Genomic DNA, 115,343 nt, shown 5'->3' with positions numbered 1-115,343 from the left:
ACCTGGTGGCCGTGGGCAACGGTGTCTTCTTCTACGGCACCGAGAACCGCGACGTGGTCATCGACGGAAAACAGTTCTCCTTCCGGGCCAAGAGCCTGCACTCCTTCGACCCGGCGATCGTCTTCCTGGCCAAGAGCCACGTCGACTACGTCGACAACGCGCCCAAGCAGGTCATCGCCCACCCCGTCGACCGGACCGTCTGGGACATCGAGTCCTGGATGAACGAACTCTCCGACGACGAGGGCGTGCCCGAACTGCTCTGGGAGATCATCGGCGCGATCATCCGCCCCCACGTCCGGTGGGGCAAGACCGCGTGGCTGTACTCCGAACAGGGCAACAGCGGCAAGGGCACACTCTGCGCCCTGATGCGAAACCTGATCGGCCCGGGATCACACACCTCGATTCCACTCTCCGACTTCGGCAAGGACTTCGCCCTCGAGCCGCTGGTGCGAGCCAACGCGATCATCGTCGACGAGAACGATGTGGGCACCTTCATCGACAAAGCGGCCAACCTCAAGGCCATCGTCACCAACGACGTCATCCAGATCAACAGGAAGCACCGGGTCCCGATCGCCTACCAGTTCTTCGGCCTGATGGTCCAATGCCTCAACGAGTTCCCCAGAGTGAAGGACAAGTCCGAGTCCTTCTACCGCCGACAGTTGTTCGTGCCGTTCTGCAAGTCGTTCACCGGCGTGGAGCGCACGTACATCAAGGACGACTACCTGCAGCGCAGGGAGGTGCTGGAGTATGCGCTCTGGTACGTGCTCAACGAGGCCGGCGCCGCTTCGCCGGGTGATTACTACACGCTTTCCGAGCCGCTGGCGACCCGGGCCGTTCTCGCCGAGTACAAGGAGGTCAACGACCCGGTCCGCGCATTCTGGGAGGAGTTCCGGGAGCGCTTCGCCTGGGACCTGCTGCCGTTTCCTTTCCTGTATGACCTCTACAAGGTCTGGTTCCCGCAGGTGTCACCGTCCGGCTCGCCGGTATCGCGTCAGCAGTTCGTCTCAGGTCTCGTCGGCATCGCCCGCAACGACCCCGAATGGCACTGCCCTGATAAGAACCGCAAGGTCCGCCCCGGCCAGATGATGGCCCGTCCAGAGACCCTCATCGCCGAGTACGAGCTCAAGACCTGGTACAGCCCGAGCTACAAGGGTTCCGATCCGGACAAGCTCTCCCGGCCGATGCTCCAGGCCAGCTACCGCGGCCTGCTGCGCCATGCCATGACGAGCGCCGCCGCGTCCACCGCACTTCCCGACGAACGGGACTAAGGCCCATGTCTCGAATGCCCCGCCCCCCTCGCGGCCGCCCAGGGACCTCACCCAGCCCCGTCCCGCTCTGACGAGACAGGCGTGCTCCTCCCCGAATGACCGAAAGCGAGACCCCATCATGGCGACCGAGAGGACACCCGTCACGGCCGGGTCGGCTCTGTTCACCTTCTACGACATCGAGTCGCTGTCGAACGTCTTCAGCGTCTGCGCCTACACGCCGCGGCGCGGCGAGGGGCTCGACGAACTCGAGGTGTTCTTTCTCGTCGACGACGACCGGCTCGCGAGCGGCATCGAGGCGCGCGCCCTGGACGCTGCGATCAAGGGAAGCAATCCCGGCCTGCCCGCGGTGCGCATCGCCCACCACGATCTGCGGACCCCGCGGGCCAATCTGCGGCTCGCCCGGCTGATCGGGCTCTCCGACGCCGAACAGGTCAACGACCCCGGCCAAGCCTCGTCCTACCCGGCCGATCTGCGTCCGGTCTGTGACACCGATCCGGGTTTCGATCAGGCGCGGCACCCCTACCTCGCCGGGTACAACTCGCTCAACTACGACACGACGATGTTCGCGCTCTACCTGTCCGAGGTCTTCGCCGACGTCGTCGACCATCGGATCCGCGTCGGTCTCGCCCGCGGCCAGCTCGCGCAGGCCCGAACGCCGCAGGATCGCGCCGACGCCGAGCAACTCCTTCGGGCCACCGAGGCCGTACGCCCGTCGTTCCAGCCGGTCAGGGCCGCTGCGCTGCGGGCGCACAACGACGCCCTCTTCTCCGACAAGCACAGCAGTTACATGCCCGGCTACCTTGGCTGGCAGAGCCCGGCCGGCAGGATCCGCCGGGCCATGCTCCACTCCGGCCGGCACCTCGACGTCGCCCGTCTCAACGAACTGCAGGTCAAGGTGAGCCTCAAGCGGCTGCTCGGCATGCTCGGGCACCAGATCAAGGAGTCCGAAAAGCTCAGCCACGACACGGTCATCGCCACCCCCGACGAGCTGTACGAGCTGCTGGCCTACAACGTCTCCGACTGCCTTGGCCTGGCCCGTCTGTTCGCCCATCCGACCTACTCCAGCGCCTTCGACCTCAAGGCCGGCCTGCTCGCGCAGTACTCCGAGACGGTCTTCAACCGCAACGGCACGGTACGCCGGGACCGGCTCACCATCGACTCGTCCTCGGCGAAGTTCGTGGCCAGGATCCTCGCGCCCTACGCCGCCCTCGACGACATCGACGCGGTCTCGTTCCGCTATCCGGCCAAGGAGGTGGCTGCCGAGCGGGGCATCGCCCAGGTCAACGTGCTCGAAGAATGCCGGACGTTCTTCTACGAGCAGATCGCCGACCCGGCGGCCCGAGCCCGGTTCGACCGCGTCTACGACTACTACCGCTCGATCGAGGGGCAGAACTTCAACGACTCCGCCAGGTACGCCCAGCTCCACGGGCGTGCGGCGCAGACGCTGGGGGAGATCCCCAAGGAGCCGAACAACCTGCCGTACTTCTTCGCCGACGGCTCACCCTCGTCATGCTTTGTGACCTTCTCCACCGGCGGCATCCACGGCGCCGAGGCCGACATGACCGTATTCGCCCGCGAGCAGGGCGCCTACATCGACCACCTCGACATGCTGGTCACCGCACGCGGCGTCTTCCCGCACGCCGGGGACTTCGTCGCCGAGGCCAAACGCCAGCACAACCTGCTCGCGCTGCCCGACGGCACCGGTGTCGACAAACGGCTGGTGCTGCTCGGTTCCGATCCCGAGAAGGTGAAATACCGCAAACCGAAGAAGGACGATCCCGAGCAGGCCGAGCAACTCGCCCGCGCCCAGGCGCACGTGCCCGACCCGGCGGACCTGCTGGCAACGCGGCGCCCCAACAGCCAGGCACTCGACGTCGTGCTCGACGACGGCCGTGTCCTGGACGGCAAGGCCGTCCTGGCAAGGACGGCGCCGACCTCGGCCGCCTACCGCGACGAGCCGGCGAAGAAGTACCCGGTGCTGTTCCCCGCGCAGGACCCCGAGGGCAGACGCGGCGAGGTCGACCTGTCGACCAAGCTCCACCCGAAATACGCCCACACCTCGGTAGGGCACGTCATCCACGAGGACTTCACGAGCTACTACCCGAACCTGTTGCGCAACATGCGGGCCTTCTACAACCCCGAACTCGGCGAGGACCGTTACGCGCGGATCTTCTTCGACAAGGAACGCTACGGCCAGGAACTGCAGCGGCCGGGCATCTCCGAGGACGAGCAAGCCCGGCTCGCCACGCTGCGCGCCGGGACCAAGCTCATCCTCAACGCCGCCTCCGGGGCGGGCGACGCCGCGCACGAGACTCCGATCCGGATGAACAACCGGATCATCTCGATGCGCATCATCGGCCAGCTCTTCAGCTGGCGGATCGGACAGGCCCAGACTCTGGCCGGCGCGCGGATCATCTCGACCAACACCGACGGCCTGTACTCGCTCGTCGACGGCGCGTCGGGATTCGACGCCGAGACCAACAATCGCGTGCTCGCCGAGCAGCAAGAGGCGATCGGTGTCGAGATCAAGCCCGAACCGATGTTCCTCATCAGCAAGGACTCCAACAACCGCCTGGAACTCCTCGACCCGAAATCCGGGCCGGTCGCCGTGCCGGACAAGAAGATCCACGCCGCCAGCGGCGGCACCCTCGCCTGTCACGCGGGCCCGACCCCGACCAAGTCGCTGGCCCATCCCGCCGTGATCGATCTCGCCCTGGCCCGCTACTTGCAGACCGTGGCCAGCAGGGGAGAGGCGGCCCTGTCCGAGCCCTTCGACACCAGCCTCGGGCGCAAGATCCTCGGCGACGCGCTCGACGTCGAGGACCCGGTGACCACGGCGCTGCTGTTCCAGAACGTCATCGCAGCCTCCCGGGGATCGATCACCTACCCCTTTGCCGCTGACCCGATCAACGCCCCTACGAGCACGGTCGGTACGAGCACGGGCAGCACGAGCACGGGCAGCACGAGAGAGCCGACGACCCAGGACACGATCCCGATCACCGGCGCCAGGCCCCTGCAGATGGTCAACAGGGTCCTCATCGTCCGCCCCGGAACACCAGGTGCCGTCAGCCTGCACAACGCCGGTGCCTGGAAAGTCCCTGCGGCCAGCCGAGCCCGGCGCCGGAAGGACCCGGACCTGGCGACCGTCGAGCGCGACGCGACGGCGGTCAAGATCCTCATGTCCCACGGATGGGCCGCCGACCGCCAGGCCGCCCGGCAGCAGGGCCTGACGCTGCTACCGGAGGACCAAGACGTCGTCACCCGCCGGATCAACGGCATCGACCCGACGTGGTCGCTGATCGTCTGCAACGATGATCTGCGCGCGCTCGACCCGGATCGTCTCGTACGGCTCCTCGACTTCGTCGATCTCGAGGTCTACACACACATCCTCGCCGAGACGTTCACCAAGAACTGGAAGAACGCCTGAGATAGCGCATCAGCGCGGACCCGGCAGCCCTTTCGAACGCATCGGAAACCCAGGTTGGATCGCACAGGCCAACTTTATAAGCGGTCCCGGCACATGTATTCGCACACTCATGGCATAAGCAATAGAATCACGTCATAGCTGAGGCGGAGAGGTGATCGAAGCAGTCTTGTGGCTCTGGCCGGCAAGCATCGAAAAGGAGGAGAAAAGCATGTCGAACGCCACGCTGCCCGTAGGGGTCGAGGGCCGCGCCACCTCCTACGAGGCTGCGGACAAGGCCGCTATCGGTGCCTCCATGGTCCGCCTCGCCGTCCTGGAGCCTGCCCCCGCCCACGGGCCGCTCACCCGCCACGAGTTGATCAGCCGACACCACCGGCTGCCTGTCGTCGAACCGGATCCTCCCAAGGCGTCCGGGGCCGTCATCCGCACCCGCCCGCGGAAGCTGAGGCATCTCGGTCTCATCGGCAATCAGCCGAGGAAGGGCCAACCCGGCTTCGACGATTCCGCCGAGCACTGATCGCCGTCGACCTCTACGCGCCCGCGACAGACATCACTGACGACGACCAGGAAGAAAGCGACAACAGATGGAAGCCGCGCGATACCGGGCATGGCCAGATGGGTCACGTGCGCGCGTCACCGACGAGGCTCGAGCGGCGATGAACGAGGCCCGACACCGAGGGCCCCCCAGTACGCCGAAGAGCGGCCCGGATCGGGTCTACGCGGTCGACAACACATCGAACGGCCTGCGCGACGTCATCCTGTGCGAGAACGATGACCTCAGGGGCGTCTACTGGCCCACCCCGCCCCCGACCGAGAGCCGGGTCGGATCATGATCCGGCCCAGAGGCGGCGCCGTCCTTGAAAGTGTCATCGAGAACTATCTGCTCGATCAGTGCCGTAAGCACCGCTTCCTCTGCATGAAGTTCGTCTCGCCGGCCCACGACGGCGTGCCCGATCGGATCGTCATCACACCGGGATGCACGGTCTTCGTCGAGGTCAAAGGCCAGGGAGTGGAACCGACCAGACTCCAACTTCGCCAGCACGCCAAGATGCGCCGCTTCGGGGCCCATGTCTACGTCGTCGACGACCGCCCCGGCGTTGACGCGCTCATGGACGATCTGGCTGCCCATCGGCGATCGGACCAGAAAGCAACCTCATGGCCTTCGGACGGCTGACGAGCAAGGACCTCACCGTCTTTGACCAGAGGGCCAAGGAACTCATCCTCGACGCGATCGCACAGGGCTGCACCGGCCGGATCTCGAGCAGGGGACACTGCATCCTGCGCAACAACAGCAATGAGACCGCATCCGTGCCGCCCAACATGAGCTCGCGCAACCGGTCGTCCCAGAATGTCAGTGCCCAAGTGCGCCGCCTTCTGGCAGCGCACCGCCCGGCCCGGAACGACGCATCGGCGTCAACGGTCGCGGCCGGACGACCAGAGCGGATCACCGTAGCGCGGGCATTCGCCGATCACGGGGTTGCCTTCTCCTCCTGGCTCGACGAGCGCGCGTGCGATCTCCCCGCTGACGCGGTCATCGACGTACGGCTAGACGAGACCGGCCAAACCGTCTTTGAGTACACCGCTGCACCGCCCGAGACACTGGAGATCGCCCCCATGAACAGCACTGCGCGCGCGGACGCCGAGCTACCCCGAACCGAGGACTCCGCCACACTCCGGCGGATCCGCGAAGCACTGGGCGAGGACCCCAGGATCGCCGAGTTGAGCACCCGGGTTGAGGGGCTCCAGGCCGAACTCGACCGGGAAAAGCGCCGGGCCGACGAGGCCGAAGCCCGGATCGCCCTGCTCAAGGAGGCCCTCGGTGTCTGACCGAAACCCGCCCACCCGACCATGAAACGAACGACGGCCCACATGCCCTGGAAGAGAATTGGCGCTCTCTGCCTCAGCGAGTGCAGCGCCGATGGCTCAGCCTCAGGCAACGACCCCGTTCCTCGCCCAATGGGCCGAGTTCGTCGTGCAACGAATCAAGCCGCCTACGACGACGGAAGGAGGGAGTCGACCCGGTTCGACGCCTCCGATGACCAACATGATCAGCGCCTCGCCGCCGACTCCGTCGCTCATGCCGCACCAGGAGCAGGCCGTCGACTTCATGGTCGACCACCCGTTCGCCGGCATCTGGATCGAGATCGCCGGCGGCAAATCGCTCAGCACTCTCACGGCGCTGCAGCGCATCCGCCCGCTGGGCCACATCCTCGTCATCGCGCCCGTGGCGATCGCCCGCTCGACCTGGTTTGACGAGATCGCCGCCTGGCAAATGCCCATCCGCACCCAGTCCCTCATCGTCAACGAGCGCGACGTCAAGCTGCCGAAAGCCAAGCGCCTCGAGTTGTTCCAGCGAGTCTTTACCGATCCCCCGACGATGTACTTCATCAATCAGGAACTGATCTCCAGGCCCCCGCGGCGGACCTGTGCTGACTGCCAAGGGCTCGGCGCCAAAGGCCGAGCCTGCGTGCACTGCCAGACCGGGCTCGTCGACCAGATGCCGATCCAGAAGATCAACGGCCACGACACGATCGTCTGGCCCTTCCCAACCGTCATCATCGACGAGGCGCAGGAGTTCAAGTCGCATGCCTCGAACCGATTCAAGGCGCTGGCGAAGGTCCGCCCCGCCATCACTCGGCTCATCGAGTTGACGGGCGCGCCTGCCCCCAACGGCCTGCACGACCTGTGGTCGCAGATCTTCCTGCTCGACCAAGGCCAGGCCCTGGGCGCGAACATCACGGCATTTCGCGAGCGTTGGTTCACCCCGAAGATGCTCCCCGGTCAGACCATCCCGGTCGACTGGATCCCCAACGCCGGAGCGGAGCAAGAGATCCACCGGGCGATCTCGCACCTGGTGATGAGCGCGGAGAACACCAGCGTCATCATGCCGCCCGAGCCCGTGCTCGACGACGTCAAGATCACCCTCGACGCCGATCTCCTCACGACGTACCGGCACTTCAAGCGCGAACTCGTCCTCGACATCGTCAAGACCTACACCGACGAGAACGGACAACTCGCACAGACCGTCGCGTCGATCATCGCCGACAACCAGGCGGTGCTCACCAGCAAACTCATGCAGTTCGCTTCTGGCACGCTCTACACCTCCGACCCGGACGACCCGAGCACGGCGGGGCAGTACGAGGTCATCCACGACGAGAAGATCCGGGCCACCGAACGGATCATCCGCCGCGCCGCTCCCGAGCCGGTCCTTGTGGCCTACCAGTTCAAGTCGGACAAGGAGCAGCTGCTTGCCAAGCTCTCCGCGGCCGGCCTCGGAATCGAGGCATTCAACGGCTCCCGGGACATGGTCTCCCGCTGGAACAGGCGCGAGATCCCCGTCATGCTCATCCACCCGGCCTCGGCCGGCGCGGGGCTCAACCTCCAGCACGGCGGTTCGCACCTGGTCTGGTTCACCGTGCCGTTCTCGCTGAACCACTACCAGCAGACGAACGGCCGACTCCACCGCCCGGGCCAGCGAAGCCGGGTGACGATCCACCGGCTGCTCACACTGGGCACCCAGGACATGCGAATGCCGGGCGTGCTCTCCGCCAAGGCCGAAGTCCAGGCCGATCTCATGCAGGCCGTCAACGTGTCCCAGACGCTCGACGCGGCCCTGCTCGCCGAACTCGCGGGCGAGACCAACGACGACCTCAACCAGCTCTGGCACGAGCGGTTGTGAATCCTCACCGGGCTGCGCCTCCGCAGTCCGCTGAGGATTCACCCCGGCCTCGGCACATCGTTCCTGCACCACCGCCACACCGAGTCCGAACACATGGAGGGTGCCATGAACAAGGCCCACGAAGACATCGTCGGAGAACGCACGATCGCCGACCATCACGTGGTGATCCGGTGCATCACCTGGAAAGGCACCAGCCGCCGCAGCTTCGACATCCTCGACGCCGAAAGCCACGACGAGCTGACCGACGAGTCGTTCGACGAATGCCCGACCGACGAGCAGATCAAGGACGTGCTGGCGGGACTTGACCTTGTGGCGCTTGCCGAGGGGCGAGAGTTGACTCCCGAGGACCTCGACGAAGCGGTGCATGAGACCGCAAGCCAGCGAGCCTCTGAGGTGAACAACGGTGGTCTGGCGGTCCAGATCGACTATCTGATCGACGCCCTAGGCCCGAAGGGTGCCCGGTCGGTCATCGAAGACTGCGGCAAGAGGTCGGCCTAGTACCGGTCCTTCGCGCCCAGGCGCCTATCCGGCCATACGAAGGAGAAGACCGATGGGAAACTGCAGGGTCGGCGCCGACGGCTGGTGTTCCCAACACGGGTGGGACTGCGCAGAATTCCGCCTGTACCAGCAGGAGCGGAGCACGAAGACAACCCAGAGCACCATGCTGCCCGCCGAGGAGCCACCCGGCCATGAGTCCGGCTCCGCCAAGAGCCGCGCTGAGGACATTTAGCACTCTCTCTGTGGATCAGTGCGTCGGTCATCCCTGGGGGCTGGCCGCCCGCCGCGCCGCCGAACAGGTCGGCGAGCTCTGCCCGCAAATCACCAGCAACCAGATCATGGCGAAGTTCGGAAGGTTCTGCTTCTCCCGCGCCTTGCCGCGCGCGCTGCCGGCCGAGGAGATACCGCGGTGGTGCAAAGGCGAGGTGTCGCCCTAGAGAAGCGTTTCGGCGAGGCCCTCGCCTGGGCGGCGGGTCGGTGCACGGGCCACGACGTTGGGCGGTGGAAGCAAACATCGCCCGTGGGCTGGTGGCTTCATCCCGTCTCTGCGGAGAGGCAGCGATTCGAGTGGGGTCGGCGGTGCCGACCCGGGGGCGGGGCTGTTGGGGGTCGCCGGTTTGGTCCTGCGCGACCCGCAGCGCCAACAGCAGCGCGGCCGCCTCCCGGAAGAGTCCACCGCCGACGGCGCCTGGTCGACTGCCCGGTCGGCGGCGATCATCTCAAGAATCCGCGCTGGTCGTTGGGGACCTTCCGGGAGGGCGTCGTAGCGCCCTCATCGTCGAGGGCAGCCTGCCAGTGCTGGCCCCCGCCGGCGTCGACGCCCACCCAGATCTGTGTCCTCGGCTCGCTCAACCGCCCTGCTCCGTTCCGGGATGACCCGGATCGTCGTGGTCCACGGAGCACTCGCCACCAGGTTCTTAGTCTGCGATATCTCTGCAGCCCCCAAAGCGGCCCGAGCGCGGGGGACCTGGCGGGCTCCTCTCAAGCCATCCCAGGCGCAAACGACCCCCGGCCATACCGGCCCTCCGGGACCGCCGACATACTTAGGGGAACGATCATGAAGCTTGCCGACCTGCGCGCCCTGCCCGTCGGCGCGCCTCTGCTCGCCGGACTCGCCGCCGAGCCCGTCGTCCTGGCGGGATTCACCCCGCCCGGCCCCGGCCGCCGCTACACCACTGCCCGCATCCTCACCGTCCTTGGCGACGAGCGTGACGTCCAGCCGCGCCTACTGGCCCCCGCGCCGCCCGCCAGCCGTCCTGACACGGTCGTCGTCCGGCCGGACCTGGCCGGGCACACGATCACCGTCGAGCGGATCACCGCCCGCATCTGGCCGCGTCTGGGCGTGGGACGGGGCGCGGTCGGCCAGTTCGCTGTGATCGAGCGGCGCGACGGCCACCTCGGCAAGGTGTGCTGCATCGCCAGTGACCTGTGGGGCGGCGGCAGCATCGAGACCGCTGCCGATTCCTACGCCCGCGACTACGGCGCGACGTATGTCCCCGCCGGAGGCGCGTGATGATCGCCGAGCGTGAGGCCAAGATCCGCGAGTACCTCGCCTACGCCGCGGCGGGCAACGACACCCCGGGAGACGTCTACGCCCGGGAGTTGCTCGCCGAGCTCGACGCCGCTCGCGACGCGCTCCGCCTCGCCGAGGCCGACGGCGACTCCGCCCGCCGCGACCTCACGGGGGCCTACACGGTCCTGATCGGCGTGATGCCGGGCAACCGCCCGCCCTCCACGACGGCCGCCGCGGAGAAGGCCGCGAAGATGATCCGCGACCACGTCGCCGAGCGCGAGCGGATCGTCGCCGACGAACGCCGCCGACGCGCGACGCACGTCCGGCAGATCGAGGCCGAGCGGGACACCGCCCGCCCCGCGCTCGCAGCCGCGATCGACCCGTGCACAGCACCCCCCTCCCGGGCCCCGGTCGTCGAGGACGAGCCGCCTGAGAAGGGACCGGAGGAGTACACCCCGCTGACCACCTACCTCGACGCCGTGATCGACGCGCTGATGGCCGCCGGACTCGGCGTCCGCGACAACCTTTCCGACGAGCACGGGCCGTTGCTCCTCATCGATCTGGACCCGGTCTCGGCCGTCCGGCAGCCCGTCATGGACTGGACGCCAGCCGCCGGGTGGCGGATCGCGATGAAACACCGAGGCAGGATCCGCCCCAGCACGATCCGCTATCTGGCCGCCGGGCCCGTCCCGAGCCCCACCGAGGTCGCCGGCCGGGCACGCTCGTGGCTGAACAGCCCCCACGCGCTCACCCGAGCGCTACCCAAGTACGACACGTCACACTGGATGGACGCGGCCCTCGCCCAGGCAATCCGATGACCGTCGCGCAGAACGCGATTCCGACCGGTGCCGTCGCCGTCCAATTCACCAAGGACGAGGCGGCGGCGCTGGTCGAGGCCGCCTCTCGTGCGGCCGCCGCCAAACTCACCGAGGTCGTCCGACTCGGCCAGCGTCCCGACGGCGCGTTCGCCACCGAGGCCCACGACCTGGCCGCTGCCGTCCGCAAGTCGGAATCGCTCGGCGTCGTTGCGGGCCTGGAGATCCACGCCCGCCGCGGCCCGACACCCGAGAGATACGGCTCATGCCGGTATGAGCCCGGCTGGAACCGGGCACCGACTGCAAGCTGTGCGGCGAACCCGTCGACAAGGCGGTCACGGAGATTTGGACCAGGGACAAAACGACTGCGCATGGGACCTACGTCCGACGAGATTGCCATCCAACAGGCCAGACATCAGGCCCCTGGAAAGTTCCCGGGGCCATTTCGAGCCCAAAAAAGAGCGAATGAAATAGTTGCACGGATACTTGACTCCGAGGCGAAGGAGCGCCTGATGGATCTAGGGACGAAGAATCCTGGTGTCGCACGGTTTCGCGCGATCTCGGCATTGGGACAACGTGACGTGGCGTACACCAAGGCCAAGCGGGAGTTCGACAACGCATTGGCCGCTCTTCCGCACCGTCACAGTGGTATGGCACCTAAAAAAGAGCAAAGTGATCGCGTGCAGGCGGCGGACAATGAGCGAGCTCGGCTTTGGGACCGACTGGCTGCTCTGTTCGATGCGGAGCTGAACAGGCTCGGTACTGCCGACCCGGTGATCATGGGCGAGATCGCAGACCGGATCATCTCACAGATGTAGCTCGCTTGAGGACGTGAGTCGTAGGCGTTCGCGCCCGCGAAGCTTCGACCCACGAAGGTCTACGGCGGGCTGCGGCCGACTAACCTGAGAGGACCGAGTATGACCGCTGCGATGCGGCCCTCCGGCACCCGGCACGCGCTTTGCCCGTGTCATCAGTATTAATAGACCGAGCGCATCTGAGACCTGACTGCTCATCGATCCAGCCGAGGAGGAAACCTCCGTGCGCGACTTCGCTCCTAACCCCGGCGCGCGGAAACGCCACCGCAGTCCCGAGCCTCCGGCCCAACCCAGTCAACCGACCTACACCTTCACCGAGTCGAACAATGATAATGGCGACGAGGATCCGATGGTCGCGACGCTCCAATCGAGCATCGCAGCGAACCTGGCCCCACTCGGCATCACCAGCATCTCCTTTGCAGAAGACGACGAAATGATCGACGCCCGCGCACGGATCAGGAACAAGGAAGCCGGATACAAGCACATCAGTGACGGCTCGCACGACCGCAGTCTATGCGGCTGGACAATCGCAGCCGCTCCCAGGACGAGCGCACCGATCTGCCCCGTGTGCGAGTTGCTCGACTGCTGAACGCACCGGCCTCCCACCGAGAGGTCGAAGCATGACGTCGCGCACCAGTCTCCGCCCACACGGATGCGGCCGACTTCACTCGAAGAGACCGCCAGGCAGGACCGCCTCAACCTCAGGCGCTCAGTACGACGACGTTTCGGTCCTCACTTCGGCGGTGGGGCCCAACCCGTTCAGTGCTCGCTCGGCGCCGTCCGCTCCCGCGGGACCACGCGCCGTCGGCGCCGAACCGCGCGATGTCGGCGTAGCGGCTGGAGGCGATGTGGGCAGCGACCCCGACGCCCCGCGTTCTACTCCGCGCCAGTTGACGCACCACTCTCCTGCGGCCCGAACCGGCACCCTCAAAAGAGGGTTTCGGTGGCCTTCCGGTGTGACAACGCGATTGACACTGCCCCCTTTACAGTACGAACCATGCTGACTGAATTCCTGAGCGCCAGCCCTATCTGTCTGCGTGCTCCAGGAAGGATGGCCATACCTCTAGCGCCGGGAGCCTCGTTGCGCGTCGTCGATGACGCAAGCACTATCGACTTTCGAACCCGCAAGCTGGTGTTGCCCAGATCGCGATCGCTCGCGGACCGCTGCGAAGGCCGGCGTCTATTGCGCCGTTCACCGGCACATCAGGTCACCGTCTTGGGTGAGCCGCCGTGAACACCGTCTGGTTTCCGTGTGAACCTACATGCCAAAAATGATCCCGACACTCATGGCCGGTCGCAAAGGCCGACGAGGTCAGGAGCCACATGCCCGCGCAAGCTCCTCCGATGAATCATCGCTGGCCTTGCCCGAACGAACCACGACAAGGAGCGTCGATGAAGCCCACCTCTGAGAGCGTCACCGGGTTCGACCAAGCCTGGAACGCCATGCGTTGCTATGAGGCGCGTTCCCGTGTGAACGACAAGATGGCCCGAACCATGTTCCTCAACGACGAGCGCATTGCTTTCGTCCACGTCGACAGCTCCAGCCGGCCCGATCACATGGTCCTCACGGCCTTCGGCGGCAATGGGGCCCGGCTCGGTGTCGAAACGATCTGCAACGACGACGGAGGCGGCCTCGACCTCGCTCCCGAGTTCAGCCACCGCCCCACCCGCCCCGTCGTCCCCGCGGTATCCGATCTCGACCAGGTCGGGGAGGACGGGTGGATCATCGCCATGAACGCGCTGCGGGCCTACGACGCCGACGCAGATCGCCGAAAGACTCAGAAGACAATCGTCGTCGCCCATCTGCAGGACATGGTCAAAGACGGCGAGGCAAGGTGCTTCCTCTTCGGTGAGAGCCTCATGGCCCCCGAAACATCCGTCGCGGACCAGCCAGACATCGATCCGCCGGGCAAGCCGTAGCCACAGCCCCCCGCAGGACATCAGCCCCGTCGGCGTACGAGCGCTGACGGGGCTGATCTCGCTTCTCCGACCGCCCATCGACGGAAAGCGGGATCTCGCATGTCGACCATCAACAGATGCCCGACCGCGGCCCGTGCTTCACCCGCGATGGAGCAGGGCCCCAGCGCAAAGCGGGATCGCTCACAACGAACCGCCCTGAATCCGGTGCCGGACGGGGGCGATCGTCGGAGTCGAACGCCAGAACATGAGGGGCGGGCATCCGTCGTCGACGAACGGACGAGCAGGGCGCTGGACCGGGCACCGGCCGACCTCCCGGGTGAGGCGCCGGGGGTGTCTGTGGGCAGAGGACGGGGGAGCGGACCGACTGACGTCGGTCCCGGGTGCTGTCTCGTGGCGCGGCTGAGCCGACGACCACGGACGGGCCGACGAGCCACCGGAAGGTTCGCCAAGCTCGCACCGCTGAGCGAGGACAGTGATGTGGACCTTCTCTTTGGGTGTGGGTTCTGCATCCCCGGCCCGATCGCCGTCATCGGTGCAACCGTCGCCCTGGTGGGCGCCGCGACCGGTGTCATGCGTCCTGCCCTTGCCCGCAAAGCCACCAAGGTCGGGATTCCGACCGGAGGGGGGCCTGATAACCGGGCTCGTCCTTCCGCAAACGCCGAGACGATGCCGTCGCCGCCAAGCGTGTGGACCAGGCCCCAGCGGACGAAGATGCCGCCGCCGACGGCCGTGACCCCTGCCACCAGTCCGGCCCTTTGCCGTAACCCATGGGTCCACTCCGTGTGACTCTGACCGCCGTCGCCAGCGAGTCGGCCGAGAGAGCATCCGGATCAGGCCTGTTGATCGTGTCCGCCCTCTCTTCAGCTTCCTCGCGGCAATGCCATCCTCGCTCATTCAAATGACCTGCCTGTCTATGCTACTCATAAGCGAGGCGATCTTGACGAGACGGCAGTAGAGGGCTAGTAGACTTGATTCTCAATGGACCCATAATAGACATATGAAAGCTCACGGAAAGAGCATCGCCATGGCCAACTACTCTGTCTCAGCAGACCAGCTGACCGAGGGCGAGGTCGTCCTCATCCGCGGAAAGCTCGGCTTCGCCCGCCTCACCCGCCTGATCGACGGCGCTGAGCTCCAGGCCTCCGACGTCCGCCGTGCCCAGAACGGGATGAACCCCGTCGGCAAGCCGCACACCACAGCGACGATCACCCAGGCGGAGGTGGTGCCGAAGGATCCGGCGAGCCCCACCATCGAGGAGCAGTTCGTCGCCGAGCGCCGCTACAGCTCCAAGAAGCACCCCGAGACCGGGCTCAACTACTCCATCGACTCCAAGGGCCAGACCCTGCCGGTCATCGCCATCCCCACCGACACCGCCGGGCAGGTCATGCAGGACGACTCCGGTCATGAGCTGGCCAGCGGCCTCGACGTCACGCTCGTGATGCGGGTGTACAAGCCCAAGGGCTACAGCAACCGGGGCCTGTCGCTGGACCAGGTGATCGTCAACGAACCGGTGCGCTACTACACCTCGAACGCCAACACCGAGGAGTTGGCCGCACGCGGCATCGTCTTCGCCGTTCCTCCGCAGCCGATCCCGGCCCGCCAGGGCGCTGTGAACGACCAGTCCTCTCAGCCTGCGGCTGCTCCCGAAGGCACCGTCATCGACGAGAACGGCTTCGCCCTTCCGGCTCCGGCCGGAGTGCCGGTGCCGCAGCCCCAGGAGGCCCAGCCCGCCCAGGCTCCTACGGCGCAGCCCGCACCGGTGGCGCAGCCTCGGGCGCCTCAGGTGCAGGCCGCGCCTATACAGCAGGGTGCGGTGCCGCCGCCGACCGCCGCTCCTGCGGTGCCACAGGAGGAGTCCATGGAGGACAAGCTCGCCCGGCTCATGGCCGAGAACGAGTCGCTCAGAAACGCCGGCTCGGCCGTCGGCGCTCCGCCCGCCCCCGCCGGTCCCGACAACCCCTGGGAGGACTCCCCGGCCGCCCAGCAGGCCGGAATCACCCCCGGACGCTGAGCCCGGCACCGATGACACGGCCCTCGTATCGCGCGCCGGTGCGGGGGCCGGGCCTTTCCACCGACTGTCCTTGCCTGAAGGATCCTGATGAGCATCGTCGATCCCCGCGCGTGGTTCCCTGATTTCTACACCAACCCGGTGATCGCGATGCTGTCCGAGGTGCCCCGGTGGACCATCTCGGGCTGCCTGGCCGACGACCTGGGCGACCCCGGCGGCCCGAAGAGCACGCGCAAAGCGCCCATCGACATGCGCCAGTTGCTCGACGGCGCCGACCCCTCCGGCCGCCGGTTGCGCGGGGCCTGGTCCCTCGACGACCTCTGCCTCGTCACCCTCGAGGAACTCACCGAGAGGATGCCGAACGCGGCCAACGTCGCGTACTACCTCAGAGCCCAGACCGACGGTGTCCTCGTCATCGACATCGAACCCGATTGCCCGGCCGAGCTCTCGGCCGAGCTGCTGGCGCTACCGGAGGTTGTCTACGCGGAGTTGTCCATGTCGGGCCGAGGCTTTCACGTGATCGCGCCGATACCGGCGAATTTCCGGGACTTGCCGGTGGCCGCCGGCAAGCGGGTGCTGCGGGAGGAGCACGGTTGGTACGAGATCCTGCTCGACCACTGGGTGACCTTCACACGCCGCCCCGTGCCTGAGGGCGTCCCCACTGTCGCGCCTGGCCTGGCATCAGCACCAGCCGAGCAACGACTCACCTCGGTAGCCGAGGTCTACGCCGCCCTGGCCGAGAAGGCTCGCGCCTGCGCAGCCGTGGCGAGCACGATCCGCACGACCCTCGAGGTTCCCGATATCGCGATGGCCGAACGCATCGTCAAGCAGACCATCACCGTCGTCGAGCCACGGCTGAAGACGATCGAAGACTTCCACGGCGACACCTCCCGCTGGGAATTCTCCGTCCTCAACGCCCTCTACCGAGAAATGCTGGGCCACCTCGCCCAGCACATCAACTTCGGCCTGTCGTACTCGGCCAGTGATAAGGCCTGGCTGCTCTACCAGGCGGCCGTACAGGTTCTGCCCGCGCGCCCCAAGCACAACGAGCGCCGCAACGGCAGGCAATACCTGCTCGATCGCGCCGCAGCCATGATCGCTGGCCGGCAACCGCATGCCGACCGGACCTGAGCCCATCGCCGGCACCCGCACCTGTCTTCACGACCGAACATCCACGAGCAGAAATGGCGGCAGACATCATGCGCTTCAACGACACCCTCAAGGAAGTCATTCGTCAGGACCTTGAGATGGGCATCGTTCCCGCTCTCATGGGAGAGCCGGGCATCGGCAAGTCCTCCTTCGTCGCCAGCCTCGCCTACGAGATGAGCACACAGGCGTTCGTCCTGCCCTGCAACCAACTCGCCGACAAGGCCGACCTCACCGGCGCGCGCCTGGTGCCGACCGAGAACGGCTCGTTCAAGCAGGTCTTCTACCCGCACCACGTGATCCAGGATTGCATCGACTACGCCGAGGCGAACCAGCGCGAATGGCCGATCTTGTTCCTCGACGAGATCAACCGGACCACCGCCGACGTCACCTCCGGCGCACTGACGCTGGTGACCCTGCGCCGCATGGGACACGTCGAGCTGCCAAAGAACGTGCGCATCCTCGTCGCCGGCAATGACAAGGGCAACGTCACCACATTGGACGAGGCGAGCCTGTCGCGCTTCTCGATCTACCGCGTGGAGCCCGAGGCCCAGACCCTCATCCAGATCCTCGGCAACGAGCTCAACCCCTGGGTGAAAACGGTCCTCACCAAATTCCCCAACCTCGTCTTCCAAAAGGCGACGCCGACCATCATCACCGCCGACGGCAACGATGACGATGACGACGCCGACACCGCGAGCTTCGCCGACCTTTTCGAGTCCGGGGAGGAGATGAACCAGCTCACCACGCCGCGCACGATCGAGAACCTGTCCCGCTGGCTGAACAAGACCGATCGCAACCAGCTCGGCCGATACCTGGCCATGCAGACGACGATCGGCGACCGGGAGACCTCCGTCCTCAACGAGGTCGTCGAGTCGCACGTCGGCAACACCTCCTTCGCCGTGCAGGTCGTCTCCACCATCGCCGAGGATCTCGCCTCCGGTAACGGCCAGGCCGCGGCCCACCACGTCGTCGTGCCACAGCCCAACTGCTACGCCGACCTCAAGGCAGCCGCGACGATCACCGACCTCACCGACGTCATCGGCAACCTCACCGACACCGAGAAGTCGGGATCGCTGCTCTACGCGCTCAAGGAGCACGCGGACAACACCCGCCTCATCGAACAGCTGGCCGAGGCGACCCGCCAGATCGAGGCGGCTCACACTCGGACGTTGTTCGAGATGGTCTCCGCCCAACAGGCCGACACCCACAACGTCGAGGCCTTCCTCAACAGTGGCGCGGCCGTGGCCGAAGCGGTCAAGCCGATGCTCTCGGCGTTCCTGTGACCACGACGACCACGCACCTCTAAGAGGAGGGCGACTCAGCCATGACGATCACCGTCACCAACCAGAAACCGGCCGTGCTCGATGCCGTGCACACGATCACCTGCAAGGGCGACTACGACCCGCTGCCCGCGATCGAGTCGGCCATCGTCGATCCGCTGCGCACGCCGCTCAACCCCGGTGCTCCGGTCGCGATGGCCGACGCCCAGGGCAACGACATCACCGGCGACATCGGCGCTCTGCTCATGCACTGCCTCGGCGCGACCGCCGATCCGGCTGCGGAGCAGACGATGAAGGAACTTCTCGGGCAGACCCTGGTCGACTTCGACCAGGCGACGCCGCTGCCAGTGGGCGAGCTGTTCGCCGTCCAGGCCGGGCGGCGGTACAAGATGCCCGCGCCCGGCCCCTCGGTGATCTACACCGCCCGCGACGACGTCATCCCAGCGGCCAAGAGCCTGCTGTCGGGTTCTGGCGACGGTGAGGCGTTCTTTGCGAGCCTGGCCTACACCTACCACCCGAACACCCTCGGGTTCTGGTTCCAGTCCAACGCCGCATTCGACGATTTCAAGCAATGGCTGGGCCGACAGACGCAGGCGATGAGCTCCGCCCTACCGCCGGACACGACCAAGCTGCTCGGCGATTTCGCGAACCTCTCGCTCACAGGGCTCACCGAATCGCTGCTGCTGCGACAGGACGACACACAGGGCAACCAAGAGTTCTCGTTCGCGCGGCTCGTCATCCACATGCTCATGACCTACGTCCAACAGCAGCGTGCGGCACGGCAGGCGAGCACCGACGTCGTCGGCGTCCTGCCGTTCACCGTCGGCGAACTGTTCTGCCCACGGTCGCTGGTCCTGGTCAACGCCGAGGCCCATGCCCGAGCGAGCGCGTCCAAGGTGACCAAGGAGTGGAAGCTCCTGAACCGGTCCCTGACCTCGCCGATCAAGGTCGTCTCGCACCGGAACCTGACAAAGCTGACGACCCTGCAGCGGGCCACCGCCCGCGCGCAGGCCATCGCCGCCAAGCAGCAGCCCGGCAGGCCCGGCAGCCGTTCGGCCCAGGTGAAGTTCCGCAGGCAGCCGCCGTCGAAGATCAACCTCTTCGGCGCGATCACCCGGGTGCTGCGACGAATGGGCAAGGTCAACCGGTCGCAGAACGTCTTCCGAAAGTCCAAGACGACCTTCCTCAAGACCAACCGCCGCGACCCCGACGACTACAACAAGCCCGGCCGGATCACCTCGGTCGAGTACATGCCCGACCTGCACGTCTACGTCGACACTTCCGGGTCGATCAGCGAGGCCAACTACCAGGAGGCCGTGCTCATGCTCATCCGGATCGCCAAGAGACTCAACGTCAACCTGTACTTCAACTCCTTCAGCCACATCCTCTCGCAGGAGACGCTGCTCAGGGTGGAGAACAAGTCGGTCACCCAGATCTGGAAGGAATTCCGGAAGGTGCCGAAAGTCACCGGCGGGACCGAGTACAAGCAGATCTGGGACTACATCGGCGCCAGCCCGAGCCGGAAACGCCGGCTGAGTCTGGTCATCACCGACTTCGAGTGGTCTCCACCGAGTACGCGCGAGGAGCATCCCCCCAACATCTACTACGCGCCCTGCTCGGCCATGGATTGGAACGACATGGTCAGCAACGCCAAGGAGTTCGCGCAGCGGATGAAGCACATCGATCCGGCGATCCACCAGCGGCTGCTCGGCATGGTCGCCTGATCACCCTCCCCACGGCGGCGCCGCCCGACTCTTCGAGCGGTGCCGCCGGGCGCCGACGCCCGCGTCCTCCTCGACCGGCACCCCTATCTGAACAGCACGATCCACGCCATCCGCAGGCCCTGGCCACCGTGCCCCACGGACGGGCCGTGCCCGCGAACCGGCCGAGGAGACCGGGAAGGCGCCGACGTCGCCCGTGAGCACGGCGGCACGTCTGGCCCTCACATGCTCATGCGGATCCTCGGACCGGGAAAGCGAGGCGCTCCCTCACCGTGCCGCTCACCGGGACCCGGGCCGCGATCGCCGACGACCGGCGATTTACGCGCAGAGATCGAGGCGTTCGCCGAGGCACCCCACCACGACCGCTCCCGCATCGCTGATCATCAACGCCGCCACCGGCCTCGGCACCCACGGGCAAGCCCGCCGACGATCGCGTCGAGATCGCACCCGCGAACCCCTGACCCGCCGCCCACATCAGAAGGAGCCTTTCCCATGGGCCTGTCCAACTTCACCGGCAACTCCGGCGGCGATGACACCAACGACGCTCTCCCGCCATCCTTGCCGCCGTCTGGACCGCTGGCGCTGCCCGCCGACTACGGCATTGCCGAAGACCTCCTCGTCGACTACAACGAAAAATTCCAGAACGCCGAACCGACGATGTTCCGCGACACGCTCATCGGACAGACCATCTCGGTCGTCATCAGCAAGAACAAACCGAACGCCCTGCTCGTAGGCCCCGCCGGGGTCGGGAAGACGAAGATCGTCGAGGACATCGCCCGGCGTATCGCTCTCGGAGACACCCTCATTCCCGACCAACTGCGCGACCACACGATCTACGAGCTGCCGATCGCCAACCTCATCGCCGGTTCCGGCATCGTCGGCGCGCTCGAAGACAAGCTCATGGAGCTCATCGACTTCGCCACCAATCCCAAGAACAAGGCCATTCTCTTCATCGACGAGATCCACCAGATCACCGGGAGCACCGGCAGCGGCTCGGGCGGGGGCAATCCGACGGCGCAGAAGATCTCCCAGATCCTCAAGCCCGCGCTCGCCCGCGGCGACATGTCGGTGATCGGGGCGACCACGACCACCGAGTCCCGGGCCTTCGACGATGACCCCGCGTTCTCCCGGCGCTTCTCGCGGCTCATCGTCGACGAGCTCACGCTCGAGCAGACCGCGGCCGTCCTGTCCACGGTCCGCCCCGGCCTTCTCGCGCACTACCGTCAGCAGATCACCGTGTCCGACGCGGTGCTCGCCGAAACGGTGACGATCGCCGAAGAGAACTCCCGGGCAGGCCAACACCGCCCCGACAACGCCATCACCCTGCTCGACCGGGCGATGGCCGACCGCGTGCTCGAACAGAAGCGGCTGATCGTCCAAGCCGAGAAGGCCGGCGACACCGCCATGGTCCAAGCCCTGCAGGCCGTTCCGCAGGTGCCGCTGACCGCCAAACGCATCCTCGACGTCGCCAAACGGCTCATGACGGGCAACGCCCAGCGCAAGGACTTCGACGTCACCGTCCTCCACGCCGCTCTCACCGATCGCCTCCAGGGCCAGGACGGCATCCTCGACCGGCTGACCGACCGGCTCGCCCGGGAACAACTGCAGCTCTTTCCGTCCACGACCCCGACGACCTGGATGTTCGCCGGAGCCTCGGGCGTCGGCAAGACCGCAGCGGCGAAGATCATCGCCGAGGAGATGACCGGTGCCGAGCCGATCATCCTCAACATGGCGGAGTTCCACACGCCCTCATCGGTCTCGAAGATCGTCGGTGCTCCTCCCGGTTACATCGGCTCGGACTCCAACCAGGAACTGCCCTTCGACACTCTGGAGTCCAACCCACATCGGGTGATCCTGCTCGACGAGTTCGAGAAGTCGGACAAAGCCGTGCAGCGGCTCTTCCTGTCGGCCTTCGACGAGGGCTACATCCGCAACTCCCACGGCAAACTGCTCGACTTCTCCAAGGCACTGGTCATCTGCACGACCAACGCCGCCCAGGAGTCGCTGAACGGCCAGCGCATCGGCTTCGGCTCAGCACAGACGGCGCCATCGACCAGGAGCCTCAACAAGGCCCTGGCGGAGGTCTTCGACGCCGAACTGCTCGGCCGGTTCTCCATGCTCGTCGGCTTCAACCCGATCAGCAAGGAGGTCTACCGCGACATCATCTGCTCGCACTACACACGGTGCCGCGAGCAGATCGCCGCAGCCAAGCCGAGGCTGGCGCAGATCCTGCCCGATGCCATTCCCGACGATGAGGCAGCCGCCATGAGTGAGGCGACGTTCGTGCCCAGCCTGGGCGCGCGCCCGGCCGGTCGAGCCGTGCGGACATGGATCGAGGACCGCCTGCTCGCCGCTCGCTCTCCGCGGCAGAACCAGACCGGACCCGCCGCTCAGATGCCCGGGGCCGTCGAAGAGCTCCCGCAGACCTCATAACGCCTCCCCGAAAGGGCGGTTCTTCTCCGAACGAGAAGATCCGCCCTGTGTCCCGTGAGCGGAGCCACTGAGGTCGAGATTGAGGCATCAGCCGGTTACAGCCGATCCCATGTCGCCGCCGACGTCGGCAAGAAGGCTCTGAAGGAGATTGCCCAGCTCTCAAAATATCTCAAGGAGTGATGAGAGATGGAATGGTTCGAGAACATCCCACCTCATTACGAGACGGTCATTCTCGTGAACGAGACCGCCCACAGTCTTTTGATCGGCGCGTACACGTATCAGGTACGAGGGCGCGCGGGCCGCTGGTACATCGTGAGGTTCCGGGCCGAAGAGGGGGAGGGGCGCGGCGCGCGACGAACGAAATTCTTCACCAGCGAGGCCAAGGCACTGGAGAAGCTCGAAGAGATCTCCGAGTAGATAGGGGCGACATGGTGGGAAAATACTGGGTCGATTGGTCGGATGCCTCCTTCCCCCGGATACGAGACATCAAGTTCGGCTATGGAGTGGAAGAGGGTAAGACCTTCGCCGATTGCAAGAAGGAGGTGTACGAGAGGTGCGACGACGAGATTCGGCACTGGAAGGAGCGTAAGGCGGAGATTCGATCCCTTCGGGTTGATGACCTCGTGGCCGGCTAACCACCTCCGAACCAGGGCGAGAGGAGAGACATGTCAGAGCCGATTTTCGACATTCTCTGGCGCATTCGATGTGGCGCACGGGAAGGTACCACCGAACGGGACATCCTGGACCGGGCCTGCCGCATCTCCAAGGAAGGGCGAGGGGCAGCAGACCGAGGGGCGATCGGCAAGGCCGTCGAGTACATCGATGATCACATCGGTCTCGCCCCCGGCAAGTCCAATGCCGAGGCCGTGCACGCTGCACAGCTGCTCTTGTCCGCTCACGCCGACATCTTGGAAATCAAGGACCATTACCGGTCTTCTGAGGAGACCTGATCCCCAACTCATCCTGCACTCGACAACGGCGACCGTGCCGTGAACGACCTCACAACATTAATTGGCGTGGTAGTCCATCTTTCTCTCCCGCAGATGCGTCGGCTCCACCGGCACGCCCGTCCCGCGAAGATTCCAAGCCAGTTCCCTGACGACGAGGGTCAGGGGACTCTGGTGACCCTTGAACCGCCTATAGGCGACTTCGTGGCGGTCGGCCCTCGTTCGTGTGGAGCTGGCCGAGTGGCAGACCAAAGCTCGGCCTCCGAGGAAACGTCCAATTGGCTGGCCTCGAAGAGGCCCACTTGATTGGATGTGGCTCGCGAAAGGCCGTATAGGAAGCCGCTCGATCTCCATGGGTATTGCGGGCCAGCCCTTCGCGCCCGCCCCCGAAGGGTGGAGTTGAGATTGTCGGGGCCTCACGGCCCCGACGGGTGAAGTCGAGAAAAGGTGCGACCACCGCCCGCCCGTCCCGCGGGCGGTGGTCGTCCTCCTCTCCTCACTCCGCGGCCTCCAGGACCACCGCGATCGCTGCCGGGTGCCGGCTCGCGTGATCGGCGTCCATCGGCCCAGGCGGCTCGCCCGGCGCTGCCATCACCGCCGGGTCCACGAAGTCGACCGCATGCTCCATGGCGCCGGACCTCGGTTGTGCATGGCCATCGAGGTTCTTTCAGTAAGCATGTTGATCCCATCTCTGAAGTGAGTCAATAGACAGAGAATAGGCTTTCAAATAGCATTGCACATGCCTTGTGAGAGGCCGTCGCGCCCTCATCCACCAGGATCCTCACGGAAGCACGGAACACGATCATGCCGCTCCTTCTCGACGACATCGACGTGTCGACGGCCCAGAGCTCGCACAAGGCCATCGACCCGAAGTTCTTCTCCTCCAAACTCACCGGCAACGGCAAGGCCAGGTACGGCCTGCTCAACAGCCAACTGCTGCCAGTGGCCTCGACCAGCAACACCGCCTACCTCGCCGACGCCGGCGGCCACATAGAGACCAAGGCGATCTCGACGCAGAACGGCATTACCGTCACGACGATCCCGATCGCACCGATGACCCGGCGAGCGCTGACCCAGGCCGGCTCGTTCACCCTCGCCGCCCCGCACGCGCAGGAACGCTGCGTCATCGACACCGACTCCAACTACTGGGACATCAGCTTCGCCCTGACGCCGCAGGCCGCCAAGCTCTACGAGGACGCCGCGACGGGCGCCAAGAGGATGCCGCGCGAGTTCCTCGTCCAGTACCGGATGGAGCTGTTCTTCTTCAAAAGGGGCGCGACCGAGCCCGAACGCGTGATGATCGCGTCGAACACCTCCACGGTCGGCCGTGACGCCCTCGTCTTCACCGCATGGGACATCAGCCCGCTGGAGAACGCCGGCGGCTTCATCGACGACCGCCTGCATGCCGCGGGCCTGAGCCGGAAGAACCCCGACGCGCTGGAGACATGGCTGACCGAGGAGTACAGCGTTTGCGATGCCATCACCGCCCAGGCCGAGATATGGGACTCCGAGGCCATGGCCGACCAGGTCTGCGCCTACATCGACGGACTCCCTGCCAGCCAGACCGACGAGCAGCTCAACGCGCTCGCCGTCCAGCTGCGCTACCTGGAGAACTACAACGTTCCCCTGGAGGTCTACCGCTCGATCCACAAGAAGATCGAGACGGCCTTCAACGACGGCATCGCCTCGAAGCTGTCGAAGCAGAACCTCAACCTGCTGATGAGCCACACCCTCTCCCACCTGGAGGCCATGAAGGGCCATCTGACCACTCCCGTGCGGCCGGCCGCGGCTCCGGTCCTCCCGGCGCACCTGTCAGCCCAGCAGACGAACGCGGTCATCACCCATGAGCCGCTGGTGATGACCCAAGCCGGTGCCGGCACCGGCAAGTCGACCGTCATCCTCCAGCGCATCAAGTACCTCGAAGCCTGCGGCGTACCGGCCAGCGACATCACCGTACTGTCCTTCACCAATGCCGCCTCCGACAACATCACAGCCAAGAACCCCGACGTTGGCTCGATGACCATCGCCCGGATGATCAACGACATCTACACGCTCAACCACCCGAGCCACGAGCTCTCGAGCATCGACACGATCATCAACTCGATCGAGATCTTTTACCCGACGTCCAACTTCGCCGCCCAGTTCCGGATGCGCCTGCTTGAAGTCGACCAAAACAAGACAGGCGCGTTCACGGCTCTCAACACCTTCATCGAGAACAAATTCGACCAGGTCATGGACGTGCTCGACCGAATCAAGCAGACCTCGCTGGAGCTGGAGATCATCATCTGCTACCAGCGGATCGACGCCATGATCGAGCCGCCGAAGGTGCAATGCCGTTATCTCGTCATCGACGAGGTGCAGGATAACTCGATCTTCGAGTTCATCTACGTGCTCAAGTACATCTCCAAGCACGCGCAGTCCCTCTTCATTGTCGGCGACGCGAGCCAGACCCTGTATGAGTTCCGCTCGGCGAACCCGCGCGCCCTCAACACCCTGGAGGGCTCGGGGGTCTTCACCACCTTCAGGCTCACGACGAACTACCGATCGAATCAGGAGATCCTCGATTTCGCCAACGTCGTGCTCGGCGACCTGGAGACCAACCAGATCGCGAACATCCAGCTGAAGGCGAACTCGCTCGCCAGGCCGACTGCGGACACCTTCCGGGAGAAGGTCATCCTCGACTACCGCGCGGTGCCCAAGCTGACCACGTTCGTCAGCGACGACCTCGCCGGCATCGTCCGGGCGACCATCGCCCCGAACTACGTCGACACATGCCTGGCCCGAGGCGAACAGGTCGCCTTCCTCGCCTACTCCCGCCGGGAGGTGACGACGATCGAGAAGGTGCTGCAAGAGAAATACCCGCAGCGCCACGTCGCGAGCCTGGTGTCCGACAGGGTCTTCGCGACCGACATCTTCTCCAAGTACATCAAATTCTTCTGGAACGACGTGCTCCAGGTTCCTCCCCACAACGCCGCCTTCGTAGTGACGCAGGGCATCAGGGACAACCTGGGCAAGCTGACGAACAACGCCGGAAGCCCCAACGTCGAGAAGGCCGTCCTGCGGATGGTCTCGAACTGGTGGCTGGAGAACTCCGCGACGATCAACGGCTGGGTTCAGCTGACCCTGCTGAGTTCGCTGCCGCACGCCGAGTTCTTCGACCGGCTGCGGGACAACCTGCTCAGCTACGAGATCCGGCACAACGCCGTCCGCCAGTCTCTGACCAACCAGAAGAACCGGGAGCGCAAGGCCAACAACGCTCAGGCCAAGGCGGACCTGGTCGTGAGCACCATCCACGGCGCCAAGGGCATGGAGTTCGACAACGTCGTGGTCCTGCACCGGGAGAACACCGCGATGACGCAGGACGTCAAGCGGATGTACTACGTCGCCTTCACCCGGGCAATGCACAGCGAATACGTGCTCTCCTACGGCACGGTCAAGAACCCGCCGATCGAGAGCGACTACGAGCAGATCCTCAGCGTGCTCGCCGAGCGCGACAAGCAAACCGCAGCCCGGGCGACGGGCAGCGGCCCAGATCCGCTCGACGATGCCGATGACGCCGACCAGACCGACGGCACGCCGTTGACCCAGGCCTCCTGACGCCACTTCGGCCCACGTACCACGGCTGGCCGCCGTCCCCCCGGCGGTCAGCCGTGCCTTCCCACGGCACCACTTACGCCCCCTCCGAAAGCGAGTCCGCATGCCTGCCTCCACGATCGTCGCCTCCAGCGGCCAGATCCGCCTCTTCGACACCTCCGTGCAGACCTTCGACCTGCTGCCCGTGGCCACCTACGCCATCGACTTCTCTCAGACCGCTGGCTACAGCCTCCGCCAGGTCGAGCCGCTGGCACCAGGTGGGGAAACCGTCTACGGGACCCACGCCGAGCGGGTCACGCGCATCATGCGCGGCTATGAGGCCATGGACCGCTCTCTGGGAGTGATCCTCTCCGGTGGCAAGGGCATGGGCAAGTCACTCATGATCCGGATGCTCGCCGAGCGGGCCCGCGACGATCTCGGGTTGCCCACCGTCCTCGTCCAGCGCTCGACCCCAGGGCTGGCCTCGTTCCTGGACGAACTGGGGGAGGCCCTCGTCGTCTTCGACGAGTTCGAAAAGGCATTCGCGGCCGGTGACGAGGTTGAGCCGCAGAACCAGTTCCTCGGCCTCTTCGACGGCCTGAGCGCGACCAAGCGCCTCTACGCGCTTTCGGTCAACGAGCTTGGCCGGGTCCACGACGCCATGCTCAACCGCCCCGGCCGGTTCCACTACCACATGCGTTTCGCCTATCCCGGCCCTGAGGCGGTCGGCCAGTATCTGCACAACCAGGTACCGGGGATCACCGGGACCCAGATCGAAGAGATCGTCGACTTCTCCCGGAAGTACGACATCAACTACGACCATCTCCGGGCGATCGCCTTCGAGATGCGCCTGGGGGAGTCCTTCGGCGACGCGATCGGCGACCTCAACATCAAGCGCACCGGCCGCCGCGGCAAGGACCCGGTCCAGGCCCGGATCACGTGGACCGACGGCGACACCGACGAGATCTCCGGAGAGATCGATCTCTTCGACCTCGACGCGCGGCAGTCGATCGAGGACTGGGACCTCGATATCGAACTGCGTTTCCGCATGCGCGATGCCTGCCCCTCCGAGGGCGGCTACGTCCTGCCAGCCGACGCCTTTGAGATCGTCGACAACCGAACAGAGGAGCAGAAGGCCGAAGCCGGGGACGAGGACACGAAGCCGCTCGACCTCCGAGCCGCCTCAGTCGTTCTCCACCGTCCGCACACATACTCGATCGACTTCTGAGGCTAGGTTCGCCTCCGCGCCGGCCCGGCGGACGCACCCGCGCCGCTGGGCCGGCGCGTCGTCGCCAGCCGCCCAGCGCCCGCACGCATCACCGCCCGCGCCCCAAGGAGTGGCCCACCATGTCCGACCGGACACCCGTGCAACTTCGGATCCTGGACTGCCCGATCGAGCAAGCGCAGGCCGTCATCGACGTCATCGAGCAGACCGGTCTGCACCTGGAGCACGTCGAGGACGGGCAGCCAGCAGACGACCAACTCGGCCTCGGGCTGATCTATATGGACAACGCGGTCGTCTGCGGCTCCGCCGCAAAGATCGCCAACGCGCTCCATCAGGCCGCTTCCGGCGCCTCGTGGGAAGTCTGGGAGGACCCGGAGCAGACCTGGCTCGGTGATCTCTACCGGTTCACTCCGGCGCTGGGCCTGTGGTCCGCCGACTGCAACTCCGTGGGGGACCCGCTGTTCACCAGCGCGCAGGCCCTCGGACTCATCGACGAAAGACTTCCACGTGCGCGGCTGGAGACGAAACTCGGTATCCCCCATGCTGAGGCGCTGCGCGAACTCGCCACCCGCAACGACGGCATCGTGCTTTCGCCGAGCACGGGTCACGCCTGATCCTGGCGTAGAGCACTGGTCCGGATGGTGGGCACCGTGATCGCGCGGTATGCAGTCGGATGCTCTTGATGCACGCCCGTCATCGCCGCGTCCGGCGTGAGGACGGCGCTGCTGAAGTCGGAACGTCGTCGCTGGCTGAGGAGCGCCCGGAAGCTGTCGCGGACTACCCACCGCGCGCGGGCCTGTTCTCGGCATCGCCCGCGGCCGCAGCGCGATGACACGAGTAGATCATGCCGTCCCTGGAGCGGGAGGACCGGTTCCAGTTGCCGGCGGACCGCAAGGTCGCCGGATGCTAGCGCCCTGCTTCGGGCTACCGCGCGACGGCCAGGGACGGGGAGTCAGACCAGCACACGGAGCCGCCGCCCTGCTCGCCGCCACGAACAACCATCAAGGAGCCCCAGATGAGCACCGAACCTGGCTGCGCCGAGACCACACGCGACCGGATGCTCAATGATCTGTCTCCCCGGCTTGCTGCGTGGACGCCGCTGTCGAGTCGGCGGGCGATTGGGCAGACGACCTCGATCCGCCTGGGCCGGCAATTCAGGAACGGCGGTGGCGAATGCGAAGGAGGGTGCACAAACGACGGGACCAGCCGAGGCAAGAGCGTGAACGCTTCCCCGCCTGATGACGAGGCGGGGGCGCGATGACCTCCCAATTGGCCCTGCGGATGTCACCTGCGGTCGCTTTCTACCAGGTGGATCTGCAAGAAGCCGAGAAACTCCTCATCGAATGGCGGCACCCTCTGCACCTGCCCGACGACGAACACCCTGAGGGAAGGCCCTACACCCGTCCCTTCGGTAGCCTGGCGTTCGTCATGGAAGACCGTGGCCGACGAGCGGCCGCCGTGGTGCTGGCAAGCACCATTAACGCCAACGTGTGCAAAGCACGTGGCTGGCACCGCTACAACACCGTAGACCTCGCCAGAATTGCTCGTAGCCCGGACCGCCGCGATCAGCATTGCCTGCGGGTCGTGCTGCGGATCGCCCGCGAGTACCTCGTGCCGCTGTGGCTGGGGACCTACCCCGGATGGGATGCGCGAAGCGCTGAACTGTGCGGTCAACCCCAGATCGTGGCACTGTCCAGCACGAGCCTCCCTGGCACCCCCGGCCATATGTACAGATTCGACGGATTCCAGCGGATCCGGACCTCCAAGGGCCCCAAGGGTGGAGGTCGACAGAATGCCAGCGCCGCGAACGAGATCGCTGACGGTGCTCGAGGTCTCTGGGTATACGCCTATCCGGAACCAATAAGCCCGGACGGTGATCACTGTCAATCAAGCAGTGAACAAAGACATCAGGACGGCACGCCGGAACCCGTGGAGAACGCCGATCTCATCAAACCCCCGGGAAGGGACGCCTGATGTCTGACCAGGCCATCGGGCACCTGTAGAAGCAGAGCCACCGGTACCATTGCGCGCCGCATGACTGATTCGGGCTGCTCGACCAGGACAACGGGCAGAAGCGCATACCTGAAGTCTTCCAGGTGTTCCGATGAGGTTTGGACCCGTGATGAGGCATCCCGAGCCGGCGACGAGCCGCGCAAAAGGCTGAATCTGTCGGTCCTGTCGCGAGGCTGCGGCGACCACTGGCACCACACGGTGCGCATACCCCGATGAGAACGAACCGGCCGTACGAGAGTGGCTGACCAGATGCGCCCACACCACGGCCGTGATCTAGGAGGCGATCCTCCTGGCGGCGGACGCACCTGCCGCCGAGGTCGGCGCGTGGCCACCGCCAGCGCATCGAGCGCCCGTACGCACCACCGCCCGCACCCCAAGGAGCGAACTCAGCATGCCCGACCGGACGCGCGTGCAGATGCAGATCCTTGACCGCTCACGCGAACAGGCGCAAGCCGCCATCGACACCGTCGAACAGATCGGTCTGCACCTGGAGCACGTCGAGGACGGGCAGCCGGCTTCCGGCATCCGAGTGGGTCGCGGACGGGAGGCACGATGATGGACGTTCACGAGATCCGATACGGCTACAACCTCGCCGACCTCCACGAGATCGCTATGGCGGCCGTCAAGCGCGGCTCCCGGTCCTGGGTCGTCCCCGCGAACGACCTGTACGAGGCGGCCTGGTCGGCGATCGCCGAGTGTCTGTGCACAGCCGAGGAGCCGCCCACCTCCTACGAACTCATCGGCACCGGTATGAAGGCCGTGAGCGAGGCCATTCGGCAGGGCGAGCGCTGTCACGGATGGGACCGGGACGCCCACCGCACGCGGCCCCTGCATGTCGCCTACTGGACCGACTACGGCGGCCCCACGCAAAGCCCTGAAGACCGCATCGTGGACCGCACCGCGCTCTGGCAGATCTGGCCGACCCTGTCCCGAGGCCGCCGCGACGCCCTCCTCGCCCTGGCCACCTGTGGGGACTACCAGGCCGCGGCCGACTTCCTCGGCTTGAACTACAAGGCGTTCCACCAGCGGATCCGCGACGCTCGCCTGGTCTTCCTGGAGGCGTGGCACGAGGGTGAGACCCCATCCGGGATGTGGTCGGCTGACCGGCGGCGCTGGCGAGACGGACGACGGGTGCGTCAGCGGCGCCTCGCCGACCACGCCTCCATCAAGAGCGCCCGGAATTCCACCACCGCATGACCGTCCTGCAGGCTCCGGCCCCCGCCACGCCTAGTGCGGCGGGGCCGGGCCCGCCCTCGCCGAGAACGGGGACCCTGATGTCGAGACGCAGCGCTTCTGCGAACAGCAGCTGCGTGTTATTCACGCGGCGTCACCATGCCGCAGAGCCGGACGAGGACGCGATGAACGCGAGCCTTTCGCAGAATCTCCTCCGGGCTGTTTCGACGGTGGGTCAACGAGCCGACTGTGGAAAGGAGAACCCGAACGTGACCATTCGACGGCTGCCTGTGAAAGCCAACGGCCACATCCTCGCGCGCGAAAGCGACGTCGAGGTGCATCAAGTCGGTGACCAAGAAGTCCTGATCCCGAGAGTCCCCCACGCCTGTGCCGTTTGTGACACATGGCCGGAACTTCGGGTCACCAACGAGGCCGTCGAGGCACAGAAACCTTGCCTCTACCCGGGCGGCATTACCACCGAGATCACCCTCAGCGTGCCATCCGGGAAGATGATCGTCACCGACGATCTGCGTCCCATCATGAACTACGACCCCACCGGGCTTGCCGACTACAACACCGTCCTCGGCCAGGCCCAGGCGGTGAAGGCCATGGCCGCCGTCGGCTGCGCCTATGGCCCTGTCGGCAACACCTGCCCCGGCCTGTACCGACAGGGCGCCGACCACTACATCATCGCCACCCCAGGGCTCGACGAGAACGACGATCCCCTGCTTCCCGAGGACATGTGCTTAGCGCGCATCATCACCGACCTGTGGGCTTATTCGATCGCCGACTTCGAACTCTGGAAGGCTCGCGGTGGTGTCCCCGAAGGACTTTGCTGGGCCGACACCATCGTGGACGTACCCGCGGGGACCTACCGGTTCATGCACCACACGGGGGAACGCGGTTTTGACCGCGACGCCGCCGGCACGGTGACCTTCGCGAACATCGAGCGCATCGCCTGACCGAACCGCGAGGGCCCGTATCAACGCCGATCAGGGTCGTGGCGCGTTCCGCCATCTCTCTCATCGCTCTCACCGTGTGCTGCCAGCCCAGTGGTGCCGCCCCAGTTTCAGCGTCTCCGCTGGTCCGACTTCGGCTTCCGCCTGCTGCGCGTTCTGCGCCAGCAGGCCATTCTCGCCCGGACCGACGCCCTGGCCTCGGTGCTCCCGCGTTGCTGCGCCGTTGTCCTGCCAGCCCGGCCAGCGGGCTCACGCAGCTGGGCCGCCATCGCGGAAGCCATGGGCTGCTCCCAAGCGACTGGCGATTTGCCACAGACCGTTCGAAGAACGCCAGGAGGAATTCATGCCGCGTCAGCCCGACCCCCAGAAAGTCCAGGCACGCCACGCCCTCATCGTCATGCACCTGGACATCGCCCGCACGGCGATCCGCGGAGCGATCAACCGTCTGCATCCCGAGCCCCGGTGCCTGCCGCTTCCAGACCTCGCCCTACCGACCCTTGTCCCAGGCCACCCCAACACCGGCGAGGTCTCGCCGACGTCAGAACCGGAACTGGTCGAGGACCCCTACCAAGCCATCGTCAACGACATCTTCCTCAACCTGTTCACCCCCGACGGCATCCACCGCAACCGGCGATGGACGGCTGACCACCCCGACGGCTGCTCCCACATGCCGCACTCGTCGGTGCGTGCCGTCTACGAGCTGATCTACGCGTGGTACGGCGTGATCGCCGAAGCCGGGCGCTATCGAGACGCCGAGTCCAGACGCAGTTCGTTCGAGTGGCGTCTGGGCTTCGTGCAGTACCACCTCAACGCACTTGCAAGCCTCCCGGCCAGGGGTTCGACCCTGGGGGCCGAGACGCCCACCGCCGAGGCCCCCGGCGTCGCTCCCTCCAACGAGACCGACTAGACCATGAATGTCATGGCGGCCTCGTGGATGATGGAGGGCCAGAAGCTTGACGCGGTCCAGGACGAGGAGATCGAGCGCCTCGTCACGCGCGGCGACCTGCCGAGCGGGGGCGCGATCGCCGAGATCCCCACCCGCCACACCGCCGCGATCTCGGTCGCGACCGGCCCCGGGCGCCTTCGAACGAACTGACCTCGCGGCGGTCCGGGCCGTCGCCGACCCACTCGACGACGAGACGCCGCCCCACTCCAACGACGGCGGACACGCGGCGGTGACCAGGCTGGCCTCCGCTGTCGACTGCTTGGCCGAGGCGGCCCGCGCGCCGCTCGCCGACGTCAACGTCGACACGCCGTGGCCGGCCGACCCGACGGGTCGCCTGAAGGAAACACCCCCGCCCACCTCCGTGGCGCATATCTCCCACATCGACACGGCCCGCGCTGCCCGCCAGACCGCCCGACGTGGGGTCGCGCGGCCCCAGCCTTGCCGACCCCGGCCCGGTCGTGCCGCCGCGGCCGGGATGACCTTCGGCTCGGTCGCTCCGTCTCTTACCGCACTGCCCACCTGCTGAGCGCTCTCTAGACAGGAGCCCCATCATGACCGCGCTCACCGCCGACAGCGAAGCTTTCGCCGCCGCCATCCTGCGTGTCGCTCGGTTCCTCCCCGAGACCCTTAGCGGTCGGTTGCCGCCTACCTGCAAAGGCATTCTCCTCGCCGCTCGCCGCGGCGCACTGGAGATCGTCGCGACCAACCTGGAGGCCACCGGGCATGGCCGAATTCCCGCCGACGTCGCCGCCCCCGGCCGTGTCCTGCTTGACGGCGTCCGCCTCGCAAGAGTCGCCGGCCACCTGCCCGCCCCGCGTACCGCGATCGCACTCGAGGGCATGCACGTGGCCATCACCTCCGGTCCAGCCCGCTGGCGGCTGATCACCCTGCCCGACGAAGACTTCCCCACCGAATTGCCCAGCGGCACCGACCTGAACATGGTCAAGCCCGTTGCCCCGGACAAGCACCAACGGGAGCTCGTGCGCCGCGGCACCTCCCGCGACCGCGCCCGCCGCGCCGCCCGCCCGCGGCGTGCCGCCGACCTGTACGCCCCGACCGGCCTGGAGGTCGGCGCGTGGATCACCTGGACCCGTGAGACATCCGACGGCACCCAGACCGTCACTGGGCAGGTCTGGTCGGCCGCTCCCGGTGCGCATGCTGTGTGGGCCCTTGCCGAAGGCGAGACCGCCCCCGCTTACGTGCGGCCCTCCTACAGCGCCCAGCGCGGCCACCACCCCGCCCCGCTCTGCCTCACAGAGTTCCCGCCACCTGCCACCGCGCCGAGTGGAAGAAGCTCATGAAACTCACCGACCTAAGCGCCCTACCTGGGGGTGCGCCCTTGCTCGCCGGGGCCAGCCACCGAGCCGGTCCTTCGGACTGGGCTACCACCGCCTGGCCCCGGCGCGCTCCGCAAGGTCTGGCTGATGACCTGCAACTCCGATGAGCAGCACCACGAACTGGAAGGAGAAGGCCGTGGCTGACCACATGACCCCTGAGGACGAAAGGCGCATCAACGAACTGCTCGCAAGGCACCCGGCGCTGCTTCAGCCCGAGGCGATCGAGTTGGGTGCTGAGGTGAAGCGGCTCCGCGCCGAGGTGCAAGAGCAGGAGGGCTGGTCCAAGGACGCGGGGGATAACAACCTGGTGGTCGTGCGGCTGCCGTGCGGGCACGCGCGCCTAGCGTTCGCGCACTGGCCCACCCGGATCAAGCATCTCCGGTACTGTCTCGTGTGCGGTTGTGATGTCGGCGTTGGCCAAGAGATCGCACGAGTAGCCGAGCTGCACTCACCTCGCGGCATCCGCGCAGAGGCACTCGGTCTCCGGCAGTATCGCAGCGCTGACGACCCAGAGTGGCGTGCGTCATTCGAGGTGGGCAAAGGCGTCCTGGAAAGCGGTGACATCGTCTTCCGGCCTGCCTTCGAGTACCGCTGCACCCGGTGTGGCACGATCGGCGGACGGGCGCAGAATTTGAGGCCAACGCTCGCCGACCTCGACAACATGGCCGACCGGCACGAGTGCCTGCCGCCCGTCGAGAAGGCCGTGCTCGGAACGCACACGATGGGACAGGGATCCGCGATGGGCATCCTGGATGTCGTCGCCGTTGCGCTCACCGGCCCGCTCCCCGAGCACCAGAACTGGACCGTGAACCCGCTCCGTCTCGACACCGATGCACGGCCGGGCGCCCTGGAGCGCTACGCGCTGGACAAAACCACTCAACGACCGGGCGACGGCGGCCAGGACGCCGCCGAGATGAGCGACGACATGGTCGAAACGACCTTGTGGGCGCTGAACACCCATCACACCGGCCCGGGCACCAGCTGGTACACCGACGGTGTTCAGGCGGGCACCTCACTCGGAACCGTCGCGAAGATCGAGTTCTACCTGCTCCCCGACGCGGCCGCCCACGCCGCTGGCCTCCTCATCTGACACAAGGCTCGCCCGGCGGCCCGCCCGCGGTTGCCGGACGGCCTACGCGCACAGATACCGGACCAACTTGTGCCCGACCTGAAGGAGATGGCCTACGGTCCTAAGGTCTGCATCGAAGTCGTGGTCCACGGTGCCACGGGCGGCGCCGTGGCGCAGAACCACTGGGAATCAGGCGCAAGCCCCGGCTGCCGAGGTAAACGGCGAGCGGGACAAGGCAGCGAGCTTGCAGGATCCGGTCGGCCGGGTGCCAGACAGCGCGAGGCCGTAGGCCCGCGAGGAACCTCCTGGGACCGCTGATCTGACCGACTGTCCTCTACGAAGGATGGCTCCAGGGGGCAATTGGCGGCACTGGCCCACCTGCACGACAGCCTGAGCAAAGGCCGGATCCGCCCGGGTAAGACCGGCGACCAGCAACAGGATCGCCGACACGGTCAGGGGGCAGTGCGCCGGCTGCCCACATCGTGCCAGACCGCGTTTGCGCCGCTGTGCCCGATCCGGATCACCTGAACGCCGGTGCTGGCCGCCAACCCGACCGTGAGGACCACGGCCACAAGCGTCACCGCATTGGCCCAGCGTTCCGGCCGATCCGCGTTTCGTCGAACGTAGAGGCCGACGGCGACGATGACGGCCAGGGCCCCCCAGAGCGCGGCCGCTAGGGGAAGCAGCGTGTCCGCCAATTCCGCATGCTCTTCCACCAGGGAAGATCGGGGGACTTGTGCTTCCAGGTGTTCTCCGCTTTCGGTGGCCAAAGGGATCGTTACGACGGCGACGGTGGCCAGGCCGAGGACCCAGGGTGCCAGTAGCCGTCGTGCTCTAGGCCATAGCGCCACTGTCAGGGCGGCCAGCACAGTCAGCGGAACCAGGAAGACAACGATATGAACGATGAGTGGATGAACCGGCAGGCCCCAGACAGTGTTCGGCATGGTCTCTCCTCGGAAGATCGATGATCACAAGGATGGTCGACATCCGAGCGTGCGACCGCCTTTGCGGGGACCTTCAGAGGGCATTCATAGGGACCGTCACGGACTGCCACCTGATCCGGTCGCGAGTTCGACCTGGTCGAGTCCGCCCTTCGGCACCGTTCACCTCAAGGCCGGTGCGGCGGCGGTCATCATGTCCATCGTCGTCATCTTCGGGGCCCTGTCGGACCAGTGACCTTCACGCAAAGAACCCCGGGAGTGCTTCGTGCGCTCCCGGGGTTCTTTTCTCTCGCTATCACGAGACTGCAGGCATGGTCTCGTCTCCCGCGCCGACCTTGCTCTCTCCCAACTCTTCGTCGCTATCGAGGTGCCGGTTGACGCTTCTTGACGCCGAGAACTTCAGCACCGGGTAGTCATCGACATCGGATTTGCCGAACCGAACTTTGTGGCCTTTGTGGGCCTGTCGGTAGAACCGGCCGAAGCTCGTCAGTACCACCGTCTCCCCGTTGGACACGGCACTGGTGAGCTCGTCGAAGATCCCTTCGTAGACAGAACTCACCGTCTTGGTCGGCATTCCGCTGCGTGCCGCGACCCGGGCGATGAACTCACGCTTGCTGATGCGCCGCTGCTGTGCCATTGCCATCCTCATTTCCCTACTTCCGCATGCGCATATTCGGTTCTCACGTAAACCAGTCCATCTGGATCTGGCCATCCAAGGGTGGTCAAAAGTTTCGGCGGATTATTCGAATCGTCTCAGAATTCGAAGGTCTGGTCGATCTCCCGCCGGTCATCGCGGTCCTCGAAGTCGACGACCTCGGTGACCGTCCGTGCCGTCGTCCGCGACCGTTCCTTCTGCTGGGCCTCGACCTGGTACGCCGCTCGCAGTTTGGCCTGGATGCCCTGCTGGGCGAGTTCTGCGGCCGCCTCCAGCGAGGACGTGATCATCTCCCTGGCCGCCGACACCCGCGGCTGGCTGTACTGGCGGGCCTGCTCCCATCTCGCCCGGTCCTCCGGCGTGACGAAGCCGAAGCAGTCGGCCAACTGGCTGGCAGTGGGAAGTCCGTGCTGCTGCCGGGGCAAGGTGCCCTCCAAAGTCTGCGCCTTGTTGCTGGTTCCTGGTCCGGCTCTCCTCACGCCTGGTACTGCGCCCCCGCTTGCTGCTCGTTGTGCGGTGGCCCTGGGCGCTCCCTCCCTGCCCCCCGCTCGGATCCGGGTGCTCCGGTTCCGCCCGCGGCCTGGTGCGCCTGCCAGTCCGCGTGGGCCTGACGGGGGTCGACCGTGGCCCGGTGCATGAAGTCCTGCCAGTTCTCGCCGTAGGTCTGGCCCCACTGCCGGCTGAACTCCGGATAGGCGTCCCGGACGGCTTCGATGGCCTCGACGTAGGCGTTGGCGTAGGTCTCCTGCAGTTCCTTGTCGTTGAAGCCGTCGGCCGTCATGGCCGCCAGCATCGTCCGGGACTGGAAGAGGCGGTCGGGGACCGCGCCGGGCACGCCGTCGCCGTCGAACTTCTCGGCCCGCGCCACGTAGCCGAGCATGTATCCGGCCATGTCCTGGTTGAAGGCCGCCATGTCGCCGCGCTCGATGGCGTTCGCCATCGTCTGCGCCATCGTCGTGGCCATCTCGCCCTGGTGGGCGGTGGCCGACATGGGGCTGCGCAGCGTGAACGCGCCGAGCACGCCCGCCTGATTGTCCGGGTCCCTGTACCGGGTGGGCACGACCTCGTCGCCGAGGTAATTCTCGAATGTGCCGCGCCAGACCTTGTGCACCCGGTCCGTTCCGGCGATGCGCTCGTGGTGGGGCGGGCTCATCCGCAGCCGTCCGTGGGCCATCCCTTCGATCATCACCTGAACCCGCGGGTCGTCGCGGACCCGCTCGCCGAGGACGACGCGTGAGGCCTGGGCGACGTCCTGCCGGGTCAGGCCGTCGTCCTCGGCCTGCTTGTACAGCAGTGCGATCATGGCGTTGTAGCTCGTGGCGATCTGGTTGGTGTCGGCGCCGGGATGGCGCATCCGCGCGAACGCGTTCTCGGTCAGGGCCACCTCGGTCATCGCCGCCGAGCGGGCCGTGAACATCTCGCGGTTGCCGCGCTCGCGGAACTGCAGGTCGTCGAAACGCCTCTGCCACTTGGCCGACATGAGCGAACGCGGATCGACGAGGTCGATCCGCCTGTCCCCGAGGTCGGCCAGCCCCTTGTTCCGCTGTGCGAGGAATCTGTTGGCCACCCGCGCCCGGTACTGCGCACGATCCATCTTCGATCGGGCCTTGGCGTCGATCCGGTTCTGGATCGCCTCCCTGACCGGCTCGGCGTACTCCTTGACGACGTTCTGGAAGGTCGGCGACAGCAGATACATCGTCGTCATCGTCGACGCCGCCCGCACGATCGCCGCGGCGTTGACCCCTTGCTGCATCGGCCGCAGGCAGGAAGCGACCATCATCTGGGCGTAGACGCTGTGCAGGGCACTGACCTTCTTGGCCCGTTCGTCGTCGGTGAACCCGGGCGCGTGGATGTCCGACAGGCGCAGCGACTCCATGTATCTCTCGCCGGCGTCGGCGATGTTCTCCCGCAGCAGACGCAGTTCGTCGCGCTCGCTCAGCCGGGGTTCGGCGCCCAGGCGCTCACGCTCGGTGGCGCGTGCCCGCTGGCGCTCTTCCCACCGCCGCTGGGGGCCGGTGGTGAAGAAGGTCTTGGCCCGGTCCCACCGCACCCGCCAGCTCGTTTCCCCGTGCGGGGGTGGTCCTTCGGTCCACTCGGCGTCGACGGGCTGCTCGAAGGAATCGAACGGCTCGTACGGGTGCTCCTGGCGCGGATCAGCGGTGAGGATCTCGCCTTGCAGGATCTGCAGCTGCTTTCCACCGCGGCTTCCCCGGTCGCTGTCCATCACCATCTCCCCATCTCGGTGTCGGTGTCGTCTGTGGTGGCGTCGATGTCGATCGACGGTGCGTAGGCGGGCGTCCGGGACGGGCTGGAAACGCCGGCGGTGACGGCGTGTGCCGAGCGGCGGCGGGCTCCCCGGGCTTGCGCCCCGGCGTGGCCGTCGGCCATGACGTCGCGCTTGACGAGCGCCTCGTCGATGACCGGCTCCTCGGCGTCTGCGGCGGCCGGGGCGTCCGGATCCGCTGGATCCAGACCGACTCCCGCCAGCTGTGCGTCGACCAGCGCCCGGGCCCGGCGGGTGACCGCCGAGGCGAACTGGGTGTTCTTCTCGCCGTCGAAGAGGTTCTCGTGGTCGTCGGCCGCTGTGATGAGGTCCTGCAGCGTGCCGCCGTAGGCCATCCGGTCCATGAGGGAGCCGGCCAGCGAGGGGTCGTCCTCGAGATTGCGCACGAGCCCGGTCCTCGGGTCGGCCAGCGCCTCGGCCACCCGGGACACATACTCCGGGTTCACCGTGACACCGAACCCGTCTTTGGCCCGGTAGAAGTCGATGAACTGCTCGGTCCACTCCTCCTTGGTTGCCTGCACGGGCCCGCCCTGGGCGACCTCGGTCCGCCACTGGCCCGGCCCGAGGTGCTCGAGCTTGCGGCCCCTCCACAGGTCGCGCCCGGGGCCCTGGAGCATCTCGTACTTGTGCCGGGCCTCGGCCGCGTCGTGCTTGGCCTGCAGGATCGACTGCGTCACCGGGTAGGTGACCTCCAGGACCGCCTTGAGGTCGGCGTTGCGCAGCGCCCGCACCGCCCGCTGGGAGTACGAGCCGCCCAGGCCGGTGCCGTGGGCCTTGATCGCGGTGGCGAACATCGAGGCCTCCTGGTCGTCCTGGGTGATGCCGGGCCGGCCGTCCTGGCCGAGGTAGCGCTCGTAGTCGGCGAGCTTGTTCTCGCTGCCCTTGGCCCCGGTGTCGACGCAGACCTCGCGCACGCTCCGCAGGTGCGCTTCGTGATCGGAGAAATTCAGGGCCGTGCCGTACTCGCCGCGTTGGGCGGCCCGGTAGAAGAGACTGAGCCGCTGCGCGGCGGCGTCCAGGCGCGCGCGGGTCGTCTCCGTGTCCTCGGCGTCCGCGCCCTGCCCGATGAGGTTGGTCTCACCGCTCAGGGCGTCCAGCTCCTGGCGCAGTTGCGGGCTTTTGGACAGGGCTACCTGAGTGTCGAGGGAGACCTGCATCGCCAGCGGGTGCGTGCCCCGCTCGCTCACCACGCCGGTGTCGAGCAGGTTCGCCGGAACCGCCAGTTTCTCCATCGCCTGGCGTTTGGCCGCTTGGGTGTGCAGCTTGACCACGGCGACCGCGTCGCCGTCGAAGTCGCCGTCGAAGCAGGCGTCCATGACCGGGTTGATCGCCACGCCCGTGAGGCGCTCGTCGATGGCCACGCGCAGGTAGCGCAGGCCCGCATCGCGCAGCACCGGGTCACGCCAGATGAGCGCGTGGTCGCCTTCGGCGAATCCGAGTTGCTCGGCCATGACGGGGCCCATCGCCACCTGATCGATGTCCAGCCGCGGGTCGGCCGTCCACACCGCGGTCGCCGAATCGGGCAGCCGCGAGGACATCAGCCCGGTCTTGAAGGCGTTCTTCCTCCCGGTAAAGACGCGGTGCTCCAGATCGGAGGTGATCGACTCGAACTTGCGCTGCGCGTGCCTGGCCGCCTTGCTCATGTCCTCGACAAGGGTCGCGCGCGCCTGCTGTCCGAGAGAACCGCCGTTCAGCTTCTCCCGCATTGCGCGGTACCGGCACGCCTGCTCGTGGATGTCGAGATAGCGGTTGGTGTAGTCGTGGGTGACCGTCGAGCCGTCCTGGAACTCCTGGCCCGAGCGCAGGTGCGAGCTGAGCACCGGCAGCTTCCACGAGGAGGCCGTGACCGCCTCGGTCTGCTCGCCGGTCGGATAACTCAGCGGGAACGGGATTTCGAGGTCTCCACCCCTGTCGCCGATGAGCTCGCCGAATGCCTTCCTCATCGCCGTGGCGTTGAGACCGCCGTTGGCGGTGCGCACGAGCTCCGGCATCCGGATGAGCCGGCGTTGCGGCCGCTCGTCGAGTGCCTCATGGCTCAACCCGGCACCGTCGACGGCCCGGCCGACCACGCGCAGAGTGCCGTCGGCCTCCATGTCCAGGCCGACGCTGAGCATGTACTCGCGCAGGTTCGCCTCGGCCCCGGTGTTGCCGCCGTAGAACTCGGTCATGATCGCTGGACAGTCCTGCGCGCCGAGCGCCCACGCCAGCTGGCTGGAGGCCTTGCGGCCCCGGCCGGCCAGGATGGCCTCGTCGTCGTAGATCTTCGTCTTCTCGTCGACGGCCATGTGCGTGATGACGAACCGCATCTCGCCCAGTGCGCTGTGCTTGTACTCGCCGCCGGGCGAGACCAGGTCGGCGACCCGGCTGTCCATCAGCTCGCGCGCCGAGCCGGCGTTGCGCCGGGAGATGAGGCTGAACGGGCTCATGACGACGTCGAGATCGGCATTGGCGGCAAACCACGCGACCTCGCGTTCGATGCCCTGCTCGCGCGCCTGGTCCGGCCGCATCTGGCGGTCGACGACCAGGGAGATGACGCCCTTGTTGCCGTGCAGGTCGCTGATCTTGTCGCCCACGACGAGGTCGCGCATCCGGCCCCCGGCGCCGCGGATCCGGTTGGCCTCGGCGAACTCGCGGGACACCACGATGGGGTCGTCGGCCGTCCAGCCGCCGAAGGTCATCATCGCGGTGCCCGTCGGCGTGGTGATCGACGAGGACTGCATGAGCGTCGACGCCGTCATCTGCTGCCGGTCGAAGGGGTCGAACCGCAGGGTCTCCAGTTCCGCGCGCCCCATGAGCGGTGCCCGGGAGCCTGTCACGGTGCCCGGGTCGCCGGGGGTGACCCGCCCGTCCGGGCCGACCTGGGCGTCGGCGGTGAGGTAGCGGACGATGCCCTGGTTGGTCGCGCCGCCGGTCATCACCGGGTCGAAGTACCCGGCCGGGGCCCGGCGGCCGTTCTGGTCCGTGCCCGTGAGCACGGTCATGTTCCGTCCGCCGGTGAGCTTCCAGGCGTCGAAGTGGTTGTCATCGGCCGGGTCGGCCTGCTGCGACTGCGCTCGGTGCTCGGCGTAGACCGTCGACCCTGCCTTGATGTCGTTGGAGTAGCGCACCCGCTTGGCCTCGGTGGCCAGGATCGACGCCGTCCACGGGTCGATCCGCCCCCCGGCATCGAGGGCGTCGACGTCGTAGAGGAGGTTGTGCTCGATGAAGTCGACCGGGTGCTTGGTGCCGTAGAGCTGGGAGTACACGCCGTTGAGGGAAGCGCCTTCGCCGACCTCGCTGCGCCCCGACAGCAGGTCGCCGGCGAGCTGATACTCGATCCGCTCGGTCATCGCCTGCTCGTAGCCGCGCAGCAGCGTGCGCTCCTCGACCGTCTTGGTCTCGCCGATGGCCTGGGCGGCGATCCGTGCTTCATAGCCGGGGACGATGAGCGCGTTCTCGCCGCTGGCGAACCGGGTGACAATCTCGCCGTGCTCGCCGACGTCGAAGACCTGGCCGATCTCGCCGGACGCCTCGGTCACCGAACCGTCGCGGTGGACCTTCTCGGCGTTCCAGCCGATGACGCCCCGATCGTCGATGAAGATACCGGTGACCTCGGCGGCGTTGCGCTCGATGCTCGCCCGCACGCATCCGCCGATGCGGCGGATGAAGTCCGAGGCGTGGGTATCGATCGCAACGGCGGTGGCGGGATCGAATCGGATGAGGCGGTCTTTGAACCGGTTCGACTGGAACCCGGCCCCCATCATCTCGGCCGGGTCGACCTCGGCCCGCCGCAGCGCGGAGGCGAGGTTGTCCAGGTTCGACCACTGGCCCGTCGGGCTCGACATGTGCTTGGCGACCCGCACCGGGTCGAAGCGCTGCTCGACGAACTCGCCGTCGACCTCGCGGAACTGCGGCTCCCACGTCCCGACCATCTCGTCCAGGACGTCCTCGGCGTGCGCCCGGATCTTGTCGGCCGCGCTGCCGGCGTAGACGAGGTTGCCGAGATCGGTCTCGATGCCGGCCCCCTCGGCCTGGAGTTCGCCGATGGCGCCCAGGCGTTCGGCGTACATCTCCTCGGTCGCGCCGGGGCGCAGCAGGCGGCTCTTGCGGCCGATGAGGACGTCCCAGTAGGAGCGCTGGATCGCAGCGACCTCGGCGTCGGAGGAGAACCTCGGCGGGTCGGGCTCGACGGGCGCTCCGGCGGCATCGGCCGACACAGCAGCGCGCCGCTCGTCGTAGTAACCCATGAGGCCCTCGACATCGAGCGCGGCGGCCAGGTTCTCCCGGGCGCTGCTCACAGCGTCCATGAGGTACTTCTCGGCTGGTTCGGCGTCGACGAAGTACTCCGGCAGCCCCCGGTCGGTGGCGTCCCGGCGGAGCATGACCTTCGAGCCCTCGCGACGGCGCCCACCGGGTACCCGGTAGTCCTTGACGGCGAACATCGACACCTTGCCGACGTGGTAGCTGTCCTGGATGTCGGTCGGCTCGCTGGGACCGCCGCGGCCCTTCCGCACCATCTCGGTGTGCGTGCTGCCGAGCGCGCCCACCGTCACCCCAGGCTGGTCCTGACGCTCGATCACCCGGCCCTGCGCGAATCGCAACAAGTCCACGGCCTCGGCCGGGGTGGGGGAGTAGACGGCGGTCCGCCCCTGGCCGATCTTGTGGTTGGTCGAGTACCGCACCACCATGCCGTCGTCGTAGATCCGGGCCCCGGCGTAGTCCTCGCGCTCCCGCGACTCGGTCAGCCGGACCTCCATGCCCGTGCCGGAGATCCGGGCCTTGATCTGGCCGGGGTTCTGGTCCCGCAGCACCTCGTAGCCGATGCCCTGGGACTGCAGCTCTCCGAGCATCGCCACGGACCGGGCCAGGGCCGCCGGCGTCATGAAGCGGTTGCGGTCGATCCGGCCGGTGCGAGGGTCGCGCCCGCCGTCGATGACCCACTCGCGGACCTGCTGGTACTCGCTGGCGCTCATCTTGTCCATGAGCGCGGTCAAACCGCAAACGTCCTCGTCGGTCATCGCCTGGCCGGCTTCGATGGCCTTGCCGTCGCCGTCAAGCCTCCACAGCATCATCGACCCGCACTCGGGGGCCGAGAGCCTCTCGGTCTCGCCGGCGGCGACTCGCGTGATGGTGTCATCGGCGGCGTAAGTCAGCGCCGTCCCGGCCTGCTTGACCGTCGCCCGCGCGGACCATGCGGGATCGTAGGGACTGATCGGCAGCGCGGGTGAGGCCGAGGCCCCTGGGCCGAGACCGACCTGGTGCATGAACCTCGCCTGAAGCCGCTGGTAGTTCGGATCGCCGCCCGAATGGTCGCCGAACAGCGGCTGCGCGCCCGGAACCGTCTCGGCCAGCGCCCGGTCGAGCGCGGTCAGGAACGGCGGGATCGACAGTGACGGGTCCGCCAGAGACGTCTTCTCCTCGGCGAGGTGCTCGTCGATGCGGCGGCGGATGAGCTTGGCCTGCGAGATCGGAATGATCGACCCTGTCGCCTCCCTAGCCTGCCGAATCGCGTCGTGGACGATGTACTCGTAGAGGTATCGCCGCAGTCCATGAGCCGTCTTCACGATGTATCGCCCCCATCCGAGTGATCGGGCGCATAGCTGTACATAGACGATACATCACTATTTCAGATGGAGGAGAAATGGTAATCAGATAAGAGTGCGGGGCTTGTCTCAGGGCTTCGGTCGGACCCGCGACTGGCTATTGCGGCCTTGTCGGCCTCAGCCGTTGTTCATCTCCACCGCCATCGCCCGGTCGAAGGCGCCCGCGGCCAGGTGCTCCCAACTCGGCAGCGAGGCCAGGTACTGGTAGAAGTCGGCGTGGACCGTCACAGTCTCCAGCGACGTGAGGTCGTCTGCCGTCAGGTCCTCCTCGGCCCAGACCCGCGAGCCCTCGTCGCCGATCGAACCGTTGAGCTTGGCCGCCGCGTCCCGGTAGGCCTGGGAGTGCTGGGGCGTGATGTAGGCCCGCGAGCCGTCGGCGCTGCGCACCTGGTCGTCCCCACCGACCGAGAAGTGCTGCCGGTCGGCGGCGATGTCGCTCAAGCACGACTTGTAGGCCTCGGCGATCTGCCGGTCCAGGCTCTTGAGCTTGGCCGTGCCGTCGGGGGTAAGGAGCATGTCCTTGCTGATCGTGCCCTCGGCGTAGATCTTCTCGGCGCGCTTCGCCGCCACCGCCTCCCGCGCGGCGACCTCGGCGGCGACCTCGATGTTGTCGACGACCTGGTCCTCGTCGAAGATCATCGCCGCTTCGAGGTCGTCGGCGTCGGCCTCGACCGTGGTACGGGGATCGCGGCCCGCCTCCAGGTTGACCATCATCTGCACGATCTCCATGACCTCGTCGGAGTAGACGTCGGGATCCAGGCGCTCGATGTCGATATCGGCGTAGCCATAGGTGTTCTGGTACTGCTGCTTGGCGCCGGCGGCCTTGAACGCCTGCCGCATGCGCTTGTCGAGCATCTTCCGAAAGTCCGGCTGGTTCATCCGCACGTCGAAGTCCATCGCCGAGGACAGCGTCGGGATCGTCTGCAGCGAGTAGTCGTGGCCAGGGTGGACGATCGTGTTCTTCAACAGCCGCCACGACATCGGCAGGATCGTCTCGTTGCGGTTCCACACCGGCGCGTCACCGGCACGAAACACGATCGAGTTGCGCTCCCCGATGTAGTACATGTCGTTGTACTTGATCAGCGGCTCCTCTCTGGTGTTCATCGTGTAGGTGACCCGGCCCTCGGTCCGGCCGCCGATGACCTTGTCGAGGTCCCGGCTGATCTGCTTGGAGTCGATGTAGGACTTGTGCGTCGTGCCGCTCATCTTCTCCAGCGTCTCGATCATCGAGTCGTCGGTGGACTTGAGGAACACGATGTTGGAGACGTTGCTCTGGACGATCTTGTCGACGCTCTCGCCGTAGACGTCGCGCAGCTGCTGCAGCGTCTGCAGGATGAGCGTGAACTGCTGCTCCTGGCCCAGGCCGATCGACAGCATCGTCTCCAGGCCGGAGATGCCGTTGCCCTCGGACTGCAGGTTGCCGAGCTCATCGAGCATGAACCGCGTCCGGTACAGCGGCTTTTGGTTGTTCTTGGTCATGTACGACTGGTCGAAGCTGATGTCGACGAGCTGTTTGACCAGGATGAGGATGAGCTTGGCGTACTTCATCAGGTGCGGGGGCGTCACCAGGAAGACGGCCTTCGGCGACTCGCAGTAGTGCACCATCGTCTGCGTGATCGCCCGCGTCTGGCCCATGGCCCTCTCCGGCGGGGCGCCGGTCGTGCTGAGGTTCAGCCGCGCCTGCGGGTAGAGGGTGTCGGCGGGCTTGAACGCCGTGATCCTCCCGTCCCGGGCGCCGTCTTCGCGCACCGGCCGCAGCTCGCGGATGACGCCCTTCTTGACGATCTTCTTGCCCGTGACCGGCTCGACGACGAAATGCCTGCCATTGAGCGAGAGCTGGTAGTTCTTGCGGAAGTGGAAGTAGAAGGTGCGCACGAGCATCTTCGACTGCGGGTTGACCAGTTCGAGCTTGAGCCACGCCTGGTCGGTGGGGAAGATCCCCTTGAAGTTGTACCTCGCCCAGCCCTCGCGGCCGACGATCTCGGCGTGCCCGAAGTCCTCGCCCAGGTCCTGGGTGAACATCGGATCGGCGTAGGCCGACCACACGGCCTGCTGGCCGATGAGGTTGTCGCGCTTGAGGTAGTTCTGTGAGAACCGCACGCCGAGCCGACGGGGGAACGACAGACCGGCCAGATCGGTGTTCTGACTCGGCTTGCCCGAGGTCAGGGTCGAGATCGTCGGGTCGGTGAAGAACGACATCGCCGTGATCGCGATGCCGTAGACCGAGGCGAGCATCTTCTCGGCCCCGGCCATGGCGCGCAGCGCGTTGTTGGCGTTGCCGATGAGCGTGCGCATCGTGTTCGTCGGCAGCGCCTCGGTGGCGTTGAAGTACAGGGTCAGCATGTCCTGCTCGGCCTTGCCCTCCCACAGGAACGCCTGGCTCGTGGCCTCCTGGGCTTCCTCGGCCAGCCGGTCCTCGTCGCCCTCGAACTCGCCGGCCTTGACCCGCCTGTCCAGTTCCGCCTCGGGGTTCTTGACCTTTTTGGAGGTGAGCTGGACGAACAGCTGGTAGCAGTTGTAGAGCGTGACCTTGCCCCACATGTCGTCGAGCTTGTTCTCCAGCGTCTCCGGCTCCATGCCGGTCGTCGCCGCGTGCTCGCGCAGCTCGCGTTCCTCCTCGAGGTAGAAGTCGATGAGGCCGTAGGCGGCGCGTTTGAAGGCGTTGTTGGCGGCATTCGGCCAGACGGGGTCCTCGCCGCCGTCGAGCGGGAAGAACACGTCCGCGATGTTCTCGACGTAGAGCGCGCATTTGGTCGAATTGCCTTCGCGTGCAGCGTCCGCGGCCATGCCCAGCGGGTTGTAGATGTCGGTCTTCATCGCGTTGATCAGGTTGAACTGCACCGGCTCGAACCCGCGCGTGACCATGGGGATGTAGTTCTTGACCAGCAGCTCGCCCTTGGGGTCGTTGATGACCATGTTGGACGGCTTCTTCTCGCGGGACCACATGTCCAGCATCGGCTCGATGTAGGTCTGGCCCTTGCCCGCACGGGTGATGGCGAGCACCATCGTGTTCACCGGAGCGGTGTCGACGATGTAGGCCCCGGCCGGGCGCTGGACCTCATAGGCCGGCAGCTCCCAGTCGTGGTTGAGGAGATCTTTGACGGTCGTGAACCGGCCGAGCTTGCCGCGGTCCTTGCCCTCGCCGTTGTACGGGATCACCGCAGTCGAGTACTTCTTGCGCAGCGCCTTGTCGTCGGGCAGCCCGGAGGCCTCGAAGAGCTCGTCGCCGAACTTCTCATCGACCAGGGGCAGCGTGTCGGTGAGCGGGCCGCCCTCCTCGTCGTCGAGGATCTCGCCCTTGTAGTAGAGGGGGGCGCCGTCCTCGTCGACGATGTCGGCCTCGGCCCGGCGGGAGACCTCGATCTTCTTCAGCCCCGTGTTCTGGAGCATCATGTGGCTGATCATCGAGGAGACTTCGACGCTCGAATGGGCTCCGGCGTCGGGGAACCAGTCGTAGGTGCGTTGGATCTCCTCGGGCAGGGCGATGTGCTGGTCGTTGTCGTACTGGTTGATGTCGGAGGTGTCGTGCATCAGGTTGGCCGCGTCGATGCGCCTGGACATCCAGGTGCCGACGACGACGCCGCTGAGCAGCCCGGCCCCGAGCGAGAACACCAGCTTGACCGCGGTGACCGCGGCGAGCTGCTCGCCGAGACTCGCCGTCGCTCCAGGCGTCTTCGCGCTGTCGGCACCGCCCTTCCCGCTCTTGTGCCACTTCGGCACCGGCACGTCATCGGCTTTGGGGTAGCACGTGCCGCCCGGCTGTCCGTTGGAGTCCAGCGCCTGGTAGCACTTCTCGACCCCGCCGCCGTCCACCGTCCGCGTCGACTCGGCGTAGTAGGGCCGACCACCGGCGCCGAACTGGCCGACCGCCGACCCGAGCTTGAGGGCCGCCAAGGCGATGACCGAGGAGAGGATCCACACGACGAGCATGACGAGCACGCCAACGACCAGAGCGGTGACGACCGCGGGCGTCTTGGACCTCTTCGCCTCGATTTGCCCCCGGTCGAGCTGTTGTCCCTCGTGGACATCCCGGTTCGACAGTGTCTGCCCCGGCTCGCGCGCCGAGATCTTGTCCCAACTGCTGGCCGCCGGCCGGCTCGCTTTCCGTTTACCCCATGCCATCGTTGACTCCTGCGTCTGTTCCCCTCAGACGACGACGGAGCAGGGGATGCCCCCGCGCCCGGCTCTGCACCGCCGATAGCGTCGCCTCCGCGCTTGTGGTCGTGTGCGGCCGCGGCTCAGAACCAGAGCGCGCCGCCGATGATCCCGGCGATGAACATGAGCAGTCCGATCGACAGCAGCAGGGCATGCTGCAGCTTGTTCCACCGCGACTGCATTGCATTGGATCGTTCCAAATCATGGATGTAGGCCTGCCGGTCGGCCTTCAGATCGTTGATCCGCGCGTCGTACTGCTGCTGGAACACCGTCCCCATATGACGCATCTGCGCGAGCAGGTCCCGCGCCCGCGCCGCCTGCGCGTCGGTCTGGCCCTTCTCGAATTCGAGGCAGTGTTGCCATTGCTGGTCACGAGCGCGTAGCTGCCCGATCGCCTCCTGACGCGTCCGCTCGAGTTCACCCTCCATCCGACCGATGCGGTCGGCATGCTCGGTCCGCATCGCCTCAAGGGCCGCCTGCTGCTGCTCCTGGAGGAGCGCGACCCGGTCGGTGCGCGACTGCTCCTCGGCCATCGTTTCCGACCGGCTGATGTCGTTCTTGCGGTTCTCGTCGATGACCCGCTGGATCTGGGCCGACCAGGACGCCATGAGTCCTTGCACCACCGCCCGGTTCTCATCCTGCTGCTCACACAGGAGCTCCATGACCCGGGTCTGGCCGATCTGCATCCTGAGAGCAGCTTCCTTGCGCCGGACGTCGAGGATCCGGCACCGCACGTCGGAGTAGGTGTTCTCGGCAAGCCGCTCGATCTCGGCCACTGCGTCGACCTGCTCGCGCTGCATCCTGGCTCTGGTCCGCTCGGCGTAGCCGACCTCGGCCTGCAGGGCGGCCTGGCGGCCGGCCTTGACCGCGGCCTCCCTGTATTCCTCGGCGATCTCCCTGCGCCGCGCATGGGCAACGGCCTCCTTGTTCGCCAGGCGTTGGTTGTGCTCGACCTCGGCCTGGTCGTGCAGGGCCTTGTACCTACTGCCCGCGCGGTCGACGGCGACGTCCCGGATGACCTGCTCGGCGTGCAGGGACATGAGGCTGACGTACTTCTCCCGCAGGGCTGCCTGGCTGGCCTCGTGCGCCCGCGCGAGATCCGCGTTCGCCTGCCGGGTCAGCCGCGCCACCTGGTCGCCGAGCCAGTCGCTGGCACCGTCGGGCACGTCGATCTGAACAACCGGCGCCCCGATCCCGAACGAGGTGTTGAACTCATCAAGGCCGATGTTGAGATCGAGGTCCTCGCCGAGGAACCGGCGCGCGATCGTCGCCCGTACCTGGTCCTGATCCGCGACGAGCGCGCCGCCGCCGGCCTCGTCGTCGGTACGGCCTTCGCCCGCGCCGTACTCGTCATCATCATCGAGGAACTCGCCGACGCGCTCGTCGTCGAACACGGGCCCGTCCTGGTCGAAGCCGAGCGCATCGGTCCCCTCCTCGTCGACGACATCGGAGAACACCGGCCCGTCGGCAGCGGCGTCGACATCGGCGTCGACCTCCGGGACGTCGACGAAGAGGGGATCGCCCTCGTCGTCGCCGAAGACCGACCTGGGATGAGACCCGGCGCGGGGGGCGTCGGCCGCGTCCATCGCCGGGGAATCGACGCCGGCGACATCGGCCATCGCCTGATCGTCCGGCGCGGCCTCACCGCTGTGGTTTGCCCATGCCTGCTCGCCGACGGCGTTCCTGAGGCTGACCGTGCCGACGGCGACCTCGCACGCCTGGCCGAAGTCCGCTCCCGCGACCAGGTCGACGCGCAAGTCGTGCCCGCCCTCCTGGTACACCACGGCCCAGGCGTACTCGGCCTCGGTGAGCAGGCCGTACTCCTCCATTCGCGAGAGTGTCTCGGGCGTCGGGATGATCCCGAAGATCTCTTCGGCGAGCATGTCGGCCGTGGCCACCGTGCGGATCTGATCGGACTCGATGAGCTCGATGATCGAGCCCTTCGCCTCGTCGCGGCCGTGCCGTTTGCTCAGGCCCCCGAGGGTCTCGGCGGCGAGCACGAGGATGACCCACGCGGTGCCGCTGGGAAATTCGAAGCGCCCATTGCCCCGCAGCAGCTCGACAGCGGCGGGGATCGCGGTCTCGCGGACCACGGAGGCCAGCATCTCGTCGGGTCGCCTCTTCCGATCCTTCTTCCGGCCTTCCACCGCCGTTGTCATAATACGCATGATGTGCCGATCCCCTCTATTCAGCAGTAAATCGACCTATTTGCAACGGCGCTAATTATTGTCCATTCATTGCAATGCTCGGATGGTCAAAAATGATCAATCGGGAGGTGGTCTGTGCTCTATCGCATCGCGGACACGACGACACGGGCGTCCGAGGTCAGCAGGTTCTTGTGATCGCTGACCAGGTCGCCGTCGATGTCGATCCGGATCCGTCGCTCGACTGGATAGTGGTTGACGAACGCCGCGATCGCCGTGGTCACCTCGTCGGTCATCTTCGCCACGGCCGCGCGGGCGCCGCCGGCGTCGGAGTCGGTGTCGCCCTTGTCCTCGATGAGGTACTGCAGGACCTTCTCATCGACGGTGACCCGCACGTTGTGCTTGACGAGGACCTCGTGGACGAGCTGCCGCAGCTTGTCCTTGACGATCTTCTGCTGCGTCGGCAGCGACAGCGGCTGGAACGGCACGATCGAGTCGATGCGGCCGAGCAGCTCGGGCGGGAAGCGGTTGCCCCCGGTCGTCGACTTGATCGACTCGCGGATGAGCTTCTCGTACTTGATCAGGGCCTTGCCCGAGCCGTCGTCGTCGGCCTCGTAGTCGCCGATCGTTCGGAAGATCTCCGAGCCGGAGTTGGTCGTGAGGACGATGTAGGTGTTGAGGAAGCTCACCTCGCGGTTGTTGTCGTCGGAGAGCCGGCCGTCGTCGAGCACTTGGAGCAGGACGCGGGTGACCATCGCATGCGCCTTCTCGATCTCGTCGAAGAGCAGGACGGCGTGGGAGAGGTCCCAGACCCGCTTGGTCAGCTCCGAGCGGAAGGTCGCGAAAGAGTCCTGCGAAGCGAACTCGGTCATGTCGAACCTGATGAGATGGCGCTGGTCGTCGCCGAAGAGCAGTTTCGCCAGTTGCTTGACCAGCTCGGTCTTGCCGACACCGGTGCTTCCGGTGAACAGAAACGACGCTTCCGGCCGGCTCTTGTCATTGAGATCGGCCACGCACAGCTGCAATCGGCGGGCCACGACCGAGGTCGCGAAGTCCTGGCTGTAGACCTTGCTGTCGAGCTGCTTTTTGATCTTCGTCGCGTCGACCCGGAAGGCGACGTTGACGTTGAGTGACTCCATGAGCACCTCCGCCAGCAGATCCCGGTCGATGGCCTGGCCGGTGTGCCGGTGCCAGCCGACCATCGAGTCGAGCACAAGGATCGACTTGCGGGGTTGGGAGTTCGCCGGCATGTACCGCTGGGTGTACTCGTAGATCATCCGGAAGAGGTGATCGTCGTAGAACTGGTCGGCCACGCCGTAGCGCTCGGCCATACCTTGGAGGATCATCACCGTCGTCTCCTGGTCGGGAGGAGCGAGGTTGATGCGCTGGAGCCGCTCGACCAGTGGCTGGTTCGGCGAAACGTGCTGGTGGAACTCCTCGTACGTCGTCGCCGCGATGACCCGGATGCCGCGGACGCCGGAGGCCGCGAGCACCGGTTTGATCGCCTCGACCGCCGCGTCGGAGAGCTGGATGATCTGGTGGAACTCGTCGATGAACAGCACCAGCTCCCGGCCCTCGTCCTTGACGAACGCCTCGGCTTCATCGAAGAAGCCCTTGAGCATCGAGGCCATGTTCTCCGAGGTGCCCGCCTCGGCGATCATGCGGGCGGGATCCACCTCCAGGTAGAGGCGCTCGCGGTCCTGCCGCATGACGCCCTGGACGAGCATGGTCTTCCCGCTGCCGGCGGGGGAGAGCAGGAGGGTGTTGCACAGCTCCGGGCGGTTCATCGCCGCCAAGAGCTGCGTCATCTCGTACTCGCGGCCGACGACCGCTCGTTCGGCTGCCTTGAGCGGGTTCGACAGGAGCGACAGCAGCTCGTAGGCCTCATTGAGTCGATCGTCTGTGAACATTACCTATGCCTATTCTTTCAGCGGCCGCCGGACCCGGGTGCTGGAATGCTCTGAGTGAACACCACTCAGCTCCTTATGCCTGGCCTCGTGTGATCTGGATGAATTCGAGATTGCCGAGCGCTGATTTCTTCCCAGTTGCCGGCGGGCGCCCTACCTGACGCCACCGCTTTCCTCGTATCCGAGGAGGAAACAACCTTGCTGATGTGAAAGGCCGATGCTGATCACTCAGCATCGGCCTGGAACGCTGTCGGCCCGATCGCTCAGCCGACCGCCGGCTCCTCCTCGGCGGCGGGCTCCGGAGCCTGCTGGGCCTCGCCCTCGGCCGTGGCCTGGCGCGCAGGAACGTTGGTGCCGTTCCCGCGCCGCGCCTGGTCCTGTGCCTGGACCGCGTTGCGATTGGCGGCCATGGTGGCGAACTGGCCATCCATCGTCTTGTCGTCGATCTTGAAATCGGACTGGGCCAGGGAATCGCTGTTCAGCACGAGTCCGTTGCCCTTGGCTGACGGCATCAGGTTGGCCTTGACAGCGAACACCCTGCCGATCTCCCTGCCCGCCCGGTCGAGGATCGGCTCGACGTTCGGACCGGCGGTTTCGACGATCTTGTCGAACTGCCCGGCAGAGTAGGGCGCTCCGTTGTTGTAGCGGACGTTGCCCTCGTCGTCCTTGGTGCGCCGCGAGGCCAGATGCAGGTTGGTCTGGGTGCGACCGCGCTCGTCGCGATGGTCGATCATCACGTCGATGTAGCGGGTCTTGCCGTCCCGGGTGACATTGTTGTTGTAGGTCTTGGCGAGGAGGTTGACCGCGGTGAACGCGCCCTTGCCCTTGAGCTGTGCCATGAGCTGTCTCCCTTGCCGCGTCCCTCCTCGATGCCCTGTCGCAGCGAGTCGGTCCCAATCATCGACATCCGCGCCCAGGCGTATGCTCCCAGCATGCGAATAGGCATTAGGCTAATACTTAATGGAATCACATGCAAGTTTGAAAGATGATTCTAATGGCTATCTCAATCGTGTGGTGTCTCTGTCTGCTCGCTGCTCGGCTCCTTCCCGGGCCTGTCGCGGACCCGGTCGAGACCGATCCGCCCGGTGCGACCGGCCACGTCGGACACCGCCTGGTCGAGTTCGTCCTGGACTCGTATGACGAGCCCGGCATCGAGCGTCGACGTCGCTGCGCGGCGCCCCTTCTCGGCCTCCTCCTGGCTCGCGCGCAGTTCGGTGAACCGGCTCGGCAGCACGCTCGTCCCGATCTGTTCCGCCTGGGCCTCCAACCGCCCCGCGAGCCCGGTCATCGCCGCCACGTCGTCGATCGGCAGATCCGCGATCGCCCAGGACTGCCCGGAGCCGTCGAGGTAGGCCATCGCTGCGATCAGCAGCTTCCTACGCTGCCTGGCCTCGACGGAGAACGCGTGCCGCGACCGGGACCCGACCTCGACGTCGCTGAGGAAGTCGTAGGCCAGATGGTGCAGGTCGAGTGCTTTGACCTCGTCGAAGGCGTAGGCGGCGCCCGTGTCGATGACCCCTGGGCTGACCGGTTCGTCCGCTCCCGTTGAGACCGCTGGGCGGAGCACGAGCCCCGAACCGGCGAGATCGGCCCGCAGCTCCTCGATCCGCCCGTCGTAGACCCCGCGCATCGTTGCGATCCGGTGGTCGAGGACGAGGCGCCCGCCCCGGCCCTCGGTGAGCAGCCGTCCACCGGGCTGGTCGTAGATCTGCCGGCCGATCCGCTCGGCCTCGTCCCCGTCGCGCATCCGCTGCAGGGAGGCGTCGGCGCGCAGGCCCATGAGCGAGACCAGTTGCTGGCCGTACTCGGCGACCTGTCGGTGCCGCTCGAACCACATCCCCGTGTCGCCGATGAAGGGGAGGAAGTACTGGTACTTGGCCATGAGCCTGTGCTGGTACTCCTCCTCATACCGGTAGAACTCATACAGAGGCCGGGAGTCGGCGGCCGCGACGCCCGCCCGGTCGGCCGTCCTCCACTGTCGGGCGAGGTCCCGGTACGCCGCGGCAGTCTGCGTGTGGTGCTCGAGGCGGGAGGCATAGCTGCGCAGCCGCAAGCCGAACGCCGCCAGGTCGGACTCCTCCTGCGGCCCGTTGGCGCCTCGGCGGTCCGCCGCGAGTACGGCCAGCTGCTGATAGTCCATGCTCATGATCTCGAGCATCGGGGTCCGGATCCGCAGCTCGTCGGCTGGCAGCGACCGCAGCATCTGGTAGACGCCGTTGACGGCCCGCTCGACGATCTGGTTTCGCCCGTCGGCCACGAGGCGCTGCCAGTCCTCGGCAGCCAGGCCCTCGGCCGCGCGCCGCTGGTTGGCGTAGTCGACGATCTTCTCCATCGCCGCCGGCATGGGGGAGCCGGCTCGGTCGAGCTGTTCGGTGACCATGTCGGTGAGGAGCTGGTTGGCCTTGCGCATCCGGTGGTCGCGGGTCCCGGCCCGCCACAGCGTGCGGTCGGCGGGCAGGCAGGCGAGCAGGAACTGGGGGAGCGCCTCGGCGCGCATGCTCTGGTGTGCCCAGCGCTTGATGAAGGTCGTGACGTTCCTGCGTTCGTAGCCGACGGCGGAGGAGAGGTGGGCGACCGTCTGCTTCTCGTCGAGCCAAGCGTCGATGCCCCGGCGAAGGCGCGATTTGTGCCGGTCCAGGAGCTTCCCGCGCTGGGCGCCGTCCGTGGTGATCTGCCCCTGACCGGCGTCCACGGCTGCGATGTGCGCGTGGACGTGCTCGGTGTCGACCTGGATCACGGCTACGTACCGCAGGTCGTCGAAGCCGGAGGTGCCGGTGCTCATCCGGTCGAGACCGTGCATGATCGCCATTCGCAGCTTCATCTGGTCGAGGTGACCGCGGTAGTCGCCTCTGTTCTCGCAGTGGAAGTCCGCACCGACGATGCCGTGGTACCTCAAGTACGCCTCATCGAACGACAACACGGTCTTGAGCACGGTGTGGCCGGCCTCGAACAAGGACTGGATGTCGCGGGACGCGGCCTTGAGCTGCTCCTCGGACAGCGACACCGATCCGTAGCCGAAGGCGACGCCGCCCAGGCCTTGCGCCTGGCGCATCTGGCGCTTGGCGCTGTGTCGCGTGGGAGCGCGCTCGACGGCTGACTCGCGGGCCATGTAGCGCATGATGAATGCGTCGGTGCGTAGACGCTGGATCGGAGCTAAGGGTTCCGTGGCTCCTTTCCGGGCCATGTAGCGCTCGACGTACCGCCCCGGTGTCGCCCCGCGCGAGCCATTGCCGCCGGGCTTCTTGATCGAGAACTCATTGACGATGATGATCGATTTCTTCAGGCTCAAGGGTGTCTTCTCCCTTCTGCGCCGAGACGCGGTCAGCCCGGGTGGCCGGCCACCGCACGGGACTGATCCATGATCGAAACGGGCCTTTGTTCGGAACGGGCCTTTAGTACTGCCGGTCCCCGTCGGCCTCGCCGTGGTCGAGCTCCGCGGCGCGCGCTGTCACCTGGCGCGTGGTCTCCTCGAGCGACACCTTGGTATTCGAGGCGTCGATGGCTGGTTCGTCGCGGTCCTGGTCACCGAGATCGAGGTCGTGCTCGTCCGCCGGTGCGGGCGCGGCCGTGCTCGGCTCGTTCGCCGGCTCGGCCTCGAAGGAGCTCGCGACCCGTTGCCGGTAGAGGTTCTCCGGCGTTCCTGCGGTCCGCTCGAGTTGGGCGCGGGCCTGCGCCTCTTCGTCGTCGACAGCCGCGGCGACGTCTTGCAGGCGGGCGTCGAGATCATCACGGGCCGATGTGGTCTCCCTGGCCGGTGTCACGCTCGTGCCGGCGCCGCGCACGGCGTCCAGGTCGTCCTCGCCAAAGAGCGGGCTGATCGCTCCGGAGCGTGCCCCAAGGCCCCGGTCGTCGACGAGCTGTTCGGCGCGGTCGAGCCCCGCCTTGGAGTGGTCGTCGAAGTATTCGACGAGGTCGTATTGCGAGGACTCAAGGTCGATGTCGAGGTTGCCGAGGTCGTGGACCTTGACGAACACGACCGGGACGTCGGGCTCGCCCCCGCCGCCCAGGCCCGTCGGCGCGAGCACGAGCGCGTCGACGGTGGCCGGCAGTTCCCACTCCAACCCGGTCACCTTCTCGGGGACGACGAAGCCGGTGCTGAAGTACCCCTTGTGCGTGAGCCGGGTGAGCTGTTCGTCGTCGAACTCGTAGAAGGCGTCGACCCTCTCACCGCTGCCCGGAGGGAAGGCGACCTCTTTGACCCCGTGGGGCAGAGCCTCGGCCGGGCGAACCGACCGCAGCTCGCCGGTGATGTGGAGGTAGGGCCGGTAGCGCTGCTCGGGCCCGTGGTGGGCGAGGTCCACCGACTCGACGAACACCCCGATCTCGGCGGGCGCCCCTTCGGCCCGCACGGTCTCGACCCCGACCTCGCGGAGCACACGATGCGCCCATATCTCGTTCATGGCCAGTCCCGCGATCTTCATCGCGCTCGCCTCCGCCTGTTGTTCTTGGCGCGCCTTCTCCTGAGGGGCTCGGCCGCCGCCGGTGGTTTGGCCTCGGCCGGTGCGGCGTTCTGCCCGCCGAAGCGGGCGCACTTGAGGTTCCGGATCCGGAGGCTGCCTGCCCGCCACAGCCAGCGCATGACCGCGATCTCGGTGACGGTGAGCATGACGACGATGAACACGAAGGGCACCAGCCACAGCGCGATCGCGCCGTCGGCGCTGTACTCGCCGAAGGCCGCCCCCGACTGCTGGTGGACGTAGGCCCCGAGCATTGGGATGAGGCCGAACGCCGTGACCGTGACGAGCACGAAGTCGATCAGGCCCGTCCCGACTCGGATGAGCGTGGCCGAGGCGACGACCGGCGTCCTGGCCTCGAGCCCTGACCACGCCGCGGCCGTCAGGCCTGCAAGCATCGATCGGTCGGTTCGGGCTCGGACTCGGACTCGGACCGTAGTCTTCCCGGCTGCCGCAGCGGCCTGCGTTTTGTCATTGATCGTCATGGTCACCGTCACCGTCTCTCCAAGGGCTGTGAATCATCGTGAGGTGCGCGTCGTGCCGGTGGCGGGGATGCCGGACAGGTCCGACACCGCGCCCTCGCCGTCGACCGTGATCCACAGCAGTACCCGGCGCGTCACCGACGCCTCCGTCGCCTCCTCACCGGGGCCGTTGGTCGCCTGCTCCTTGGCCCGGAAGGCGATGTCGGCCATGACCGCGTACCGGTACTTGGTCCCGGTCACCTTCACCACCGCGATCTCGGGGGCGCCTGCGAATGCGGCCCGCAAACCCCGCTTGTCGAACAGGTAGTGCTTGTTTCCCTCGCCGTCGTCGGTGTAGAGCGCCGGCGAGATGAAGTCCTGGAGGAACTCCTCGTCGTCGGTCAGGCCGTACCTGTTCTCCAGTGACTCTCGGGCGTTCTCGTAGGTCTCGCCGGAGTCCCAGGTGAACGCTGTCGCCAGCAGCGAGGTGATGATCGCCGCGTCGTCCTCCAGCCGAGTGGCGGTGACGCCCAGGGCTGTGGAGGCGTTGTCGTCCACGGCCTTGGCCTTGGCCCGCCGTTGCCGTGCGAGCTCGTCTTTGAGCTTGGTGATCTCGGCTCCCTGCTCCGCCAGCGACCGCCCGTGCGCGGCCTGGTGGGTCCACGCCAGCAGCCCGCCGGCGAGCACCGCTGCCGCGAGCACCACGACCCACAGGTTCCGTGTCCAAAAGCCACGGCTCATGGGCGATCACCGGCCTCGCCCAGTTCGGGCACCCGGTTGTCGGCATGCGTGGTCTGCTCGTGCTCGGCGCCCTGGGCCGTGATCGCGAGGTCGAGGTCGCCGAAGGTCTTCGTCCCGCCGTCGAAGACCGCGTTCGCCCAGGCCAGCACAATGCCCTTCGAGTCTCGGCAGACCCAGACCACCCTCGCCCTCAGCGGCGGATCGAGGGCCGGCGTGGCCGATTCGACCCTCCACGCGTAGGCGTTCGGCGTGGATGCCTTCATCCCGTCGTAGCGGACGTACCACGGGAAGCGCGGGTCGATCTCATCGTCGTCGAAGGAGGGCGAGGTCGTGAAGCTGTAGGCCAGGTCGTCGGCGACGATGAGCGACTTTTTGTTCCAGTGCTCGGCCAGGGACCGGCGGTGCTCGACGAGCGCGTTCATCGCTTTTCCCGGCGCGCCGTTGCCCTTGTCCGAGGTCACTTCATGGTTCGCGGCCGCCGAGAGCCCGGCGAACTCCTGCTGCTTGGCCGCCACCTGCTCGGCGGCCCTGGCCGCGTCAGCGCCCAGGGCCGCCAGGGTCTTGCTCGTGACCGTCCTGCCGGGGCCGGCAGCCACGGCGATCTCGGAGCCGAGGTCGCTGATCTGGGAGTCGTTGGCTGACGCCGCCTGCTGGTAGGACCGGTTCGACAATCCGGAGAGCACCGCGAGCGCGACCAGGGCCGAAGTGAGGACGACCAGGGCGCACCGGCGGACGAGCGTGTGATTGTCCTGCGGCGTCCGCGCGGCCAATCGCCGTCGCTTCTGCCCAGTCCACCGGTCGAACCGGGCCTCCAGCTCGGCGCCGGTGACGCCGTGCCGGTAGCGCGGTGTCCTCGGTTCCTCTCGCGTGGAATCATCGTTGGCGGTCTCTGCTGTATCAGTCTTGTCGCTGTCCATACCGCTCTCAGAAGACTATTGACAATACTTTGTAAAGGACAGGGGCGGTGTCTCCCAAACGCCACCCCTGTCCCGGCCCCCGTCGACTGCCCCGTCGGACTGCCGGTTCTAGGCCGTCGGCGCACTCTTCATCAGGTCGGACACATCGACGAACTCCCAGCGGCCTGACTTCCACTTCTCCTGCGGGATCCGGGCCACCTGGCCGCCCCACTGGCAGTACGCGGCGTTGCCGATGATGAGCGTGCCGTCGTTCTCGACGCCGAACACGACACCGGTGTGCCCGGCACCCCCGTTGGCGTAGGAGAAGACCGAATACGGCCGTGGCGTGCCCGACACCCGCTTGCCCGTGAGTCTGGCGATCGACCGCGCCGTGGCCACCCCGTTGCCCGGCGCGTGCCGCTGGAAGGTGGTGTACTTGTTCATGAAGTAGATCGAGAAGGACACGCAGTTCCTGCGGTAGTCGCCGTTGCACTGGCCGGGGCCGCCGCCGTGGTAGCGCTTGCGCAGGAATGTGTCGCCCTCCTTGTTGTAGAGGTCGACGACCTTCTGTGCTTCGGCCCCGGTCATCCCTCCGTCGTTGAAGCTGATCGCCGCGGCGCCGCCCCCACGGCTGCTGTTGGCGCCGTCGGTGGCGCACGTGCCGGGGCTGAGCGGCGCCGCGGCGATGATGCCGGTGATCGAGCCTGAAGGCTTGAAGGACACGTGCACGTGGTCCCTGTGGTTCTGGGTCGCAGAACCACGGTCCTCCATGCCCCGCCAGGCCGTGTCGCCCTTCTCGATGTTCCAGATCCGCTGCTGCCAGATCACGTACTTGCCGTTGAGTTGTGCGGCGTTGTCGATGACGTACTTGGCCAGCGCGTCTCCGGTCTGCTTGCTCCCGGAGTTGAGCCCGACCATGAAGTCCACGGCCAGCCCCGCGGGGTGCCCGGCGGGGTCGATGTTGTCTCCGGGGCGGTACCCGCCCGCACCGTGCAGGCCCGAGCCGGGACCGGCCTTGAACCTGGCGTAGAGGAGGTTGGCAGCGTCCTGGACGTGCGGCTTGACGGCGCCGAGTTGGAGATGCGTGGCCTCGCCCGCACCCGGGCCATGTGAGATCGTCCGGGTGCTCGAGCCGGAGCCGTCACGGTTGCCGGTCGGCTTGCCGCCTCCGTACTTGGTGAACTTCTCCCGGAACTCCTTCAGGTAGCCGCTGGTGACCGGCGGCAGGTTCGGGTACTTCTGCAGGTTCCCCTCACCGGCGTTGTGGGCGATCATCAGCGCTTCGAGGTCGGTGAGACCGGTGGCGTAGGCCGCGTTCGGGTTCTTCTCCCGCATCCCGCGGACGGCATCGAGCCGGCTGTCGAAGTACTTCGCCCCGTACTCGGTGTGGATCATCGGGTCGGTGATGTCGGGGCTGTCGAACGACCCGCCACCGGTGGCCTTGGCCCACTCCTGTGCGTTGATCTGGAACAGGCCCCAGGTCCCGCCGTTGGTGTCGCTGCTGAAAAGATCCGGTCGAAAGTCGGTCTCGCGGTCCATGATGGAGGCGAAGAACGCCGCCGGAATCTTGTCCTGTGAGTGTTTGGCCGCATTCTCGATCCACGGGATCGCCTTGGCCGGCACGCCTTTGCCGGTGAACCTCCCGCTGCTCCCGCCTGCGGCGCTGACCGGAGCGCAAAGCGTGCTGAGCGACCCCTCCCGCATCTGCGTCTCGAAGTCCATGCTGCCGACGACGGTCCCGGCGACCGCCGCCATGCAGAGAACGGCGCTGGCACCGACAGCCGCCGTGGCCACCGGCGCGGACGCGAGGAGGCTGCCGACACCGAACACCGCCCCGGCCGTCTTGGCCACCAACGCCCCTGCCGCTACGAACGGCGCGGTGAACAAGTGCCAGACGGCTGCGGCAGCGGCCTTGGCCAGCTTCCACAGGGCCTGCAGCAGGGCCAGGGCCTTCGCCGCGGCCGAGAAGAAGAACGACTTGAGCCAGTTGAGGAAGAGGATGAGCATCGTCAACAGCGCCGCCGGGGGAGCGGCCGACACGGCACCGGCCGCTGCGGTCTTCCTGGTCATCCCCGAGCTCTGGCGGCCACCGCCGCCAGCGCGAGCATCGTCGCCGCGACCGCGCTGGTAGCTCGTCCCGCCCGCGCCGAGGGCCAATGTGGCGCCCTGCTCGCCGCCGACCTCCTTCCCGGCCCCGGCCCCGGCGAGTTCTTTCGCCGCTCCGGCAGCAGCACCGTGAGCACCGCCGACGGCAGCGCCTTCGGCCCCACCCCGAACAGCGGCCGCCGCGTACCGCTTCTTCGGGCCGGAACCGCCTGCGCCGCGGGCCGACGGCCCGCCCGACCCGGTCGAAGAACTCGTCTTCGGCGTCGGCCCGGATCCGGCCGGACCGGTCCCTCCGGCGCCGCGAGCCTGCGACGCAGAGCCCGCCCCTGCGCCCGCAGGCCGGGGCCCCGGGCTCGTGAGCTTCGCGCCGTTCGCGTCGGACGCCGGTCGAACCGACCGCGTTCCCGACCGCGCCGGGCGAGGTGAGGACTGCCGTCCCGAACCGGTAAGGCCGGTTCCGCCAATGCCAGCGCGGGTGGGGCCGCGGGCGATGCTCGTCGGCGGCGCGGGTCCCGATCCCTGAGGGCGGCCGGACCCTGCGGACCGGTTCGCCTCCCGCCACTGATTCCCCTTCTCCGACGGCTCAGCCCAGGCCGACCGATCCGACGCATTCGTCCCCATGGGCTCGTTCCCTTTCCTTCGTTCCACTCACTCGCAGGACGAACGCACTGGCCGATCAGTAATAGGTGACGAGAAAGCCCTCACCGCTGTTAGCCGAGCTGTTGGACTGCACATCCCGCAGATTCAGATCAAGTTGGAGCAGGGCGAGCGTGAGGTCGGACTGATACTCGGACTTGTTGGAGTAATAATCCTGATAGGCCTGCGAGAGATTGTTCATGACAGTGACGAGAGGACGCATACTCACGTCCGACGACTTGTAGTCGTCGACCAGGCTCGATCCGTCCGAGAGGATCCACGTCATGGCGTTGATGTCGACTGACGCGGAATCGTTGGCCCCCGAGCCCTCGTTCGCCTTCTTCGACAGGTACTGGACATAGCTCTCGCCCGGGGGGACGAGCACGTCGAGGTATCCGTCGTAGACATTGCCCGGGCGCCAGTCGAGGGCGAACCCGCCGGGCACCACGGTCTTGGTGGTGAGCGCCAACGACGACTTCCCGTCTGTGGACTCGGGCGCGGACTCCCCGGTGATCGCGTCGCCGGAGACCATCGCCGGGACCTTCGGCGGGCGCAGGAACAGGCCGTCGACCCTCGTCGTCGACAGATCGTTGCCGTAGGCCGTGATCTGCGACAGGTTCGTCCGCATCTCGATCAGCTTGTCGTCCAGGGCCTTGCGGGCCGTGTCCTCTGCGGACTTGAGCACGACCTCATAGAAGATCTGGGCCGGGTCGAAGCGCGCCGCGTCGAGGGCCTTGACCGTCGTGGTCTTGTTCGCCCCCGGATTGACGAAGACCCGCCATTGGTCGTGCTCGGCGAACGACTTGTCGCCGATGATGTCGTCCGTGCTCGCGCTCTCGGCCTGCTGCTCGTTGAACGACAACTCGGCGTTGGCCCGCACCGTCAGGTTGAGCACCTGCTGGTGGAACGGTTCATCGGCCTGGAGGAGGACGCCGACGTATCCGGTCGAACCGAAGACGTGGAAGGATCCGTCGACGCCCCGAGTCGCCAGCGTCTGGCTGTTGAACCGCTCGTCCGAGCCCAGCAGGAACGCCCGGTAGTCGGCGGCGTTGTAGCTGATCTTCGCCCGGTCGTCGAAGTGCATGAGCACGAGCGCCTTGGTCCTGGGCCCATTGGTGTAGACGCCGTCGATCTTGCCGCCCAGCTGCGTCTTGGACGTGCGGAACTCCGGCGTCCACAGCGCGGTGTCGCCAAGATCGCCGCGACCCGCCATGAACGCCGAGAAGCCCGATGTCGCGAGGACGAGCGCGCCGGTGACCATGAGCGCACCGAAGAAGAGGCCGAAACGCTCGATCGCGTGGTGGGAGTCGAGCTTGAACTTCTTGCTGAACGCGACGGCTCTGTCCTTGATCGCCATGGGCTGCCCTGTCTCTGTCGTCTACGCCGGTGCGTGCTTGGAGGACTGGTCATCGAAAGGGAGGCGACCGGCGCGGAGGGAGTCTGGTCACGTTGACCGGCCCGGTCCGATGCCTGTCTGCGTAGATGCGAGGCGTCAGGGGGATCCCTCTGCGGGGCGTGACCGGTTCGACCCGTCGAAGGGTTGGACGATGACGGTGCCGCCGCCGAGTTCCTCGATGGTGGTCTGGCCGCCGGAGCCGACCGTGCTGATGAGTTGCCAGCCGCCGGTGCCGAGCGCGCCACCGACGAGGATGAGCATGGTGATCTGGCCCCAGCCTTGCTGGTGGCTCTGCTGCTGATTGCCCATGAGCTTCCTGACCAGCAGCACGCCGCCCCAGACCAGGCCGGCCGCGCCGAGCAGCATGAGCAGCACGCCGCCGACGGTCTGCACGTAACTCTTGGCGTTCTCCAGGAAGCTTCTGAGGTCCCAGGCCGCTGTCGGCAGCCACGCCACCGCGCTGTACGCCGACTCGCCGATGTTTGCCATGTTTCTCTCCTCTCGCCTTTCACAGGTCATCCGCGACGAATCAAGGAGTCCACGCCTTGCGTGAGACTCTCATTCACTCGTCTTCAAGGGTGGTGGCGAGTCGTGATTAGTGCTCATCTGGACTCGGCGCTCACGTGGTCGTCCATGTGAGCGCGACGGGCTTTCGGGAGGCGACCCATTGCTGGCCCCCGCCCGCCCGATCCCCTTGCCCTGCTGCTCGATGGCCTGCCATCCATCGCAGTGCGCCTGCTGGGCTCAGCGGTTCTGCGAGACTGTGGGCTCTCGGTGCAGGCGATCCATCCTCGGCGTGTCGATCCTTTCTCTCTCGTTCTGAACGCTTTTTCTATAGCCATAGCATCATGGATGAGATGGGATATGCAAGATCCTATCGAATGTCATGACATTGCTATGCATCGCCAAACTGAATGGGTAGACCTGGATAGATTGCCGATTTTTCCACGAATACGAGGCGAATCGATAGCCGGGTACGATGCCGGCCCGGGCGTCGCGTTCGACCCCGGGCCCCGGGACGCCATCGACGCCCAAATCGCGTCTGAGGATGACGAAGGACGCCCGGTCCCAGCCGGTCGACGACCGGGGTGCAAGAAGGACAACCTTTGCGCGGTGAAGAGTGCGACGAGCTCAACGCCCCGAGTGGCAGACAGGGGCGGAGCCTCGGCGACCAACCCTCCACCCTGGTCGCTGACCTTGTCGACGGCCACCGAGGCCCGCGGCAGCGAGATGAAGCGCGTGGTGGGCTGTGACCAGCCGTGGCTGGTGCGGAGCCGGTCTCCGGGGACGACGTCCACGCGCGTACAGGTGTGTGACCTCGGAGATGGCGTGAACGGGCATGCGTCGTGGCCTCCCGGACAGCTAGGAGGGCTGGGGCGGGCTGGCTAAGAGCGACGCCGGGAGTCGCGGCGCAGTGGCGCGGGGCGGCCGGAGGCGCCTTCGGCGATGATCTGATCCATGTCAGCGTGGCTGAACCGGATCGCCCTGCCGACTCGGGTGAAGGGGATCTCGCGGCGGCCTGCCTTGTCCCGCAAGGTCCTCGCCTTCATCGCGCCTCGGATGAGGTCGGAGAACTCCTCGGGGGTGTGCAGGTGAGGGCAGGCGGCCGGACAGGTGACATCTCCGGCGACGGTGGGAAGAGCGGTCGCGTCCGCTCCGGCTGCGCTCTGGGCCTGGTGACCGGGCCGCTCCTTACAGGTCTCACCGTCGTTGCCGACCTCACCATCAACGCGCGAGCCACCGGCGGTCGGAACTCTTTTAAATGGGATCGACATAGCAATCCGAATGTTACTTGATACAGTATTCAAATCGCAATGATGGATGAAGGGTGATGCTTGTTTCGCCCTATGTCGACGTCAGCGGTACGGTCCCCACGCCTCAGGGCTCAGCGAAGACGCCCTCGCCCTGTTGATGCCCCCGTTTGCCGATCTGGCCCTGCGGCGTCGACATGGTTTTGGGTCACACGAGGCGATGCCTCCGGTCTCCACAGCCCCCTTCGGAGGCGCTCCGGAGTGCGTGGGGCTGCTCCTGGACGGCGGCACCGCCCGCGACACCGTCCATCAGGTTCGGATGGGTGTCGGCGTGTCGAATCTTCCTCGGCTACGACGCCCCCATCGTCCGCCTCTGGACCTGCTGGAAGATCCGTCGATCCCCCGAAAGAAATAGGCAATCTCCACGCTCGCTCCCGGCTGCGCGCCACACACGCCGCCACGGTGGCCGGGACCGGCGACGCGCTCGCACGGCGCCTGCTGGACCTGACTCTCCCTTGAAGGCGGGACCGGCCCTGAGTTTGGGGACGTGGTAGTAGAGGGTGGAGCGACTGACGCCCAGCAACCGGGCGATCGACGACACCGACTCGTCCGGGCGGGTGAGCAGGGCGGGGGCCCGACGGACCTGGTCGGGCGTCAGCGCCGGGGGACGGCCGAGGCGCTGCCCGCGAGCGCCGCCAGTTCGGCGCCATCCAAGTCCGTGGCCCATCCCTGTTCGGCGGGGCCGCAGGCGTTCTGGACCGGGGGATCGCCCCGGAGAGGTCTCCGGCACCAGGATGACGGGCCGCGGCCCGGACAGTGCCGAACGGTGAAGGTCCGAAGTCCCCGGGATCATCCAGATCCCGGGGACTTCTTCCGCATCCGGCAAGGCCCCAACTATGGGAATGGGGCGATCAGGGACAGGGTGCCCCTACCGGGGCCTAGGTGCTTACGCCTCGATCCAGATGCATGCCTGGCGACCATTGTCCCAGGCGGTCGTTGCGGTGCTGGCGTTGTAGATTCCGTATTTGACGCAGAGTTGCGTGTCGGCCTTGAAGCTCTTCGGTGGATTGAAGCTCCACGTGTGCTCCGACCTCCATCGGGTGTCAGGCCCCGTCCGATGGACTTCTCCGCATGGGACACGCTTGGCGTCGCCCCACCATTGGCCGTTCGGCAGTGTTCCGTAGAGCATCAGGGCGAGGTCGCAGCGAAGCTGGCCCAGCGAGATACTCCCGACCACGGTGTAGGCCTTGGTGCCGGCCCCGTACACCGTGATGCAGGCGTTCGGGGTGTTCCCCCAGCGGTCGGAGCACCCACCCGCATCGGCGTGAGCGCCCTGCGGAGCCACGGCCAGGACTGCGGCCGCAGCGAGCACTGCTCCGCCCGCCGCTACCGCTTTGGGCATGAGGGATATTACGGGGCTTTTCATCGATGTCCTTTCGTTGGGCCCGGCGAGGGCATAGTGAATTCCAGACCGGAGCGGTTTCTCTGTCTCCGGGGACCACTCCTTTCCCTCGGTGCAGACAAATCAAGTCATGTGTGCCGGGCGGGTAGCAATATTGGGGGATGTTCGGGGATGTTCGAGACGGCTCGAGGTCCGTTCATGGCAGTTAGGGGCCATGGCAGGACCTCGGAGGCGAATCACCCGCCGTCGTGATGCGGAAGTGGTTGTGAGCCTCGACGAACTGTTCGAGGTCGTCCTGGCCGATGTTCGGCACAGTGCGCGGCCGGTGCACACGCAGGCGGGTGTTCGAGTCGGTAGCGGACGACAGAATCGGGCAGAGGCGATCGCGGGTGTCGGAGACGACGAAGCGCCGTCCCGCACAACAGCGGGACGGCGCTCGTGCCGACGCAGATCCGGGGGGCGGGTCAGGGAGCGAGGTCCGTTTCCGTGCTCTCCGCCCGGCCGAGCGGGTCCCCGGCGGCCGGGCCGGGATCCGCCGGGCCTTCCACGGCCGCGGAGAGGTCTCCGGAGACCTCTCCGGCGGGCTCTCCGGCTGCGGCCACGGCGTGGGGCCGCCCTCCCCCAAGTTCGGGGATGTGGTTGTAGAGGGTGGAGCGGCTGACGCCCAGCAGCCGGGCGATGGAGGACACCGACTCGTCCGGGCGGGTGAGCAGGGCGCGGGCCTGGCGGATCTGCTCCGGGGTCAGCGCCGGGGGCCGGCCGAGGCGCTGCCCGCGGGCGCGGGCGGCGGCCAGGCCCTCCTTGGTGCCCTGCACGATCAGCTCGCGGATGAACTCGGCGAGGGCGGCGAACACGTGGAACACCAGCCTTCCGCCGGGGGTGGTGGTGTCGATCGCCTCGTGCAGCGACCGGAAACCGATGCCGCGCTTGCGCAGCCCGGCGACGATCGCGATGAGATCCTGCAGCGACCGGCCGAGGCGGTCCAGGCTCGGGACCACGAGGGTGTCGCCGGGCCGGGCGTACTCCAGGGCCTTGGCCAGCTCCTCCCGCTCGATGTCCTTGCCGGACTTCTTGTCGGCGTAGATCCGCGCGCACCCGGCCGCCTCCAGCGCGGCGGTCTGCCGATCCAGGCGCTGCCCGCCGGTCGAGACCCGCGCGTACCCAATCAGCACGCCGGTCGGCGCGGGCTCGGCGGCCAGGGGGTCGTCGCCGAGCGAGCCCTCCAGGAGCGGCCCGGCCGGGAGTTCGGCGTGCTTCACCATTCGCCGCCCCCGGGAGCCAGCAGGACAACAGTCACCGCCAGCGGATCCCCGGTCGGGACGTCGGAAGGGCGGCTCATCACCTGCATGGCCATCCACAGACCGATACAGCCCTGACAGAGCCGCGGCGGACGGCGGTCCCGGGTGGACGGAACCGCCGCTCCCTCCAAGATCTCGAAGTCGGCGTCGACCTCCCGGCACTGGTCGCAGTCGTTGCGCGTGTGTGGGTACGGCAGCCGCCCGCCAGCACCGAGGGGAACTTCTTCCATGCCACCAATGTACAAAAAGGGGTACCCCCGCACTATGTGAACACCCGGAGTTTCCAACACGTTTCTTCGACACTCTGGACGTGGATCGGCGCACCCCGGAGCCGACGCACGGTGACTGTCCAAGAAACGATCGTTTTCACGACACCAGAGGGGCTACAGCGCTCGACCTGGTAAGACAGCGCGTTCCCGCAGGTAGGAACGCCGCGTTTGACAGGGGCTACAGCGTTCGCAGGGGGGTTAACATCGCCCCTACGGCGGTAGGTGGCGCTAAGGTTCGGATATCCAAGCACGAGCAATGCGTACGTGTAGTGATCGGCATACCGCACAACGCAAGGCGCATGAGAAAGGGCCCCCGCGGCTGTCCCGGGCAGGAGACAGTGCGCCGCGAAGGCCCTTCACCGGAGGCCCCCGGCCCGCCTCGTCAGAGGCGAGGTCCGGGGCCTTCGTCGTTCAGCACCTCCCGCGCGAACCTCGCGACGGCCACCACGCACCGCACTACGGCGGCGACGGCGGCGACCTCCCGCCAGTCCCGCGGACGCAGACGACGAAGTCGGCTCATCCGGATCACCTCCTCACTCCCGCTGCAGGCGGGATCCCAACCGGCAGGCTCAGAGTGCGAAGGTGCTCGCGGCGAGCGTATCGCCCCCTCCAGAAACTCTGGGAACGATCGCAATTTGGAACTCGGCCGCTGCGGACGTTGAGCGACATGGCAGCGGCGAACGCCAGGACATCACGCCTGGTCGAGGGGGGCGGGCATCACGGAATCTGGGCGGAGAAAGAACCACAACTTGTGTAATACGGAGGGTCATCCACGATGACCATCTGCCCGGACCGGAACGGCCGCGCTGACGCTGGGCGCCCGCGTGGAGGGGGGAGGTTCCGGCGGCGGCAGCGCGATCCGGGTCGGCTACATCGGAGACTTCAACGGCGCCAGCGCGTTCGCGTTCGCCAAACAGCGGGACCTGTGGGCGAAGTACGGTCTCGAGCGGGAGCCGACGCTTACGCCCGAGGACGTCCAGCAACGACTGCGCATCACCGCGCGCCGTGACGCGGGCACCGGTCGGGTGTGGAACCCGCGGTACGGCTGGGAAAGCTTGACGCCGAGGAACTGCTCGACACCTACCGGCCCGGGCCGTGGAGCGGTCGTCGTCGGCCCCGCCGTCTCGTCCAGCCCGGTTGTCAGACCCCGTCGTTACCATCACCGCTACCCGAAGCGACAAGGACGCGACGGGGACAAGATGGGGACACGACAAGGAGAGACGATGAGCGAGCTGACCACCACGCAGCCGGCTGGCACACCGACCTGGATCGACCTGGGCATCCCGGATCTCGACCGCGCGATGACCTTCTACGGCGCGTTGTTCGGTTGGGACTTCGATGTGGGACCGGCGGAGTTCGGCCACTACACCCAGTGCTTGCTACGGGGCAGACCCGTCGCGGCCATCAGGCCGAACCCCGATCCCGACGCCACGGACTTCTGGTGGAACGTCTACTTCGCGACGGATGACTGTGACGCCGCGGCCGCCCGAGCGCGGGACGCGGGCGGCTCGATCATCACCGGCCCGATGGACGTGCTGGACCAGGGCCGGACGGCGATCATCAAGGACACCACCGGTGCGCAGTGTGGACTGTGGCAGGCCGGTGCCCACATCGGCTGCGAGATCGTCAACGAGCCGAACGCCCTGCTCCGCAACGACCTGGTCACCGCGGAATCCGGGCCCGCGCGCGACTTCTACGTCGCGGTCTTCGGCTACACGTTGGATGCCAACCCGGACATGCCCGAGCTCGACTTCACGTTCCTGCGCAGACCGGATGGCCACGAGATCGGCGGCATCGCCGGTGACCCGAAGGCCACGAAGTCCCGTTGGGGGACCTTGTTCCAGGTGGACGACGCCGATGCGGCGGCGCTGCGAGCGGTCGACGCGGGTGGGACCTCGGCCGAGCCCTACGACATGATCTACGGGCGGGTCGCTCACATCACGGACCCGTTCGGCACGGAGTTCGATGTCGGTGCGGCGATGACGAGCTGAACCGGCGGTCAGCTGGCCGGGTGGTCGACGTCCGTTAACGGCACCCGGTGTTGCATTCACGCTCGCCCGGTTAAGGCCCCGGATGAGCGAGCAACTGACGGTGTGCCGTCATGCCGTCATGACGGCGAATCGTCGCAGTGAGCTCGTGGCGGCCGCCGCGACCATCCATTCCGGCCCCACCGGGCCAGGGCGTCCCGATCCGACACGCATCGCCTCCTGTCGCACAGAAGTTCGACTTCACCGGCGCGGCGTGCTTACCTCGAAAGATCACCGGAAAGGAGGTGAACACGATGGGAAGCAGCAAGCAGATCCTCGGCTTGATCGCGGCCGCGCTGGTCCGCACCACCGCCTACAACTGGCTGGTCCGCCAGGGAACCGACCGGTTCCTCGCGCACGTCCTGGCCGCGCTCGCCGGCGGCGTCGCCGTCCGCGCCATCGCCGCGGCGTAGCCCGCCGAAAAGAGGGCCCTACCGCTCACGGTCGGGCCCTCTGCCAGCCCCGAGGCTTGAGGAACATCTCTGCGAGATCGTGCGCTAAGCCTCTGCTGCTCCTGGTGAGGGCGGCTGGCATGTTGATAGTCACAGGCCCCTTTCGGAGTGTTAGTCAGCAGTGCGCGGGCGTGGGCGAGGACTAGGGGATCGTTGTCGACGTAGGCGATCCGGGATTCCGGGGCGGCGAGCTCGGGAGTTGGCGTCACAGTCCCGCTTCTCCGACCTCGGGCAGCATCCCGGCCACTCCAAGATCTTCGCGTGCTGCCTCGTAGAAGGCCCGGCGGTGGTGGCCCGCCTCGGCAAGTACCGCCTCCAGATGGCCGTCCACCTCACCTAGGGCGATCCGTTCCAGTTGCCAGGCGGTGCGATGCCACAGCCGTCCAGCCTGGATCGCCTCCGACGCACCCAGCAGCAAGACCGACTCCCAGCACACTCCCTGTTCGGCCCGGGCCATAGTCAACTCCAGCCGTCCCTCCTCGACAGTCAGGGGATGGGGATAGCCGCGGAGGCCCCGGTCGGCGGCGATCCGGCGTGCCAGCGTCACACAACGAATGACCGAATGTCCGAAGTCGGCATACACGGCGGCGCGCCGTTCATCCCAGCGGGTGTCGGCCTGCCTCTTCCACCGGGCACGCTCGGTAGCGGCGGTGGTCAAGTAGGAGGCTCCCGCGCCAACCAGTACGCCCACAAGCGCCGGAAGCTGGCTTGCAATACCTGCCATCGCACTCTCCTGCCGCACGGGCTTCGGCCTCGACGCGGATCGTTGACAACGTCCTGTGGCTCAACAGCATGTGGCTTTGCTGCATAGGACCCGGCTCGCCACCAAGTCTGGTGCGCCCAACGCTGCCGCCAGGCCCATCCACCGTGAACGACAGCCAGCACGGACCAGGTCCCCCACACTCGCTGATCTGCCTCATGATCAGTGGGCATTCCTCTCACAGATACCGAAACCCTGGCCTCGCTCACCCTGATTCACGCGCTGCACGACTGGCTGACCGAGTTGGAACCCGACTTCATCGCTGCCGCCCGCGCCGCCGGCGCCACCTGGGAGCAACTCGCGCCCGTCCTACGGGTCGGCGACCGCCGCGCCGCCCAACGCCGATACCGCCGCCTCACCGACCGCGCCGACCAGGACGCCGTGCAGGCACGCCTGGCCGATCTGCCCGCCGACGACCGCCCCCGCCCACGGCCGCGCCGCGACCATCCACCCCCGACGCTTGAACCTCGAACGCTAAGAGCGTCAATCGCCGTTCTGGCGGGCGACGATGGCGTTGCGCTCGGCCAGCGGGAGTTTGCGCTCGGGGTGCATGGCGCGGGCCTTCCGGGGCCGCTTGGCGCCCTTGCGGGGGCGGGTGACAGTACACGGCCTCGACGCCGTCAGCTCCACGGCCCCGACCGGCGGGCCGATCCCCGAGGCCGTCATCGACGACAAGGCCGGTGCTCCCTCGGCCCCGGTCAGCCCCTCGGCGAGCAAGTCCACGCACTGAACGCCCAGAACCACGGAACTGACGGGCATGCCGTCATGCCGTCGTGACGGCATGGTGTCGACGTAGATTGCTGTCGTCACAGAAGCCGTCACAGAACAAGGGGTCGGCGATGGGTGGGCGTGATCTTCTGGGAGGGCTCCGCGAGAAGGCGGCGAGGCTGCCCGATGACGGGCCGCCCGGCGTCGTCCAGGCGCAGCGGCGCGCCCTGCGGGCGCTGGCGACGGTGGAGGCAGCGGTGCGCACCGATCCCACGCTCACGGCCCAGGACCGATGCCGCGACCTGGACGTCCTGGACGAGGTGCTGCGTCAGTTCAGGGCGATGGCCCGCCAAGCCCAGACCGAGGCCCGGACGACGCAGTTGAAAGCGGTGGTGCCGCCCAGTAGGCGCCTCTCCCTAGTCGACAGCGAGGGAGCCGACGATGTCGTCTCGCCGGTCCGGGACAGCGATCCGGACGGCCTGCCATGTCAGCGCGTTTGGGAGCGCGATCGTCGCAACCCACATCGACGTGCCGGACGGAGTGGGAGACAGATGGGAGACGATCATGCGGGAATGGCCGTATCCAGAGCGGGCCAGCGCGGGGGTCGCGTAGGAACGGCGCAGGAAACCTCGGGTCACAGCCGCGCCCCTGAAGTCCAGTGGCCCGGACTGCCTCCGAGCATGTTTGTGCAGGTTGTGAGGCTATTTTGGTCATTCCCTCGGCTGCGTGCGGGGTCAGGCGGGCGGGAGGCCGAGGGCTCGGGCGATCAGCATTCGCTGGACCTCGGACGTTCCCTCGCCGACTTCGAGGATCTTCGCGTCCCGGTAGAAGCGGCCGACCGCGTACTCGTTCATGAAGCCGTAGCCGCCGAAGATCTGCGTCGCGTCGCGGGCGTTGTCCATGGCGGCGTTGGACGCGACCAGCTTGGCGATCGCGGCCTCCTTCTTGAAGTTCGCCCCGGCGAGCATCTTCGCGGCGGCCGCGTAGTAGGCGAGGCGGGCGGTGTGGGCGCGCGTCTCCATGTCGGCGACCTTGAACTGGATGGCCTGGTAGCGGCCGATCTCCTTGCCGAACGCCTCCCGCTCGCGGACGTAGCGGAGGCACTCGTCCACGCAGCCCTGGGCGAGGCCCACCGACAGCGCGGCGATCGCGATGCGGCCCTCGTCCAGGATGCGGAGGAACTGGGCGTAGCCCCGGCCGCGCTCCCCGACGAGGTTCTCGGCGGGCACCCGGACGTCGTCGAACGACAGTTCGCGGGTGTCGGACGCCGACCAGCCGACCTTGGAGTACTTGCGTCCGACCGTGAAGCCGGGGGTGCCGTTCGGGACGATGATCGTGGAGATCTCGTTCTCGCCGGTGAACGCGGTGACGGTCACGAACGCGGTGATGTCGGTGCCGGAGTTCGTGATGAACGCCTTCGACCCGTCGATCACCCAGGAGTCGCCGTCGAGCCGGGCGGTGGTGCGCATCCCGCCGGGCACGTCGGAGCCGCCGCCCGGCTCGGTCAGCCCGAACCCGGCGAGCCGCTCCCCGGACGTGAGGCGCGGCAGCCACTCGGCCTTCTGCGCGTCCGACCCGAAGCGGTGGATCGGCATCGCGCCGAGCGACACCCCGGCCTCCAGCGTGATCGCCACCGACGAGTCGACGCGGGCCAGTTCCTCAAGGGCCAGGCAGAGCGTGAAGTAGTCGCCGCCCATGCCGCCGTGCTCCTCCGGGAACGGCAGCCCGAACAGGCCCATCTTCCCCATCGCGGCGACGATCTCGTACGGGAACTCGCCCCGCTCGTAGAGGTCCCCGATCACCGGGGCGACGGTCTCGCGGGCGAACCGCTCGACGGTCCGGCGGAGCTCCTCCTGCTCCTCGGTGAGCGTGAAGTCGATCATCATTTCTCCGTTGCGGGTGAGAGGGCCTGGACGACGCGGGACGGGCTCGGACGGCCGAGCCGCCCCGCCATCCACCGGCTGGTCGCGACGAGCTTGTCGAGGTCGACGCCGGTTTCGACGCCGAGCCCGTTCAGCATCCAGACGAGGTCTTCGGTGGGGAGGTTTCCGGTCGCGCTCTTCGCGAACGGGCAGCCGCCGAGGCCGCCCGCGGAGGCGTCCACGACGGCGACCCCGGCGCGCAGCGCGGCGAGCGTGTTGGCGAGCGCCTGCCCGTAGGTGTCGTGGAAGTGGACGGCGAGCCGGTCGACGCCGATGCCCGCCGCCCCGAGCGCCTCGATCAGGGCGGTGACCTGGCCGGGCGTGCCGACGCCGATGGTGTCGCCGAGGCTGAGCTGCGAGCAGCCCATGTCCATCATCTTGGACGCGACCGACACGACCTGCTCGATCGGCACGTCGCCCTCCCACGGGTCGCCGCACACCATCGACACGTAGGCCCGCACCCACAGCCCCTCGGCGCGGGCACGCTCGACGACCGGCGCGAACATGGCGAGCGACTCGTCCACGGTGCGGTTCAGGTTGCGCTGGGCGAACGTCTCGGTCGCGCTGCCGAAGATCGCGATCTCGGTGACGCCGTTGGCGAGCGCCCGGTCGAGGCCCCGCTCGTTCGGGACGAGCACCGGGTACCGCAGCTCCGGGTCGCGGGGGAGCACGTCGAGCAGGTCCTCGGCGTCGGCGAGCTGCGGCACCCACTTCGGATGGACGAAGCTCGTCGTCTCGATCGTGCGCAGGCCCGCGTCCGCCAGCCGGGTCACGAACTCGGACTTGACGTCCACCGGGACGACCGCCTTCTCGTTCTGCAACCCGTCCCGCGGCCCGACCTCGTAGATCGTCACCCGTTCCGGCAGCCCCGGAAGCGGTACCCGCATCACGCCCTGCCCTTCTGGGGGAAGGCCCCCGGCCCCCGGCCCCCGGCCCCCGGAGCGGAGCCCCGAAGATCCTCGCTTCGCCCCGGTCATGGGGTCTCCTCGATCACGGCCAGTACGGCGTCGAGGGCGACCTGCGTCCCCGCGCGGACCGGCAGTTTCGCCACGACGCCCGCGAGCGGCGCGGTCACGGTGTGCTCCATCTTCATCGCCTCGACGACCACCAGCGGCTGGCCCTCCGCGACCACGTCGCCCTCCGCCGCCTTCACGGCGAGGACGGTGCCCGGCATCGGGCTGCGGAGCACGCCGTCCCCGGCGGCCTCCGCCGCCCCGCCCGCCTCGGCGCGGACGTGCTCGCTCAGCGCCCACGCGCGCCCGGCGCGGCCGAGCCACAGCGTGTGCCCGTCCCGGACGGCCTCGAAGGAGGTCGTCCTTCCAGCGTAGGTGAGCGTGAACGGCCTGGTCAGCGACGCGGCGACCGGCTCGCCCCCGCCGATCGAGACCTCGCCGGACGCGGCGCGTCCGCGCACGCGGACCTCGACCGGCTCGCCGCCGGACGGGGTGATGATCCACGGCGTCCAGGCGTTGCCGCCGGGACGCCAGCCGTCCGGGATCTCCCACGGGTCGGAGCCCGCGGCCTCAAGGGCCAGCATGCGTTCCAGCGCGGCGGCGGCGAGCACCTCGTCCGGGACGGCCGGGCCCGAGGTCAGCTCGTCGAGCGACCGCTCGACCAGGCCCGTGTCGAGGTCGCCGGACAGGACGTCCGGGTGCCGCAGCAGGGCGCGCAGGAACGCGACGTTCGTCGGGACGCCCAGCAGCGTGTACCCGGCGAGCGCGCGATCGAGCCGGTGCAGCGCCTCCGCCCGGTCCGCCCCGTGGACGATCACCTTGGCGAGCATCGGGTCGTAGGCGCCGCCGACCTCCGTCCCGGCGTCGAGACCGGAGTCGACGCGGGCGTGCTCCGGCTCGGTCAGGGCCAGGACGCGCCCGCCGGTCGGCAGGAAGCCGCGCTCCGGGTCCTCGGCGTAGACGCGGGCCTCGACCGCGTGGCCGTCCAGGACGACGTCGCCCTGCGCGAAGGGCAGCGGCTCGCCCGACGCCACGCGGAGCTGGAGTTCCACCAGGTCAAGGCCGGTCACCAGTTCGGTGACGGGGTGCTCGACCTGGAGCCGGGTGTTCATCTCCATGAAGAAGAACTCGTCCGGGCGGTCGGCGGAGACGATGTACTCGACCGTCCCGGCGCCGACGTAGCCGACGGCCCGCGCGGCGGCGACCGCGGCGGCGCCCATCCGCTCGCGGGCCGCGCCGTCCAGCAGCGGCGACGGCGCCTCCTCGACGATCTTCTGGTGCCTGCGTTGCAGGCTGCACTCGCGTTCGCCCAGGTGGACGGTGTTCCCGTGGGCGTCGGCGAAGACCTGGATCTCGATGTGCCGCGGGTTCTCGACGAACCGCTCGGCGAGCAGCGTGTCGTCGCCGAACGAGCCGCGCGCCTCGCGGCGGGCGGAGGCGATCGCGTCGGGCAGGTCGGCCGCGTCGCGGACGAGCCGCATGCCCTTCCCACCCCCGCCCGCGGACGGCTTCAAAAGCACCGGGAAGCCGATGTCGCGGGCCGCCCCCGCCAGTTCGTCGTCGGAGAGGCCGGGCTCGTCCCGCCCGGGGACGACGGGGACGCCCGCCGCCGCGACCGTCCGCTTCGCGCGGATCTTGTCGCCCATCGCGTCGATCGCCTCCGCCGGAGGCCCGACGAACACGAGGCCCGCCTCCCCGCACGCCCGCGCGAACGCGGTGTTCTCGGCGAGGAACCCGTACCCCGGGTGGACGGCCCGCGCCCCGGCGGCCAGCGCCGCCGCGATCACGGCGTCGACGTCGAGGTAGGACGGGACGCGGTGCGCCTCGTCCGCCTCCCGCACGTGCCGCGCGCCCGCGTCGGCGTCGGTGTGCACGGCCACCGCGCGGATCCCGAGCCGGCGCAGCGTGCGGAACACGCGGACGGCGATCTCCCCGCGGTTCGCGACCAGGACGCTGTCGAACATCAACACCCTCACATCCGGAAGACGCCGTAGCCGACCGGCTCCAGCGGTGCGTTCGCCGCGACCGACAGCCCGAGCCCGAGCACGCGCCGGGTGTCGCGCGGGTCGATGACGCCGTCGTCCCAGAGCCGCGCCGTCGAGTAGTACGGATTGCCCTGCGCCTCGTACTGGTCCCGGATCGGCGCCTTGAACTCCTCTTCGGCCGACGCGGGCCATTCCTCGCCGCGCGCCTCCAGTTGGTCGCGCCGGACGGTCGCGAGGACGCTCGCCGCCTGCTCGCCGCCCATCACCGAGATGCGCGCGTTCGGCCACATCCACAGGAAGCGCGGCGAATACGCCCGGCCGCACATCGCGTAGTTGCCCGCGCCGAACGAGCCGCCGATCACGACCGTGAACTTCGGGACGCGGGCGCACGCGACGGCGGTGACCATCTTCGCGCCGTGCTTGGCGATGCCGCCCGCCTCGTATTCGCGCCCGACCATGAAGCCGGTGATGTTCTGCAGGAAGACGAGCGGGACGCTGCGCCGGTCGCACAGCTCGATGAAATGCGCGCCCTTCTGCGCCGACTCGCCGAACAGGATCCCGTTGTTCGCGATGATCCCGACCGGATGGCCGTGAATGCGCGCGAAACCGGTGACGAGCGTCGACCCGTATTCCTTCTTGAATTCCTGGAAGCGGCTGCCGTCGACGATCCGGGCGATGACCTCGCGCACGTCGTAGGGGGTGCGCGGGTCGGGCGGGACGACCCCGTACAGCTCGGCCGGGTCGACCGCGGGCTCCTCGGACGCGGCGACGTCCCACGGCCGCGGCTCGCGCGGCCCGAGCGTGCCGACGATGTCGCGGACGATCCGCAGCGCGTGCGCGTCGTCCTCGGCGAGGTGGTCGGTCACCCCCGACGTGCGGGAGTGCAGCTCGCCGCCGCCGAGCTCCTCCGCCGTCACGACCTCGCCGGTGGCGGCCTTCACCAGCGGCGGGCCGCCGAGGAAGATCGTCCCCTGGCCGCGGACGATCACGGCCTCGTCGCTCATCGCCGGGACGTAGGCGCCGCCCGCCGTGCACGACCCGAGCACCGCCGCGATCTGCGGAACGCCCTTCCCGGACATCGTGGCCTGGTTGTAGAAGATGCGGCCGAAGTGCTCGCGGTCGGGGAAGACCTCGTCCTGGCGGGGGAGGAACGCGCCGCCGGAGTCGACCAGGTAGACGCAGGGGAGCCGGTTGTGCAGCGCCACCTCCTGCGCCCGCAGGTGCTTCTTCACCGTGACGGGGTAGTAGGTGCCGCCCTTGACGGTGGCGTCGTTGGCGACGACGACGCACTCGCGGCCGGAGATCCGGCCGACGCCGGTGATGATCCCGGCACCGGGGGCCTCGCCGTCGTACATGCCGTCCGCCGCCAGCGGGGACAGTTCGAGGAACGGGGAGCCGGGGTCGAGGAGCGTGTCGACGCGGTCGCGGGGGAGCAGTTTCCCGCGCGCGACGTGCCGTTCGCGGGCCCGCTCGGGACCGCCCCGCCCGGCCCGGTCGATCCGCTCCCGCAGTTCGGCGGCGAGGGCCTCGTTGTGCGCCGCGTTGGTCTTGTACGCCTCCGCCGCGACGTCGGCGCGGGAGCCGATCCCAGGTCCGCTCATGACCCCTCCCTTCCCGGTTAACGATCGTTAACAACGCCGATGTTAATGACCGTTAACAACTCTAGTCTAGACTGGGCCCATGACGTCCAGACCCGCCGCCCCGGCGACCGCCCCGCAGCCCCCGGACGGCCCGCCCGTGCGGGAGGGGGCGCCGAACCCGCGAAGGGCCGAGATCCTCGGCGCGGCGGCGGAGCTGTTCGCGCTGCGCGGCTACCACGGGGCGTCGATCGGGGAGCTGGGCCGGGCGGTCGGGCTCACCGGGCCCGCCGTCTACCGGCATTTCAGCGGCAAGGAGGCCGTCCTCGCCGAGATGCTGCTCGACATCAGCGAGCGCCTCCTCGCCGAGGGCACGCGCCGCGCCGCCGCCCCCGACCCCGGGCGCGCCCTCGACGCCCTGCTCCGCTGGCACCTCGCGTTCGCGCTCGACAACCCGGCGCTGATCACCGTCCACGAGCGGGAACTCGACAACGTGCCCGAGCCGCAGCGGCACCGGGTCCGCCGGTTGCAGCGCGCCTACGTCGAGGAATGGGTCGGGGTGCTGCGGCGGCTGCGGCCCGGCGTCCCGGGCGACCGGCTGCGCGCCGCCGTCCACGCCTGCTTCGGCCTCCTCAACTCCACTCCGCGCAGCGCCGCCGGGCAGGACCGCGCCGCCATGGACGATCTTCTGCACGCCATGGCCCGCTCGGCCCTGGAAAGCGTCCGCTGATCGGATCGGCCGTCGGCGGGCGGTCAGGAAACCCGGTCGAACCGTAGTGGACGGCCCGTCCAGCCAGGGCTTGTGGAACGTCCATGACCTTGACTTTCCCTCCGCGACGCGGGTCAGATGGACGGTGGATCACCCGCCACAGGATCCGACGGAGGAGTGCCGCATGGGCGTCGAGGGTGTCGGCTTCTACGAGATCGCACGGAACCATCCCGACCGGCCCGCCGTGCTCGCCCCCGGCGTGCCGGTGTCCTACGGCGAACTGCACGCCGAGGTGAACCGCCTCTCGAACGCGCTGGACGATCTCGGGCTGCGGCCCGGCGACACCCTCGCGACCGTCCTCGGCAACCGGGCCGGGTTCCTCACCGTCCTGCTTGCGGCGATGCAGTCGGGACTCTACATCGTCCCGGTGAGCAGGCATCTGACCGGCTCCGAGATCGGCTACATCCTGCGCGACTGCGGCGCCAAGGTCGTCGTGACCGAGAGCGCGTTCGCCGAAGCCGTCGAGAGCGCGGCGGACGAGGCGGACGTCCCGGGCGCGGGACGGGTCAGCGTCGACCCCGCACCCGGGTACCGCCTGATGGCCGGGCTCTGCGCGTCCGGCAGCGCCCACCCGCCCGCCAAGCGGCAGATGGGCTCGATCATGCTCTACACGTCCGGGACGACCGGGCGGCCGAAGGGCGTCCGGCGGCCGTTACTCGACATCACCCCGGAGATCCTCGCCGAGGTCATGCGGCAGACGCTGATGCGCAACCTCGGGCTCGCCCCGGGCGACGACGTGCACCTCGCGATCGGACCGCTCTACCACTCCGCGCCCTGCGTCCACGCGATGATGGCGCTCTTCCTCGGGCACGCCGTCGTGGTCGCGTCGCGGTTCCGTCCCGAGCACACCCTCGCGCTGATCCAGCGGCACCGAGTCGCCAACACGTTCATGGTGCCGACGATGTTCCACCGCATGCTCGCCCTCCCCGACGAGGTCAGGGAACGGTACGACCTGTCGTCGCTGCGCCAGGTGTTCCACAGCGCCGCGCCCATCCCGGTTGAGACCAAGCGGCGGATGATGGACTGGTGGGGGCCCGTCCTCCACGAGTACTACGGTTCCACCGAAAGCGGGCCCGTCACCGTCGCGTCCCCCGAGGAGTGGCTCGACCACCCGGGGACGGTCGGCCGTCCGGTCGAGGGCGTCCAGATCAAGATCCTCGATCCGGACGGCGCGGAGCTGCCCACCGGCGAGACCGGCCTGATCTACGCCAGCGGGCACCCCGGGTTCGAGTACCACGGCGACCCGGCGAGGACCGCGTCCGCGATGCGCGGCGAGTTCTACACGGCGGGCGACCTCGGCCGCGTCGACGCGGACGGGCTCCTCTACATGAGCGACCGGCGCACCGACCTGATCATCTCCGGCGGGGTGAACATCTACCCGGCGGAGGTCGAGAACGTTCTCCTGCAGCATCCGGCGGTGGGGGACGCGGCGGTCATCGGCGTCCCGGACGACGAATGGGGGCAGCGCGTCGTCGCGCTCGTCGAACCCGCCGAGGACGACCGTCCGGGCGGTCTCGACGAGCGGGCGCTGGAGGCCGAGCTGCTCGCGTTCTGCGCGCCGCGGCTCGCGCGGCTGAAGCATCCGCGGCGGGTGGAGTTCCGCGCGGCGCTGCCGCGGACGCCGTCCGGCAAGCTCAGCCGGGGCCGCCTCCGGGAGGACTACCTGCGCCACTGAGCCCGCGCTGGCGGCGTCCCGAAGAGTTCGCCGTGAACGTCGAACGCCGCCGGGCGCCGCTGCGTACAACGGGACATGAAGGACCAGAAGGTCGCCCCGCTCGATGACGTCCCGACCCCCGCCGCCGCCCCGACGAAGACCGACCTTCCCGTCATCACCGACCCCGCCGCCTTCGCCCCGCCTTCCGGGACCTCGTCCCCGGCCGGTGACGGCACGCCCGAAGACGACCGCGCCGGCGTCGCACGCCTCGGTGATCCGGTGGCGGTCTGGCCGTGCGCCGGCTGCGGACGGCCCGTGCCGCAGCCGGTGCGCGGCGCCCGCACCGTCCGCTACTGCCAGGACAATGACGGGGAATGCGAGATCGCCGCGCGGGAGAGCCGCGAGCGCGGCCTTTCGGCCCCGGGACTGACCGGCCAGGTCGCCGTGACGTGGGAGATGGTCGAACGCCTGGAGGGCGCCGCCGACCGGCTCGCGGGCTCGCTGGCGTCCGAGCTGAGCGTCGCGGGCGTGGAGCGGCGGGTCGCCGACGCCCGCGCCGAGGCCGCCGGGCACGTCGCGGCCGCGCAGCGGGAGCGGGACGCGTCCGAGCGGCGCGCCGAGGCGGCGCTGCGGGAGACGTCCACCGCCCGCGCGCGGTCCGAGGCCGCCGAGCAGGAGGCCGCGTCCGTCCGCGCCGAGGCCGCGCGGCTCGCCGCCGAGCTGGACGCCGCCCGCCGCGAGCACCGGGAGACGCAGGACCGCTCCGACGCCGCGATCGCCGCCCGGCTCGCCGCCGAACGCGATCGGGACCGCGTCGCGTCCCGCGAGGGCGAGCTGCTCGCCTCGCTGGAGAGCGCCCGCGCCGAGCTGGTCTCGCTGCACGGGCGGCTGTCGGAGGCGGACACCCTGACCGAGGGGCAGCGCGTCGAGCTCGACGCGGCGCAGCGCACCGCCGACGACCTGCGCTCCGCCGTCCGCGACGCCGAGGCGAAGCGCGGCCAGGCCGTCGCCGACCGCGACCAGATCCAGGCGCGGGCACGGGAGTTCGAGCAGCACAACTGGCAGCTCTCCCGGACGGCCGACGAGCTGCGGGCCGCCGTCCGGGCGCTCACCGCGGAACGCGACGCGGCCCGCGTCGAGGCCGACCGCGCCCGCCGCCGCGTGGACGCGCTCACCGCCCCGGTGGACGGACGCCGTCCGGACGCGCCCCGTCCACCCGTCGACCGGGAGCCGCTTACCGGGCTGCACGCCCTGCCCCCGCTGAACGGCTCACCGCTGAACGGCGGCGACCCCTCGGCCACCGACCCGCGCGCCAATTCCTACGGAGCCGTGCCGCCGACGCGCAACGGACGTCACCTTCCGTACGCCGGGTGACCCGCCACACCGCTTTACCGCCACACCGCTTTGCCCGTCACACCATCACACCGGAGATGACCCCACAGGTTGGAGGTGAGGCCCCTTTCTCCCACTGCACTGGCCCTGAGACCGGCCGTCGTACCGCACCGGGATGGTACGGCGGCCGGTGTCCGTGTCAGCGTCCTTCCAGAACGTTCGTGTAGCCGAGCGCGCCCGCGTGGACGGCGGCGTGCACGGCCCGCGCGATCCGCGACCCCCATTCGGAGCGGGGCCCGGCGAACGGCTCCGCCGCGCCGCCGCCCGTCGTCGCGGCGACGCACACGGCGTCCGACGCGGTGCCGGTGCACGGGTAGCCCGCTTCCAGGAGCGCCTGCGTCTTCGCCTCCGTGACGGTGATCACGGCGTTCACCAGCGCCGCGTCGCTCAGCGGGACGGGCACCGCGACGACGATGTTGACCGTGCCGGGCGTCCAGGGCCGCGACTCGTCCAGCCGGATCGGCGCCAGCTCGGGATCGACGGCCCCCTCGGGCGCGGCGGCCCAGGTCGGGACGCGGAGCCCCACCGTCGCCGACACCCGCACCCCGTTGTCGTCGCGCCGCACGGTCCGGGACACGGACGCGGCCGTCAACATCCCGACACCCGGCCCGTCGAGGCCGTGCGCGGCGGCGAGCTCGGTCAGGTGGACGGCCGGGTCCATGCGCGAGTAGACCCCGGCGACCTGCGCGTTCAGCACCCAGCGGGCCGGTCCGATGCCGCCGCCGAGCAGCGCGGACGAGATCATCCGGTGCCCGTCCCCGGCGCGCCAGACCGTCGCGGCGAGCCGTGCCCCGTCCTCCTCGCGCCAGACCGTCTCCAGGTTCACGGGCGCTCCAGCGACAGGATCGGCCGCCCGCCCGGACCGGGCGCGACGTGCACCCGCGCGTCGAAGTGCTCCTCGATCGCCTCGCGCGTGAGGACCTCCTCCGGCGAGCCCGCCGCCGCCACCTCCCCGGACGACAGGAGGACCAGGTCGTCGGCGTACTGCCCGGCCAGCGTCAGGTCGTGGATGGTGGTCACGACGGTCAGCCCGTCGGAGAGGCGGAGCTGGTCGACCAGCTCCATGACCTGCTGCTGGTGGCCGATGTCGAGCGCGGTCGTCGGCTCGTCCAGGAGGAGGACGCGGGTCTGCTGCGCCAGCGCCCGCGCGAGCACCGCGCGCTGCCGCTCCCCGCCCGACAGGTGCTCCAGCGGACGGGACGCGAACCGCGTCAGGTCCAGCCGGTCGAGGACCTCGGCGGTGATGGCCCGGTCGCGGGCGCTCTCGCGGCCGAGGTGCGGGATGTAGGGGGAGCGGCCGAGGAGGGTGTAGTCGAAGACCGTCATCCCCGCCGGGACGCTCGGGCTCTGCGGCGCGTACGCGATCAGCCGGGCGCGCTGCCTCGGCTTGAGCCCCTCCAGCCCGGACCCCGCCACCGTGATCTCGCCGTGGGACGGTACGAGGCCGAGCACGGCGCGCAGGAGTGTCGACTTCCCCGCCCCGTTGGGCCCGATGATCGCCGTCCACGAGCCCGCCGGGACGGTCAGCGACACCCCTTTCAGCACGGGCCGTCCGCCGAGCGCGACGTCCAGCCCGTTCACCTCGACCGTCACCGCTCCTCCACCCGGCCGGCCGGTCGGCCGACGCCGCCGGACCTCATGTGTCCACGCGCCTGCGGACCGCGCGCAGCACGATCACGAAGAACGGCCCGCCGACGAACGCCGTGACGACGCCGAGCGGCAGCTCGCCCGGCTCGATCACGGTACGCGCCACGAGGTCCGCCACCTCCAGGAACGCGGCCCCGCCGAGCAGCGACAGCGGCAGGACGATCCGGTACGAACCGCCCGCCAGGCGGCGCACGATGTGCGGCACGACGATCCCCACGAATCCGATCAGGCCGCTGATCGCCACCGCGCACGCCGTCGCCAGCGACGCCGCGACCAGCACCGTCAGCCGGACCCGCGCCGCCGACAGCCCGAGCGACGCCGCCTCCTCGTCGCCGACGCTCAGCACGTCCAGCAGGCGGCCGTGCGCCAGCAGGACGACCGTCGAGACCAGCGCGTACGGGGCGACGAGCCCGAGCTGGTGCCAGTCCGCCGACCCGACCCCGCCGAGGATCCACGTGAAGATCCGCTGGAGTTCCTCAGCCTTGAGCTGCTGGACGAAGGTCTGCACCGCCGCCAGGAACGACGACACCGCGACCCCGGCCAGGACGAGCGTCGCCGTCCCGTCGCCGCCGCGTCCGGCCGTGTTGCCCAGCGCGTACGCGAGGGCGACCCCGCAGATCGCGCCGACGAACGCGGCGAGCGGCACCCCGTAGCCCGGGTCGCCCGGCACCAGGACGATCACCATCGTCGCGCCGACGCCCGCCCCGGCCGCCGCGCCGAGCAGGTACGGGTCGGCCAGCGGGTTGCGGAACACGCCCTGGTAGCCCGCGCCCGCGATGGCGAGCATCCCGCCGACCAGCGCCGCCATCAGCGCCCGGGGCACTCTTAGTTGGAACAGCACGTTCTCGTCGATCACGCCGAGCCCCGAGTCGACGTGCACGAACGGGATGCGGTCGGCCAGCGCCTTCAGGACGCCGTCCACGGGCAGGTCCGCCGAGCCGACCAGGATTCCGGCCAGCAGGGTGGCGGCGAAGATCACCATCGTGACGACGAGCGCGAGGGGCCGCAGCCTCGCCTGCCCTTCGAGGTCCGTCCTCGTGCGGGCGAATCGCCGGCGGGCCGTCGGCCCTTCGGCCGCCTTTGGCACGTTCCGGGCCGGACGGACGTCCGGGGGCGTCCCGGGAGCCGGATGGCCGGTCGGGACGTCCCCCGGCCTCCGGTCCCGCGCGCTCACGGCCGCACGTCCGTCGGGGGAGTGGTCACCGGACTGTCACTGGACCCGCTGGACGGCGTCGCCGATCGCCTTGACGAACTCGGGCAGGCGCGGCCCCCAGCGGGAGGCGATGTCGTCGTCCAGTTCGACCACGCCCTTGTTCTTGACGGCGTCCAGCACCGACCAGCCGGGACGCTTGGCGAGCGCGGCGGCGTTCTGCCCGCAGCACTTGGTGTCGGCGAGGAAGATCAGGTCCGGGTCCTCCTTGAGGACGTACTCGCGGGAGAGGTGCGGGTAGCCGCCGCTCGCCTTGTCCGCCTCGTCGGCGATGTTGCGGAGGCCGAACATCCCGTACACCTGCCCGACGAACGTGCTCGACGTAACCGAATGCAGTTGGTTGTCGAGTTCGTGGTAGTAGGTGAGGCCCTTCGCCTTGGACGACGCCGCGACGGTCTGCTCGATGGTGGTCCGCATTCCGGTCACGACCTTGGTGGCCTCGGCGGTGTGGCCGGTCGCCTGCCCGAGGTCGTTGATCTCGTCGTAGACCTCGTCCAGCTTGGACGCCGCCGGTTCGAACAGCACCGGCACCTTCACCTTCTCCAGTGCCTTGACGATGCCGTTCAGATCGTCCGAGACGACGACGAGGTCCGGCTTGTACGCGATGACCGCCTCGGCGTTGGGCTTGAACCCGGACAGCTTCGTGCGCGGCGCGTTCGGCGGGTAGTTCGAGTAGTCGTCGGCGGCCACCACTTGCTTACCGGCCCCGATCGCGAAGAGCGTCTCGGTATGCGTGGGGGAGAGCGACACGATGCGCTTCGGGTTCGCCGGGACGGTCACCGCGCCGTTCGCGGCCTGGACGGTGACGGTCTTCCCGCCGCTCCCGCCCTTCTCGGAACCGTCGTCGCCGCCGCCACACGCGCCGGCGGCCAAGACGGCGCCGATCGCCATCACCGCGACGAAGGAACGCACGGGTCTCACAGGAGCCTCCTGGCTGCAGGGAAGCCGCGGCCCGCTCATGACGGATCGCCCTTCCACGAGGTCGAGAATCGTCGGCGCGCGGGAGGCGACCTGGCTAGGCCCGTCCGAGAGGCGTCTCGGGGTGGGGCATCACAGTTGCGGGACAGCGCCGGGATCACACCGGACTTCGCTCCGAACGCGCAGCAACGTAACGGTATCAGCCACCGAATCCGAATCTTCCGCCCATGGGGTGGGTGTGGAGTGAGTGCTCACTTCGTGCTTGACGGAGTGAGCACTCACTCCGTAGTTTGGCGGGCATGGAGACGAAGAGCCGTCGGCGCGCTCCCGGGATGACTCCCGAGGAGCGTCGCGAGATGATCGTCCGCACCGCGTTGCCGCTGGTCGCCGAGCACGGCACGGCGGTCACCACCGGCCAGATCGCCCGCGCCGCCGGAATCGGAGAGGCGACGATCTTCCGCGTGTTCGCCGACAAGGACGAACTTCTGGACGCCTGCATCGCAGCGGCGGTGCGCACCGACCACGTCCTGGCCGAACTCGCGTCGATCCCCTTGGATCAGCCGCTCCCTGCCCGCCTCATCGAGGCCGGGGCCGCCATCGAGGCGTACCTCACCCGCATGGGCATGGTCATCGGCGCCCTGCACGCGACGGGCCGCCGCAGCCGCCGCCTTCCCCCGGGGGCCACCCCGAGGACTTCCGACAAGCCGGGCCCTGCCGGTACTGGTGAGCCTGGTGCTGGTGGCCCTGATGGGGATGCTGGTCGGTGGCAGAGCCGAGAAACCGCCATGAACCGGACCCGTGAGGCGCTCGCCGAACTATTCGAACCGGAACGCGACCGGCTCCGCCTGCCCGCTGAACAGATGGCCTCCCTTTTCATGGGCTTCGCGTTCGGCCGTGCTCGTTCCTCCGCCGGACCGGACGCGCCGAACCCGTCCATGGAGGACTACGTGGACGTCTTCCTGAACGGCGCTCTCAAGGACGAGGAAGGTGCCACCAAGTGACGATCAGCCTCAACCACACCATCGTGACGGCCGCCGACAACGACGAGGCCGCCCGGTTCTTCGCCTCGGTCATGGGCCTGAAATACACGGGCCCGCATCCACACGCACGCCATTTCGTGCCGATCCATGTGAACGACTCCCTCACCCTGGACTTCCTGACCGTCGCCCACCCACAGGGTCACCACCTGGCCTTCGACGTGGACACCGTCACCTTCGACTCCGTGGTCGAACGCCTCGACGCCCGCGAAATCCCCTACGGCGACGAACCTGCCCACGCCGACAGCGGCCGCATAGACACGGACCACCCACTCGGCGGACGCGGCCTTTACTTCTCCGACTCCAGCGGCAACCTGTACGAACTGATTTCACCCTGACATCCGCCGTTCTAGGGCCCGGCAGGCGCCAGTCGGGCCACCCCGTTCAGCGGACGCCGCTCACGCTTCAGCGTTCCCGATCGACGTTCCCGCCCCAGTTTCGTCGTGTTTCGTCTGGCGGGCGCTCTCGTCGCGCCCGTCCGGATCATCCCCGCGGGGCGCATACTGCCGCGCCAGCCTCCGGTCATTCTCGGCCCACCAGCGGTGGCGCGCCGCCGACGGCAGATGCAACTCGGCCTCTTCGGGATGGGCGGACGCCATGTCCTCCAGCAGTTTCGCCGCCCTGTCATGCGCCAGCGCCGAGGACACCATCGCCTGCCGCGCGTACACCCCGGTTTCAAGCCGATGCTCCGCGGGCGCCTCGTCACCAGCAGGACCATCTGGCAAGCGTGTCTGACGGACCTCGGTCGTCCGCCCCTCGTCCGCTCTCACCCGGATCGCGCGGTCATCGCTGTCCATCCCAGGCGGCCCGACGTCCGAGCCCGTCGGCCGACCAACCCTCCAGCCACATGTACCTACCTACCCAGCCCCACTTCGTTCAGCACACCGGACCATCCATGCTTGCCTGCGCCCGATCCAGCAGTGCCGGCAACCGCTTGGGGACTCGGGACCACAGCCCGCGAACCGCTGGAGAAACACGCGCAACCGTTCGCGCCGGGCCCGCGGCGTCCAGCACACTGGCACCATGACGATCTTGTTCGTGGACGGCTGGCTGGGCCCGGACCCCGGCGACTGGCAGGAGCTGTGGACGCGGAAACTCCCAGGCTCGCGCAGGGTGGAACAAGACGACTGGCACCTCGCCGAACGCAATAAGTGGGTCGCACGGCTCGATGAGGCCATCACCGCCTGCACGGAACCTCCCGTGCTCGTCGCGCACAGCCTCGGTTGCCCGACCGTGGCTCACTGGGTAGCAGACAACCCTCACCGGAGAGTCCGTGCCGCCCTAATGGTCACCCCGGCCGATGTGGAACGTAACATCACTCCCGAGATCACAGGTTTCGCCCCCATCCCTCAAATCCCCTTTTCTTTCCCCACGGTCGTCGCGGCAAGCCGAAACGACCACTGGATGACGCCGGAGCGCGCGGCCGCCTTCGCCAAGTCCTGGAACGCGCGCCTAGTCGACGCAGGCGAAGTAGGCCACCTAACCGTCACCGAAGGTTACGGCGCATGGCTCCAAGGCGAACAACTCCTAACCGATCTCCTGAACACCACAGCCGGATAAACCTCGGCTAACGACCTCCCAACCCGATGCGCCGCAGTAGGCGAAACCGCAAATTCAATGGAGGTTCCCAACTGATCGTGACACCCTCCCTTCGTGGACTATGAAATCAAGCCATGGCTCCTGACCTGGGATGACGTTGACCCCTTTCGTCATCCATTCGACGCGGACATCGCTGCGGATGTCATCCGGAGTCTGGCGCGCGCCCTGACGATGCCGACGCGCCCGCCAGGCGGTGTCCCTGATCGCCTCGTCATCGCCAGACGGCCGTCATGCCGACGCCAGTAGTCAGACGACCCATCCCAAGCCGGATATTGTGCCGCCGTGACCGGACCGAAGCAGCGACGGCGTCCGCTGCTCTTCCTCGACGTCGACGGCCCCCTCATCCCCTTCGGATCAACGCCCGAAGAGCATCCGACCTACCAGACGCTCTCATCGCCTTGCCCCGATGAGAATCCGCTGGTGTCCCGGATCAATCCCGAGCACGGAAAACGGCTGATGGAGTTCGACTGCGACCTGGTCTGGGCCACCAGTTGGATGGATGACGCGAACGAGTGCATCGCACCGCGCCTCGGGCTGCCTCGGCTGTCGATGGTGACCTGGCCGGACGCGCCCGCGATCGAAGAGCAGGACGCACGCCACGGCCTGCACTGGAAAACCCGCACCCTCGTCACCTGGGCGGCAGGACGCCCCTTCGCCTGGCTCGATGACGAGATCACTGACAACGACCGCGCCTGGGTATCCGCGCACCACCCCGGCCTGGCTCTCCTACGTCGAGTCGACCCGAAGCACGGCATCATCCAGGCCGACTACAACGCCGTCGAGGAATGGCTACAAGGACTAGTCCTCCCTCCGCCGAGCCCCCCACAACAACCCAGGCGTGATCAAAACCGGGGAGGATGAGGAGAGTGGAAGACGATCAGTCCATAGCCGCGTTCCTGGCGACAGTGAACGTCGGTGACACCCTCTCCGGAACCATCGCCGAGGTCACGCGATCGGAAGCATCCGTACTCCTCGATGACTTCGCTGCCGACGCGGTCGGCATCATCGGCCCGCTTGACCTTTCCTGGCGATCCTTCCGACGATCGACAGCCGACCTCCTTCAGATCGGCACCAGGGTCTCCGCCGAAGTCATCGCCGTAGACGCGCCGAGACGGAAGATAATGCTCTCCCGGTCAGCCGCCGAGAATCCACAACTCTGGGACTTCCTCAAAGCACTGCGTCCGGGAGAGCATTTGTCCGGCACCGTAGCGGCCATCGAGCGCTTCGGCGTTTTCATAGACTTGGATGACGGGCCGAAACATCCAACCTTCCCCGGCGTCGGCTTCATAACCATGCCCGAGTTGTCCTGGCGCAGATTCGAGGACCCGTCTGAAATCATCTCGAAAGGACAGCGAGTCACCTGCCAATTCCTGGCCTTCGACACCTCCAACGGCGAGGCCCGACTGTCGCTGCGTGCCACCCAACCTGACCCGTTCCAGCAGTTCGCCCTCGACGTTCAGGTAGGGCAGATCCTGCACGGCTCAATCACCAAACTGGTGCCCTTCGGAGCATTCGTCCAGGTCGAGGACGGCATAGAAGGTCTGATCCACCTCAACCAGCTATCACCCTCGCCAATCGAAACACCAGACCAGGCCGTCCAAATGGGCGAAGAGATCACCGTAACCGTCACCGACATAGACCTGCCCCGACGACGCCTAACCCTGTCACGCCACCACTGACCCACCGGGCGGTGAAGCCCGGCGGCGGCGTCCACCCCCTCGAGCTTGACCCTCCGCTGCTCAGCCTCCGTGCGGCACGCCCCAACTATTCGGTTGTCCGAGGGGTCACTGCCAGGAGTGTCCCCCCACGTGATGACAGAACATGGGACCGTAGTCGAGTGGCCGAAGTGGCTCGCCCGCAAGCGCGGCCAGCTCCTCCGTGCTCCAGCCCAGCGACTCGGCCACCGGGGGCCAGAGTCCGCGGACGCATCGGTACCGAGCCACGCTCGCCGTCACCGCTGCGCTCCCAAGCCCGCCCGCCCGATGACGGCGAGAGCCAACGGGTCCAGCCGTCCCTGAGGGCGTGACCTGACGGCCTGGTCGCCCCTTGGAGGGCGGCGCGTTGATGAGGTCGGCTGGCTTGGAGGGCGGTGGTGCGGGCCGTAACGGGTGCGGCACGAGACGATCAAGACATTGACTGATCGACAAAGCCGATTAACCCTTGGCACAACTGACCGGTCAGTGCCCCCTTCCCTCACTCTCATCAGGAGACCGGATGCTGTCGCGGGTGATGTCCCGCGCGGTGGCCGCCCTGGTCGTCCTCGTCGTGCTCGTCGGTGTGCCCCTGCACACCGACGCGTTCGGCGCGGGCTCCTCGGCGAGACACAACGCGCAGGCCAAGAACATTCCAGCGCCACAGAGCTACTTCGGCTTCGCCATGGGCACGACCGGCAGGCTCGCCGGATTCGACAAGATCAAGCAGTACTTCCGCCTCATCGCCGACCGTTCGGACCGGGTGACCTACCAGGTCGCCGACAAGACCACGATGGGCAACGACTACCCGGTCCTGTTCGTGAGCTCGCCGCGAAACCTGCGGAACCTCGGGCAGATCGTCCGGGACAACCAGCGACTCGCCGACCCTCGCGGAATCTCCGAGCAGGAGGCCCGCAGGCTGTCGCAGCGGAGTAAGCCGGTCTACCTCATGGAAGGCACCCTGCACTCCACCGAAGTCGGTAACACGCAGGCGCTGGTGGACATCGTGCACCGTTTCGCCACCGAGGACTCCGACTACACCAAGACCGTGCTGGACAACGCGGTCCTGATGGTCATCCCGTCCGGCAACCCTGATGGCCAGCACCTCGTAGTCGACCATTTCAATAAGACCGCAGGAACCGCCTACGACCGGGTGTACCCGGACCTCTACCACCGGTACATCGGACACGACGACAACCGTGACTGGTTCATGTTCACCCAGCGGGAGACCCGTACGCGGGTCCGGCTGGAGCAGACATACCGTCCGGTCGTCGGGCACTACATGCACCAGGCCGGAACAGGCGGACCGCGACTGTGGACGGCCCCGTATGACGAGCCGCTCGGCAGCGGGGTGGACCCGATCACCATCCAGTCCGCAACCTCGCAGGGCCAGCAGGCCGCGCGTGCGCTGACCGCCGAGGGCAAGAAGGGCGTCGGCACCGACGACGCCTACGGCATCTTCTGGAACGCCGACGTCATGGGCTTCTCGACATTCCTCGGCACGTCGCTGTTCCTCACCGAGATCGCCGGAGCCAAGGACCTCGCCTACCCGTTCACCTCGTCCGACGGCAAACCGCTCGGTCCGCAGAACCGGACCATGAGGATGCTCCAGCCGTACGACAAGAACACCTGGACGCTGGAGCAGATCGTCGCGTACGCCGAGACCGCCGCCTACGCGGGGATCGAGAACGTCGCGAAGAACCCCGAGTCCTGGCTGTTCAACAACCTGTACCAGACGGGGCGCAATGCGGTCGCGCTGCCGGACGTCGAGCCGGGGACGCCGAACGCCTACGTCATCCCGGCGGGCCAGCGCGACCCGTTCGCGGTCCTGGAGATGCTGCGGATCTTCGAGTTCGGACGGGTCGAGATCGACCAGGCCACGGCCCCGTTCAGCGCGGCCGGCAAGACCTACCCCGCCGGGTCGTACGTGCTCCGCACCCGGCAGCCGCTCGGCCGCTGGATCGACCAGCTTTTGAAGATCGACAAGTATCCGGAGCAGGCTGCGCGCAAGTGCGGCCAATGCCCGCTGATCATGCCGTACAGCGAGACCACCGACAATCTCGGTCTGCTGCTCGGTGTCGACGTCGACCCGGTCAAGGATGCTTTCAACGCGCCTTTGCAGCGAGTCCGACGGGTTCTGCCGCAACAGGTGCGCATGCCGGCGACGCCACGCGGCGCGTATCTGGTCGCACCGGAGTCGTACGGCGTCGCACACGTCCTTTCCCGCCTGCAAAAGGCCAAGGTGCCGACGTTCCGGTCCGCCGAGGAGTTCAAAGCGGGCGGACGGTCGTTCGCGCCGGGCACGGTCGTGGTCCCGCCGACGGCGGCGGCCCGGCAGGTGCTGCAGGGCGTGTCGGCCGACACCGGCCTTCCGGTGTACGGGACGGACGAGCTGCCCAAGGTGGACGGCTTCACACTCAAGCCCGGCACCAAGGTCGGACTGATCCGCGGCGCGAACAACATGCCCGGCGGGTGGATGATGTGGATGTTCGACCAGTACGGCATCGACTACAAGGTCGTCTCCGCCGACGACTACGGCGACCTCGCCGGGAAGTACGACACGATCGTGCTCGCGGACGGGGTCTCCAAGAACACCATCATCAGGGGTCTCGACCCCGCGAAGAACCCACCGGAGTTCGCGTGGGCGCGTGGCGTCGGTGAGCAGGGCTGGGCGAAACTGGCGGACTACGTCTCCGGTGGCGGCAACCTCGTCGCGATCGGCGGATCGTCGGAGACGGCGCGGCAGCTCCTCAAACTGCCGGTCGAGAACGCGACACCGTCCGATCCGGCGAAGCTCAACGCGCCTGGCGCCTTGTTGCGTGCGTCGTACGACCCGAAGGTCCCGGCGGCTTGGGGCATGCCCGAGTCGGGTGCGGTCTGGTTCAACCAGGATGCGGCCTACAAGGTCACCGGTGACGCCCAAGTGGCGTCGCGGTACCCCGGTGAAGGCGACCTGCTGGCCAGTGGGTACGCGCACGGAACGGCGTCCCTGAACGGCCTCGCCAACGTGGCGACGTTCGAGGTCGGCAAGGGGCACGCCACGATCGCGGGCAGCGAGATCACCTTCCGGAGTTGGCCGCGGCAGACCTGGCCGATCGTCATCAACTCGATCTACCAAGGTCCGTCGAAGCCGACCCGACCTGGTACGGACGAAAGGAACTGACCCTTCGATCGCGGTCGGCGGGACACACAGGCCCGCCGACCACGATCGCCTTTTCCGTCTGTGACCACGACCCGACCATGCGTCGGCGGACATTCCGATGCCATCGCCGACGTCTGCCACGACCCGAGAAAATCACGGCTTAGCGGATCTTGAGTCACGTGCGTGATCATTTTGGCGGAGCGCGGTTCGCTGACCTGCGGTGATTCAGAGTTATCCACATTTTCCCGCGGTCTTTCGGGGCGGGGGCCGAGGCGAGCATCATCGTTTCCGTGAACGGAATCAACCTCACCTGGAGACGAGCGGGCGTTGATTCGATCATTCCTGTCGGGGACGGTGTCTACTTCGTCCCGATCAAGGGAGCATCGCTGGCCGCGCGAGCCGCAGCACTCAGCAGCCTGTTGCCTGATCAGGTCGTGGTAGCCCGACGCACTGCCGCCTGGATCTGGGGTCTCGACGTTTTACCGCCGGGAGCGAAAGAGGCTGATTGGGACGTCGAACTCATAACGCCCAGCACCTCCGGAGACCCGCCGTCACCGATTACCGCCGATAACGTGCAGCTTCCCGTGGACCATATCGAGGAGGAGTCCGGTGTGCGCCTCACGTCCCTATCCCGGACGGCTTTGGACTGTGCTCGTTGGCTTCCCCGCTACGAAGCGGTGGCAGCACTCGACCAGTTCCTTAGGCGTGATGTGGAGGCCGATGAACTCATAGCAATGGCCCGAGCGCTACCGGGATATCGCGGCAACAAGAGGTTGCGGCAGGTCGTCCGTCTCGGTGATCGTGGGGCGGCGTCCCCTGGCGAGAGTTGGATCCGCGTCGCAGTCGTTAGCGCGGGTTTCCCGCGTCCGCGCACCCAGGTGCCGGTCAGGAGTTCAGCCGGTCGGTGCGCATACGTAGACCTCGGGTATCCGGAGTTCCGTGTCGGTCTCGAATACGACGGCGAACGCCATCACACGGGTGCCGCGGCCCGAGCGCATGACGCGCGACGCCGCGCCTGGCTGACCAAGGAGAAGGGATGGGAAATCCTTCCCATCACCAAGGACTTCCGCCACAAGCCTGCGCCCTACCTAGAGGCTCTTCTGACCGCACTGCTGCAGCGGGGCTGGACGCCAAACGATCCCACGATGAATCGAATATCCGCCCGGTTAGCTGCACTGGATCGCCGACATTGGAGGTAGCGCAAGAGGAGAAGTCAATCAGCGATTCAAAGAGAATCGCCGTGCCAGCCTGTCTATCTACTGGCTCTTGGGTGCCGAAGGTGCTGCTATTGGACGCGGATCATCGGTGCTGCTCTGACGGTGCGTGGTCCGCGTGGCTGAGCTGTGTTTGGCGAGCAAGCGAAAGATGAAGGGAGTTGAGTATTGGCCTGTGCGGTGTTCATTTACCCGCGATCTAGGAGGTTTACCAAGCGCTTTGGTGCAATGAGTCGGTAGCTCTCCTCGATGAGTTCTGCCAATTCATCCCAGTCTTGCTCCACGTCGAGGCGCGCGCCTACCCATCCCTTGCTACCGACGTACTTTGGGAAGAAGAAGCGCTCCGGGCTTTCTGCTATGAGGGCCTCCTGTACGCCAGCGCCAGCCTTGAACGTCATGTAGAGACCGTCCTCGCTGGTCATCACGAACAGCTTGTCCCGGACACGGAACGAAGGTGCGGTGTGTCCGCCGAATGATTTCTCGACCACCTCTGGCAACTCTAGGCAGGCTTCTCTTATCCGAGCCATCGTGTCCAGGTCGTTCATCTCAACTCCTGAGTACTTGCGATCTGAGGGAGTGTTGATTGGGTAAGTGATTCTGCCCTCGCGTCGTAGGCGACAACGGTCCAGGTCACCATGCTGGCGAGCACCATACCCTGCTGCAACGCGCCGATCCGCGCGGCGGACGTAACGCTCCCGGCAGAGCGCACCACCAACATGGCCCGCCTTGTCGGCCCTGCCCTTGCCCGCACAGGCGCTTCCCGCTCGGCCGTCCCGGGAGCCGGGGCGACGAACAGCTGTGCGAAGTGCGGCATGACGCGGCGCGCGGCGGGGCCGGTGAAGCCCGGGTCGTGCGGCAGCTCGCGCCAGTCGAGGACGGTGAGGCCCTCGTCCGCGCAGAGCGCCTCGACGTGCGCGGTCACGGCGGCGCGCTCGTCGCCGTTGGACGGCAGGAACGCGATGCCCGCGGTGTAGGCGCCGGGGTCGGGGTGGGGTGGGTTTGAGGTGGGGAGGTGGCGTGGGGGTGATCGCCGGTTTGGGTGGCTTGGTGGGGGCTTGTGGGGTATACGGGGCGTAGTACCGGGTTCGCGGTGGGCGGTGGCCGCGGTGGATGGATGGAGCGGCTCATGACCGGCGGTACTGACGAGCGGGCATCGAAGGGGTTCGACACGAGCGTTCCGAATTCGGCGCGTGTCTGGAACTACTGGCTTGGCGGGAAGGACGGCTATCCGGTCGACTGTGAGGCGGGGGAGCAGTACAGGCAGGTGTATCCGGCGATCGTGGACGTGGCTCGCGCCGGACGTCGCTTTCTCGTCAGGTCTGTGCGGTATCTGGCTGGTGCGGCGGGGATTCGGCAGTTTCTGGACGTCGGGACGGGGCTGCCGACCCTTCAGAACACCCATGAGATCGCGCAGAGCGTGGCACCCGAATGCCGGGTCGTTTATGTCGACAACGATCCTCTGGTGCTGGCGCATGCGCGGGCACTGCTCGCCAGTTCACCGGAGGGGGCGACCGACTTTGTAGATGCCGACATGCATCGACCCGGTGAGATCCTCCGTGCCGCGGCCACGGTGCTGGATTTCTCTCGGCCGGTCGGGCTGACGCTGACCGGCGTTCTCGGGCACGTCCAGGAATACGAGGACGCGCGGTCGATCGTGAAGCAGTTGTTGGACGGCCTTGTGCCTGGTAGTCACCTTGTGGTCGCGGACAGTGTCAGTGTCGGCGCCGCGCACAGGAAGGCCAATGAGCGTTATCGAAATACCGGGGCCGTCCCGTACCTGCTGCGTTCGGAGGAGGAGATCCGGGGGTTCTTCGACGGGCTCGAATTGGTCGATCCCGGGGTCGTGCCGGTGACGCGGTGGCGGTGCGGGCGCGAGCCCGCGGCCGCCGAGATCGGGATGCTCGGGGGCGTCGGACTCAAGACACGCTGACTCTGCGGCGGATATCCGGGCCCAGGTCAGCGCGCCGGTTTACGCTGACCTGAACATATCGGCACATGAAGGGCATGGCGCATGAACCGCAGCGAACTGGTCAGGGCCGTGGCGGAGCGCGCGGGAAGCGAGGAAGCCGCCGCGCGCCGGCACGTGGACGCCGTGGTCGAGACCGTGATGGAGCGGGTGTCCGCCGGGGAACGCGTCATCATCACCGGGTTCGGGACGTTCGACCGCGCGTCGCGTCCGGCCCGGAAGGCCCGCAACCCACACACTGGCGTTCCGATCGAGGTGCCCGCCGCCGAGGTGCCGCGGTTCCGGGTCGGGCAGACGTTCCGGAATCGGGTCGGGCAAAGCGTGTCCGTGCCCGAGGAACAGCCCGCTCCGGATCCGGTGGTCGCGCTTGTCGCCGAAGAGTCCGCGTCGAAGAAGTCCAAGGACGGTAAGGCCGTCAAGGATTCCAAGGCCGTCAAGACCGTCAAGGGCATCAAGGGTGGGAAGAAGGCCAAGAAGGGCTTGGAGAAGCCCAAGGGGGAGAAGGGGGCCGTGAAGGCGACGAAGCGACCCGGGAAGGCGAAGGCGTCTGCCAAGCCTGCGAAGGTCGGTAAGGCGTCGAAGGCCGTCAAAGCCGGTAAGTAGCGTGGCGGCTCGGCGTCATTCGCGGATCGAGACGCGGGTGACGCCGGGGACCGTGCGGGCGAGGACGTCGGCGATCCGCTGTCCCGGCTCGTCCGAACGGCCGCGCAACTCGACGATGCCTTCCCGCACCGACACGTCCCAGCGGACGTCGTCGGGACCGTACTCGGCGATCGCGGCGAGCACGTCGTCGCGGATGCGGGCGTCGTCGCGGGCCAGGATCGCGATCAGGTCCCGGCGGCTGACGATGCCGACGATGTCGGAGCCCGCCAGTACCGGGACGCTCTTGATCCGTGTCTTCATCATCGTCTCGGCGAGTTCGGCGACGTCCGTGCCGGGACGCGCGATCTCCACGTCGTGGGTCATCACGTCCCCGACCAGGCGCGGGGCGGGCGACGACGTGGTGGCGACAGGGCGCGCGAACGCTCTCGGGTCGTGCTCGAACACTCCGCGCAGGAGGTCCATCTCGCTGACGATCCCGGCCAGGCGTCCGGAGTCGTCCACGACCGGCAGCGCGGTGATGTCGTGTTCGTGCAGGACGCGGATCGCCTGGCGGACGGTCGCCGTCCGCGGGATCGTGACGACGGGCGAGGTCATCGCCTCCCGGACCAGCATGGGCGTTGTCTCCTTCCGGCGAGGACGCCGTTCACCTACCCGTCCAGAACGTCCCTGATCCTCGCCTCCTGCAGCCGCCACGTCCAGAAGCATGCCGTCTGGTCCCGCAAGTCCTCCGAACTGGTTACACGCGCGACACCGACTGTCTCGTGCCCGGGGGCCTCGCGTGCGGTGCCTGCTGTCTTGGTGGCTTGGATTTCACAACAGTGTGGCTGCGGGGTGGGCGGTGTTTATGGCGTGGCTGGACCGTAGCGGGTCGGTTGGCCGGTCAGGGACGACCACAAGCGGGTGCCGAATTCGAAGTGCCACCATTCCTCTGCAAGCACCACAAAGCCTTGCCGTCGAAGGGCGTGGTAGAGCAGTCGCCTGAGCGTGCGCACTGGTCCGGGCAGGTTCTCGAAGGCTGTGGTCATGGCCTGATCGGTGAACTCGTCGAAGGCGGTGCCCAAGGGCAGTGGTGTTCCCTGCCAGGTCAGGGTGAGGTCGACTGCTCCGCCGGTGAGGTGGGGCGGGGGTTCGGCGGGGTCTTCCGAGGGTGGTGCGACGGGATGCTCCGCGTCAGGGGCAGAGTTCGGGGTGATGGCGTCGAACAGTTCGCGTTGCAGCGCAAGGGGACGCCAACCGTCGAAGATGGCGAGACCGAAACTCGGCGGGAGGGTAGCGGCCGCCTGTCGTAGCCGGGCTAATGCGTCCGCTCTGAGCCATTGTTGGTCGACCGCGTGCCGCCAGCCAGCTTGGGCGTAATTGTGCAGAACGGGTATTCCATTGTCCCTGATCTGGGTCAGCGGTTCGCCGGTGTCGGTGGCCGGTACTGCTCGCCTGAGGAGGATCGACTCGGGGGTGAGCGCGGGGATGGGCAGGCTCGCTGGCTGGAATGTGGAGGGGAGGCTTTGTTCGGCTGAGGCGAGCAGCGAATCGTCTTTCGACGGGGAGGCCATGAGGCCGAGGATATCGAGATAATTCGGTTCGGCCGCGTGGATGGGGGCTCGGAGTTCTAGAACAAGGTGGGTGGGCCTATCGGCTCTGGTTCTGGGAGGGGCGCCAGGGACGGGAGTTGTTCTCTTACCTCGTCGTGGAAGCGGCGGGCCAAGGGGAGTGCCTCGGAGTTGTCGGGGGTGTGGATGAAGATGGTCGGTGAACGGCCCTCGCGAAGCCATTCCGCCGTCTTGGCGACCCAGAACTGCCAGCCCTCGACCGTCCGCTCGGTGTCGTCGCGTCCTAGATAACGGACGATGGGACGGTCTGTCAGCGCCACCGAACGGCGGGGGACGCGCGGCTTCTTCGTCCAGGCGTCGCGTTCGGCGTCGCTGGTCGGGCGGCCCTGGAAGAACATGGTGGTGTCGAACGGCACCCACTCCGCGCCGACCCCGGCCAGGACCCGTTCGAGGTCGTACACGCAGCGGGCGTCCTCGAAGAACGCCCGGTGCCTCACCTCGACCGCGTAACGGTGTGCGCTGGGCAAGCGGCGCAGGAAACCCGCGAGTGTCCCGAGGTCCGCCGGGCCGAAGGAGCCCGGCAACTGCACCCAGAGGGCGTGTGCGCGTGGGCCGAGAGGCTCCATGACGTGGAGGAATGTCCGGAGGTCCTCGTCGAAGTTCGCCAGCCGCCGCTCGTGCGTGATCGTCTTCGGCAGCTTGACGACGAACCGGAAGTCCGGCGCCGTCTGCTCGGCCCACGACTCCACCGTGCTCCGGGACGGCGTCGCGTAGAAGGTCGTGTTGCCTTCGACGGCGTCGCACCAGCTCGCATAGGCACGGAGTCGCTCCGCGGGCGGCAGCGGATGCGGCACGAACCGTCCTTGCCATGGCGGATGGGCCCACATCGCGCATCCCACATGAAGCCGCATGGGGGCGACGCTATCGACCCGCGCGTCGATCCGCACTTGAACTCCCTCCGCCCGCGCCCCGTACCTCCCCCTAGTTCGGGACGTCGGACCTTGGAGGACCCCCATGAGACGCCGGAACGACGCAAGGAAGACCCGCCTGCGAACAGCGGTCGTCGGCACCGTGGCCGTGGCGGGATCCGCCGGGCTCGTGGCCGGTGCGCTGTACGCGGTGCAGGCGCCGGACCAGTCCGGTGGTCGGCAGGCCGCGCTGACCGGCGAGCAGGCGGCGAAGCTCGACAGGCAAGCCACGAACAACGGTCGGCGAGCCGGGACGCGAGGTGCGGGGAACGGAGCGGCCGCGGCGCTGGCGGCCAGGCTCGCCGACCGGCTCGGTGAACGCACGGCGGGCTCCTACCTCGATTCCGCCGGGCGGCCCGTCGTCACCGTGACCAACGCCTCGGACGCCGCCATGGTGCGGCAGGCCGGTGCGGTGCCGAAGACGCTGGAGCGCGGCCCCGCGTCCCTGAACCGGATGACGGCGGCGCTCCGCCGGTCGACGTCCGGCGTCCCGGGCACCGGGTGGGCGGTCGACCCCGCCACGTCCAAGGTGACGGTCTGGACGGACGACTCCGTCACCGGCACGCGGATGGCCGCCGTCCGCCGGGCGACGGCGGGGATGGGGACGGCCGTCCGCATGGTCCGCATCCCGGGCCGCCTGCGCACCCTCGCGCTCGGCGGCGACGCGATCTTCGGGCAGGGCATCCGCTGCTCGCTGGGCTTCAACGTCACGCGCGGCGGCGCGGACTTCTTCCTCACCGCCGGGCACTGCGGAAACGAGGTCCGGGCCTGGACGACCGACCAGCAGGGCGCCGAGGCGCTCGGGACCACCGTCCAGAGCAGCTTCCCCGGGAACGACTTCGCGCTCGTCCAGGCGGACGCGGCCGGTGAGGGCGCGGTCAACCTGTACAACGGGCAGGCGCAGGACATCACCGAGGCCGGCGAGGCCGTCGTCGGGCAGGAGGTCGCGCGCAGCGGCAGCACCACCGGCGTCCACACGGGCAACGTGACCGCCACGAACGCGACGGTGAACTTCCCCGAGGGGACGGTCACCGGCATGATCCAGACGACCGTCTGCGCGGAGCCGGGCGACAGCGGCGGGCCGCTCTTCGCCGGGAGCACCGCGCTCGGCCTCACCTCCGGCGGTTCGGGCGACTGCCAGTCCGGCGGCGTCACCTTCTTCCAGCCGGTGACCGAACCGCTTCAAGCCTTCGACGCCGAGGTGTCGTAGTCGTTCCTGAAAGAGGCCGGTCCCCTTATCCCAGGATCGGCCTCTTTCAGGGACACCTCAGAGAGGGAGTCCTAGCGTGGAATGGTCGGGGCGTTCGTTCTGCGCGGGCGGGGCGCCGATCTGGAGGCCCTGCGGCGTGATGTCGAAACTCTGCCCGTCGACCGGGAAGACGATGTTCGGACGTGAGGAGCGCGTGACCTCGTCGCCGAGGTGGGTGGCGATGAGGTGCAGTTCCGGTCGCTGAGTCGCGATCGTCTCCACGTCGTCGAGACCCATGTGGCCGACCCGTCCTTTCAGGAAGGACGTGTCGAGGACGAGCACCGAACTCTCCGCCGCGAGGGTGTCGACGGACGGGCAGTGGACGGTGTCCCCGGTGTATCCGAGGCGCGCGCCCGCCTTGTCGGTGATGAGATACCCGAGCGTCGGAACGGCGTGCTTCATCGGAAGGGCGCGGAACTCGTAGCCGCCCTCGGAGCATTCGCCGCCGTCCTCACCGAATTCGATGTAGCGGGGCGAGACCTTTCCCTTGATGTCCTTCCAGACGCCGGGGTAGCTGAGTTCGAAGAGCTGGTCCACGCGCCCGGAGAAACCCTCTGGGCCGATCAGGACGAGGTCGCGGTCCCGGGTTTGCTGGAGCCCTTGTTCCAGGAGCAGGAAGACGATGTCGAAGAAATGGTCGGCGTGGAAGTGCGTGATCACGCAGATGTCGACGGCGGACGGATCGAGACCCGCCCGCCGCATCGCCTTCATGGAGCCGTTCGGCGCGTCGATGAGGACCTTGCCGTCGATGAGCGCGGACGCGCTCATCCGGGCGGTCAGGATCGATCCCGTCCCGACGAACTGAAGCTTCACTGCTCGGCCCTTTCGCTGCTGGAGCCATCGCGGGCCTGCGAGCCCGGGGCCTACGAGGCCCGACCTGCGGGCCCGGGACCTATAAGCCGTGAATGACTCTTCGCGCTCAATTGGATTCGGACAGTGATCTCGTACCCGATGCCCTCGGCGGCAACCACAGCTGCAATCACGAGCCGTCGGCCGAAGCTCAGCTCGCCTGAACGGCCGTCCCACCGGACGAGACGACGTTGACGGCGGTGCGCACGCCCGTGTCGTCCGGGCCCATGAGTTCGAGCGCCACGCCGTCCGCCGTAGGACGGCCCTGCACCGACGCGGATTGGCCGCAGAACAGAGGCGCCTTGTTGCGGTGGGTCAGCCGGGAGATCTCGCCGTCCGGACGTTCCAGCCGGAATGTCTCGGCCAGCGTGAGCGTCATCAGCGGGCCGTGCACGACGAGCCCGGGATATCCCTCGACCCGCGTCGCGTACGGCCAGTCGTAGTGGATGCGGTGCGCGTTGGCGGTGGCGGAGGAGAAGCGCATGAGCAGGGTCGGGTCGGTGGAGAAGTCCCAGGCCCAGGCGTCCGCGCGACGCAGCGGACGCCCGACCGGCCGCAGTTCCGCCGCCCGCTCCACCGCCGCGAACTCGCCGGAGGAGCGGGCGGTGTCGGCGTCCCGGTAGATCAAGTCCTGGCGCTCGTCCACGCGCAGTTCGCCGCCGTCGCCGAAAAGGCGCGTCCGGACGGCCACGATCACCAGCGCCCCGGACTGCCCGCTCTTCTCCTTCACCGATTCCACCGTCGACTCCCGGCGAACGGTCTCCCCGACCCGCAGATCGCCGTGGAATTCGACCTCGCCTCCGGCGAACATGCGGCGGGGCAGCTCGATGGGCGGAAGGAACGTTCCACGAAGCGGGTGCCCGTCCGGCCCGACCTCCGACGACACCGGCCAGTGCGGCAGCGCGACCCAGTGCCACAGGCGCGGCAGGACGTCCCCGACGCCCGGCGCGGGCAGCCCGTCGTCGAACAGCGCCGCGAGCGCCGCGACCTGACCGGGCCGCACCACCTCCGCACTGGTCACGGTGTGGGCTTCCCAGTGATCCATCGCCATGACGTCCGCCTTTCCCCTGGCCACGGGCCCGTGGCGAACCTCAAATCCTAGGTTCGCCCGCACCCGGGCATGCTCGGTGCCCCCGCCCTACCGGACGGGGGCACCGAGCCGTCACGCGGGAGGCGGGGTCCCTGACCGTCCCCGCGTGACGGAACCGCGGACGTGCTACCGGCTCACCAGCGCGGGCGCGCCGAGCGTCGAGCGCTCGTCGGCGTGCCGGGGCGCGGGCCGGGCGGGCCGCAGGACGCCGCTCCAGAAGCGCTGGACCGCGGCGACCTCGTCGGCGTTCGGGTACGGGTTGTCGCACCGCCCGCCGGCCATGACCTTGTCGCAGTTCCCGATGTCCGGCGGGTGTTCGAGGCTGAGGATGTGCCCGAACTCGTGCACGACCACGCGCAGCGGGCCCGCGCCGGACTGCTGGATCTGGTTGCGGTAGAAGGTGATCTGCCCGCGGGTGCAGCCGACACAGCTCGCCATCCCCGGAGCGGGTCCGTTCTGGGCGGTGCTGACCGAGATGCCCGCCTGCCCCTTCTCCAGCTTGACGGACGTGACGCGCGTGTTCCAGATGTCGGCCGCCTGGTCGACGAGGGAGCTCAGTTCGGCGGCCCTGCTCGAGTCGTAGTAGATCGTCCGCACCGCCACTGGCGGAGAGACGGCGGACGCGCTCGGCGCGCCGGTGAGGACGAGCGCGGCGACGCCGGCGAGCATCGCGACGATGAATCTGGGTGGGGACAACTTCCGGTTCCTTTCCCGATGGACGGTAATGACCGGCCGGTTCCCCCGTGTTCGGCGACGCACCGGCTCGATGGAGGGTAACCGGATAACGGCCGGTAGCGAACATCACAAATTCCCATAACATTTATTGATGGCCCGCTTTTAGCCGTCGCGTGGCGAGGGAGAGGAGGTGGGCGCATAATCCCGGCATGGAGCTTGAGGTCCGCCATCTGAGGATGCTCGACGCGATCAGCGCGGACGGCAGCCTCACCAGGGCCGCGTCCCGGCTCGGCGCCTCGCAGCCCGCGCTGACGGCCCAGCTCCGCCGGATCGAGGACGCCGTCGGCGGCGCCCTCTTCGACCGGACGCCGCAGGGAGTGGCGCCGACGCCGCTGGGGGAGGCCGTCCTGGAGCGCGCCCGGACGATCCTCGCCGACCTGGACGATCTGGCCCGCGCGATGCGCGCCCTGCGCGACCGGCCGCAGTTGCGGATCGGCGCCCTGCCGACCGGGCCCGCGGCGTTCCTCGGCGAGGCGGCGTCCAGGGCGGCGCCGGAGCGGCCGGTGGACCTCGTCGTCGTGGAGAACCGCGCCGAGGCCGTCGCCGCGCTCGTCGGCGGCGAACTCGACCTGATCATGCACGTCGACTTTCCCGGCCGGGAATGCTTCGTCCCCGAAGGCGTCGAGCTGATCGAGGTCGGCGTCGAGCCGGTGTTCGTCACGGTGCCGCCCGAGATCGAGCACAATGGCGTCGTCGAGCTGGCCGAATTGGTGGAATTCGTGTGGCTGATGGACCGTTACGACGGCGACGAATGCGCCGGGCATATCAGGGACGTGTGCACCGCCGCCGGGCTGCGGACGCCGCTGATCCGCACCCCGGCCCTCCTCAGCGCGGCGCAGACGGTGCGGCGCGGCGACCCGGTGGTGACGCTGGTCCAGGCCCTCACCGGACGCGGCGGCGTGCCCGGCCCGGCGGCCGAGGTGCGCGGCGCGCCGCTCCGGATGCGGCACGTGCTGCTGGCGCCGTCCCCGTGCCGTGCCCAGGCGGAGCGCGTCGCCGCCGAACTGGTCCGCCGCTACCGGCGGGCGGCGCGGACCAGGAGCCGGCTGCCCGGCTGGTTCGACCGCCATGACGGCTGGCTGGGCTCGGCGTCAGGCTGAGGGCGTGGTCCGCCAGTCCGGGTGGTCGGTGAGCCATTCGCGGTAGAGCGGGGTCCGCTCGACCAGGGCGTGCTGCGCGTCCGCCAGCCGGTCGCGCAGGCGGCGGACGTCGACCGGACGGAGCGGGCCGTCCGCCCGCCAGAACAGGCTCGTCCGCACCACCAGCGGCGTGCCCGCGAGCGCGCGGAGCGCGATGCCCGCCCGCGGCCTGGTGCCCGGCATGACCGGCAGTACCACCCGGCCCAGCTCGACCAGCCCGTACGCCGTTCCGAAGTCGACCGTCCGCACCTTGGCGCGGATCCCGGCGCGGGTGAGGACGTCGAGGAGGTAGGCGCGGCGGTGGTCACCGGCAGGCGTCACCGCCCAGGTGAGGTCGGCCGACTCCGCGAGGCCGGCCAACTCAGCGAGGGCGACCTCCCCGCGACCGGCCGCCGGGCCGTCCTCGGCGACGGCGACGAACAGCGGCTCGTCGGCGACCGGGGTGCGCCGGACGCCGGGCAGTTCGGGATGCTCGTGGCCTCGGAAGTCCGTCGCGAGGACGGCGTGCGCGCGTCCGTCCGCGACGAGTTCCACGGGCGCGGCACGGGCGGGGGCCGCGCGCACCTCCACGGCCGTTCCGAGCGCCTCCGCCGCGAGGACGACGAGGTGCGGCTGCAGCGTGCAGGGCGTGCAGCTCAGCCGCAGCGCCGATCCGGTGGCCTTCAGCCGGGCCAGCGAGTCGAGGACGTTCCGCGCGTGCGCCGCGACCAGCTCACCCAGCGGCGTGGGCGTCGCGCCGTGCGCGCCCCGCTGGAACAGGGCGCCGCCCGCGACCCGCTCGGCCCGGCGCAGGGACTCCGACACGGCGGGCTGGGTGATGCCGAGTTGGGCCGCCGCCCCGGTGAGAGACCCGGTGTCCACCAGTGCGAGGACGACCCTGAGATGTCGGAATTCCAATTCCATGGCGGCGCGGTTCAACTCATCCGGCGGGACGCATTTCGACGATCGATCGGGGCCCCGCCGGAACGACCGCGTCGACCTTCAGCCCGGCCGACTCCGCTAGTTCGCCGAGCTGTCCGAGCGTGCGCTCCCGCCCCCGGACGTAGCAGAGCATGCGCAGGTCTCCCTCGGTGTCGGGCGGGCCGTCCGCCGTGTCGGCGATGTGGTCCAGAACGAGTACCCTCCCCGTCTCCGGGACCGCCTCCGCGCACCGCCGCAGGATGCGGGCCGCGTGCTCGTCGTCCCAGTCGTGGAGGACGCCCGAGAGCACATAGCCGCCCGCTCCCGCCGGAAGGGCGTCGAAGAAGCTGCCCGGCAGCGCGTCGGCGCGGTCGCCCAGCCCGGCCGCGGCGATGGCCTCGTCGGCGCGGGCCGCCGGGCCGGGGAGGTCGACCACCGTCCCGCGCAGGGACGGATGGGCGTGGAGGACGGCGATCAGCAGGCTGCCGTTGCCGCCGCCCACGTCGACCACGTGTCCGAGGTCGCCCCAGGGGTAGGCGGTGGCGGCGACGGGCGCGTCCGCCGCCAGCCGGGAGCCCATCAGGGCGTCGAACGACGCCCCGAGCGCCGGGTTCGCGGAGAGGTCGTCCCAGTACGGGCGGCCGAACTTTCGCGGATACGCGGGCTCTCCGGTGCGGACGGTGTGCAGCAGTTCGACGAAGCACAGATCGGCGCGTCCGATGGCGTTCTCCAGGTCGATCCAAGGGCGCACGCCGCCCGGAGCGTCGTCGCGGAGTTGGTCGCCCAGCGACGTCAGGGTGTAGGAGCCGTCCGCCGCCTGGGACAGGACACGGGCGGTCACCAGGTGCGCCAGCAGCCGCCGAAGGGCGTCCTGGTCGGCGTCGACCACGGCGGCCAGGGCCTCGGGGGTCCGCCGTCCGGCCGCGATGTGGTCGGCCAGCCGGAGCGTCGCCGCCACCCGGACGGCCATCGGCGTGACCAGATCGGCGGCCGCCCACAACTCCCCGCCCCACCGGGACTCCTCCTCGGCCATCGCGCCTCCTCGATCGACGTTCTCCGCGACGCCCCGAACGTTATCCCCGGGCGCCGACGGCGCGCTCGCGCGGCGAGCGCCGCGCATCGGCGCGGAACGCATCGGCACAGAATGTGCACGAGTCCGTACCGGAACGCTCCATTCCTGGCTCCGGCCCTGTAACCTCGCCTTTTGCCGCCGACTCCGGGTGAAATGAGACGGTGTCTAAAAGTCGTATACGATCGACGGGTTGGATTTCCTCGGCCGCCGGTGGAGCGCGGTGGGGCGCGGGATCCCGACCGACGAGACGAGGAGTCGACGATGCCCCCGTCCGGCGCCGCCCCCGGTGGCCGATCCGCGAGCCCGTCTTCCGCACTGCCCGAGGACGTCCAGGCGCGGTTCCGGACCGACATCCCCTCCCCGGCGCGGACGTGGAACTACTGGCTCGGCGGCAAGGACAACTACGAGGTCGACCGCGAGGTCGGGGACGCGACCGCCGCGCTGAACCCCGAGCTGATCCGGCAGGCGCGGCAGGGCCGCCGGTTCCTGAACCGCGCCGTGCGCTATCTGGCGACCGAAGAGAAGATCAGGAACTTCCTCGACATCGGCGCGGGGCTGCCGACCGAGTCCAACACCCACCAGGTCGCGCAGCTCGTCGCACCCGATTCTCGTGTCGTATATGTCGATAACGACCCAATGGTCCTGGCGCACGCGCGTGCGCTGATGCGCGGGACGACCCCCGAGGGCGTCACCGGATATCTCGACGCCGATTTCCACAATCCCGGGCAGATTCTCGCCGAGGCGGCGAACGTGCTGAATTTCAGCTGCCCGATCGCGGTGATGTTCATGGGCGTCCTCGGGTTCTCCCCGGACTACGAGGCCACCAGGCGGGTCGTCGCCGAGACCATGGCGGGCGTCCCGTCGGGCAGCTACCTGGTCGTGTGGGACTGCACCGACACGTCCGAGGACGCCAGGCGCAGCACCGAGAAGTACGCCGAGTCGGGCGCGCTGCCCTACAACCTGCGCAGCGTCGAGCAGATCGGCCGCCTCTTCGACGGCCTGGAAATGGTCGAGCCCGGTCTCGTCACCATCTCGCGCTGGCGGCCCGACCTGGTCGGCGACCTCGACCCGGAGCACGTCCACAGCTACGGCGCGGTCGCCCGCAAGCCCTGACCTGCCCGCAAGCCCTGACCTGCCCGCAAGCCCTGACCCGGCCGGAGGGCCGCCGGGGTCAGCGTCTCCGCTGGACCAGCTTGAGCAGTTCGACCGCCACGTAGGAGACGACGGCTATCACGACGATGCGCGCCCACGCCGCGCCGCCCAGCGGGGCGGAGTGGAACACGTCGTTCATGCCGGGCGTGTAGGTGTAGAGCGCCTGGAGCCCGGCGAGGGCGAGCGCGCTGACTGCCACCCACGGGTTGCGGCGGACGCCGCTCCAGAGCAGCGGACGGTCCAGCGACAGGCAGTTGAACAGGTACGTCAGCAGCGTCAGCGCGAACACGTTCACGACGATCGTCTGCGCGACCTCCGGGGACGCGCCGTGCGCCCGCTCCCAGTGCTGGAGCCCGAACGAGCCCGCGAGCAGGATCGCCGACACCAGCAGGATCCGGACCGTCATCGCCCGCGAGATCAGCGGCAGCGACGGGGCGCGCGGCGGCCGGGTCATGATGTGCTCGTCCTTCGGCTCGACCGCGAACGGCAGCCCGAGGACGAGCACCGCCGTCATGTTCAGCCACAGCACCTGCAGCGGCAGGATCGGCAGCGCGGTCCCGGCGACGATCGCGGCGACCAGCACGAGGCCGAGCCCGACGTTGGACGGCAGCGCCCACACGATGAACTTGACCAGGTTGTCGAAGACGCCGCGCCCCTCCTCGACGGCCTTCTCGATGGAAGCGAAGTCGTCCCCGGTCAGCACCATGTCGGCCGACTCCTTGGCGGCGTCGGTGCCGGTGCGGCCCATCGCGACGCCGATGTCGGCCTGCTTGAGGGCCGGAGCGTCGTTGACGCCGTCGCCGGTCATCGCGACGACGTGGCCGCCGTCCTGGAGCGTGCGGACGAGGCGGAGCTTCTGCTCGGGCGACACGCGGGCGAACACGGCGGTGGCCCGGACGCGCTCGGCCGGCACGTCGGCGGTGAGCTCCGCGCCGGTCATGACGTCGCCGCGCAGCCCGACGCGCTTGCCGATGGCGCGGGCGGTCGCGGCGTGGTCACCGGTGATCATCTTGACCTCGACGCCCGCGGCGTGGCAGGTCCGGACGGCGTCGGCGGCCTCGGCGCGCGGCGGGTCCAGCATCGCCTGGAGGCCGAGGAGCGTCAGCGGGGGCAGTTCGTCCAGGTCGCGGGCCTCGGTCCGGCCGCGGGCGAAGGCGAGCACGCGCAGCGCCTGCCCGCCGTAGTCCTCGGCTCGGGCGTGGACGGCGTCCGCGTCCAGCGGGACGGGCTCGCCGTCGGGTCCGGCCGCGTCGGCGCAGAGTTCCAGGACCCGCTCGACCGGGCCTTTGACGTAGACGGTCCCGTCGTCGTGCAGCGTGGCCATGAATCGCCGCGCGGAGCTGAACGGCAGGACGGCGACGCGGGCCGGGACGTGGTCGAGCCCCGCCTTGGCGGCGCTGACGACCAGGGCGCCCTCGGTCGGGTCGCCGGTGATCGTCCACTCGTCGTCCTCGCGGACGAGCCGCGCGTCGTTGCAGCCCAGCCCGGCGAGCAGGACCTCCCGCAGGACGGGCTGCCCGGCGAGGCCGACCGGACTTCCGTCCCGCTGGACCTCCCCGGAGGGCGCGTAGCCGGTGCCGGTGAGGGTGTAGTCGCGCCCGCCCGCGGTGGCGGCGGTGACGGTCATCTGGTTCCGGGTGAGCGTGCCGGTCTTGTCGGTGCAGATGACGGTGGTGCTGCCGAGCGTCTCCACGGCGGGCAGGTGCCGGACGATCGCGCCGCGCCGCACCATCCGCGCGACGCCGAGCGCCAGCGTGATCGTGACGATCGCGGGCAGCCCCTCGGGGATCGCGCCGACCGCGAGCGCGACCGCCGCGGTCAGCATCTCGGCCGCGCCCCGTCCGCGCAGTACGCCGATCGCGAAGGTCAGCGCGGCGAGGACCAGGATCGCGACCGTGACGATCTTGCTGAACTCGGTGATCTTGCGGGTGAGCGGCGTCCGCACGGTCGCGGTGGTCTGGACGAGCCGGTCGATGCCGCCGAGCTCGGTGTCCGTGCCGGTCGCGACGACGAGTCCGGCGGCGCGCCCGGCGGCGACGAGCGTCCCGGAGAAGGCCATCGCGGCGCGGTCGGCGAGGGCGACCTCGGGCAGCGCCGCCGGGTCCTTCGCGACGGGCGCGGACTCGCCGGTCAGCGCGGACTCGTCCACGGCCAGCTCGTCGGTGCGCAGCAGCCGCAGGTCGGCGGGGACCTTGTCGCCCGCGTCCAGCTCGACCAGGTCGCCGCGGACGAGGTCGGCCGCCGGGATCTCGGCCGACGCGCCGTCCCTGACGACCTTCGCCGTCGTCCGCGTCATCGCGGCGAGGGCGGTGAGCGCCTTCTCCGCCCGGGACTCCTGGACGAACCCGACGATGGCGTTCACGACCACCACGCCGAGGATCACGAGGGCGTCCACGTGCTCGCCGATCAGGGCGGTCACCGCCGCCGACGCCAGCAGAACGTAGATCAGCGGGCTGTTGAACTGGAGCAGGAACCGGGTCAGCGGGCCGCGGCCGCGCGCGGCGGGCAGCGCGTTCGGGCCGTCCGCGGCGAGCCGCACCGCGGCCTCGGCGGCGGTCAGCCCGCGCCCCGAGTCGCCGCCGAGGTCGCGGACGACGTCCTCGGCGGGCCTGCGGTAGGGCGCGAGGTCCGGCGGCTCGTCCGTGGTCATCGCGGTCAGTCGCGCCGGTTCGAGTCGGCTTTGAGCTGGGCGGCGAGCGCGGCGGCCTGGGTGCGGCGGCTCATGCCGAGTTTGGCGAAGATGGTGGAGATGTAGTTCTTGACGGTTTTCTCGGCGAGGAAGAGTCGTTCGCCGATCTGCCGGTTGGTGAGCCCTTCGCCGATGAGTTCCAGGATGTGGCGTTCCTGGTCGGTGAGGCCTTTGAGGGGGTCGTTCTTCTCTTGGCGGGTGCGGATGCGTTCCAGCATGCGGGCGGTGCTGCGGGGGTCGAGCAGGGATTGGCCGGTGGCGACGGTGCGGACGGCCCCGACGAGGTCTGAGCCGTGGATTTGTTTGAGGACGTAGCCCGAGGCGCCCGCCATGACTGCTTCGAAGAGGGCGTCCTCGTCGTCGAAGGAGGTGAGCATGAGGCAGGCGAGTCCGGGCATCTGGGAGCGGACCTCGCGGCAGACGGTGACGCCGTCGCCGTCGGGGAGGCGGACGTCCAGGACGGCGACGTCGGGGCGGGCGGCGGGGATCCGGGCGATCGCCTCGGCGGCGGTGCCGGCTTCTCCGACGATGTCGATGTCGTCCTCGGCGGACAGCAGCGCGGCCACGCCGCGCCGGACGACCTCGTGGTCGTCCATCAGGAACACTCGGATCGGCTGGGTGTTCTGCGTCTGGCCCGTCATGGCGTTCGTTTCCCTCGGCTCAGTGGTTGCGTCAAGGACGCTACCCCGCATTCGGCGTGTTCCCCAGGTTGCCGGACGTCCCCCGCCCTCGGGACCAACGTCCCGATTCCGCTCCCGGTCCGGATGAAGGACTTTGGCCCCTGCCCCCGCCCCGCTTCCGCTGGTGGTCTGGAAGCACGGGGAAGCAGGGGAAGGAGCGAAAATGCAGACCAAGAACAACGTGGAGACCGGCGAGGCCGTCCGGCAGGCGGTCGAGGACGCGGTGCAGGCGCCGTCGGTGCACAACACCCAGCCTTGGCGGTTCGGCGTGCGCGGGGCGCGGCTCACGCTGCGCGCCGACCCCGACCGGCGGCTCGGCGTCGCCGATCCGGCCGGGCGCGAGATGCTGATCAGCTGCGGCGCCGCCCTCTACAACCTGCGGTTGTCGCTGCGGGCGCAGGGCTTCGAGCCGGTCGTCCGGACGCTGCCGGACCCGGACCGCCCGCACCTGCTCGCCGACGTCCACGCCGAGCCCGGCACCGAGCGCCCCGACGAGGACGTGGAACGCGAGTACGCGCAGATCCGCCTCCGGCACAGCCACCGGGGCGGGTTCCAGGACGATCCGGTGAGCGCGGGCGTGCTGGCGGCGCTGCGGCACGCGGCCGAGCGCGAGGGGGCCCGGCTCGTCCAGGCCGTGGACCCGAACGTGCGCGGCGCGCTGGCGGCGCTGACCGAGGCGGCCGAGCACGTCCAGCGCCGGACGCCCGCGTACGCGGCGGAGATCGCCCGCTGGGCGCCCGCCCCGACCACGGCCCGGCGGGACGGCGTCCAGCACGCCGCCTATCCCAGCCGGCCGCCGCGCACCGAACCGAACTTCGCGGCCCGCGACTTCGCGCGGGGGCAGGGCTGGGGCGTGGAGCCGGACGCGTCCGGCGACGCCGGGACGTCCCGGACCGGCCTCGTGGTCCTGCTCGTCACCGGGGACGACACGCCCGCCGCGTGGCTGGACGCGGGCCAGGCGCTCCAGCGCGTCCTGCTGCGGGCGGCCGAGCAGGGCCTGGCCGCCGCGTACCACACGCAGGCGCTCCAGGTTCCGGAGCTGCGCGAGTTCGTCCGGGCGCGGTTCTGCGGCGACGCGCACCCGCAGATGCTGCTCCGGCTCGGCGTGCCCGAGGGCGCGGCGCTCGCCACCGTCCGGCGGCCCGTCGACGAGGTGCTGACCGAGGAGCCGTGATCTCGCTCCCTGATGGGACGTTCCAGGAGGATTCGGTAATACTGGCGGTGTGGTTGAGGGACCTGACAACGGCCGGGACAGAGCGCGGCTGATCCTGCCGCAGCTGCAACTGGACGATCTCCTGACCGAGTTGCAGGCGCGGTTGGAGGCGGCGCGGTCGACGCGAGACCGTGTCCACGCGCTGCTGGAGGCCGTCGTCTCGGTCGGCAGTGAGCTCGATCTGGAGTCGGTGCTGCGGCGGATCACCGAGGCCGCGATCACGCTGGTCGACGCCCGTTACGGCGCGCTCGGTGTGATCGGGGAGGAGGGGGAGCGGCTCGTCCAGTTCGTCACGGTGGGCGTCGGCGAGGCCGAGATCGAGGCGATCGGGCACTGGCCGCACGGCCACGGCATCCTCGGGCTGCTGATCCGCGAACCGCGCCCACTCCGCCTAGCCGACCTGGGGGAGCACCCCGACTCCTACGGCTTCCCCGCGAATCATCCGCCGATGCGGTCGTTCCTGGGCGTTCCGATCCGGGTGCGGGACGAGGTGTTCGGCAACCTGTACCTGACCGAGAAGGCGGGTGGCGGGGAGTTCGATCAGGAGGACGAGGTCGTGGTGACCGCGCTGGCGACCGCGGCCGGGGTGGCGATCGAGAACGCGCGGTTGTATGAGGAGACGCGGCGCCGGGAGCGGTGGCTTGAGGCGTCCGGCGAGATCTCCACGGCGCTGCTGTCGGGGACCGACCCGCACGAGGTGACCGCGCTGGTCGCGCAGCGCGCGAGGCAGATCGCCGACGCCGACCTCGCGACGGTGGCGCTGGCCGAGGACGGCGCCGGACGGTTCGTCGTCGAGGCCGCGCACGGCCCGGGCGCCGAGGGGCTCGAAGGGCTGCGGGTGCCGCTGGACCATTCGGTCGCCGGGCCGGTGTTCGCGGACGGCAGGGCGGTGCGGCTCACCGACGGTGACCCGGCCGCGCGCGAGGCGAACGTGCCGTCCGAGGTGCCGATCGGGCCGATGCTGGTCGTGCCGCTCGGGCTGGGCTCGGCCGCGCGCGGGGTGCTGTCGGTGATCAACGCGCCCGGCGGCGCCGTGTTCTCCGAGGGGACGCAGCGGTTGTTGGAGGCGTTCGCCGGGCAGGCCGCGGTCGCGCTGGAACTCGCCGACCGGCGCCGCGACGCCGAACGCCTGACCCTCCTGGAGGACCGCGACCGCATCGCCAAGGACCTGCACGACACGGTGATCCAGCGGTTGTTCGCGACCGCGATGGGGCTGATGGCGGCCATCAAGATCACACAGAAGCGGGATGTGGCGGTCCGGGTGCAGCGCGCCGTGGACGACCTGGACGACACCATCCGGCAGATCCGCTCGACGATCTTCGCGTTGCAGGGCCCCGAGGTGGAGGAGTCGCTGCGCAGCCGCCTGCACGCGCTGGTGGACGCCGCGACCGAGCAGCTCGGGTTCGCCCCTTCCGTCCGGTTGGACGGCCTGCTCGACACCGCCGTCGACGACGAGACCGGCGACCACCTGCTCGCCGTGGTCCAGGAGGCCCTCTCCAACGTCGCCCGGCACGCACGGGCGACCGAGACGACGGTGAGCGTCGACGTCGGAGACGAGGTCACCGTCCGGGTCCGGGACGACGGCGTCGGCATCGGCGCGGGCGGACGCCGCAGCGGCCTGCGCAACATGGCGGAACGGGCCGAGGGGCTCGGCGGCTCCTGCGCCGCCGGACCGGGGCCGGACGGCGGGACGCTGATCGTCTGGCGCGTCCCGCTCAAGGACGCCTGACCCGGCGTGCGGAGGGCCGTTAGGCCCTGCGGACATCGCATTCCCGGGGACCTTGGTCCCGCCGATCGTGCGCCGAACGGTCCTACAGCGCGCGGCCGCCGCGCGGTTGAGTTGGAGGCGAGGGAAAAAGCGATGTGATGGAAGGTGAGAGGCGATGGCGCTCTCCGAGCACAAGACCCACGTGGGACGGGACACCCTGATCCGGGTCGTGCGGCCCCGGCCGCTGACCGAGTCGCCCGCCGCTCGCTACGTCTGGGCGCTG

The 115,343-nt window shown here is 68.3% G+C and carries 99 protein-coding genes and 1 pseudogene (1 of these 100 running past the window's edge); 51 read left to right on the top strand and 49 right to left on the bottom strand.

Translation table 11 applies throughout. The features are described 5' to 3' along the window. The 21 genes from FXF65_RS37400 to FXF65_RS37305 all read left to right on the top strand — a co-directional run. A protein-coding gene (locus FXF65_RS37400; protein WP_222868944.1) for a DNA primase family protein crosses the window boundary here: on the top strand, positions 1 to 1,268 show its 3' portion. The gene continues 421 nt to the left of window position 1, outside the view; only the last 1,268 of its 1,689 coding nucleotides appear in the window; the start codon falls outside the window, past its left edge; it ends in the stop codon at positions 1,266 to 1,268. Positions 1,269 to 1,386: 118 nt separating this feature from the next. Then, positions 1,387 to 4,695 (top strand): hypothetical protein, encoded by a 3,309-nt coding sequence (locus FXF65_RS37395; protein ID WP_148354851.1) that lies wholly within the window; start codon positions 1,387 to 1,389, stop codon positions 4,693 to 4,695. Positions 4,696 to 4,846: 151 nt separating this feature from the next. Continuing rightward, positions 4,847 to 5,209 (top strand): hypothetical protein, encoded by a 363-nt coding sequence (locus FXF65_RS37390; RefSeq protein ID WP_148354849.1) that lies wholly within the window; start codon positions 4,847 to 4,849, stop codon positions 5,207 to 5,209. 312 nt (positions 5,210 to 5,521) lie between these two features. Next, positions 5,522 to 5,866 carry a VRR-NUC domain-containing protein gene (locus FXF65_RS37385; protein WP_187412732.1) on the top strand — a complete coding sequence of 115 codons (345 nt, stop codon included), beginning with the start codon at positions 5,522 to 5,524 and terminating at the stop codon, positions 5,864 to 5,866. Beyond that, positions 5,848 to 6,519 (top strand): hypothetical protein, encoded by a 672-nt coding sequence (locus FXF65_RS37380; RefSeq protein ID WP_148354847.1) that lies wholly within the window; start codon positions 5,848 to 5,850, stop codon positions 6,517 to 6,519. The genes FXF65_RS37385 and FXF65_RS37380 overlap by 19 nt, the downstream gene beginning before the upstream one ends. 217 nt (positions 6,520 to 6,736) lie before the next feature. Beyond that, positions 6,737 to 8,371 (top strand): SNF2-related protein, encoded by a 1,635-nt coding sequence (locus tag FXF65_RS37375; protein WP_148354845.1) that lies wholly within the window; start codon positions 6,737 to 6,739, stop codon positions 8,369 to 8,371. Positions 8,372 to 8,476: 105 nt separating this feature from the next. Beyond that, the gene (locus FXF65_RS37370; protein ID WP_148354843.1) at positions 8,477 to 8,869 is read left to right on the top strand and encodes a hypothetical protein; all 393 of its coding nucleotides are present in this window, start codon (positions 8,477 to 8,479) and stop codon (positions 8,867 to 8,869) included. A 242-nt stretch (positions 8,870 to 9,111) separates the two neighbouring features. Next, positions 9,112 to 9,306, top strand: a complete 195-nt coding sequence (locus FXF65_RS37365; protein ID WP_148354841.1) for a hypothetical protein — start codon at positions 9,112 to 9,114, stop codon at positions 9,304 to 9,306. Positions 9,307 to 9,926: 620 nt separating this feature from the next. Beyond that, the gene (locus FXF65_RS37360) at positions 9,927 to 10,382 is read left to right on the top strand and encodes a hypothetical protein (RefSeq protein WP_148354839.1); all 456 of its coding nucleotides are present in this window, start codon (positions 9,927 to 9,929) and stop codon (positions 10,380 to 10,382) included. Further along, positions 10,382 to 11,200: a DUF6292 family protein gene (locus tag FXF65_RS37355; RefSeq protein ID WP_148354838.1), complete on the top strand. Its 819-nt coding sequence runs from the start codon at positions 10,382 to 10,384 to the stop codon at positions 11,198 to 11,200. Before FXF65_RS37360 ends, FXF65_RS37355 begins: the two co-directional genes overlap by 1 nt. Then, entirely contained in the window at positions 11,197 to 12,015 is an 819-nt protein-coding gene (locus FXF65_RS37350) for a hypothetical protein (protein ID WP_148354837.1), read from the top strand. The genes FXF65_RS37355 and FXF65_RS37350 overlap by 4 nt, the downstream gene beginning before the upstream one ends. Positions 12,016 to 12,235: 220 nt before the next feature. Further along, on the top strand, positions 12,236 to 12,601 hold the full coding sequence (locus FXF65_RS37345; RefSeq protein ID WP_148354836.1) for a hypothetical protein: 366 nt from the start codon (positions 12,236 to 12,238) through the stop codon (positions 12,599 to 12,601). Between the two features lie 803 nt (positions 12,602 to 13,404). Next, positions 13,405 to 13,932, top strand: a complete 528-nt coding sequence (locus tag FXF65_RS37340; RefSeq protein WP_148354835.1) for a hypothetical protein — start codon at positions 13,405 to 13,407, stop codon at positions 13,930 to 13,932. 1,024 nt (positions 13,933 to 14,956) lie between these two features. Continuing rightward, complete coding sequence (locus FXF65_RS37335) at positions 14,957 to 15,943, top strand: hypothetical protein (RefSeq protein WP_148354834.1); 987 nt, start codon at positions 14,957 to 14,959, stop codon at positions 15,941 to 15,943. An 87-nt stretch (positions 15,944 to 16,030) separates the two neighbouring features. Beyond that, positions 16,031 to 17,071: a hypothetical protein gene (locus tag FXF65_RS37330; RefSeq protein WP_148354832.1), complete on the top strand. Its 1,041-nt coding sequence runs from the start codon at positions 16,031 to 16,033 to the stop codon at positions 17,069 to 17,071. Positions 17,072 to 17,124: 53 nt separating this feature from the next. After that, positions 17,125 to 18,372, top strand: coding sequence for an AAA family ATPase (locus tag FXF65_RS37325; protein WP_222868943.1), 1,248 nt, complete (start codon positions 17,125 to 17,127; stop codon positions 18,370 to 18,372). A gap of 41 nt (positions 18,373 to 18,413) precedes the next feature. Next, the gene (locus FXF65_RS37320; protein ID WP_148354830.1) at positions 18,414 to 20,093 is read left to right on the top strand and encodes a vWA domain-containing protein; all 1,680 of its coding nucleotides are present in this window, start codon (positions 18,414 to 18,416) and stop codon (positions 20,091 to 20,093) included. Positions 20,094 to 20,582: 489 nt separating this feature from the next. Then, complete coding sequence (locus FXF65_RS37315) at positions 20,583 to 22,523, top strand: AAA family ATPase (RefSeq protein WP_148354828.1); 1,941 nt, start codon at positions 20,583 to 20,585, stop codon at positions 22,521 to 22,523. A 54-nt stretch (positions 22,524 to 22,577) separates the two neighbouring features. After that, positions 22,578 to 22,703, top strand: coding sequence for a hypothetical protein (locus FXF65_RS46045; RefSeq protein WP_281288993.1), 126 nt, complete (start codon positions 22,578 to 22,580; stop codon positions 22,701 to 22,703). Between the two features lie 6 nt (positions 22,704 to 22,709). Then, complete coding sequence (locus tag FXF65_RS37310; protein ID WP_148354826.1) at positions 22,710 to 22,940, top strand: hypothetical protein; 231 nt, start codon at positions 22,710 to 22,712, stop codon at positions 22,938 to 22,940. Positions 22,941 to 23,188: 248 nt separating this feature from the next. Beyond that, entirely contained in the window at positions 23,189 to 23,473 is a 285-nt protein-coding gene (locus tag FXF65_RS37305) for a hypothetical protein (RefSeq protein ID WP_148354824.1), read from the top strand. Positions 23,474 to 23,966: 493 nt separating this feature from the next. On the opposite strand, the gene FXF65_RS46040 is transcribed toward FXF65_RS37305, so the two are convergent. Next, entirely contained in the window at positions 23,967 to 24,098 is a 132-nt protein-coding gene (locus FXF65_RS46040) for a hypothetical protein (protein WP_281288992.1), read from the bottom strand. A 176-nt stretch (positions 24,099 to 24,274) separates the two neighbouring features. Between FXF65_RS46040 and FXF65_RS37300 the strand changes: the two genes are divergently transcribed. The 11 genes from FXF65_RS37300 (at position 24,275) to FXF65_RS37260 (ending at position 35,786) form a co-directional block, all read left to right on the top strand. Then, the gene (locus FXF65_RS37300; RefSeq protein ID WP_148354822.1) at positions 24,275 to 27,067 is read left to right on the top strand and encodes a UvrD-helicase domain-containing protein; all 2,793 of its coding nucleotides are present in this window, start codon (positions 24,275 to 24,277) and stop codon (positions 27,065 to 27,067) included. Between the two features lie 100 nt (positions 27,068 to 27,167). After that, entirely contained in the window at positions 27,168 to 28,271 is a 1,104-nt protein-coding gene (locus FXF65_RS37295) for an AAA family ATPase (protein ID WP_148354820.1), read from the top strand. 119 nt (positions 28,272 to 28,390) lie between these two features. Next, entirely contained in the window at positions 28,391 to 28,882 is a 492-nt protein-coding gene (locus FXF65_RS37290; protein WP_148354819.1) for a DUF3145 family protein, read from the top strand. Positions 28,883 to 29,525: 643 nt separating this feature from the next. Continuing rightward, positions 29,526 to 30,242 (top strand): hypothetical protein, encoded by a 717-nt coding sequence (locus FXF65_RS37285; protein ID WP_148354818.1) that lies wholly within the window; start codon positions 29,526 to 29,528, stop codon positions 30,240 to 30,242. Positions 30,243 to 30,672: 430 nt separating this feature from the next. Next, positions 30,673 to 30,837, top strand: a complete 165-nt coding sequence (locus FXF65_RS44205; RefSeq protein ID WP_187412730.1) for a hypothetical protein — start codon at positions 30,673 to 30,675, stop codon at positions 30,835 to 30,837. Further along, positions 30,834 to 31,478: a hypothetical protein gene (locus FXF65_RS37280; protein WP_148354816.1), complete on the top strand. Its 645-nt coding sequence runs from the start codon at positions 30,834 to 30,836 to the stop codon at positions 31,476 to 31,478. Before FXF65_RS44205 ends, FXF65_RS37280 begins: the two co-directional genes overlap by 4 nt. Positions 31,479 to 31,723: 245 nt before the next feature. Continuing rightward, the gene (locus FXF65_RS37275) at positions 31,724 to 32,416 is read left to right on the top strand and encodes a hypothetical protein (protein WP_148354814.1); all 693 of its coding nucleotides are present in this window, start codon (positions 31,724 to 31,726) and stop codon (positions 32,414 to 32,416) included. Between the two features lie 340 nt (positions 32,417 to 32,756). Continuing rightward, complete coding sequence (locus FXF65_RS37270) at positions 32,757 to 33,320, top strand: hypothetical protein (protein WP_148354812.1); 564 nt, start codon at positions 32,757 to 32,759, stop codon at positions 33,318 to 33,320. 12 nt (positions 33,321 to 33,332) lie between these two features. After that, entirely contained in the window at positions 33,333 to 33,509 is a 177-nt protein-coding gene (locus tag FXF65_RS44200) for a hypothetical protein (protein ID WP_187412729.1), read from the top strand. A 401-nt stretch (positions 33,510 to 33,910) separates the two neighbouring features. After that, positions 33,911 to 34,660, top strand: coding sequence for a beta clamp domain-containing protein (locus FXF65_RS37265; RefSeq protein WP_148354810.1), 750 nt, complete (start codon positions 33,911 to 33,913; stop codon positions 34,658 to 34,660). Positions 34,661 to 34,799: 139 nt separating this feature from the next. Further along, on the top strand, positions 34,800 to 35,786 hold the full coding sequence (locus tag FXF65_RS37260; protein ID WP_148354808.1) for a hypothetical protein: 987 nt from the start codon (positions 34,800 to 34,802) through the stop codon (positions 35,784 to 35,786). 431 nt (positions 35,787 to 36,217) lie between these two features. Here FXF65_RS37260 and FXF65_RS37255 read toward each other — a convergent pair whose 3' ends face one another. From FXF65_RS37255 to FXF65_RS44195, 22 genes are all read right to left on the bottom strand, one after another. After that, entirely contained in the window at positions 36,218 to 36,709 is a 492-nt protein-coding gene (locus tag FXF65_RS37255; protein WP_148354806.1) for a DUF2231 domain-containing protein, read from the bottom strand. A gap of 292 nt (positions 36,710 to 37,001) precedes the next feature. Continuing rightward, positions 37,002 to 37,349: an HU family DNA-binding protein gene (locus tag FXF65_RS37250; RefSeq protein ID WP_148354804.1), complete on the bottom strand. Its 348-nt coding sequence runs from the start codon at positions 37,347 to 37,349 to the stop codon at positions 37,002 to 37,004. 110 nt (positions 37,350 to 37,459) lie between these two features. Next, positions 37,460 to 37,798: a hypothetical protein gene (locus FXF65_RS37245; protein WP_148354802.1), complete on the bottom strand. Its 339-nt coding sequence runs from the start codon at positions 37,796 to 37,798 to the stop codon at positions 37,460 to 37,462. A 38-nt stretch (positions 37,799 to 37,836) separates the two neighbouring features. Beyond that, positions 37,837 to 39,585 (bottom strand): hypothetical protein, encoded by a 1,749-nt coding sequence (locus tag FXF65_RS37240; protein WP_148354800.1) that lies wholly within the window; start codon positions 39,583 to 39,585, stop codon positions 37,837 to 37,839. Continuing rightward, positions 39,585 to 45,188 carry a hypothetical protein gene (locus FXF65_RS37235; RefSeq protein ID WP_148354798.1) on the bottom strand — a complete coding sequence of 1,868 codons (5,604 nt, stop codon included), beginning with the start codon at positions 45,186 to 45,188 and terminating at the stop codon, positions 39,585 to 39,587. Before FXF65_RS37235 ends, FXF65_RS37240 begins: the two co-directional genes overlap by 1 nt. A 156-nt stretch (positions 45,189 to 45,344) precedes the next feature. Beyond that, complete coding sequence (locus tag FXF65_RS37230) at positions 45,345 to 49,349, bottom strand: type IV secretory system conjugative DNA transfer family protein (RefSeq protein WP_148354796.1); 4,005 nt, start codon at positions 49,347 to 49,349, stop codon at positions 45,345 to 45,347. Between the two features lie 116 nt (positions 49,350 to 49,465). Next, positions 49,466 to 51,541, bottom strand: coding sequence for a hypothetical protein (locus FXF65_RS37225; RefSeq protein ID WP_148354794.1), 2,076 nt, complete (start codon positions 51,539 to 51,541; stop codon positions 49,466 to 49,468). A gap of 128 nt (positions 51,542 to 51,669) precedes the next feature. After that, positions 51,670 to 53,436, bottom strand: a complete 1,767-nt coding sequence (locus FXF65_RS37220; RefSeq protein ID WP_148354792.1) for an AAA family ATPase — start codon at positions 53,434 to 53,436, stop codon at positions 51,670 to 51,672. Positions 53,437 to 53,696: 260 nt separating this feature from the next. Further along, positions 53,697 to 54,272: a hypothetical protein gene (locus tag FXF65_RS37215; protein ID WP_187412727.1), complete on the bottom strand. Its 576-nt coding sequence runs from the start codon at positions 54,270 to 54,272 to the stop codon at positions 53,697 to 53,699. Positions 54,273 to 54,436: 164 nt separating this feature from the next. Then, positions 54,437 to 56,722 carry a relaxase MobL gene (mobL, locus tag FXF65_RS37210; RefSeq protein WP_187412726.1) on the bottom strand — a complete coding sequence of 762 codons (2,286 nt, stop codon included), beginning with the start codon at positions 56,720 to 56,722 and terminating at the stop codon, positions 54,437 to 54,439. Between the two features lie 103 nt (positions 56,723 to 56,825). Next, complete coding sequence (locus tag FXF65_RS37205) at positions 56,826 to 57,854, bottom strand: hypothetical protein (protein ID WP_148354791.1); 1,029 nt, start codon at positions 57,852 to 57,854, stop codon at positions 56,826 to 56,828. Continuing rightward, positions 57,851 to 58,285, bottom strand: a complete 435-nt coding sequence (locus tag FXF65_RS37200; protein ID WP_148354788.1) for a hypothetical protein — start codon at positions 58,283 to 58,285, stop codon at positions 57,851 to 57,853. The genes FXF65_RS37205 and FXF65_RS37200 overlap by 4 nt, the downstream gene beginning before the upstream one ends. Positions 58,286 to 58,405: 120 nt before the next feature. Continuing rightward, complete coding sequence (locus tag FXF65_RS37195; RefSeq protein ID WP_148354787.1) at positions 58,406 to 59,053, bottom strand: hypothetical protein; 648 nt, start codon at positions 59,051 to 59,053, stop codon at positions 58,406 to 58,408. A gap of 32 nt (positions 59,054 to 59,085) precedes the next feature. Further along, positions 59,086 to 60,006, bottom strand: coding sequence for a hypothetical protein (locus FXF65_RS37190; protein ID WP_148354786.1), 921 nt, complete (start codon positions 60,004 to 60,006; stop codon positions 59,086 to 59,088). 108 nt (positions 60,007 to 60,114) lie between these two features. After that, on the bottom strand, positions 60,115 to 62,142 hold the full coding sequence (locus tag FXF65_RS37185) for a VldE C-terminal domain-containing protein (RefSeq protein ID WP_148354785.1): 2,028 nt from the start codon (positions 62,140 to 62,142) through the stop codon (positions 60,115 to 60,117). Positions 62,143 to 62,767: 625 nt separating this feature from the next. Beyond that, positions 62,768 to 64,084, bottom strand: a complete 1,317-nt coding sequence (locus FXF65_RS37180; protein ID WP_148354784.1) for a hypothetical protein — start codon at positions 64,082 to 64,084, stop codon at positions 62,768 to 62,770. Positions 64,085 to 64,219: 135 nt separating this feature from the next. Further along, complete coding sequence (locus FXF65_RS37175) at positions 64,220 to 64,612, bottom strand: hypothetical protein (protein WP_148354783.1); 393 nt, start codon at positions 64,610 to 64,612, stop codon at positions 64,220 to 64,222. A 1,611-nt stretch (positions 64,613 to 66,223) separates the two neighbouring features. Continuing rightward, entirely contained in the window at positions 66,224 to 66,601 is a 378-nt protein-coding gene (locus FXF65_RS44925) for a helix-turn-helix domain-containing protein (RefSeq protein ID WP_246199357.1), read from the bottom strand. A 219-nt stretch (positions 66,602 to 66,820) separates the two neighbouring features. After that, a complete protein-coding gene (locus FXF65_RS37165; RefSeq protein ID WP_148354782.1) occupies positions 66,821 to 67,300 on the bottom strand; it encodes a hypothetical protein in 480 nt (159 codons plus the stop codon). A 440-nt stretch (positions 67,301 to 67,740) separates the two neighbouring features. Then, positions 67,741 to 68,538, bottom strand: coding sequence for a recombinase family protein (locus FXF65_RS37160; protein ID WP_148354781.1), 798 nt, complete (start codon positions 68,536 to 68,538; stop codon positions 67,741 to 67,743). Continuing rightward, positions 68,532 to 68,804 carry a hypothetical protein gene (locus tag FXF65_RS37155; RefSeq protein ID WP_148354780.1) on the bottom strand — a complete coding sequence of 91 codons (273 nt, stop codon included), beginning with the start codon at positions 68,802 to 68,804 and terminating at the stop codon, positions 68,532 to 68,534. Before FXF65_RS37155 ends, FXF65_RS37160 begins: the two co-directional genes overlap by 7 nt. Positions 68,805 to 69,225: 421 nt before the next feature. Then, entirely contained in the window at positions 69,226 to 69,363 is a 138-nt protein-coding gene (locus tag FXF65_RS44195; protein ID WP_187412723.1) for a hypothetical protein, read from the bottom strand. Positions 69,364 to 70,066: 703 nt separating this feature from the next. Between FXF65_RS44195 and FXF65_RS37150 the strand changes: the two genes are divergently transcribed. Further along, positions 70,067 to 70,834 (top strand): VOC family protein, encoded by a 768-nt coding sequence (locus tag FXF65_RS37150; protein ID WP_148354779.1) that lies wholly within the window; start codon positions 70,067 to 70,069, stop codon positions 70,832 to 70,834. A gap of 290 nt (positions 70,835 to 71,124) precedes the next feature. Then, a complete protein-coding gene (locus tag FXF65_RS45620) occupies positions 71,125 to 71,283 on the top strand; it encodes a hypothetical protein (RefSeq protein WP_187412755.1) in 159 nt (52 codons plus the stop codon). A gap of 167 nt (positions 71,284 to 71,450) precedes the next feature. Here FXF65_RS45620 and FXF65_RS46340 read toward each other — a convergent pair. The 9 genes and pseudogenes from FXF65_RS46340 to FXF65_RS37110 form a co-directional block, all read right to left on the bottom strand. Further along, positions 71,451 to 71,531: pseudogene (locus FXF65_RS46340) on the bottom strand (SAM-dependent methyltransferase); the annotation flags it as partial. Next, complete coding sequence (locus tag FXF65_RS37140; RefSeq protein WP_148354778.1) at positions 71,528 to 72,046, bottom strand: hypothetical protein; 519 nt, start codon at positions 72,044 to 72,046, stop codon at positions 71,528 to 71,530. The gene FXF65_RS37140 and the pseudogene FXF65_RS46340, both read right to left, overlap by 4 nt. Before the next feature lie 345 nt (positions 72,047 to 72,391). Continuing rightward, the gene (locus FXF65_RS44185; RefSeq protein WP_187412722.1) at positions 72,392 to 72,529 is read right to left on the bottom strand and encodes a hypothetical protein; all 138 of its coding nucleotides are present in this window, start codon (positions 72,527 to 72,529) and stop codon (positions 72,392 to 72,394) included. 36 nt (positions 72,530 to 72,565) lie between these two features. Then, positions 72,566 to 72,805 (bottom strand): hypothetical protein, encoded by a 240-nt coding sequence (locus FXF65_RS37135; protein WP_148354777.1) that lies wholly within the window; start codon positions 72,803 to 72,805, stop codon positions 72,566 to 72,568. A 401-nt stretch (positions 72,806 to 73,206) separates the two neighbouring features. Next, positions 73,207 to 73,428, bottom strand: coding sequence for a hypothetical protein (locus tag FXF65_RS37130; protein WP_148354776.1), 222 nt, complete (start codon positions 73,426 to 73,428; stop codon positions 73,207 to 73,209). 96 nt (positions 73,429 to 73,524) lie between these two features. Beyond that, positions 73,525 to 74,673 carry an acyl-CoA dehydrogenase family protein gene (locus tag FXF65_RS37125; RefSeq protein ID WP_148354775.1) on the bottom strand — a complete coding sequence of 383 codons (1,149 nt, stop codon included), beginning with the start codon at positions 74,671 to 74,673 and terminating at the stop codon, positions 73,525 to 73,527. Beyond that, complete coding sequence (locus tag FXF65_RS37120) at positions 74,673 to 75,599, bottom strand: hydroxymethylglutaryl-CoA lyase (protein WP_148354774.1); 927 nt, start codon at positions 75,597 to 75,599, stop codon at positions 74,673 to 74,675. Before FXF65_RS37120 ends, FXF65_RS37125 begins: the two co-directional genes overlap by 1 nt. An 86-nt stretch (positions 75,600 to 75,685) precedes the next feature. Beyond that, complete coding sequence (locus FXF65_RS37115; RefSeq protein ID WP_148354773.1) at positions 75,686 to 77,629, bottom strand: acetyl/propionyl/methylcrotonyl-CoA carboxylase subunit alpha; 1,944 nt, start codon at positions 77,627 to 77,629, stop codon at positions 75,686 to 75,688. A gap of 8 nt (positions 77,630 to 77,637) precedes the next feature. Then, complete coding sequence (locus FXF65_RS37110; RefSeq protein ID WP_148354772.1) at positions 77,638 to 79,251, bottom strand: carboxyl transferase domain-containing protein; 1,614 nt, start codon at positions 79,249 to 79,251, stop codon at positions 77,638 to 77,640. Positions 79,252 to 79,330: 79 nt separating this feature from the next. Between FXF65_RS37110 and FXF65_RS37105 the strand changes: the two genes are divergently transcribed. From FXF65_RS37105 to FXF65_RS37095, 3 genes are all read left to right on the top strand, one after another. Next, positions 79,331 to 79,957 carry an SACE_7040 family transcriptional regulator gene (locus FXF65_RS37105; protein ID WP_148354771.1) on the top strand — a complete coding sequence of 209 codons (627 nt, stop codon included), beginning with the start codon at positions 79,331 to 79,333 and terminating at the stop codon, positions 79,955 to 79,957. 163 nt (positions 79,958 to 80,120) lie between these two features. Continuing rightward, positions 80,121 to 81,671 carry an AMP-binding protein gene (locus FXF65_RS37100; protein WP_148354770.1) on the top strand — a complete coding sequence of 517 codons (1,551 nt, stop codon included), beginning with the start codon at positions 80,121 to 80,123 and terminating at the stop codon, positions 81,669 to 81,671. Positions 81,672 to 81,746: 75 nt separating this feature from the next. Then, complete coding sequence (locus FXF65_RS37095; protein WP_148354769.1) at positions 81,747 to 83,024, top strand: coiled-coil domain-containing protein; 1,278 nt, start codon at positions 81,747 to 81,749, stop codon at positions 83,022 to 83,024. 157 nt (positions 83,025 to 83,181) lie between these two features. On the opposite strand, the gene FXF65_RS37090 is transcribed toward FXF65_RS37095, so the two are convergent. From FXF65_RS37090 to FXF65_RS37075, 4 genes are all read right to left on the bottom strand, one after another. After that, on the bottom strand, positions 83,182 to 83,862 hold the full coding sequence (locus tag FXF65_RS37090; protein WP_246199369.1) for an adenosylcobinamide amidohydrolase: 681 nt from the start codon (positions 83,860 to 83,862) through the stop codon (positions 83,182 to 83,184). 2 nt (positions 83,863 to 83,864) lie between these two features. Next, entirely contained in the window at positions 83,865 to 84,635 is a 771-nt protein-coding gene (locus tag FXF65_RS37085) for an ABC transporter ATP-binding protein (RefSeq protein WP_148354768.1), read from the bottom strand. Between the two features lie 43 nt (positions 84,636 to 84,678). After that, on the bottom strand, positions 84,679 to 85,671 hold the full coding sequence (locus FXF65_RS37080; protein WP_148355169.1) for a FecCD family ABC transporter permease: 993 nt from the start codon (positions 85,669 to 85,671) through the stop codon (positions 84,679 to 84,681). A gap of 228 nt (positions 85,672 to 85,899) precedes the next feature. Next, complete coding sequence (locus tag FXF65_RS37075) at positions 85,900 to 86,820, bottom strand: ABC transporter substrate-binding protein (protein WP_148354767.1); 921 nt, start codon at positions 86,818 to 86,820, stop codon at positions 85,900 to 85,902. A 296-nt stretch (positions 86,821 to 87,116) separates the two neighbouring features. On the opposite strand from FXF65_RS37075, the gene FXF65_RS37070 reads away from it, so the two are divergent. Both FXF65_RS37070 and FXF65_RS37065 read left to right on the top strand, forming a co-directional pair. Further along, positions 87,117 to 87,818 carry a TetR/AcrR family transcriptional regulator gene (locus tag FXF65_RS37070; RefSeq protein WP_246199356.1) on the top strand — a complete coding sequence of 234 codons (702 nt, stop codon included), beginning with the start codon at positions 87,117 to 87,119 and terminating at the stop codon, positions 87,816 to 87,818. Then, entirely contained in the window at positions 87,815 to 88,192 is a 378-nt protein-coding gene (locus FXF65_RS37065) for a VOC family protein (RefSeq protein WP_148354766.1), read from the top strand. Before FXF65_RS37070 ends, FXF65_RS37065 begins: the two co-directional genes overlap by 4 nt. 60 nt (positions 88,193 to 88,252) lie before the next feature. On the opposite strand, the gene FXF65_RS37060 is transcribed toward FXF65_RS37065, so the two are convergent. Further along, positions 88,253 to 88,651 (bottom strand): hypothetical protein, encoded by a 399-nt coding sequence (locus FXF65_RS37060; protein WP_148354765.1) that lies wholly within the window; start codon positions 88,649 to 88,651, stop codon positions 88,253 to 88,255. Between the two features lie 226 nt (positions 88,652 to 88,877). Here FXF65_RS37060 and FXF65_RS37055 point away from each other — a divergent pair, with 226 nt between their 5' ends. The 5 genes from FXF65_RS37055 to FXF65_RS37035 all read left to right on the top strand — a co-directional run bounded on the left by FXF65_RS37055 (position 88,878) and on the right by FXF65_RS37035 (position 95,485). Beyond that, on the top strand, positions 88,878 to 89,414 hold the full coding sequence (locus FXF65_RS37055; protein ID WP_148354764.1) for an RBBP9/YdeN family alpha/beta hydrolase: 537 nt from the start codon (positions 88,878 to 88,880) through the stop codon (positions 89,412 to 89,414). 321 nt (positions 89,415 to 89,735) lie between these two features. Next, positions 89,736 to 90,314, top strand: a complete 579-nt coding sequence (locus FXF65_RS37050) for an HAD domain-containing protein (protein WP_148354763.1) — start codon at positions 89,736 to 89,738, stop codon at positions 90,312 to 90,314. Next, on the top strand, positions 90,311 to 91,132 hold the full coding sequence (locus FXF65_RS37045; RefSeq protein WP_148354762.1) for a S1 RNA-binding domain-containing protein: 822 nt from the start codon (positions 90,311 to 90,313) through the stop codon (positions 91,130 to 91,132). Before FXF65_RS37050 ends, FXF65_RS37045 begins: the two co-directional genes overlap by 4 nt. A gap of 535 nt (positions 91,133 to 91,667) precedes the next feature. Further along, the gene (locus FXF65_RS37040) at positions 91,668 to 94,307 is read left to right on the top strand and encodes a M14 family zinc carboxypeptidase (protein WP_148354761.1); all 2,640 of its coding nucleotides are present in this window, start codon (positions 91,668 to 91,670) and stop codon (positions 94,305 to 94,307) included. A 269-nt stretch (positions 94,308 to 94,576) separates the two neighbouring features. Continuing rightward, positions 94,577 to 95,485, top strand: a complete 909-nt coding sequence (locus tag FXF65_RS37035; RefSeq protein ID WP_148354760.1) for a hypothetical protein — start codon at positions 94,577 to 94,579, stop codon at positions 95,483 to 95,485. A gap of 203 nt (positions 95,486 to 95,688) precedes the next feature. Here the strand turns inward: FXF65_RS37035 and FXF65_RS37030 are convergent, their stop codons facing one another. Together FXF65_RS37030 and FXF65_RS37025 are read right to left on the bottom strand one after the other, a co-directional pair. Further along, entirely contained in the window at positions 95,689 to 96,045 is a 357-nt protein-coding gene (locus tag FXF65_RS37030; RefSeq protein WP_148354759.1) for an MmcQ/YjbR family DNA-binding protein, read from the bottom strand. Beyond that, positions 96,042 to 96,566 (bottom strand): hypothetical protein, encoded by a 525-nt coding sequence (locus tag FXF65_RS37025; RefSeq protein ID WP_148355165.1) that lies wholly within the window; start codon positions 96,564 to 96,566, stop codon positions 96,042 to 96,044. Before FXF65_RS37025 ends, FXF65_RS37030 begins: the two co-directional genes overlap by 4 nt. A 60-nt stretch (positions 96,567 to 96,626) precedes the next feature. On the opposite strand from FXF65_RS37025, the gene FXF65_RS37020 reads away from it, so the two are divergent. Together FXF65_RS37020 and FXF65_RS37015 are read left to right on the top strand one after the other, a co-directional pair. Beyond that, the gene (locus FXF65_RS37020; protein ID WP_148354758.1) at positions 96,627 to 97,430 is read left to right on the top strand and encodes an SAM-dependent methyltransferase; all 804 of its coding nucleotides are present in this window, start codon (positions 96,627 to 96,629) and stop codon (positions 97,428 to 97,430) included. Between the two features lie 81 nt (positions 97,431 to 97,511). Next, complete coding sequence (locus FXF65_RS37015) at positions 97,512 to 98,069, top strand: HU family DNA-binding protein (RefSeq protein ID WP_148354757.1); 558 nt, start codon at positions 97,512 to 97,514, stop codon at positions 98,067 to 98,069. 15 nt (positions 98,070 to 98,084) lie between these two features. Here the strand turns inward: FXF65_RS37015 and FXF65_RS37010 are convergent, their stop codons facing one another. From FXF65_RS37010 to FXF65_RS37000, 3 genes are all read right to left on the bottom strand, one after another. Next, complete coding sequence (locus FXF65_RS37010; protein ID WP_187412721.1) at positions 98,085 to 98,681, bottom strand: CBS domain-containing protein; 597 nt, start codon at positions 98,679 to 98,681, stop codon at positions 98,085 to 98,087. A gap of 230 nt (positions 98,682 to 98,911) precedes the next feature. Then, the gene (locus FXF65_RS37005) at positions 98,912 to 99,619 is read right to left on the bottom strand and encodes a M15 family metallopeptidase (protein WP_148354755.1); all 708 of its coding nucleotides are present in this window, start codon (positions 99,617 to 99,619) and stop codon (positions 98,912 to 98,914) included. A 56-nt stretch (positions 99,620 to 99,675) separates the two neighbouring features. Next, complete coding sequence (locus FXF65_RS37000; protein ID WP_246199353.1) at positions 99,676 to 100,470, bottom strand: DUF72 domain-containing protein; 795 nt, start codon at positions 100,468 to 100,470, stop codon at positions 99,676 to 99,678. 160 nt (positions 100,471 to 100,630) lie between these two features. On the opposite strand from FXF65_RS37000, the gene FXF65_RS36995 reads away from it, so the two are divergent. After that, positions 100,631 to 101,794, top strand: a complete 1,164-nt coding sequence (locus tag FXF65_RS36995) for a S1 family peptidase (RefSeq protein ID WP_148354753.1) — start codon at positions 100,631 to 100,633, stop codon at positions 101,792 to 101,794. A 57-nt stretch (positions 101,795 to 101,851) separates the two neighbouring features. On the opposite strand, the gene FXF65_RS36990 is transcribed toward FXF65_RS36995, so the two are convergent. The 3 genes from FXF65_RS36990 to FXF65_RS36980 form a co-directional block, all read right to left on the bottom strand. Further along, positions 101,852 to 102,646 carry an MBL fold metallo-hydrolase gene (locus tag FXF65_RS36990; RefSeq protein ID WP_148354752.1) on the bottom strand — a complete coding sequence of 265 codons (795 nt, stop codon included), beginning with the start codon at positions 102,644 to 102,646 and terminating at the stop codon, positions 101,852 to 101,854. Positions 102,647 to 102,833: 187 nt separating this feature from the next. Then, entirely contained in the window at positions 102,834 to 103,733 is a 900-nt protein-coding gene (locus FXF65_RS36985; RefSeq protein ID WP_222868939.1) for an HTD2 family dehydratase, read from the bottom strand. A gap of 165 nt (positions 103,734 to 103,898) precedes the next feature. Further along, positions 103,899 to 104,468, bottom strand: a complete 570-nt coding sequence (locus FXF65_RS36980; protein ID WP_148354751.1) for a snapalysin family zinc-dependent metalloprotease — start codon at positions 104,466 to 104,468, stop codon at positions 103,899 to 103,901. A gap of 188 nt (positions 104,469 to 104,656) precedes the next feature. Between FXF65_RS36980 and FXF65_RS36975 the strand changes: the two genes are divergently transcribed. Then, complete coding sequence (locus FXF65_RS36975; RefSeq protein WP_148354750.1) at positions 104,657 to 105,607, top strand: LysR family transcriptional regulator; 951 nt, start codon at positions 104,657 to 104,659, stop codon at positions 105,605 to 105,607. Here the strand turns inward: FXF65_RS36975 and FXF65_RS36970 are convergent. Together FXF65_RS36970 and FXF65_RS36965 are read right to left on the bottom strand one after the other, a co-directional pair. Further along, a complete protein-coding gene (locus FXF65_RS36970; protein ID WP_148354749.1) occupies positions 105,599 to 106,549 on the bottom strand; it encodes a LysR family transcriptional regulator in 951 nt (316 codons plus the stop codon). The two genes, FXF65_RS36975 and FXF65_RS36970, sit on opposite strands and share 9 nt — an antisense overlap. 16 nt (positions 106,550 to 106,565) lie before the next feature. After that, positions 106,566 to 107,579, bottom strand: a complete 1,014-nt coding sequence (locus tag FXF65_RS36965) for a methyltransferase (RefSeq protein WP_148354748.1) — start codon at positions 107,577 to 107,579, stop codon at positions 106,566 to 106,568. A 300-nt stretch (positions 107,580 to 107,879) separates the two neighbouring features. On the opposite strand from FXF65_RS36965, the gene FXF65_RS36960 reads away from it, so the two are divergent. Next, positions 107,880 to 108,731 (top strand): SAM-dependent methyltransferase, encoded by an 852-nt coding sequence (locus FXF65_RS36960; RefSeq protein ID WP_148354747.1) that lies wholly within the window; start codon positions 107,880 to 107,882, stop codon positions 108,729 to 108,731. Between the two features lie 58 nt (positions 108,732 to 108,789). Here the strand turns inward: FXF65_RS36960 and FXF65_RS36955 are convergent, their stop codons facing one another. Both FXF65_RS36955 and FXF65_RS36950 read right to left on the bottom strand, forming a co-directional pair. Then, complete coding sequence (locus FXF65_RS36955; protein WP_148354746.1) at positions 108,790 to 111,420, bottom strand: cation-translocating P-type ATPase; 2,631 nt, start codon at positions 111,418 to 111,420, stop codon at positions 108,790 to 108,792. A 5-nt stretch (positions 111,421 to 111,425) separates the two neighbouring features. Then, positions 111,426 to 112,100 (bottom strand): response regulator transcription factor, encoded by a 675-nt coding sequence (locus FXF65_RS36950; protein ID WP_148354745.1) that lies wholly within the window; start codon positions 112,098 to 112,100, stop codon positions 111,426 to 111,428. 202 nt (positions 112,101 to 112,302) lie between these two features. Here FXF65_RS36950 and FXF65_RS36945 point away from each other — a divergent pair, with 202 nt between their 5' ends. Together FXF65_RS36945 and FXF65_RS36940 are read left to right on the top strand one after the other, a co-directional pair. Continuing rightward, positions 112,303 to 113,313, top strand: a complete 1,011-nt coding sequence (locus FXF65_RS36945; RefSeq protein ID WP_148354744.1) for an Acg family FMN-binding oxidoreductase — start codon at positions 112,303 to 112,305, stop codon at positions 113,311 to 113,313. A 49-nt stretch (positions 113,314 to 113,362) separates the two neighbouring features. Continuing rightward, positions 113,363 to 115,081, top strand: a complete 1,719-nt coding sequence (locus FXF65_RS36940) for a GAF domain-containing sensor histidine kinase (RefSeq protein WP_246199352.1) — start codon at positions 113,363 to 113,365, stop codon at positions 115,079 to 115,081. Positions 115,082 to 115,343 lie beyond the last annotated feature (262 nt).

The sequence above is a fragment of the Actinomadura syzygii genome, assembly GCF_008085905.1.
Taxonomy (GTDB): Bacteria; Actinomycetota; Actinomycetes; order Streptosporangiales; family Streptosporangiaceae; genus Spirillospora; species Spirillospora syzygii.
Note: the sequence above shows the minus strand (reverse complement) of the source record. Positions and strands in the feature narration are given on the sequence as shown.

Excerpts from the sequence above, each read along its gene's own strand:
- FXF65_RS37265 (WP_148354810.1), top strand. The coding sequence starts at position 33,911 with ATGACCGCGCTCACCGCCGACAGCGAAGCTTTCGCCGCCGCCATCCTG.
- FXF65_RS37380 (WP_148354847.1), top strand. The coding sequence starts at position 5,848 with ATGGCCTTCGGACGGCTGACGAGCAAGGACCTCACCGTCTTTGACCAG.
- FXF65_RS37320 (WP_148354830.1), top strand. The coding sequence starts at position 18,414 with ATGACGATCACCGTCACCAACCAGAAACCGGCCGTGCTCGATGCCGTG.
- FXF65_RS37175 (WP_148354783.1), bottom strand. The coding sequence starts at position 64,612 with ATGGCAAACATCGGCGAGTCGGCGTACAGCGCGGTGGCGTGGCTGCCG.
- FXF65_RS37360 (WP_148354839.1), top strand. The coding sequence starts at position 9,927 with ATGAAGCTTGCCGACCTGCGCGCCCTGCCCGTCGGCGCGCCTCTGCTC.
- FXF65_RS37080 (WP_148355169.1), bottom strand. The coding sequence starts at position 85,671 with ATGGTGATCTTCGCCGCCACCCTGCTGGCCGGAATCCTGGTCGGCTCG.
- FXF65_RS36995 (WP_148354753.1), top strand. The coding sequence starts at position 100,631 with ATGAGACGCCGGAACGACGCAAGGAAGACCCGCCTGCGAACAGCGGTC.
- FXF65_RS37330 (WP_148354832.1), top strand. The coding sequence starts at position 16,031 with ATGAGCATCGTCGATCCCCGCGCGTGGTTCCCTGATTTCTACACCAAC.
- FXF65_RS37200 (WP_148354788.1), bottom strand. The coding sequence starts at position 58,285 with ATGCTTGCAGGCCTGACGGCCGCGGCGTGGTCAGGGCTCGAGGCCAGG.
- FXF65_RS37160 (WP_148354781.1), bottom strand. The coding sequence starts at position 68,538 with ATGGTGAAGCACGCCGAACTCCCGGCCGGGCCGCTCCTGGAGGGCTCG.
- FXF65_RS37040 (WP_148354761.1), top strand. The coding sequence starts at position 91,668 with ATGCTGTCGCGGGTGATGTCCCGCGCGGTGGCCGCCCTGGTCGTCCTC.
- FXF65_RS44925 (WP_246199357.1), bottom strand. The coding sequence starts at position 66,601 with ATGGGCCACGGACTTGGATGGCGCCGAACTGGCGGCGCTCGCGGGCAG.
- FXF65_RS37125 (WP_148354775.1), bottom strand. The coding sequence starts at position 74,673 with ATGATCGACTTCACGCTCACCGAGGAGCAGGAGGAGCTCCGCCGGACC.
- FXF65_RS37325 (WP_222868943.1), top strand. The coding sequence starts at position 17,125 with ATGGCGGCAGACATCATGCGCTTCAACGACACCCTCAAGGAAGTCATT.
- FXF65_RS37315 (WP_148354828.1), top strand. The coding sequence starts at position 20,583 with ATGGGCCTGTCCAACTTCACCGGCAACTCCGGCGGCGATGACACCAAC.
- FXF65_RS37255 (WP_148354806.1), bottom strand. The coding sequence starts at position 36,709 with ATGCCGAACACTGTCTGGGGCCTGCCGGTTCATCCACTCATCGTTCAT.
- FXF65_RS36945 (WP_148354744.1), top strand. The coding sequence starts at position 112,303 with ATGCAGACCAAGAACAACGTGGAGACCGGCGAGGCCGTCCGGCAGGCG.
- FXF65_RS45620 (WP_187412755.1), top strand. The coding sequence starts at position 71,125 with ATGGGAAGCAGCAAGCAGATCCTCGGCTTGATCGCGGCCGCGCTGGTC.
- FXF65_RS37030 (WP_148354759.1), bottom strand. The coding sequence starts at position 96,045 with ATGAACGACCTGGACACGATGGCTCGGATAAGAGAAGCCTGCCTAGAG.
- FXF65_RS37310 (WP_148354826.1), top strand. The coding sequence starts at position 22,710 with ATGGAATGGTTCGAGAACATCCCACCTCATTACGAGACGGTCATTCTC.
- FXF65_RS37010 (WP_187412721.1), bottom strand. The coding sequence starts at position 98,681 with ATGCTGGTCCGGGAGGCGATGACCTCGCCCGTCGTCACGATCCCGCGG.
- FXF65_RS44195 (WP_187412723.1), bottom strand. The coding sequence starts at position 69,363 with ATGAGCCGACTTCGTCGTCTGCGTCCGCGGGACTGGCGGGAGGTCGCC.
- FXF65_RS37105 (WP_148354771.1), top strand. The coding sequence starts at position 79,331 with ATGACGTCCAGACCCGCCGCCCCGGCGACCGCCCCGCAGCCCCCGGAC.
- FXF65_RS44185 (WP_187412722.1), bottom strand. The coding sequence starts at position 72,529 with ATGGTCGCGGCGCGGCCGTGGGCGGGGGCGGTCGTCGGCGGGCAGATC.
- FXF65_RS37225 (WP_148354794.1), bottom strand. The coding sequence starts at position 51,541 with ATGACAACGGCGGTGGAAGGCCGGAAGAAGGATCGGAAGAGGCGACCC.
- FXF65_RS37370 (WP_148354843.1), top strand. The coding sequence starts at position 8,477 with ATGAACAAGGCCCACGAAGACATCGTCGGAGAACGCACGATCGCCGAC.
- FXF65_RS37385 (WP_187412732.1), top strand. The coding sequence starts at position 5,522 with ATGATCCGGCCCAGAGGCGGCGCCGTCCTTGAAAGTGTCATCGAGAAC.
- FXF65_RS37280 (WP_148354816.1), top strand. The coding sequence starts at position 30,834 with ATGATGGACGTTCACGAGATCCGATACGGCTACAACCTCGCCGACCTC.
- FXF65_RS37375 (WP_148354845.1), top strand. The coding sequence starts at position 6,737 with ATGATCAGCGCCTCGCCGCCGACTCCGTCGCTCATGCCGCACCAGGAG.
- FXF65_RS37295 (WP_148354820.1), top strand. The coding sequence starts at position 27,168 with ATGCCTGCCTCCACGATCGTCGCCTCCAGCGGCCAGATCCGCCTCTTC.
- FXF65_RS37340 (WP_148354835.1), top strand. The coding sequence starts at position 13,405 with ATGAAGCCCACCTCTGAGAGCGTCACCGGGTTCGACCAAGCCTGGAAC.
- FXF65_RS37115 (WP_148354773.1), bottom strand. The coding sequence starts at position 77,629 with ATGTTCGACAGCGTCCTGGTCGCGAACCGCGGGGAGATCGCCGTCCGC.
- FXF65_RS37290 (WP_148354819.1), top strand. The coding sequence starts at position 28,391 with ATGTCCGACCGGACACCCGTGCAACTTCGGATCCTGGACTGCCCGATC.
- FXF65_RS37140 (WP_148354778.1), bottom strand. The coding sequence starts at position 72,046 with ATGGCAGGTATTGCAAGCCAGCTTCCGGCGCTTGTGGGCGTACTGGTT.
- FXF65_RS37240 (WP_148354800.1), bottom strand. The coding sequence starts at position 39,585 with ATGGACAGCGACCGGGGAAGCCGCGGTGGAAAGCAGCTGCAGATCCTG.
- FXF65_RS37355 (WP_148354838.1), top strand. The coding sequence starts at position 10,382 with ATGATCGCCGAGCGTGAGGCCAAGATCCGCGAGTACCTCGCCTACGCC.
- FXF65_RS37095 (WP_148354769.1), top strand. The coding sequence starts at position 81,747 with ATGAAGGACCAGAAGGTCGCCCCGCTCGATGACGTCCCGACCCCCGCC.
- FXF65_RS44205 (WP_187412730.1), top strand. The coding sequence starts at position 30,673 with ATGCCCGACCGGACGCGCGTGCAGATGCAGATCCTTGACCGCTCACGC.
- FXF65_RS36955 (WP_148354746.1), bottom strand. The coding sequence starts at position 111,420 with ATGACCACGGACGAGCCGCCGGACCTCGCGCCCTACCGCAGGCCCGCC.
- FXF65_RS37395 (WP_148354851.1), top strand. The coding sequence starts at position 1,387 with ATGGCGACCGAGAGGACACCCGTCACGGCCGGGTCGGCTCTGTTCACC.
- FXF65_RS36970 (WP_148354749.1), bottom strand. The coding sequence starts at position 106,549 with ATGGAATTGGAATTCCGACATCTCAGGGTCGTCCTCGCACTGGTGGAC.
- FXF65_RS37250 (WP_148354804.1), bottom strand. The coding sequence starts at position 37,349 with ATGGCAATGGCACAGCAGCGGCGCATCAGCAAGCGTGAGTTCATCGCC.
- FXF65_RS36950 (WP_148354745.1), bottom strand. The coding sequence starts at position 112,100 with ATGACGGGCCAGACGCAGAACACCCAGCCGATCCGAGTGTTCCTGATG.
- FXF65_RS36965 (WP_148354748.1), bottom strand. The coding sequence starts at position 107,579 with ATGGCCGAGGAGGAGTCCCGGTGGGGCGGGGAGTTGTGGGCGGCCGCC.
- FXF65_RS37100 (WP_148354770.1), top strand. The coding sequence starts at position 80,121 with ATGGGCGTCGAGGGTGTCGGCTTCTACGAGATCGCACGGAACCATCCC.
- FXF65_RS37305 (WP_148354824.1), top strand. The coding sequence starts at position 23,189 with ATGTCAGAGCCGATTTTCGACATTCTCTGGCGCATTCGATGTGGCGCA.
- FXF65_RS37180 (WP_148354784.1), bottom strand. The coding sequence starts at position 64,084 with ATGGCGATCAAGGACAGAGCCGTCGCGTTCAGCAAGAAGTTCAAGCTC.
- FXF65_RS37165 (WP_148354782.1), bottom strand. The coding sequence starts at position 67,300 with ATGAAAAGCCCCGTAATATCCCTCATGCCCAAAGCGGTAGCGGCGGGC.
- FXF65_RS46040 (WP_281288992.1), bottom strand. The coding sequence starts at position 24,098 with ATGGAGCATGCGGTCGACTTCGTGGACCCGGCGGTGATGGCAGCGCCG.
- FXF65_RS36985 (WP_222868939.1), bottom strand. The coding sequence starts at position 103,733 with ATGGCGATGGATCACTGGGAAGCCCACACCGTGACCAGTGCGGAGGTG.
- FXF65_RS37350 (WP_148354837.1), top strand. The coding sequence starts at position 11,197 with ATGACCGTCGCGCAGAACGCGATTCCGACCGGTGCCGTCGCCGTCCAA.
- FXF65_RS37260 (WP_148354808.1), top strand. The coding sequence starts at position 34,800 with ATGAGCAGCACCACGAACTGGAAGGAGAAGGCCGTGGCTGACCACATG.
- FXF65_RS37110 (WP_148354772.1), bottom strand. The coding sequence starts at position 79,251 with ATGAGCGGACCTGGGATCGGCTCCCGCGCCGACGTCGCGGCGGAGGCG.
- FXF65_RS37230 (WP_148354796.1), bottom strand. The coding sequence starts at position 49,349 with ATGGCATGGGGTAAACGGAAAGCGAGCCGGCCGGCGGCCAGCAGTTGG.
- FXF65_RS37335 (WP_148354834.1), top strand. The coding sequence starts at position 14,957 with ATGGCCAACTACTCTGTCTCAGCAGACCAGCTGACCGAGGGCGAGGTC.
- FXF65_RS37190 (WP_148354786.1), bottom strand. The coding sequence starts at position 60,006 with ATGGACAGCGACAAGACTGATACAGCAGAGACCGCCAACGATGATTCC.
- FXF65_RS37205 (WP_148354791.1), bottom strand. The coding sequence starts at position 57,854 with ATGAAGATCGCGGGACTGGCCATGAACGAGATATGGGCGCATCGTGTG.
- FXF65_RS37020 (WP_148354758.1), top strand. The coding sequence starts at position 96,627 with ATGACCGGCGGTACTGACGAGCGGGCATCGAAGGGGTTCGACACGAGC.
- FXF65_RS37060 (WP_148354765.1), bottom strand. The coding sequence starts at position 88,651 with ATGGACAGCGATGACCGCGCGATCCGGGTGAGAGCGGACGAGGGGCGG.
- FXF65_RS37045 (WP_148354762.1), top strand. The coding sequence starts at position 90,311 with ATGAGGAGAGTGGAAGACGATCAGTCCATAGCCGCGTTCCTGGCGACA.
- FXF65_RS37285 (WP_148354818.1), top strand. The coding sequence starts at position 29,526 with ATGACCTCCCAATTGGCCCTGCGGATGTCACCTGCGGTCGCTTTCTAC.
- FXF65_RS37120 (WP_148354774.1), bottom strand. The coding sequence starts at position 75,599 with ATGCGGGTACCGCTTCCGGGGCTGCCGGAACGGGTGACGATCTACGAG.
- FXF65_RS36975 (WP_148354750.1), top strand. The coding sequence starts at position 104,657 with ATGGAGCTTGAGGTCCGCCATCTGAGGATGCTCGACGCGATCAGCGCG.
- FXF65_RS37300 (WP_148354822.1), top strand. The coding sequence starts at position 24,275 with ATGCCGCTCCTTCTCGACGACATCGACGTGTCGACGGCCCAGAGCTCG.
- FXF65_RS37150 (WP_148354779.1), top strand. The coding sequence starts at position 70,067 with ATGAGCGAGCTGACCACCACGCAGCCGGCTGGCACACCGACCTGGATC.
- FXF65_RS37155 (WP_148354780.1), bottom strand. The coding sequence starts at position 68,804 with ATGGAAGAAGTTCCCCTCGGTGCTGGCGGGCGGCTGCCGTACCCACAC.
- FXF65_RS44200 (WP_187412729.1), top strand. The coding sequence starts at position 33,333 with ATGGCGGCCTCGTGGATGATGGAGGGCCAGAAGCTTGACGCGGTCCAG.
- FXF65_RS37220 (WP_148354792.1), bottom strand. The coding sequence starts at position 53,436 with ATGTTCACAGACGATCGACTCAATGAGGCCTACGAGCTGCTGTCGCTC.
- FXF65_RS37015 (WP_148354757.1), top strand. The coding sequence starts at position 97,512 with ATGAACCGCAGCGAACTGGTCAGGGCCGTGGCGGAGCGCGCGGGAAGC.
- FXF65_RS37055 (WP_148354764.1), top strand. The coding sequence starts at position 88,878 with ATGACGATCTTGTTCGTGGACGGCTGGCTGGGCCCGGACCCCGGCGAC.
- FXF65_RS37270 (WP_148354812.1), top strand. The coding sequence starts at position 32,757 with ATGCCGCGTCAGCCCGACCCCCAGAAAGTCCAGGCACGCCACGCCCTC.
- FXF65_RS37005 (WP_148354755.1), bottom strand. The coding sequence starts at position 99,619 with ATGGCCTCCCCGTCGAAAGACGATTCGCTGCTCGCCTCAGCCGAACAA.
- FXF65_RS37215 (WP_187412727.1), bottom strand. The coding sequence starts at position 54,272 with ATGGCACAGCTCAAGGGCAAGGGCGCGTTCACCGCGGTCAACCTCCTC.
- FXF65_RS36960 (WP_148354747.1), top strand. The coding sequence starts at position 107,880 with ATGCCCCCGTCCGGCGCCGCCCCCGGTGGCCGATCCGCGAGCCCGTCT.
- FXF65_RS37070 (WP_246199356.1), top strand. The coding sequence starts at position 87,117 with ATGGAGACGAAGAGCCGTCGGCGCGCTCCCGGGATGACTCCCGAGGAG.